Source organism: Nocardioides massiliensis, assembly GCF_030811215.1.
In the GTDB taxonomy this organism is placed as follows: Bacteria; Actinomycetota; Actinomycetes; order Propionibacteriales; family Nocardioidaceae; genus Nocardioides_A; species Nocardioides_A massiliensis.
The window spans coordinates 1-113341 of sequence record NZ_JAUSQM010000001.1 but is presented as its reverse complement, the minus strand read 5'-3'; the positions used below and the strand labels follow the sequence as shown (position 1 = coordinate 113341).

The window sequence follows — 113341 nt, the reverse complement described above, 5'->3', positions numbered from 1 at the left end:
GATCCTGCGCACCTACACCGACGGCGCGAAGTCCGTCACCGCCGAGGGCGCCTCCCTGCGCGCCCTGGTCGACGCGCTGGAGGCACACCACCCCGGCATCAAGGAGCGGCTCGTCGAAGGCGACCCCATCGAGCTGCGGCGCTTCGTCAACGTCTACGTCAACGACGAGGACGTGCGCTTCACGGGCGGGCTCGACACCGAGCTCTCCGACGGCGACCAGGTGGTGATCCTGCCGGCAGTCGCCGGTGGGTCTCGGGCGACGCTGCCCGCCTGACGCGCGTGCGCTTCGACAGCCTGCTCGACTCGGTCGGTGGGACGCCACTGGTCGGCCTCCCGCGGCTGTCGCCGTCCCCCGAGGTCCGGGTCTGGGCCAAGCTCGAGGACCGCAACCCGACGGGGTCGATCAAGGACCGCGCGGCGCTGAAGATGGTCGAGGTCGCCGAGGCTGACGGCACGCTGACGCCCGGGTGCACGATCCTGGAGCCGACGTCGGGCAACACCGGCATCTCGCTGGCGATGGCCGCTCGGCTCAAGGGCTACCGGATCGTCTGTGTGATGCCGGAGAACACCTCGACCGAGCGCAAGCAGCTGCTGGAGATGTGGGGCGCGGAGATCATCTACTCCCCGGCAGCCGGCGGGTCTAACGAGGCCGTCCGGGTCGCGAAGCAGATCGCAGCGCAGAACCCGGACTGGAAGATGCTCTACCAGTACGGCAACCCCGCCAACGCGCTCGCGCACTACGAGGGCACCGCGCCGGAGATCCTGGCCGACCTCCCGACGATCACCCACTTCGTCGCGGGACTCGGCACCACCGGCACCCTGATGGGCGTCGGCCGCTACTTCCGCGAGCACAAGCCCGAGGTCCGCATCGTCGCCGCGGAGCCGCGCTACGGCGAGCTCGTCTACGGCCTGCGCAACCTCGATGAGGGGTTCGTGCCGGAGCTGTACGACGCCTCGCTGATCGACTCCCGCTTCTCCGTCGGCCCCCGCGACGCCGTACGCCGGGTCCGCGAGCTGCTCGCGCAGGAGGGCATCTTCGCCGGCGTCTCGACCGGTGCGATCCTGCACGCCGCGCTCGGCCAGGCCACCAAGGCGGTCAAGGCCGGCGAGTCCGCCGACATCGCGTTCGTCGTCGCCGACGGCGGGTGGAAGTACCTCTCGACCGGTGCCTACGAAGGCACCCTCGACGAGGCCGAGGACAAGCTGGAGGGCCAGCTGTGGGCGTGATCCAGGTGATCGCGGGCGCGCTGTGCGGCGTACTCGCCCTGGTGGCGCTGGCCGGGCTCGTGACCGGCCGCCCCTTCGGACGCGCGGTCATCATCGTCTCCGCCGCCATCGAGCTGGTGTTGATCGTGCACCTCGTCGCCGGCGTCGGTCAGCTCCTCGGCACCGACACGGTCCCCGTGGTGACCTACCTCGGCTACCTCATCGGGGTGCTGATCGTCCTGCCTGCCGCGGTGATGTGGGCATCGGTGGAGCAGTCGCGGGCCGGCCCGGCCGTCATCCTGCTCGCCTCGCTCACCGTCGGGTTCCTGCTGCTGCGCACCCACGACATCTGGGCGCTCGCCGGTGTCTGAGGCGGTCGTCACGAACCGGGGCTTCGGCCGGCTCCTGGTGGCGGTGTACGCCGTGTTCGCGCTGTCGGCGTGTGGTCGCTCGGTCACGCAGCTGGCGACCAAGTTCGACCAGGCCCCGGTGCCCTACCTGCTCTCGGCTTTCGCCGCCGCGGTCTACGTCGTCGCCACGGTCGCGCTGGCCAAGGACGGTCCCGGGTGGTGGCGGATCGCCCTGGTGGCGTGCTCCGTCGAGCTGGTCGGCGTCGTCGGCATCGGTGCCGTGAGCGCGGCCGTGCCGGAGTGGTTCGACGAGGCGACCGTGTGGTCGGAGTTCGGTGCCGGCTACGGCTTCGTCCCGCTCGTGCTGCCGTTCGTCGGCCTGTGGTGGCTCTGGCGCACCCGTCCCGCACTCACCCGCCGCCCGGGCTGAGCTCGCGGTCGAGGTCGACGACCTCGACCCCGCGACGGCTGACGACGGCGACGCGCTCGTCAGCCAGGGGGAGCGTGCGCACGGAGTCGCTGCCCCACCTGCCGACGGGATGGGGGAGGACGGTGGCGGTCAGACGGTCGCCGTCCGGCTCGACCGCGACCAGCCGGGGCCCGCGCCGCCCGCGCTGCCAGAAGTCGGCCACCGCGATGCCCAGCCGGCGCTGCGGCAACCAGGTGAAGGTGCGCGGCTCCCACTCCGCGCCCCAGTTCGTGTGCCGGCCCAGTCCCGCGGACGCCGTACGCCGCGGGTCTGCCAGGTCGCCGAGGTCGAACAGCGACGCCTGCGCACCCCGCGTGCGCCCGCGTGCTGTCGCGTCCTGGCCGAGACCGAGCACCCGGCCGTCGCCGATCGGGTGCAGGTAGGCGGAGAAGCCCGGGATCTTCAGCTCCCCGAGGAGCCGAGGACTCGTCGGGTCGGTGAGGTCGACGGTGTAGAGCGGGTCGACCTGGCGGAAGGTGACCAGCACGGCGAGGTCGTCGAACCAGCGCACCGCGTGGATCTGCTCGCGTCGACCCATGCCGGCGACCTGGCCCACCTCGACGAGCTCCCCCTCGCCCTCGGCGAGCACGGTCACGGCGTTCTCGCGGGGATTCCACGAGCGGCCGAGTGCGGACGCCACGCGCAGGGTGCCGTCGTGGGCGTCGAACGACCAGCGGTCGGCGACCCGGCCCGGGACCGTGCCGGAGCCGAGGTAGCGGGTGGTCGGGCCGTCCTCGCCGGCGCCGGCCTCGAGCGCGAAGGCGTGGACCCCGGTCCGGGGTCGTTGCCAGTCACGGGTCGCGAGGTAGACCCGGTCGGTACTGGCGTAGAGCAGGTCGGACTCCGTGGCGATCGCCGTCGCCGTGCGCGCCGTCGGACCCGCCGGGACGTCCCAGGCGAGCAGGCTCACGGTGCCGGCCGCGGCACGGTCGTCGACGAGAGCGACGTCGTCGCAGTCGACGAGGGGAGCGCCGGCGCCCCCGTTCGCGGGGCGCACGTGCGGCAGCCAGTCCTCGATGACGCTGCGTCGTACGAGGTCGCGGTTGTGGCGCAGAGCGTCGGCCCGGGTGCGCCGACGGTTGGGTTGCACGAAGTCCAGCGCGGGTCCGTGATGGCGGAAGCTGAGCCGGACGGCCGCGTCGTCGCCGTCGTCGTGCAGGCGCGCGCCGAGCACCGATCCCTCGACGACCTCGTCGGACAGCAGCACCGGGGACGCCGGGTCGGCGACGTGGTAGGTCCGCACCAGCGTGCTGCCACCACCGGCCGGCCAGATGGAGTCGATGACCGCCGACCGGGCAGCGGGTCCGGGAGGGGCACCGGAGGTCCCGCCCAGCACGACGAGCCGGTCGTCGGCCAGCAGCAGCTCGGCGCCGTGGACGTGCCTCGGCAGGACGATCCGGGTCAGCAGGCGCGGTGTCACGCCAGTGATCTCGTGCACGGTGAGGCGGCGGCCCTGGACGGCGTACACGTGTCGGCCGTCGGTCTTGGCGATGTCGGCCTCGTCGACGCCCGCCTCCTGGACGTTGGTGCCCCCGGCGGAGGAGCCGACGGCGAGGTCCACCGTGGCGCCCGCCGCGACCGGGAACCGTCCCCACCCGCCGCCGAGCCCCCACGCCGTCACCTCGGGCAGCGCCGCCGCGACGTACGCCCTCAGCAACGCCTCGCAGCTGTCGGCAGGCGCGATCGGGCCGGTGACGGCGACCGGCTCCAGGTCCCGCGGCTCCTGCGCTGGTGCCTCGGGGGACGGCGGGCCGGTGGTGGCCAGGAGGACCGTGGTGGCGAGGACCGCGCCGACGGTGACGATGCCGGTGACCAGACGGGCGCGCCGGGGGAGGGAGGAGAGGAGTGCGTGCACGCCCGGTGAGACGCAGGTGAGGGTGCTTGGGTTCCCCCGTCAGAGTGGACCCGTCGGAGTGGATCCCACCACCCGTGTCGTCGATAGATCCGAGGAGCACCCGTGTCCGACCGCGAGCTCGACATCCTGCTGCTGGGAGCCACGGGCTTCACCGGCGCGCTGACCGCCGAGTACCTCGCCCAGCACGCCCCGCCCGGCCTGCGCTGGGGCCTGGCCGGCCGCAACCACGTGAAGCTCGCCGCGGTGCGGGAGAAGCTCGCTGCGATCGACTCCGCCTGCGCCGACCTGCCCCTGGTCCTCGCCGACACCTCCGACCCCGCGAGCCTCGACGAGGCAGCGCGGCGTACGCGGGTGCTGGCGACCACGGTGGGGCCCTACCAGCAGTACGGCGATCCGGTCGTCGCCGCCTGCGCGAAGGCCGGCACCGACTATCTCGACATCACCGGCGAGCCGGAGTTCGTGGACCGCACCTGGCTCGCGCACCACGAGACCGCCGTGGCGAGCGGGGCGCGCCTGGTGCACGCGTGTGGGTTCGACTCGATCCCGCACGACCTGGGTGCGCGCTACACCGTGCTCCAGCTGCCCGAGGACGTGCCGATCACGGTGCGCGGCGTGGTCCGCACCAACGCCGCGTTCTCCGGCGGCACCTTCCACTCCGCCATCGGCGCGTTCGCCCGCGGCCGGCAGATGCAGCAGGCGGCCAAGGAGCGTAGGGCCCGCGAGCCGCGGCCGCAGGGGCGGCGCTCCCGGACGGTCGTCAAGCGCCCGCACCGCGACGCGGAGCTCGGCTACTGGCTGGTGCCGCTGCCCACGATCGACCCGTTCGTCATCGCGCGATCCGGGGCGGCCCTGGAGCGCTACGGGCCGGACTTCCGCTACTCGCACTACGCCGGCGTACGGCGACTCCCGGTCGCGGTCGGGGGCATGGTGGGGGCGGCGGGCCTGCTCGGCGCGGCGCAGGTCCCGCCGTTGCGCAAGGCGATCTTGTCGCGCATCGAGCCGGGCCAGGGTCCGTCGGCGCAGCGGCGGGAGAAGTCCCGCTTCAGCGTCGACTTCATCGGCGAGGGTGGCGGCCGCACGGTCCACACCCGGGTGTCGGGGGGCGACCCGGGCTACACCGAGACCGCGAAGATGCTCGCCGAGTCCGCGCTCTGCCTGGCCCTGGACGACAACCCGCCCACCGCCGGGCAGGTCACCACTGCCACGGCGATGGGCGAGCACCTCACACGTCGGCTGATCGACGCGCAGATGAGGTTCGAGGTCCTCTCGGTCAGCTGAGCAGCTCGACGAGCTTGGCGTTGAACGCCGGGAGGTCGTCGGGCTTGCGGCTGGTCACGAGGAGGCCGTCGACGACGACCTCCTCGTCGACCCAGGTGCCACCGGCGTTGCGGATGTCGGTCTGCAGGCTCGGGAACGACGTCAGGGTCCGGCCGGAGACGACCCCGGCCTCGACGAGGGTCCAGGGTGCGTGGCAGATCGCGGCGACCGGGCGCTCGTCGTCGAAGAAGCTGCGCACGAAGGCGACGGCGTCTGCGTCCATCCGGAGCGCATCAGGGTTGGCGACCCCACCGGGGAGCACGAGTCCGGCGTAGTCGCCGGTCGCTGCGTCACCGACCGCGACGTCGACGTCGAACGTGTCGGCCGCCTCGAGGTGGTTGAAGGCTTGGATGGTGCCGGACTCGGTGCTGATCAGCACCGGCTGGCCGCCGGCCTGCTCGACCGCCTTCCACGGCTCGGTGAGCTCGACCTGCTCGGTGCCCTCGGTGGCAACGAGGAAGGCGACCTTGCGGCCGCCCAGCGGGGCGTTCTGGCTGCTGTCGGGCGCGTTCTCAGTCATACCCCCGAGGTGACCGTTCGAGGGCGACCTGAAACAGTAGGGCACCGACGTGAGAGCGGCAGGGGAAGTGGGTACAAGCGTTCTGCTCGTCCCACTCTCCCTGTCCGGACGACCGAGCGTTCGAGGAGTTGCCCGCCCGTGAAGTGGACGTACCGCCCCGCGCTCGACGGGCTCCGGTCGATGGCAGCCCTCGTCATCATCCTCTTCCACGCCGGCGTGGAGTGGGTTCCGGGCGGCTTCGTGCCGCTCGACCTGTTCTTCGTGCTGTCGGGCTACCTGGTCACCAACGTCATCCTGAGCGAGATCGATCGCAAGGGGAAGCTCGACCTCGGTCGGTTCTACGCCCGGCGGGTCCGGCGGCTGCTCCCGGCGGCGATCCTCACCATCGTCGGCGTCACGCTGATCTTCCTCCTCCTCACCTCGGTCGTACGCCGACTCGAGGTGATCGGTGACGCGCAGGCGGCGCTGCTCTACTACGCCAACTGGCACCACATCATGCAGTCCACGGACTACTTCGCCGCGGAGCAGGTCAGTCCGTTCCTGCACTTCTGGAGCCTGTCGCTGGAGGAGCAGTTCTACATCTTCTTCCCGCTCCTGGTGATCTTCCTGCTGAAGCTCAAGTCGAAGTGGGCCCTGCCCGTCGGCCTGACCGTGGTCTTCCTGGCCTCCCTGGCCTCGCAGGTCTACTGGGGCCGCGTCGACGAGATGCACGCCTACTACGGCACCGACGCCCGGCTCTACCAGATCGTGGCCGGCGCGCTGCTCGCCGTCGCGATGCGCTCGCCCCGCTTCCAGGTCTCTCGCCGCTGGGGCACGGTGATCGCCGTGACCGGGTTCGCGACCTGGGTCCTCCTGATCGGGCCGTGGCTGGATCTCACCCAGTCCAACCGCGGCATCGTCGCCATGGTGGCCTGCACCATGCTGGTCGGCGGTCTGATGATCAACGACCAGCAGCTGTTGAGCCGGGCGGTCAGCGCGCGCATCCCCGTCTATCTCGGCACGATCACCTACGCGATCTACCTGTGGCACTGGCCGATCACCCTGGTCCTCCAGGAGTTCATCGCGACGAGCCCCGAGACGCTCGCCGTGCTGGTGGGGGTCCTGTCCGTCGCCATGGCCGCCGCGTCGGCCGAGCTGCTCGAGACACCGGTGCGCACCAGCAAGCTGCTCGACGGGCACAAGTGGAAGGTCGTCGTGGCCGGCGTGGGCACGAGTGCGCTGATCGCGGTGTTCTTCGTCCCGTGGGCGTTGGAGAAGGACCGCCAGCCCTCGCTGGTCGCCAACGGCGGTGCCAACCAGACCACCAGCGTTCAAGGGGTCGCCGCGGAGACCGCTGCGGCCGAGGCGGAGGACGTCCCCTCCGGGATCGACTGGGCCGCGATCCAGGCCGACAAGGGCGCCGACCTCCCGTGCGAGGCCGAGGACCCGACCGAGTGCATCGTGGTCGAGGGCGACGGACCGCACGTCCTGCTCGTCGGTGACAGCCACGCCCGCATGCTGGCGCCGATGTTCCGCGAGATCGCCGAGGAGCAGGGCTGGACGTTCTCGATGAACGTCCTCGCCGGGTGCATGTGGCAGCCTGACATCGTCAACCTGCAGTCCCCGCAGGCACGCATCGAGAGGTGCGAGGGGATCCGCGTCGGCTGGTACGACGAGAAGCTGCCCCAGCTCGACCCCGACGTCATCGTGCTCGTCAGCCAGGACCGCCTGGCGTCGAAGGCGAAGATGCGCAACCTCGAGGCCCGCGACGACGTCCGCGAGCCGATCGAGCGGACCATCCTGCGTTCCACGCGCGAGACGCTGGACACCATCACCCAGCACGTCGACCACGTCGTGCTCATCGAGGACGTCCTCACGCCCGACACCTTCCGGCCCGACGAGTGCCTCGCGACCGCCACCACCGCGGTGGACTGCGTCGTGCCGCTTCCCGTGGACACGCCGGGCACCAGCGCGGCGTACATCACGATGGCGCAGGTCCTCGACAACGTGTCGACGGTCAACCTCAACAACGCCTTCTGCCCGTCGGCGCCGACCTGCCAGCCGGTGGTGAACGGCGAGGTGGTGTGGCGCGACCGCTACCACGTCGCGACCGACTTCGCGGTCGCGCGCCGCGAGGAGGTCTGGAAGGCCCTCGAGGGGACCGGTGCGTTCAGCTGATGACGGTGCGGGGTGTTCGGTGCCCCAGGCCAGAGTCGAACTGGCGACCTTTCGCTTAGGAGGCGGCTGCTCTATCCACTGAGCTACTGGGGCAGGTCTTGCTTGCGCTGCGTATCTTGGCACGGTGAGCGGGAGGGCCGATTTCGGGTCCTCGCCACGGGCCGCGCACAATGGTGATCCCTGTCCCGACCGTCCGAGAGCCCGACCGCCGTGCCCCAGAAGGCCACCCCGCGCCACCGCGCCGAGGTCCCCCGCCGTCAGCGGCGGCTGCGTGCTGCCCTGATCGCAGTCGTCTCGCTCGCGTTGGTGGTCGGGATCGGTGTCACCCTCGTCTACCGCAAGCTCGACGGCAACCTCAGCGTGATCGACGCCGACGCCCTCATCGGCGGCGACCGGCCGGACGAGGCCAGCGTCAAGGCCACCCACAAGCCGCTCAACGTGCTGCTGATCGGCTCCGACAGCCGCCTCGGCAGCGACATCGGCGGGGACAGCTCGGGGCTGGCCGACACGGTGATCCTCCTGCACCTGTCCGGCGACCGCGACCGGGCGTACGGCGTGAGCATCCCGCGGGACCTGATGGTCGAGCGTCCCGCCTGCACCAACGCCGACTCCGGTGTCGAGATCCCGGCCTCCAACGGACTGGAGCAGTTCAACGCGGCGTTCGCCTACGGCGGACCCGCGTGCACGATGAAGACGGTCGAGCACATGACCGACGTGCGCATCCACCACTTCGTCGAGGTCAACTTCAACGGCTTCCGCGACATGGTCGACGCGCTCGGCGGCGTGCCGATCTGCGTGCCGGAGGAGGTCAACGACACCTACGGCAAGATCCACCTGCGGGCCGGCTCCTACGAGGCCGACGGGCGCCAGGCCCTCGATTACGTCCGCACGCGCACCGCGATCTCCGACAACGGCGACGTCGGCCGGATGCGGCGTCAGCAGGCCTTCCTCGCGGCGATGACCAACAAGGCGGTCTCGCTCGGCACGCTGGTCAACCCGGTCAAGCTCTACAACTTCCTCGACGCGGCGACCAAGTCGATCCGCCTCGACGACGGCCTCGACTCCCCGGCCAAGCTCGGCGGACTCGCCAAGCAGCTGACCGACATCGGCCTGGACAACGTGCAGTTCCTGTCGGTGCCGTTCGACTGGTGGCCCGAGGACCGCAACCGGCTGATCCTCACCGAGGACGCCGACGAGCTGTGGGACCTGCTGCGCGAGGACGAGCCGCTCAGCCGCCGGCTCAGCACCGACGTGATCACCGCCGCCGAGCCGCCCACGAAGCAGCAGCCCCCGAGCGGCTCCGGCGAGGACGACCCCGGCGCGGGCGCGAGCACGACGGGTCCCGAGCCCGGCGCGGGCGCGAGCACGCCGGCGCAGCAGGAGCGCGAGGAGCGGGCCCGCGAGAACGGCCTGTGCGCCTGATCCGGGCCGGGTCCCGGACTTGCCGTTATCTCCTCGTTATGGTGACACTGCCCCGACGTCCTGCGTCACGCCCGACCGCAGGCCAGATTCGGAGGTCAGCGCACGTGAAGGTTGCCGTCACCGGTGCCACCGGCGTCCTGGGACGCGCAGCCGTCCGAGACCTCGTGTCCGCCGGCCACGACGTCTTCGGCCTGGCGCGCACCGCGGGCAAGGCCCAGCTGCTGGAGTCCTACGACGTCACGCCGGTCCACGCGGACCTGTTCGACCGCGACTCCCTCGTCGCGATGTTCACCGGCTGCGACGTCGTGCTGAACCTCGCGACCCACGTCCCGGTGGGCTCGCTGCGGGAGAAGGCCTGGCGCGAGCACGACCGGATTCTGCGGTGGGGCGCGGCGACCGTCGCCGAGGCGGCCGAGGCCGCGGGCGTGCGCAGGCTGGTGCAGGAGTCGACCAGCTCGGTGTACGCCGACCACGGCGACGGCTGGATCACCGAGGACTCGCTGCTCGACATCACCGCCGCCACCGAGCCCGCCTCGATGGCCGAGTCCGTCGCCCAGTCGTTCGCTGCCGACGTCCCCGGTGGACAGCGCACCGCGGTCATCCTGCGCTGGGGGCGCATCCTCGGCGAGGACCCGCAGACGCGCTGGATGCTGGGGGAGACGCGTCGTCGTCGTGCGTTCACCGTCGGCCACCCCGAGGCCTGGACGCCGGTCGTGCACACCGACGACCTCGGCGGCGCCGTCCTCGCCGCGCTCGAGGCGCCCGGCGGGACCTACAACGTGAACGCCGAGCCCGTACGCCGCTCCGAGCTGCTGGCCGGTCTCGGCGAGGCCCTCGGGCGGCCGGCGCCGGGACTGCGCCGGGCCCCCCTCCTGGGCGACCATGCCGAGCCGTTGCGGCGATCGTTGCGGGTATGTGCCGAGCACCTCACCGCACAGACCGGCTGGACGCCCCTGCGTCCGACCTTCGACGCGACCTGGTTCGCACCGTTGGTCGCGGCAGCGCGATGAGCGAGCGGAGCTCGGACAGAAGCGAGCGGAGTCAGGAGGAGCGCCGCCGGCTGGCCGAGATCTTCGGCGACGTCTTGCCCGAGCAGACCTCCGACGACCGGGACCCCGACGCCCGCCGCGAGGCGGTCGAGGAGCGCGAGCGTGCCGACGAGTGGCTGCGGCGGCAGGTGCCGCCCCACCACGGGTAGGCCTCGGTCAGATCCCGCTGGTGCCGGACCCCGCCTGGCGGGCGAGCAGGTCGCGGATCTCCTCCAGCAGGAGCACGTCGTCGGACTTGACCGCCTCCGGCTCCTCCTTCTTGAACCGCGACATCGCCTTCTCGTAGGGCGTGACGACGAAGAAGTAGACGACCGCCGCGATGACGAGGAACGAGATCAGCGCGTTGATGAAGACACCGATGTTGACGTCGAAGAGCTCGACGCGGGCGAAGTCGGGCTCGCCGCCCACCTTGCCGATGAATCCCATCAGCGTGTCGGTGAAGGAGCTCACCACGGCGGCGAATGCGGTCGCCATGATGAACGCCACCGCCAGCTCGATCAGGTTGCCCTTGAGCACGAAGTCCTTGAAGCCGTTGATCATGGCGCCATCCTCTGCCGAGTCAGGCGGACCTCACGGTCCGCTGAGTACGAAGGACAGGTGCCGGTTGGCTCCCGCCCACGCAAGATCCTGGGCCGTCGGCGGTGAGGTGGCAAGCACCACGAGTCGTCCGCCCAGCCCCGTGCCGAACCCCGTGCCGCTGCCCGGTGCGGTGCCGGGGTCCGCGGGAAGGGCCACGACGGCCACGTCCTTCGCGACGACGTCCGCGCCACCCGTCCCACGCGGGTCGGCAGCGGTGACGTCGATGCGGTCGCCGACCCGCAGCAGTCCGACACTGCCGGCGTCGGGGATCCGCACGGGTACGGCGACCGAACCGGGGTAGCCGGCCAGCAGGCCGGGCGAGACCGCGCGGGCGTCGGTCAGCATCTCGCCCGCCCGCACCGCCGTGGCCAGGGTGCGACCGCGCAGGTCCGCGCTCTCGAGCAGGCCGTGAGGCACGAGTCCAGGATCGATCCGGCGCTGGTCGAGGTGGCCGGCCGCCACCACGGTGCCGGCCGGCAGGTCCCGGGCGGCGACGGTGACGGTGACCGTCTCCGGGGGGAGCGGGCTCACGGCCCGCAGCGCGGCGAAGGCGGCCAGACCGACGCACAGGGCGGCGAGGACCCGCCGACGCAGCAGCACCGCGCGCCGCAGGCCGTCCCAGCGGTCCCGCGCACGCGCGGACCAGCGACGCGAGGGGGGAGCGGGCGGGCGGGGTCGGCGTACGGGCATGGCCCGAGGGTAGGGACGCGCGCCGGTCGACGTCGGCGCTCGTCCACAGGCCCCGCGGGGTCAGGCGGACGGGTCAGGCGGCGCCGGTGCCCGCGGGGGTGTTCGACGAGCTGCTGGACGAGGTCGAGGAACCCGACGAGCTGGACGAGTCCTTCGTCGAGGTCGTCGTGCTGGCGGAGTCGCTGCTGGTGCTCGTGCTGGAGCCGCGGCTGTCGGTGCGGTAGAAGCCCGAGCCCTTGAACACGACGCCGACGGCGTTGAAGACCTTGCGCAGGCGGCCCTCGCACTGCGGGCAGACCGTCAGCGAGTCGTCGCTGAAGCTCTGGAACTGCTCGAAGGCGTGGTCGCACTCGGTGCAGGCGTACTGGTACGTGGGCACGATCGGTTCCTCCGCTGGGTCACTGCTGGGGCGTTGGCACTCGCCGGACGCGAGTGCCAATGATAGCGCCGATCCCGCTGTGGCACGATGACGCGGTGTCCGCCTCCCCTCGTGCCTCACGTCGTTCCGGGTTGCGCTGGGTGGCCTACGTCGCCGGCCTCCTCGTGGTCGTGCTGGTGGCGCTGACGATCACGTCGGTGGTCGTCGTCCGGCGCCCGTTCCCCCAGACCTCCGGCGAGATCGACGTGCCGGGACTCGCGGCCGACGTCGAGGTGTTGCGCGACGACCACGGCATCGCCCAGGTCTACGCCGACACCGCCGAGGACCTGTTCTTCGCGCAGGGGTTCGTGCACGCCCAGGACCGCTTCTTCGAGATGGACTTCCGCCGGCACGTGACCTCAGGCCGGGTCGCGGAGCTGGTCGGCGACGCCGGGCTCGACACCGACCGCTACCTGCGCACCATGGGTTGGCGCCGCATCGCCGAGCAGGAGCTGGCGCTGCTCTCGGCCGACACGCGCTCCTACCTGGAGGCCTACGCCGCGGGGGTGAACGCCTATGTCGAGGACACCGGCACGGGCGCGCTGGGTCTGGAGTACGTCGCCCTGGGGCTGAGCGGGCTCGACTACACGCCCGAGCCCTGGACGCCGGCCGACTCGGTCGCCTGGCTCAAGGCGATGGCATGGGACCTGCGCGGCAACATGACCGACGAGATCAAGCGGGTCCTGACCGCCCGCGATGTCGGGGAGGCGCGGGCCGCGGAACTGTGGCCGGACTATCCGGTCGACCGGCACCGCCCGATCGTGGAAGGCGGCGGCGTCATCGACGGGGTCTTCGAGGCCCGCGCCACCGGGCCCGGCACGCGCAAGCCCGCCCGTCCGCCGCTCGGCGCCGAGGCGGAGCAGGCGCTCGCCGGCGTCCTGCGCGGTGTCGAGGGGCTGCCGGCGATGATCGGCAAGGGCCGCGGAGTCGGGTCGAACTCCTGGGTGGTGAGCGGCGAGCACACCGAGAGCGGACTGCCGTTGCTGGCCAACGATCCGCACCTCGGCATCTCCGTGCCCGGCATCTGGCACCAGATGGGTCTGCACTGCCGCACCGTCGGTCCGGACTGCCCCTTCGACGTCAGCGGCTTCACCTTCTCCGGCCTGCCGGGTGTCGTGATCGGCCACAACGACCAGGTGGCCTGGGGCTTCACCAACCTCGGCCCCGACGTCGTCGACCTGGCGCTGGAGAAGGTCAGCGGCGACCGGGTCCGGGTGGGCGATGGTTGGCAGCGGATGGAGGTGCGCACCGAGGAGATCCACGTCCTCGGTCGCGACGAGCCCGAGGAGCTCGTGGTCCGTACGACCCGCAACGGACCCCTGCTCTCCGACGTCTCGCAGGAGCTGCGCGACGTCGGCGAGTCGAGTGCGGTGTCGATCAAGTGGACCGCGCTGCAGCCGGGACGCACGGCCGACGCGATCTTCGCGCTCAACCAGGCCCGCAGCTGGGACGAGTTCCGCGCTGCCGCGGCGCTCTTCGAGGTGCCGTCGCAGAACCTCGTCTACGCCGACCGTGAGGGCACCATCGGCTACCAGGCGCCGGGACGGATCCCGCAGCGCCGGGCGGGCAACGACGGTCGGACCCCCACGGAGGGCTGGCTCGCCGCCAACGACTGGCTCCCACGACCGATCCCGTACGACGCCCTTCCCAACCTCACCGACCCCGACGACGGCTTCATCGCCACGGCCAACCAGGCGGTCGTCGGTCCCGACTACCCGTACTTCCTCACCTCCGACTGGTCCTACGGCTACCGCAGCCAGCGCATCGTCGAGGTGTTGAGCGAGGCGATCGCCGACGGTCGCAAGCTCGGCACCGACGACATGAGCGCGCTGCACCTCGACAGCCACAACGGGTTCGCGCCGTACTTCGTGCCCTACCTGCTCGACGTCCTCATGCCGTCGGGCTACCAGGCCGCGGGCCAGGAGCTGCTCGCCGGTTGGGACTTCGACCAGCCGGCCGACTCGGCCGCAGCGGCCTACTACAACGCGGTCTGGGCGCACACCCTGCGGCTGACGTTCCACGACGAGCTGAGCGAGGACGTCTGGCCGGACGGGGGCGACCGGTGGTTCGAGGTCATGCGCACGCTGCTCGAGGAGCCGGACTCGGTCTGGTGGGACGACGTCACCACCGACGGGGTCATCGAGGACCGTGACGCCATCCTGCGCCGGGCGATGCAGGACGCCCGCGACGACCTCGTCCGCCACCAGGCGCGCGACCCCGAGAACTGGACCTGGGGTCACCACCACCGGATGGACCTGGTCCACACGCCGCTGGGGGAGTCCGGCATCGGCATCGTGGAGTGGTTGTTCAACCGTGGTGGCTACGAGGTCGGGGGCGGCGACTCGATCGTCAACGCGACCGGGTGGACCGCGCCGGAGGGCTACGACGTCGACTGGGCGCCGTCGATGCGGATGGTCGTCGACCTCGCCGACCTCGACGCCTCGCGCTGGATCAACCTCACCGGCGTCTCCGGGCACCCGTTCCATCCCCACTACGTCGACCAGACCGACCTGTGGGTCGAGGGCAAGACGCTGCCGTGGCCGTTCACCCGCGACGCGGTCGACGACGCGACCGAGGACCGGCTCGTGCTCAGGGCCCAGCCAGGGGCCCAGGGAAGCGACTGATCCCCGAGGGGGTCAGGGCCGCGGTGACCGGGCGGTCGTGCGCCTCGGTGGGCACCGCGTCGAGGATCTCCTCGTCGTGCAGCACCACACAGGTGAAGGTGCCCCGGGGCACCCGCGCCAGTGCGCGGTCGTAGGAGCCGCCACCACGCCCGAGCCGGTTGCCCCGGCGGTCGCACGCCAGACCCGGGACCACGACGACGTCGGCGGTCGCGACCGCGTCGGGGCCGAGGGTCGGCGTGGTCGGCTCGAGCAGGCCGAAGCGCCGCGCGACCAGCGCGTCCGGACCGGCGTACGCCGCCCAGTCGAGGTCGCCGTCGCCCACCAGCACCGGGAGCAGCACCCGCCGGCCGAGCTCGTGCAGCGCATCGAGCAGCGGACCGGTGCCGGGCTCGTCGGGGGTGGCGACGTACGCCGCGACGGTCGGCGCGACCCGCAGCTCGGGTGCGGCCAGGAGCTGGTCGCGCAGCGCGGTGGCGTCGGCCAGCCGGGCCGCCAGCGGTCGCCGCCGTCGCGCGGTCAGCAGCTGGTCGCGCAACGCCGTCTTCGCCGCGGTCTTCGCGCTCGCCTCCGCGCCGTCTCCGGTGCCCTCCACCCCGCCGACGCTAGGCCATTGCGCACCGGTGCCTACGATCGGGCGTCATGAGCGAGGACGGACTGCGCGCAGCGCGCGAGAAGATGGCCGAGGCGGGGCTCGACCCCGTCTCCATCCGGGTGTTCGCGCACTACTACCGACTGCTCGAGCACGGGGAGACCGGGATGATCCCGGAGGACTCGATCGAGCCACTCGCCATGGAGGCCCTCGCCGACGTCGACGTGCCCGACGAGGTCGGCACCCAGGCGCTGCAGGAGACCGCGGTGGTCAAGCTCAACGGTGGCCTCGGCACGTCCATGGGGATGGACCGCGCCAAGTCGCTGCTCGGCGTCCGCAAGGGACTGTCGTTCCTCGACGTCATCGCCCGCCAGGTGCTCCACCTGCGCGCCACCCACGGTGCGCAGCTCCCGCTCATCTTCATGAACAGCTTCCGCACCTCGGCCGACACCCTCACCGCGCTCGCGCGCTATGACGACCCCGGGCTCGACCGGCGGCTCAGCGTCGACGGCATCCCTGTGGAGTTCTTGCAGAGCAAGGAGCCGAAGCTGCGGGAGGACGACCTCACGCCGGTGCGGTGGGACCGCGACCCCACCCTGGAGTGGTGTCCGCCCGGGCACGGCGACATCTACAACGCGATGCGCGCCACCGGGGTCCTCGACACGCTGATCGACGCGGGCTACCGCTACGTCTTCGTGTCGAACTCCGACAACCTCGGCGCCGTCCCCGACCCCCGCGTCGCCGGCTGGTTCGCCGCGTCGGGGGCGCCGTTCGCGATCGAGGCCGTGCGGCGTACGCCGTCCGACCGCAAGGGCGGGCACTTCGCGCGGCGCCGCTCCGACGGCCGGATCGTGCTGCGCGAGAGCGCCCAGACCCGGCCGGAGGACGCCGAGGCGCTCGCTGATCTCGACCGGCACCGCTACACCTCGACCAACAACCTGTGGTTCGACCTGGCAGCGGTGCGTGCCGAGCTCGAGCGTCGCGACGGCGTGCTCGGCCTTCCCCTGATCCGCAACGTCAAGACCGTCGACCCGGCCGACCCGTCCTCGCCGAAGGTGATCCAGATCGAGACCGCGATGGGCGCGGCGATCGAGGTGTTCGAGGGTGCGCGCACGATCGAGGTCGGGCGTGACCGGTTCGTGCCGGTGAAGACCACCAACGACCTGCTGGTGCTGCGCTCCGACTGCTACGACCTCACCCGCGAGGCGCGCGTCGAGCAGGTCGCGCCGACGATCCCGTTCGTGGACCTCGACGGCGCGCACTACAAGCTGGTGGCCGACTTCGATGCCCGGTTCCCCGAGGGCGCGCCGTCGCTGAAGGACGCCTCGCGGCTCGTTGTCGAGGGCGACTGGACGTTCGGCCACGGCGTGCGGGTGGTCGGCGACGTGACGCTGCGCGACGAGGGCGGACCGCGCCGGGTCGCGCCGGGCACGGTGTTGGGCCAGGACGGCGCTGGGTCAGGGTTAGGGTCGCGAGCATGAGCGCTGAGGACGTCCCCGGTCAGTTCCCCGGCACGGCGCCCACGGTGGCGCTCGGCACGGTCGACGACCACGTCGAGCGGATCCTCTCCCGGCTCGAGCCGCTGCAGCCCTATGAGCAGCAGCTGCTGGACTCGCTCGGGCTGTCGGTGTGCGAGGACATCGTCTCCCCGATGGCGCTGCCGGCGTTCGACAACTCCGCCATGGACGGGTACGCCGTGTGCTTCGCCGACGTCGTGGGCGCTTCGCGAGACCAGCCCGTCTACCTGCCGGTGGTGGGGGAGATCGCCGCCGGGCAGACGAAGATCTTCGCCATGTCGCCCGGCACGACTGTGCGGATCATGACCGGCGCGCCGGTGCCCTACGGGGCCGACGCCGTCGTCCCGGTGGAGTGGACCGACGGAGGCGAGGTGCAGGTCCGCATCCACCGGGCGCCCACCGAGGGCCAGCACATCCGTCGCAAGGGCGAGGACGTCGAGCCCGGCGACGTGCTGCTGGAGGACGGCACGGTCCTCGGCCCGCGCCAGCTGGGTCTGCTGGCGTCGGTGGGTCGCGCGCAGGTGCTGTCGCGCCCGCGGCCACGGGTCGTGGTCATCTCGACCGGCGCGGAGCTGCGCGAGCCCGGCAGCCCGCTGGGCCCGGACTCGATCTATGACGCGAACTCCTACATGCTCGCGGCCCAGGCCCGCGCGGCCGGCGCGATCACCTACCGGGTCGGCATCGTCTCCGACGACCCCGATGACTTCGCGTCCACCCTGTCCGACCAGCTCGTGCGCGCCGACATGGTCGTCACCAGCGGTGGGGTGTCGAAGGGCCAGTACGACGTCGTCAAGGACGTCCTCACCCGTGCCGGCACCGTCGAGTTCGGCGAGGTCGCGATGCAGCCGGGCAAGCCGCAGGGCTTCGGCGTCATCGGTGAGGACGCCGTGCCGATCTTCACCCTCCCCGGCAACCCCGTGTCGGCGTACGTGTCGTTCGAGGTGTTCTGCGTGCCGGCGATCCGGCGGATGATGGGGCGCACCCCCTACCTGCGCCCGCCCGTGCGGGCGCTCACCTCGCACGGCATGTCGTCGCCGGCGGGCAAGCGGCAGTTCGTGCGTGCCCAGTTCGAGGTCGACCGTGGCGGTGCCCACGTCACGCCGATCGCGGCCCACGGCTCCCACCTGGTCGGCGACCTGTCCGACGCCAACGCGCTGATCGTGGTGCCCGAGGACGTCACCTCGGTGGCCCCCGGCACCCACGTCCAGGTGCTGGTCCTCGACCGGGACTTCTGATGGCCGCCGACGCTTCGGGTCACGGCCGGGTGCTCACCCACCTCGACGAGTCCGGCGCGGCCCGGATGGTCGACATCACCGGCAAGGACGTCACCGACCGGGTGGCGACCGCCCGCGGGCGGGTGCTGGTCTCGCCGGAGGTCGTGGGGCTGCTGCGTGGCGAGGGGGTGCCCAAGGGTGACGCCCTCGGCGTCGCGCGGGTCGCGGGGATCATGGGCGCCAAGCGCACCCCCGAGCTGATCCCGCTGTGTCACCCGCTGCCCGTCTCCGGCGTGACGGTCGACCTCGAGGTCGAGGACGACGCGGTGGTCATCACCGCCATGGTCCGCACCACCGGGCGCACCGGCGTGGAGATGGAGGCGCTCACCGCCGTCACCGTCGCCGCGCTCACGGTCGTCGACATGGTGAAGGCCGTCGACAAGGCCGCCGTCATCACCGACGTCGCCGTGCTCACCAAGACCGGCGGCAAGTCCGGCGACTGGGAGCGTCCCGGATGAGCGCGCCCGACGCCGCGCCGTTAACCGCCACCGTGGTGTGCGCTTCCAACCGTGCCGCAGCCGGGATCTACGAGGACACCACCGGACCGCTCATCGTCGAGGCGCTGCGGGAGCTGGGCTTCGACGTCGAGGGGCCGGTCGTCGTTGCCGACGGGGAGCCCGTCGGGGCGGCGATCGCGGCCGCGGTCGCCGACGGACGGCGCCTGGTCGTCACCACGGGGGGCACCGGCCTGACCCCGACCGACCGCACCCCCGAGGTCACCCGGGCCCTGCTCGACCGGGAGGTCCCGGGCATCGCCGAGGCCATCCGCGCGTACGGCGTCGCCCAGGGCGTGCCGACCGCGGCGCTCTCCCGCGGGCTCGCCGGTGTCGCCGGCCAGACGCTCGTGGTCAACCTGCCGGGGTCGCGCGGCGGCGTGAAGGACGGGCTGGAGGTGCTCCGCCCGCTCGTGGTGCACGCCTGCGAGCAGATCGTGGGGAGTGACCACTGAACCCGCTGCGGCGCCTGCGCCCGGCACCGCGCGTGCCCGCCCAGGTCTGGCCGGTGACGCTGCAGCACGGCCGCGTGGTCTGCCGCCCGCTCGAGCCCGGCGACGACCGCGCCTGGGCCGAGGTACGGCGACGCAACGCGACCTGGCTCGGACCGTGGGAGGCAACGGTCCCGCCCGGTGTGCCCGGCCCGCCGCCGTCGTTCCGCTCGCTGGTGCGCGAGCTACGCGCACAGGCCGCCGAGGGGCGCACGCTGCCCTACGCCCTCCTCGTCGACGGGTTCTTCGCCGGCCAGGTGACGGTGAGCAACATCGTCGGCGGGTCCGCGCTGTTCGCCTCGGTGGGCTACTGGATCGACCAGCGCTACGCGGGGCAGGGGATCATGCCGCTGGCGGTCGCGATGGTGATCGACCACTGCTTCACCGCCGGCGGCCTGCACCGGATGGAGGTCGCCATCCGCCCGGAGAACTCCGCCAGCCTGCGCGTCGTCGAGAAGCTGGACATCCCCGAGGTCGGCTACGCCCCGCGCTACCTGCACATCGACGGCGACTGGCGCGACCACCGGTTGTATGCGATCACCGCCGAGGACTGCCCGGGTGGGCTGGTGGCGCGCTACCTCGCCGGCCGGGGCCGCCCGACCTGATCGTCGGCGGCGAGCCGGCACCGCCCGGCTCGATCACACCAGTCACATGCGTCTCACAACTACTCGTGCGACACACCGAGCAGGGTGCGTCCTTCGTCGCGTCCGGACTTCTATGGTCGCGACGTGGACCTGTCCGGAATCATCTTCGTCGCGCTGGCGGTGGCCTGGGCCGTCTACCTGATTCCCCAGGCGCTGAAGCGACACGACGAGGCGGCGCGCTCGCGCTCGGTCGACCGCTTCTCCTCCACGATGCGGGTCCTCGCGCCCGCCCGTCCTGCCCGCGACCCCGAGGTCGCGCCGTCGCAGGCCCGGCTGCGCGCCCAGGTCCGTACCCGAATCCCCACCCGCGCTGCGGCGCGGGCCGCAGCGGCGCGGCGTCGTCGCGTCCTGTTCGTGCTGCTCGGTCTCACGGTGCTCACCGCGGCTGTCGTCGGCGTGCTGCGGCTCAGCGCCGGCACCGGTCCGTGGTGGAGCGTCGCGATCCCCGGCGGCCTGGTGCTGACCTGGCTGGTGGTGTGCCGCCTGCAGGTGCGCCGCCTCGACCGGGTCCGCAACCCGCGCTACGAGGGACGCCTGGTCTCGCCCGACGAGGAGGACACGGTCCAGCTGGACGTCGAGGCGCTGCGCGCCGCGGTCGCCGCGCCGGGGCAGGTCGTCGCCGCCGTCGTCCCGGCCGTCGAGCAAGGCCAGGAGCAGGGCGCCGAAGCCGGATCTTCTCTGTCCGGATCTTCTTTGTGGGACCCGCTGCCGGTGACGCTGCCGACCTACGTCACCAAGCCACGCGCCCAGCGCACGGTGCGCACCATCGACCTGTCGCAGCCGGGCGTGCAGAGCTCGGGGCGCAGCGCCGAGGACTCCCAGCTCGTGGCGGAGGCCGACAAGGCGGCGAAGGCCGAGACCGCGGCCGCCGAGCAGGTCGAGCGTCGCGCCGCCGGCGGCTGAGGCCGATTCGAAAGCCGCCCGCTCGGGTGGTACCTTTCTTCCCGCGCCGCGAGGCGCGATGGGGCATTGGCGCAGTTGGTAGCGCGCTTCGTTCGCATCGAAGAGGTCAGGAGTTCGAATCTCCTATGCTCCACCGCAGCTGAAGCCCTCCGGGTCATCGACCCGGAGGGCTTCGTCGTTCCCGGCCCCCTCCCGCCCCGCCGCCGCACAACGTCATACGCGCTCGGGTCTATAGGTCGCCGTACGTATGACGCTGTCGGGAGACGTCATACGCGCCGGGGGCTATAGGTCGGCGTCCGTATGACGTCAGGGCGTTGCGCAGGTCACAGTTCCGCAGTTAGGCATGCCTGTCTTAAGGTAGGCTCACCTAACTCTCGAACGGAGCATCCTTCATGCGCAAGCGTCTCCCCCTGGCTGTGGCAGCAGCCGCGTTCTCCCTGGTGCTCGCCGGCTGCGGCGAGGACTCCTCCACCACCGACGCGGCAGCCGACGGTGGCGGGTCCGACGCGTTCCCCGTGACCATCGAGCACGCCTTCGGCGAGACGACGATCGAGGCGAAGCCCGAGCGGGTCGCGAGCGTCGCGTGGGCCAACCACGAGGTGCCGCTGGCGCTCGGCATCGCGCCCGTCGGCATGTCCAAGGCGACCTGGGGCGACGACGACAAGGACGGCGTACTCCCGTGGGTCGAGGACGCGCTGGCCGAGCTCGACGCCGAGACGCCGGTGCTCTTCGACGAGACCGAGGGCGTGGACTTCGAGGCTGTCGCCGACACCCAGCCCGACGTGATCCTGGCGGCGTACTCCGGCCTCACCCAGGAGGAGTACGACACCCTGTCGAAGATCGCCCCCGTCGTCGCCTACCCCGAGGTCGCCTGGGCCACCGACTGGCGCACCATGATCGAGCTCAACAGTGCCGCGCTCGGGATGGCCGAGGAGGGTGACGCGTTGATCGAGGAGATCGAAGGGGAGATCGCCGCGGCCGTCGAGGCGCGTCCGGAGCTCGAGGGCACCACCGCGATGTTCACCTCCGTCGACCCCACCGACCTCAGCACCATCGGCTTCTACACGACCCTCGACCCGCGCGCGGCGTTCCTCACCGAGCTCGGCATGGAGCTCCCGACTGCGGTCGAGGAGGGCTCCGAGGGCACCGACCAGTTCTGGCTGACCCGCAGCGCCGAGGAGGCCGACGCCTTCGACGACCTCGACGTCCTCATCACCTACGGCGACGCCGAGGGCACGATCGTCGGTCAGCTCCAGGGCGACAAGCTGATGGCGCAGATCCCCGCCGTCGCCGACGGTGCCGTGGCGGTGCTGACCAACGACACCCCGCTCGCCGCTGCGTCGAACCCTTCACCGCTCGGGATCCGGTGGGGTCTCGAGGACTACCTCGACATCCTCGCCGAGGCCGCCGAGACGGCTCAGGGCTGACAGTCTGACCACCCCGCCATGACCAGCCTCCTCGAGCGCGAGCAGATGACGCCGGACGCCGCCCCCGCGCGGCGTCCGGCGTCGACGCGCCTGCTGTGGCTGGTGGTCTGTCTCGCCGTCGTGGGGGTCTCCGTCCTCGCCTCGGTCGCCTTCGGCGCTCGCGTCGTCAGCTGGCACGAGCTGGTCACCGCGTTCTCCGGGACCGAGGAGGGCGTGGCGCAGGCAGCGGTCCAGGCCCGCGTGCCCCGCACGCTGATGGCGATCGTCATCGGCGCGGCGCTCGCGGTCTCGGGTGCGGTCATGCAGGGCGTCGCCCGCAACCCGCTGGCCGACCCCGGCATCCTCGGCGTCAACATGGGCGCCTCGCTCGCGGTCGTCACCGGGATCGCGTTCTTCGGTCTGACGACGCCCACCGGCTACGTCTGGGTCGCGATGATCGGCGCGGCGCTCGCGGCGACGTTCGTGTATGCCGTGGGCTCGCTCGGGCGTGGCGGGGCGACCCCGCTGAAGCTCGCGCTGGCCGGTGCGGCCACCGCTGCGGCGCTGTCGTCGCTCGTGAGCGCGATCCTGCTGCCGCGTATCGCCGTGATGGACACCTTCCGGTTCTGGCAGATCGGCGGGGTCGGAGGGGCGACGTACGACCGCCTCGGTCACGTGGCGCCGTTCCTCGCCGTCGGCTTCGCGCTCAGCCTGCTCTCGGCCCGCCGGCTCAACTCCCTCGCCCTCGGCAACGACCTCGCCGCGGGGCTGGGGGAGCGGGTCGCGCTGGCGCGCATCACCGCGGCGATCGGCGCCGTCGTGCTGTGCGGCGCGGCGACCGCGGCGGCCGGTCCGATCGCCTTCGTCGGGCTCGTGGTGCCGCACCTGTGCCGGCTGCTCGTCGGCGTCGACCACCGCTGGCTGCTGCCGTTCTCCGCGATCGTCGGCGCGGGGCTGCTCGTCGCCTCCGACATCGTCGGTCGGGTCGTGGCACGGCCCGAGGAGGTCGACGTCGGCATCATCACCGCCCTGATCGGGGCGCCGTTCTTCATCTACGTCGTACGCCGCAGCAAGGTGCGTGAGCTGTGAGCGCCCTCCTCGACCGAAGCGTGCAGCCGGGCAGCGTCGGCTCGGTCGCCGCTGGTCGCCGCCGTCGGGCCCGGCGCCGGCGTACCGTCACCGGGATCCTCGCCCTCGTGGTCGTCGCGCTGTATGCGACCAGCCTGATGGTCGGCCAGACGTTCTACGGTCCCGGCGAGGTGCTGCGCGTGATCCTCGGCGAGACCGTGCCCGGTGCGTCGTTCACGGTCGGTGAGCTGCGGCTGCCGCGCGCGAGCCTCGGGCTGTTGGTCGGCCTGGCCTTCGGGCTGGGCGGCGTCACCTTCCAGACCATGCTGCGCAACCCGCTGGCCAGCCCGGACGTGATCGGGATCAGCTCCGGGGCGAGCGCCGCCGCGGTCATCGCGATCGTCGTCCTGGGCCTCGACGGCTCGAGCGTCTCACTGGTCGCGCTGGTCGCCGCGCTGGTGACGGCCGGACTGATCTACGGCCTGTCCTACCGCCACGGGGTCGCCGGCACCCGCTTGATCCTCATCGGCATCGGGATCGCCGCGATGCTCAACAGCGTCGTCTCCTACGTCATCGTGCGGGCGGCGCAGTGGGACCTGCCGATGGCGATGCAGTGGCTCAACGGCAGCCTCAACAACGCCTCGTGGGACGACGTCGTGCCGCTGGCGCTGGCCGTGGTCGCGGCCGGTGGCCTGCTCCTCGGGCTGGGGCGCAACCTCGACACCCTGCGGCTCGGCGACGACGCCGCCTCCGCGCTCGGCGTCGCGGTCGAGCGCAACCGGCTGCTGCTGATCCTCACCGCCGTGGTCCTCATCGCCTTCGGCACGGCCGCCGCGGGACCGATCGCGTTCGTCGCCTTCTTGTCCGGTCCGATCGCCGCGCGCATCGTGGGTCCCGGCGGGTCGTTGCTGGTCCCGGCGGCGCTGCTCGGAGCGATCCTCGTGCTCGCCGCCGACCTGGCCGGGCAGTTCCTCTTCGACGCCCGCTACCCGGCCGGCGTCATCACCGGCGTGCTGGGTGCGCCGTACCTCATCTACCTGTTGATCCGCACCAACCGTGCAGGAGGGTCACTGTGACCACCGACCACCAGCTCAGCGCCCAGGGCCTCAGCCTCGGGTACGGCGACCGCACCGTCGTCGCCGACCTCGACCTGGTCGTCCCGCCCGGCAAGGTGACCGCGATCGTGGGCGCCAACGCGTGCGGCAAGTCGACCCTGCTGCGCTCGATGGCGCGGCTGCTGTCCCCGCGCGAGGGCCGCGTCGTCCTTGACGGCGCGGACCTGCACCGGCTCCCGACCAAGCAGGTGGCGCGCACCCTCGGGCTGCTCCCGCAGGCGCCGGTCGCGCCGGAGGGCATCGCCGTCGGCGACCTCGTGGGCCGCGGGCGCCAGCCGCACCAGCGGATGTTCGCCCGGTGGTCGCCCGCGGACGACGCCGCCGTGGCCGCGGCGCTCGAGGCGACCGGCACCTCCGAGCTCGTCGACCGGTGCGTCGACGAGCTGTCCGGCGGGCAGCGCCAGCGCGTGTGGATCGCCATGGCGCTCGCCCAGCAGACCGACCTGCTGCTGCTCGACGAGCCCACGACCTATCTCGACGTCGCTCACCAGGTCGAGGTGCTGGACCTGCTCACCGACCTCAACACGCTGCACGGCACGACCATCGTGATGGTGCTCCACGACCTCAACCTGGCCGCGCGCTACGCCGACCACCTGATCACGATGGCCGACGGGCGGCTGCACGCCGCCGGCGACCCGACGCAGATCCTCACCGCCGAGACCGTGCGCACCGTCTTCGGCCTCGAGTGCCACGTGATGCCCGACCCCACCTCGGGTCGTCCGATGGTGTTGCCCCTGGGCCGCCACCACGCGGCATGCCCCGCCACCCCTGTCGGGGTCGCCTGACGCGTTCTGCGACCATGCACCGGTGCGTGCGGTCGTGTGGGTCCTGGTGGCCGCGGTCTGCTTCGGCACGACCGGCACGGCGCAGGCGCTCGGACCCGAGGCGGATGCGACGGCCCTCGGTGCCGCGCGGATCGCGCTCGGCGGGTGCGCTCTCGGCCTGATCGCGCTCCTCGGTGCCCGCCGCCGACCCGTGCGGCTCGACCGCGCCACCGTGGCGCTCGTCCTCGTCGGAGGTGCCGGAGTGCTGGCCTACCAGCCGGCGTTCTTCGCCGGCACCGGAGCGAACGGGGTCGCGGTCGGCACGGTGGTCGCGCTCGGCTCGGCACCGGTGCTCACCGGCGTCCTCGGCTGGGTTCTCACGAGGCGTCGCCCGGGCGGGGTGTGGTGGGTCGCGACCGCCTGCGCGCTGGTCGGCGTCGGCGTGCTCGGCCTCGCCGACGGCACGGACGGCGCCCTCTCCGTCCCCGGTCTCGTGGCTTCGGTCGGCGCCGGTGCGGCGTACGCCGTCTACACCTTGGCGGGCAAGGGGCTGCTCGACCGCGGCTGGACGTCGGTGACCACGATGGGCGCGACCTTCGGCCTCGCCGGTCTCGGGGGCCTGGTGCTGCTCGCCGGCGTCGACCGGGAGGGACTGGGCTCCGGCGCCGGACTCCTCACGATCGCCTGGCTCGGGCTGGTGACGGTCACCGTCGCGTACCTGTTCTTCGGCGCCGGGCTGGCGGTCCTGCCTGCGGCGACGGTCGCAACGCTGACCCTCGCCGAGCCCGTGACCGCGACGCTCCTGGGCATCGTCGTCCTCGACGAGCGGCTCTCGGGACAGGCCGCGGCCGGCGTCGGCGTGCTCGCCCTCGGCATCGTCGTCCTGGTCCTCGGGTCACGGTCGGCGCGCGTCGCTAGGGTGCGGTCGTGAGCACGACGGCACCCTGGCACCCCGACATCCTCGACGGCTACGAGAGCCGCACCCTGCACCTGGGCACCGACCCGGACGGCGAGGGTGAGGTCGAGGCCACCCTCGTACGCCGTCCGGTGGGCGCAGACGAGCAGGTGAGCGGCGCCGTGCTCTACGTCCACGGCTTCTGCGACTACTTCTTCCAGCGCGACATGGCCGACTTCTACGCGGCGCGGGGCTATGCGTTCTATGCGCTCGACCTGCGCAAGTGCGGGCGTTCGCGCCGCCCCGGACAGACCGCGCACTACGTCTCCGACCTCGCGTTCTATGACGCCGAGCTCGACCGCGCGCTGGAGATCGTGCACGCCGAGACCGGCCAGCGCGTGCTGGTCTCCGCGCACTCCACCGGTGGTCTGGTGGTCGCGCTGTGGTCGCACCGGCGCCACCTCGCGGCGCTCGAGGCGGGGCAGCGGTGGGACAGCCACGTGTCGGGGCTCGTGCTGAACTCGCCGTGGTTCGACCTGCAGGGCAGCGCCATGCTGCGCACCGTCGGCACCCAGGTCGTCCGGGCGATGGCGAAGGCGAAGCCGCTCGACGAGCTGAAGCTCCCCGCGGGCGACGCCTACGGCACCAGCCTGCACGTGAGCGGGAGCGGGGAGTGGGACTACGACCTGCGGTTCAAGCCGGTCGAGAGCTTCCCGGTCACCTACGGCTGGCTCAACGCCGTACGCCGCGGGCACGCGCGCCTGCACCGGGGACTCGACGTCGGCGTGCCGTCGTTGGTCCTGCGCTCCGACGCCACGAAGTTCGCGCGCCGCTACTCACCCGACGTCGACGTGGTGGACATGGTCCTCGACGTCGCCCACATCGCGCGCTGGTCGGGCTGCCTCGGCAACGCCGTCACGGCGCTGCCGGTGCCCGGCGCGCGTCACGACGTGTTCTTGTCCAAGCAGCCGGCGCGGGACGCGGCCTACGCCGCCGTCGACCGGTGGCTGCACCAGTGGGTGCGCCCGGGCGAGGCTCAGGCGGAGCTGTCGGAGCTGTCGGGGCTGTCGGGGCTGTCGGGGCGCACGTCGAGCACCACGTCGAACTCCAGCAGCTGAGCACCGCTGGCGACCGGCTTCTGGTCGCCGGCGTGCGCGGCGCGGGCGTCGCCGTCGCGCCAGGCGACGAAGGACTCCTCGTCGGCCCAGTGGGTGACGACGAAGTAGCGCTCCTCGCCCGCGGTGGGCCGCAGCAGCTGGAAGCCCAGGAAGCCGGGCGAACCCTCGACCGCCCCGGCGCGGGCGGCGAACCGCTTCTCCAGCTCGGGGCCGGCCTGCGGCGGGACGGAGATGGCGTTGATCTTCACGACGGACATGGCGCCCACCCTAGGTTCACCGGTCCTCAGATCCACTCGCGGAACCAGATCCGCTGCAGCCACTGCGCGGTCGTGAGCAGCCCGTCGGTGTAGACCGGCCAGAACCACGCGAAGTTCAGCGCCACGAGCACGACGAAGGTCCCGGCCGCCACCGCACCCGTACGCCGCCGCCGGGGCGTGGCGTCCGGTGGGCCGAGGACCCGGCCGAGCAGCAGGGTCACTGCGAGGACGATGAACGGCAGGAAGGCGGTGGCGTAGAAGAGGAAGATCGGCCGGTCGTCGTAGCGGAACCACGGCAGCCAGCTCGACAGCACGCCGACCACCGCGACGCCGTAGCGCCAGTCGCGGCGGGCGACCCACGCGATGGCGGCATATACGAGTGCGACCACGCCGCCCCACCACAACAGCGGCGTGCCGAGCAGCAGGATCTGGCGCAGGCAGTCGCTGCCCTCGACCGCTGTGCAGCCCTGCTCGCCGGGCGGGATGTCGAGCTGGGCGTCGACCCCGACGGGCCGGTTGAGGATCAGCCAGCCACGCGGGTCGGACTGGTAGGTGTGCTCGGACTCGTTGAGGAACTGCGTGTGGAAGGTGAACACGTCGCGGTGATAGAGCGCGAGCGAGCGCAGGGACTGCACCGTCTCGCCGAGGACCGTGTCGGGCTCGGTGTCGACGTAGTCGCCCCAGGGGGCGCCGTACTGCGTGTCGGAGAGGTGCTGCTCGTAGGCCTCGGCGTTGACCAGCCAGCCGGTCCAGGTCGCGACGTAGACGACGAGCGCCACGCCCACCAGCGAGACGAACGCGGGGATGCCGTCGGCCACCGCCGAGCGCACGACCGGCCAGCGCACGCCGATCTCGCGGCGCAGCCCGGCGTCCCAGGCCCAGGTCAGCAGCCCGAACGCCGCGAGCGGGAAGAGGGCCGTCCACTTGCAGCCGATCGCGAGCCCGAACATCACGCCGGCAGCGATCCGCCAGGGGCGCAGCAGCAAGGGACGCACCGGTCCCCAGCCGTGCTCGACGAGGGTGTCCAGGGGCACCAGCCGGGCCATGCGGGCGCGCGCCCGGTCGCGGTCGGCGACCAGGCAGCTGACACCCGCGAGGAGGAAGAGGGCGAGGAAGATATCGAGCAGCGCCAGCCGCGACATCACGAAGTGCAGCCCGTCGACCATGAGCAGGGTGCCGGCGGTCAGCCCCAGCAGGGTGGACCCGGTCAGCCGGCGGGTCAGCCGGACGAGGACCAGCACGAGCAGCGCTCCCGCCACCGCGCTCGCCACCCGCCACCCGAACGGCGTGACCCCGAAGACCTCCTGGCCCAGCCCGATGAGCCACTTGCCGACCTCGGGGTGGACGGTCATCGACGGGGTCTCGCGGAAGACGTCGAGGTCGCCGGCGAGGACCGACTCGTTGGCACCCGTGACGAACTCGCGGACGTAGCCGTGCTGCCACAGCGACCAGCCGTCCTTGGCGTAGTAGGTCTCGTCGAAGAGGAAGTCCGCGGGGTAGCCGAGCCGCCACAGCCGCATCACGAGCGCGAGGATCGCGAGCCCGATCGCCGACGGCCAGCCCGACCCGGCGAGTGCCAACCGCCGGGCGCGCTGCCAGGTGCGTGCGCCCCGACCCGGCGGCCGTGCGGCGGGCGCCGAGGTCGAGACGGTCGTGGTCACGGGCGTCAGCGTAGGCAACGCGAGGCAACGCAGGGCGGCTCACGGCGCGGATGCCACACTGGCGCCGTGCTCGTCCTCGCTGCCACCCCGATCGGTCACGTCGGTGACGCGCCGCCGCGGCTGGCCGAGGAGCTCACCCGCGCCGACGTCATCGCGGCCGAGGACACCCGGCGGCTCAAGCGGCTGCTGGCCGACCTCGGCATCACCCCGACCGGTCGCGTCGTGTCCTACTTCGAGGGCAACGAGGCAGCACGGACCCCGCAGCTCGCCGACGCCCTCGCGGCGGGCGAGCGGGTCGTGCTGGTCACCGACGCCGGCATGCCGAGCGTCTCCGACCCGGGCTATCGGCTGGTCACGGCTGCGCTGGCTCGCGACGTCGCGGTCACCGCCGTGCCGGGCCCGTCGGCCGTGCTCACGGCCCTGGCCGTCTCGGGCCTGCCGGTGGACCGGTTCTGCTTCGAGGGGTTCTTGCCGCGCAAGGCGGGGGAGCGGGCCCGGCGCCTCGCGACGCTGGCCGACGAGCAGCGCACGATGGTCTTCTTCGAGGCGCCGCACCGCACGGCCGTCGCACTCGCCGCGATGGCCGAGGCGTTCGGTGCCGAGCGGCCGGCCGCCGTCTGCCGGGAGCTGACGAAGACCCACGAGGAGGTGCGCCGCGGCCCGCTCGCCGAGCTCGTCGCGTGGGCCGAGGACGGGGTGCGCGGCGAGGTGACCGTGGTGGTCGCCGGCGCCGTGGCGAGCACCGAGGCCGCCGACCCCGAGACCCTGCGCGCCGAGGTCACCGCGCTCGAGGCCACCGGCGTACGCCGCAAGGACGCGGCCGCCGCGGTGGCGCAACGTCACGGTCTGCCCAAGCGGGAGGTCTACGAGCTGATGCACCGATGAGCCGCAACCCCGAGCGTCCCCCCGCACCGGAGCCCCTGCCGGTCCCGGTGGTCGACAACCACTGCCACCTCGACATCGCCGCCGGCTTCGACGGTGGGCTGCCCGTCGAGCAGGCGCTCGCCGAGGCGGCGGGCGTCGGCGTGCCGCGGATCGTGCAGATCGGCTGCGACCTCCCGGGCGCGCGCTTCGCCGTCGAGGCCGCACGCACGCACCGCGGGATCGTCGCGGGTGTCGCGCTGCACCCCAACGAGGCGCCCGTGCTGGCCGCCCGCGGGGAGCTCGAGGCTGCGTACGCCGAGATCGAGCGCCTCGCCGCCGACCCGGTCGTGCGCGCGGTGGGGGAGACCGGGCTCGACTACTACCGCACCGGCGAGGACGGCCGCGCTGCCCAGCACGAGTCGTTCCGCTGGCACGTCGACCTGGCCAAGCGGCTCGACAAGACGCTGGTCATCCACGACCGCGACAGCCACGACGACATCGTGCGCGTCCTCGACGAGGTCGGCGCTCCCGACCGGTGGGTGATGCACTGCTTCAGCGGCGACGCCGACTTCGCCCGGGCGTGCCTCGACCGCGGCGCGCACCTCTCCTTCGCCGGGACGGTGACGTTCAAGAACGCCGTGCCCGTCCAGGAGGCGTTGCGGACCACCCCGCTCGACCGGGTCCTGGTGGAGACCGACGCGCCGTTCCTGACCCCCATGCCCTACCGCGGACGGGTGAACGCGTCGTACCTCGTCCCGGTGACGGTGCGGGCGATGGCGCAGATGCGCGGCGACGACCTCGAGCTGCTCTGCGCCGCGATCGCGGCCAACACCGACCGCGCGTTCGGCGGCACCTGGGACTCCTGGGACCAGAGCGACGCCTGAGACGCAAGAGGTGAGCTGGGTCACGCGACGTAACTCAGGTCTCGCCTCCGTGGGCGCGTTCGGCTTGGTGGAGCGTGACCTCCCCGTTATCGTCGTGCAGGTTGTCGGCCGGGAGCGGGGAAGCAATCGGTCGGTGCCCCTGGTGAGCTCGGCGCGTGCGCCGTGGTCACCGGTGTGCCCTGCGGGGTGCGGGGCGCCGGTCTCCCGTGGCCCGGAGAGCACTACGTTCGGAGAATCGTGCGACTTCCCATCGCCGAGCTCAGCACCCGTCTCACCAAGAGCCGCAAGGTCCTCGTGTCGCTGGCTGTCGCCGTCGCGGTCGCCCTCGTGGGCACCACGGTCGGGTACTCAGCCATGACGAAGACCGTCACCCTGTCCCTCGACGGCAAGGCCGTCGAGGTGCGCACGCTCGGCGGCACCGTCGAGCAGATCCTCGCCGACGAGGGTGTCGAGGTCGGACCACGTGACGTGGTCGCGCCCGCGCCCAGCAGCGAGGTCAACGACGGGTCCCAGATCTCGGTGCGCTTCGCCCGCCAGCTCGACATCACCGTCGACGGCGAGGAGCGCACCTACTGGACGACGGCGACCGACGTCGTCTCCGCGCTCGACCAGCTCGGTCTGCGCCACGAGAACGCCGCCCTGTCGGTCAGCCGCAGCGCCACCGTCGGCCGCGACGGGCTCGCCCTCGAGCTGATCACGCCGCGCACCGTCCGGATCAAGGTCGGCGCTCAGGCGCTCGAGAAGCACAACCTCCCCGTCCTGACCGTGGGCGACCTGCTCACCGAGCTCGAGATCGAGCTCGGCGAGCACGACGTCGTGAAGCCCGGCCTGAAGCAGGAGCTGAGCCAGGGCGACAAGGTCGTCATCACCCGGGTCAAGGTGCGCACCGAGGAGGTCGCCGGCGAGACCATCAGCCGCGACACCGTGGAGCAGCGCGACGGCTCGATGCTGCGCGGCGAGACCGAGGTGGTCCGCGAGGGCCGTGACGGTCTGCGTGACGTGACCTACCGGCTGGTCTTCCACAACGGCAAGCTCCAGACCCGACGCGTCGTCGACACCACGGTCCGGCGCGAGCCGGTCGACAAGGTCGTCAAGGTGGGCACCAAGGAGCCGCCCGCGCCCCCTGCCGCGCCGGCCAACTTCGCCGGTGGCAACTCGGTGTGGGACCAGCTCGCGCAGTGCGAGTCCGGCGGCAACTGGGCGATCAACACCGGCAACGGCTACTACGGCGGTCTGCAGTTCAGCCTGAGCACCTGGCGTGCGTACGGCGGACCGGGCTACCCGCACGAGCAGAGCCGCGAGACCCAGATCGCGATCGCGACGAAGCTCCGCGACGCCAACGGTGGCAGTTACGGCTCGTGGCCGTCCTGCGCGAGCAAGCTGGGTCTGCCGCGCTGACCGACCGCACGCAGCCTCCCGCGTCCGCCGGGCCGAGACTTCTCGGCCCGGCGGATGTGCGTTCGCTGGCCGCCGAGCTCGACCTGCGTCCCACGAAGCAGCGGGGGCAGAACTTCGTCATCGACCCCAACACCGTGCGCCGGATCGTGCGCGACGCGGGGCTCCGCGCCGACGACGTGGTCCTCGAGGTCGGCCCCGGTCTCGGCTCGTTGACCCTCGCGCTGCTCGAGACCGTCGCACAGGTCGTCGCCATCGAGATCGACCCCGTCCTCGCTGCGCGGCTGCCCGCCACGATCGCCGCGCACGCACCGGACCAGGCGGCCGGGTTCCGGGTCATCGAGGCCGACGCCATGAGCATCGAGGCCCTGCCCGACCCGCAGCCCACCGCGCTCGTGGCCAACCTGCCCTACAACGTGTCCGTGCCCGTGCTGCTGCACCTGATGGCGCTGCTGCCGACGGTCGAACGCGGCCTGGTGATGGTGCAGGCCGAGGTCGCCGACCGGCTCGTCGCGGGTCCCGGTTCGCGGACGTACGGCGTCCCGTCGGTCAAGGCGGCGTGGTACGCCGACGTGCGCCGCGCCGGCGCGGTGGGACGCAACGTCTTCTGGCCCGCGCCCAATGTGGACTCGGGTCTGGTGGCCTGGACCCGGCGCGAGCCCCCGGAGACCACCGCGACCCGCGAGCAGGTCTTCGCGGTCGTCGACGCGGCCTTCGCCCAGCGGCGCAAGATGCTGCGGGCCGCGCTGCGACCCCTGCTCGGCTCGGCCGAGGAGGCGGAGGCGACACTTCGTCGTGCGGGGATCGACCCGCAGGTGCGCGGCGAGCAGCTGCGCGTCACCGACTTCGCCCGGATCGCCGAGGAGCTGCACCGATGAGGAGCGCCGGTTCGCCCGCGCCGCGCGCCGTGCGCGTCCAGGCACCCGCCAAGATCAACCTGCGCCTCGGCGTCGGTCCCGTCCGCGACGACGGCTACCACCCGCTCGGCACCGTCTACTTCGCCCTCGACTGGCGCGACGCGGTCACCGCGCGTCTCGCCGAGCCGGGGGAGGAGTGGTCGGTGGAGGTGACCACCTCCGTGCCCGAGCGGGTCGACCTCTCCGGCGTGCCGACCGATGCCGACAACCTCGCGGTCCGCGCGGCACAACTGGTAGCGGCGCGCTCCCGGGTCCCCGCGTCCGCCGTGCCGCCCGTCGCGCTGAGCATCGACAAGCAGATCCCCGTCGCCGGCGGGTTGGCGGGTGGCAGCGCGGATGCGGCGGCGACGCTGGTGGCCTGCAACCACCTGTGGGATCTCGGCATGCCCGCCCTCGAGCTGTCCGCGCTCGCGGCCGAGCTGGGCAGCGACGTGCCGTTCGCACTCCTCGGAGAGACAGCGCTCGGGGAGGGACACGGGGAGCAGGTCACGATGATGATCGCCACCGGCGAGTTCTGGTGGGTGGTCCTCGCCGACCCCGTGGGACTCTCGACCCCCGCGGTCTACGCCGCCTTCGACACCTTGGTCGCTGACGGCTACTTCACTCCGGTCGGCACGGAGGTCCCCGACGGGTTGGCCGCTGCGCTCCACGATGGCGACGCCGCGGCACTGGCGCCGTACCTCGCCAACGACCTGACGATCCCCGCGATCTCCCTGCGACCTGAGCTGGCTGAGCGGTTGGCGGCGGGTGCCGCGGCCGGGGCCTTGGCGCCGCTGTTGTCCGGGTCTGGCCCGACGTGTCTGTTCCTATGTGGGTCACGGGCTCACGCTGAGGCCGTCGTGCGCGTGCTCGCCGACCGCGGGCTGCCCGGCGCCCTGGTCTGCTCGGGCCCGACCCCTGGCGCCCTCGACTCCGTGGAGGAGCTGGCATGAGCCGTCCCGCAGCCAACCTGATCAACCTCGAGCGCGTCCACAAGTCCTACGGCGTCCGTCCGCTGCTGGACGGGGTGAGTCTCGGAGTCGGTGCGGAGGACCGGATCGGCATCGTCGGGCGCAACGGCGACGGCAAGACGACGCTGCTCGACCTGCTGGCCGGACGCGAGGAGCCCGACGACGGGCGGATCTCCCGCTCGCGCGACCTGCACCTGGGCTACCTGGCGCAGCACGATGACCTCACCGAGGACGACACCGTCCGCGAGGCGGTGCTCGGGGGGCGTGCCGACCACGAGTGGGCCGCCGACGCCACCACGCGCGAGCTGGTCGAGGTCCTGCTCGCCGGTCTCCCGCTCGAGCGCGGCATCGCCGGACTCTCCGGTGGGGAGCGCCGGCGCTGCTCGCTGGCCCGGCTGCTGCTGGAGGACCACGACCTGCTGATCCTCGACGAGCCCACCAACCACCTCGACGTCGAGGCCGTCGCCTGGTTGGCCGACCACCTGCGTCGGCGTACGGCGGCCCTGGTGGTCGTCACCCACGACCGGTGGTTCCTCGACGAGGTCTGCACCACCACCTGGGAGGTCCACGACGGCGTCGTCGACTCCTACGACGGGGGGTACGCCGCCTTCGTGCTGGCCAAGGCCGAGCGCCAGCGGCAGGCGTCGGCCAGTGAGGCGCGTCGGCAGAACCTCGTCCGCAAGGAGCTGGCGTGGCTGCGGCGCGGTGCGCCCGCGCGCACGGCCAAGCCGAAGTTCCGCATCGAGGCGGCGACCGAGCTGATCAGCGACGTGCCGCCGCCGCGGGACCGCCTCGAGCTGCAGCGCTTCGCGGTGCAGCGGCTCGGCAAGGACGTCATCGATCTCGAGGACGCCGACCTCACCCGCGGCGACCGGACCCTGTTGCGCCATGCGACCTGGCGGCTCGGCCCGGGTGACCGGGTCGGCCTGGTCGGGGTCAACGGCGCGGGCAAGACGTCGGTCCTGCGCCTGCTTGCCGGCGACATCAAGCCCGACGTCGGTCGCGTCCGCCGCGGTCGCACGGTGGCGCTGGCCCATCTCAGCCAGGCGCTCGACGAGGTCGACGAGACCCAGCGGGTGCTCGACTCGGTGCAGGCGATCCGGCAGGTCACCAAGACCGCGGACGGCGAGATCACGGCCTCGTCCCTGCTCGAGCGCTTCGGCTTCACCGGCGATCGGCTCGTCACGCGCATCGGCGACCTGTCGGGCGGGGAGCGTCGGCGCCTGCAGCTGCTGCGGCTGCTCCTGGACGAGCCGAACGTGCTGCTGCTCGACGAGCCCACCAACGACCTCGACATCGAGACCCTCAACGTCCTCGAGGACTTCCTCGACGGGTGGCCCGGCACCCTCGTCGTCGTGTCCCACGACCGGTACTTCCTCGAGCGCGTCACCGACTCGGTCTGGGCGTTGATGGGCGACGGGCAGGTGGTGATGCTGCCGCGCGGCGTCGACGAGTACCTCGAGCGGCGATCGCGCACGGTCCGTTCGGCGATCCACTCGGGTGGCGCGGCGGCTGGTTCGTCGGGCGGTTCGTCAGGTGGTTCCTCGGAGCTCAACCCCGCCGAGCAGCGCGAGCTGCGCAAGACCATGGAGCGGCTCGAGCGCCAGATCGCCAAGATCGACAAGCAGGTCAGCGCGCTCGAGAGCCAGATGGTCGAGGCCGCCAGCGATCACGAGCGCCTCGCGGCGCTCGACGCCGAGCTCCGCGCCGCCATCACGGTCAAGGAGCAGCGCGAGGAGGAGTGGCTCGAGGTCGCCGAGCGGCTGGGCTGAACCATGGTGGCCCGGGGCGGGTCAGGCCTCGAGCGGCACCATCAGCGCGCGCAGGGTCGCTGCCAGCGCGTCGCGCTCCGCCGGCGTGATGCCGGTGAGCAGCTGCTGCTCGCGGGCGAGCAGGGAGGCGAAGGCACCGTCGACGGCGTCCTTGCCGGCGGGGGTCAGCCGCACGAGCACGCCGCGCCGGTCGCGCGGGTCGGGGGAGCGCTCGACCAGGCCCCGCTCGGCCAGACGGTCGACGCGGTTCGTCATGGTCCCGCTGGTCACGAGCGTCTCGCGGATCAGCCGGCCGGGGGAGAGCTCGTAGGGCGCGCCCGCCCGCCGCAGCGCCGCCAGCACGTCGAACTCCCAGCCGTCGAGGCCGTGCTCGGCGAACGCCGCCTTGCGCGCCCGCCCCAGCAGCACGCTGAGCCGGTCGATGCGGCTGAAGACCTCCAGCGGCGCCAGGTCCAGGTCGGCGCGCTCGCGGCCCCATGCCTGGACCAGGAGGTCGACCTCGTCGTGCGCCATGCCGCGATGCTAGCGCGTCGAGATTCTTGACATCGAGACATTCGCGGTCGCCCGGGGCACGCGCAGGACGCGCTCGGTGACCCAGCGCGCGAACCCGTCGGGCCGCCCCTGCAGGCGCACCCGGGCCGCGCCGCCCGGGGGGACGGGCACGCGCACCGTGGTCGTTCCCCGCGCCACCCGGTGAACCCGGTGCCGTCCGCCGACCGACACCCGCACGGCGCCGGGGGCCTGGACGACGAGCCGGAGCACCGCGGCGCGCGGGCCGCGGCGTACGTCCACCGAACGCACGACCCGGCCGCGCTCGCGCAGGTCGGTGCACCCCGGCCGGAGGAAGCAGCGCACGCGCGGCTCGCTGGCGGTCTCGGGCCGCTCCCGGGTCAACATGGTCGGCAACGACAGCGCGAAGCCGAGCAGGTCGACGCCGGCGAAGACGGGCAGCAGGCACGTGCTCGCCGGCACGCGGGTACGCCGGGCGGGTCCGGGGTGGCGCAGCGCGTCGCGGACCAGCGCGTGTGCCACCGCGTCGCCGGCCATGAGGACGTGGTCGGTGTCGGGGACGGGCGAGCGCCGGCCCGGGCAGACGTCCTGGATCTGCACCTGGGTGGCGCCAGGCTGGTGGTTCGCCGCCGGCTGCGGGGTGATGGTGGCGTCTGCGAGCGTCCCGACGGTGGTGTAGTCGGGTCCCGCGGGCAGGGGGCGGCGGGCGAGCAGTCGCAGCAGGCGCGAGCCGGCCGCGATCTGGTGGAATGCCGGTGAGCAGCCGTCGCGACAGTCGTCGCGGATCGCCGCCGACCCTGCGTCGTACACCCCGGACAGCCCGATCACGTCGTCCAGGCGTGCGGCGAGGTCCGGCCAGACGCGGACGACGAAGAACGCGTGGAAGGCGCCCTGGCTCTGGCCCACCAGCGAGATCTTGCGGCCCTTCGCGCGACGCGACACGGCACGGACCGCGTGCGCGACGATCTCCGCCGAGCGTTGCACGTCACCGAGCGACTGCTGCGGGAGGTCGACCGTGCAGACGGCATGACCGGCGCGACGCAGGTCCGGCACGTAGGTCGCACCCCAGTTCTCCTGCGCGGTGACGCCGGTGCCGTGCACCAGCACCACCGGGGTCGCCTGCGACGTCGCCGGGTCGCCGGCGCATGCCAGGGCTGCACGACGCTCGGCAGCCGGCACGGTGTAGGCCGGGCCGGGTGCGGCACCGGCCGGGGGCGGCGCGGCGCCGAGCGCAGTCAGGAGGGTTGCCAGGAGGGTCGTGAGGGCTGTCGTGGCCACCAGCAGGCGGTGGGCGCGCGTGCCGACACTCACGCGGGAGGGCATGCGCGGCATGATGCCACGCGCCGACGCGCCGGGCTCTTGCGTACGCTGTGGCCCACGTGCGCCACGGCGCGCGATCCCCGGTTGGTCTGTCGGCAGGGCCCGCCTGACTTTGAATCAGGATTAGCGACGTAGGTTCGACTCCTACCCGGGGAGCCGTCGAACGGCCCCGGTCGCGGGGCTGCTCCGCTACGGTGCGGCCATGTCACACCAGCCGTTCGCAGGCAAGGCCGCCATGGTCACGGGCGCGTCATCGGGCCTCGGCGCCGCGGTCGTCCGGCGGCTTGCCGCAGGGGGAGCGCGGGTGTACGCCGCGTCGCGCGACCAGGAACGGCTCGCGGCCGTCGCCCGCGACGCTGCGGACCTCCCGGGCGAGGTGCGGTTCGGTCCGCTCGACGTCGCGGAGCCCGCGTCCTGTCGGGCCGCCGTCGCGGCGGCGGTCGAGGAGTTCGGCGGTCTGGACGTGCTCGTCAACAACGCGGGGCGCCACGACTTCCGCCGGACCACGGAGGTCACCGACGACCAGTGGGCCCACGACATCGCCCTCAACCTCGGTGGCGTGTTCGCCTGCTCGCAGGCCGCGATCCCGCACCTGCTCGAGGCAGCGGGCGGCGCAGGCAACATCGTGAACGTCGCGTCCGTGGCAGGCGTCATGGGCGAGGCCTACTCGGCGGCGTACACCGCCGCCAAGCACGGGGTCGTCGGGCTGACGAAGGCGCTCGCCGTGGAGTATCTGCGCGAGCCGCTGCGGGTGAACTGCGTGTGCCCCGGCGGGATGGACACCCCGCAGGTGCACTCCATCGAGGTCCCGGACGGGGCGGACTGGGACCTGATCATGCGGGTCTCCGCCGCGCGGGGGTTCATGAGCGCCGAGTCCGTCGCGGCGGCCGTGTGCTTCCTGGCCAGCGACGACGCCGCGGCGATCCACGGCAGCGTGCAGCTGGTCGACCAGGGTCACCTGGCGGGCTGACGCGGCTCGACCGGCGGCCAGTCCCTCAGGCGGGCCGGCGCTCGCGTCGCTCCGCCGACTCTCTGGGAAGAGTCAATCATCAAGAAGTCTTGCTAAAGACATCTTGATCATCGTAAGGTCGCGTCATGACCGAGGCACCGATCACCGATCCGATCCGGATGCGGGCGCTCGCCCACCCCCTGCGCCTGCAGCTCATGGACGTCCTGGCCGAGCTGGGCGAGGCGACCGCGACCGAGTGCGCCGCGCGGGTGGGGGAGTCCGTCGCGAGCTGCTCGTTCCACCTGCGCCAGCTGGCGAAGTACGGCTTCGTCGAGCCGGCCGAGCGCCGGGGGCGGGAGCGCCCCTGGCGCCGGACGGCCGACCAGCTCACCACGCGACCCGACCCGGGGGTGCCGGGCTCCCTCGATGCCGCGACCGAGCTCGGCCGGCTGCACCTGCACGACGTCGTACGCCGAGCCGGGGACGCGCTGGCGCGGGTCGACGAAGAGCCTGCGGAGTGGGTGGGTGCGACGACGCTGCGCTCCCACACCGTGCTGGCCACCGCTGACGAGCTCGTGGAGCTCGCCGCAGCGATGGACGCGCTGCTCGCGCCGTACGTCGCCCGTCGCGACGACCCGGACGCAGCGCCCGCCACCGCGCGGCGCGCCCAGGTCGTCGCCCTCATGCACCTGGCGGACGGCCAGTGAGCGCCTCGCGGCCGTCGCTGCTGCGCCGGCACCTGGCGTTCCGCCGGCTCTGGCTGAGCTGGTGCGTGTCCAACGTCGCCGACAGCATGCTGTTCCTCGTCCTCGCCGTCTGGGTCAAGGACCTCACCGGTTCCAACGGCGCGGCGGCGATGACCTTCGTCTGCTTCGGCGCCCCCGCCCTCATCGCCCCGGTGCTGGGCGACATGGTCGACCGGGTCTCGCGGCGCCGGCTGCTCGTCGTGGTCAAGCTCGCGATCGTCCCGGTCCTGCTCGGCCTGCTGGTTGTCCCCGATGCGGTCCTGCTCGTCGCGGTGTACGCCGTGACCGTGGCGTATGGCGCCGTCGGCTACCTGACGGCGGCCGCGCAGGGCGGCCTGGTCCGCGACCTGCTGGACGACGACGACCTCGCCGCCGGCAACGGGTTGCTGAGCACCGTCGACCAGGCGCTGCGCCTGGTCGCCCCGCTGCTCGGCACCGGTCTCTACGCGCTCGCCGGACCCGGGCCGGTCGTCGTGCTCACCGCGTCCTGCTTCGGGGTGGCGGCGTTGATCCTGGCCGGTCTGCGGATGACCGAGACCCCGCCGACGCCGGCCGACGAGCGTGGTGGATACGGCGCCGAGATCGTCGCCGGCGCCGCCCACCTGCGTCGTACGCCGCTGCTGGGGATCACGCTGGTGGCGGTGACCGTGGGGTTCGCGGCGACCGGCCTGCTCAACGCGGTCAGCTTCGCCGTCCTCGAGCATGGGCTGGGCGTCCCGGCCGCCATGATCGGGCTGGTCGTCAGCGTCCAGGGCATCGGTGCCGTGCTGGCGGGGATCACGGTCGCCCGCGCGATCGGCACGTGGCAGGAGAGCGCTGTGGTCCGCGTCGGCCTGCTGCTCCTCGCCGCGGGGACGCTGCCCCTGATGACGCCGTGGCTGCCGGTCGCGCTGGTCGGGCTGGTCGCGATCGGGTTCGGCGGCACGTGGTCGGTCGTCGCGCTGATGACCATGCGCCAGCGACTGACCCCACCGACGCTGCAGGGACGCGTCGGCACGGCCACCAACGTCGCCATCACCGTGCCGCAGACCGCCGTCACGTTGGTCGGCGCGGCCCTGGTCGGCCTGGTCGACCACCGCCTGCTGCTCCTCGTCACCGCGGTGGGGGTGGCGCTCGCAGCGATGCTCACCTGGCGCAGGACGTCCTCTACAGTGACCGGGTTTACCGCTCAGCCGCAGCAGCAGGAGGCAGTCTCGTGAGCAGTGCGTCAGCGCCGTCGGACGACCTGACCGTGATCGTGCTCGCCGCCGGCGGCGGCACGCGCATGCGGTCCAAGACGATGAAGGTGCTCCACCCGATCTGCGGGCGGAGCATGCTCGGGCACGTGCTGCGCGCCGCCCAGGCCGCCGAGCCGCGCAGGCTCGTCGCCGTCATCGGGACGCAGCGCGAGCAGGTGGGACCGCACGTGCTCGAGCTGGTGCCCGACGCGCTGCTCGCCGTGCAGGAGACCCCCGAGGGCACCGGGCACGCCGTCCGGGCCGCCGTCGACGCCGTGGTCGGCGCCGACGGCGACCTGACCGGCACGGTGCTCGTCACCGCCGGCGACACCCCGATGCTCGAGGGCGAGAGTCTGCGCGACTTCGTCGCCGACCACCGCCGCTCCGGCCGCGCGGTCAGCATCCTCACCGGCCGCGTGGCCGACCCCACGGGCTACGGCCGGATCGTCCGCGAGCCCGACGGCAGCGTCGCGGCCATCGTGGAGGAGAAGGAGGCCACCGACTACCAGCGCGAGATCAACGAGATCAACTCCGGGATCCTGGCCTTCGACGCCGCCTTCCTGCGCTCCGCGCTGCCACGGATCAGCAACGACAACGCGAAGGGCGAGTACTACCTCACCGACGCGATCGCGCTTGCGCGCGGCGACGGGTTGCAGGTCGGGGCGTTCCCCGTCGTCGACGTCGCCCAGACCGAGGGCGCCAACGACCGCGCGCAGCTCGCCGACCTGGCGCGCGAGATGAACCAGCGGATCCTGCGCCGGTGGATGCGCGAGGGTGTCACGGTGATCGACCCCCTCACGACCTGGGTCGACGCCGACGTGGTGCTCTCGCCGGACGTCACGATCCTGCCCAACGTGCAGCTGCTCGGCGCGACCATCGTCGGGGAGGACGCCGTGATCGGTCCGGACTCCACGCTGCGCGACGTCGAGGTCGGCCAGGCCGCCCGCGTCGTGCGCACCCACGCCGAGCTCGCCGTGGTCGGGCCGGCCGCGCAGGTCGGGCCCTTCTCCTACCTGCGTCCGGGAACCCGGATCGGCGCGGAGGGCAAGGTCGGCACGTTCGTGGAGACCAAGAACTCCGTGATCGCCGCCGGCGCGAAGGTGCCGCACCTGTCCTACATCGGCGACGCGGAGATCGGCGAGGGCACCAACATCGGGGCCGGCACGATCACCGCCAACTACGACGGCGTCGCCAAGCACCGCACCGTCGTCGGCGCCCACGCGCGCACCGGGTCCAACAACACGTTCGTCGCCCCCGTCACGATCGGTGACGGCGCCGTCACGGGCGCCGGCACGACCGTCCGCACCGACGTCCCGCCGGGCGCTCTGGCCGTCTCGGCCGGCTCCCAGCGCCACCTCGAGGGCTGGGTGCTGCGCAAGCGCGCGGGGACCGCCGCGGCCGACGCGGCGGCCGCTGCGCTCGGGGACGCGGGGTCGACCACGCCGGAGGCGTGAGACGTCTCACGACCGCGGTCGCCGGTTCGCCGTAGGGGCGGCACGGGGTGCACAATCGCGACGTGAGCGGAATGAAGCGGGCCACCGAGAAGAACCTGATGGTGTTCAGCGGCCGGGCGCACCCCAGCCTCGCCGAGGAGGTGGCCGACCAGCTCGGGACGGGGCTCGTGCCCACCTCGGCGTACGAGTTCGCGAACTCCGAGATCTACGTCCGCTTCGAGGAGTCCGTCCGCGGGTGCGACGCCTTCGTGATCCAGAGCCACACGGCGCCGATCAACGAGTGGATCATGGAGCACCTGATCATGGTCGACGCGCTCAAGCGCGCCTCGGCGAAGCGGATCACGGTGGTGCTCCCGTTCTACGGCTACGCCCGCCAGGACAAGAAGCACCGCGGCCGTGAGCCGATCTCCGCCCGGCTGATGGCCGACCTGTTCAAGACCGCCGGCGCCGACCGGCTCATCACCGTCGACCTGCACGCCGACCAGATCCAGGGCTATTTCGACGGCCCCGTCGACCACCTGATGGCGCTGCCGCTGCTCACGCAGTACGTCAAGGAGAAGTACGGCGACCAGCAGCTCACGGTCGTCTCGCCCGACGCCGGCCGGATCAAGGTCGCCGAGCGGTGGGCCGCCAAGCTCGGTGGGAGCCCGCTGGCGTTCATCCACAAGACCCGCGACGTCAACCGGCCCAACGAGTCGGTGGCCAACCGCGTCGTCGGTGAGGTCGAGGGCCGGATGTGCGTCCTGGTCGACGACATGATCGACACCGGCGGCACCATCGTGAAGGCCGCCGACGCCCTCATGGCCGACGGCGCAGCGGGCGTGGTGATCGCCGCGACCCACCCGATCCTGTCCGACCCCGCGGTCGACCGCCTCAAGAACTGCCAGGCGACCGAGGTCATCGTCACCAACACGCTGCCGATCCCCGAGGACCACCTCTTCGACAAGCTGACCTGCCTGTCGATCGCGCCGCTGATCAGCCGCGCCATCCGCGAGGTCTTCGAGGACGGCTCTGTGACCTCGCTGTTCGACGGCCACGCCTGAGCCGAAGAACACACCTCGACCTCGGTAGTCGATTGGTGCTGCCCCCACCGGGGTCGCTAGACTCCCACGGTTGCCTCGGCGAGGGAGTTCCCGCTCCGTGATCGACGCGGTGCCACGGTTGCGCTCCTGCGCGCGCCCGTCGCCCGCTCCGGTCGGGCCCTCCTCGCTGGCAACCACCCGCCAGAAGCTCATTGCATCGACGTACGAGGAGTTGCTCCACCATGACCGACAAGATCACCGCCGAGCTGCGCACCGAGTTCGGCAAGGGGGCCGCCCGGCGCATCCGTCGCGCCGACAAGGTTCCCGCCGTGCTCTACGGTCACGGCGCCGAGCCGCAGCACCTCTCGCTCCCGGGTCACGACACCATGCTCGCCCTCAAGAAGGGCGGCTCCAACGCGCTGCTGACGATCACCATCGAGGGTAAGGACCAGCTGGCGCTCGCCCGCGAGGTCCAGTCCGACCCGATCAAGGGCTTCCTCGAGCACATCGACTTCGTCGCCATCAAGCGCGGCGAGAAGGTCATCGTCGACGTTCCCGTCGTCACCGTCGGTGAGGCCGTCCGCGGCACCGTCGTCACCACGCCGCTCGGCGAGCTGCGCATCGAGGTCGACGCCACCAAGATCCCCGAGTCCATCGAGGTCTCGGTCGAGGACGCCGACGCCGGCTTCCAGGTCAACGCGGGCGAGCTCAACCTGCCCGACGGCGCCGTCCTCTCGGGCATCGAGGACGACGAGGCCGTCGTCATCGTCGCGCACGCCCCGACCGCCGAGCAGCTCGACGCCGAGCTGGAGCAGGCCGAGGCCGACGCCGGCATCGAGCGCGACGAGCCCGAGGTGAGCGAGGCCGAGTGACGCGCGTGGGTCACCCCGCGTGTTGAGCTGGATCCGACGAAGGGCCGGGAGTTCTGCGATGTCCGACGCCGCCTGGTTGGTGGTGGGGCTCGGGAACCCCGGCCCGACGTACGCCCAGACCCGCCACAACATCGGCTACCTCGTCGTCGAGGAGCTGGCGCAGCGGATGGGCTCCGGGTTCCGGGCCCACAAGTCCGGTCGCGCCGACGTCGTGGAGGGCAGACTGGGGCCGCCCGGCCCCGACGTGCCCCGTGTCGTGCTGATGAAGGCGCGCACCTACATGAACGAGTCCGGCGGACCGGTCTCGACGCTCGCGAAGTTCTACAAGGTGCCTGCCGAGCGCGTCATCGCGATCCACGACGAGCTCGACATCGGCTTCGGCACCCTGCGCGTGAAGCTCGGGGGCGGCGACAACGGCCACAACGGGCTGAAGTCGATGCGGTCCTCGCTCGGCACCGGTGACTTCTACCGCCTGCGCGCCGGGATCGGCCGTCCCCCGGGTCGGCAGGCGCCGGCGGACTTCGTGCTGTCGCCGTACTCCTCGGCCGAGCGCAAGGAGCTCCCGCTCCAGGTCGTGCTCGCCGCCGACGCCGTGGAGTCCCTGATCAGTGAGGGACTCGAGCGGACGCAGAGCCGCTTCAACTCCTGAGGGGCTCTAGGGTGGCGGCCGTGAACGACTTCGCGCCTGCCAGCCCGCCCGGGATCGAGCACGACGACCACCTCCTGGCGGCCTGGGCCGCCGAGGTCGCCGGCAACCTTCTCGTCGAGGTCCGTGGCCAGGGCCTGGAGGGCAAGGAGCTCAAGGACGCCGGCGACCGCGCCGCCCACGAGCTGCTGATGGAGCTGCTGGCTCAGCACCGTCCCGGCGACGCCGTCCTGTCGGAGGAGGGCAAGGACGACAAGCGCCGCCTCGACGCCGACCGGGTCTGGATCGTGGACCCGCTCGACGGCACCCGGGAGTTCTCCGAGCCCCCGCGCGAGGATTGGGCCGTCCACGTCGCGCTCTGGACCCGCGCCGCCGGCGACCTGGCCGCCGGTGCCGTCGCCCAGCCGGGACTCGCCACCACCTTCCACACCGGGGCACCCCCCGTCGTGCCCGACTCGACCGCGGCGCGGCCGCGCATCGCCGTGTCCCGCACGCGCCCGCCCGCCTTCGTCGAGGCGCTGGCCGCCGAGATCGGCGCCGATCTGGTCCCCATGGGCTCCGCCGGCGCCAAGGTCATCTCGGTCGTCCGCGACGTCACCGACGCCTACGTGCACGCCGGCGGACAGTACGAGTGGGACTCCGCCGCCCCCGTCGCCGTCGCCCGCGCCGCCGGACTGCACACCTCCCGCATCGACGGCAGCCCACTGGTCTACAACCAGGACGACGTGCTCCTGCCCGACCTGGTCGTCTGCCGCCCGGAGCTCGCCGAGCCGATCCTGGCCTTCATCCGCGAGCACGGCACCGACTGAGAACCGAACTGCTGAGCAAACGGGTGGCAGTCGCCTGCCGTCAGGCGGCACTGTCGCGTCCGGGAGCTCGTTTGCTCAGCAGTTCGGCGAGCGCAACGGCGGCGACCAGCACTCGTCGCACGTCGTCGGGGCGCCCCATCACGTCCTCGTAGCTGAACCGCAGCACCGTCCAGCCCTCGACGACGAACCGGTTGTAGCGCCGACAGTCGGCCGCCAGCGCTGCGCGGTTGCCGTGCCAGGTGAAGGAGTCGGCCTCGAGGATCAACCGGAGTCGCTCGTCGACAAGATCCGGTCGGCCCAGGCCCGGCAGGGTGACCTGGGGACGCACTGACAGCCCGGGGACGTCGAGCGCTATGGCCCGCAACGTCGACTCGAACGGGTTGGCGGCGAGCAACGTGGCTGCAGCGGCGATGCGTCGGGCCTGGCGCGCACCTGGCCCCTTCGCGGTGTCGGCGATGTGGGCGAGGAGCTGCGTTCCGAAGCCGGCGCGCAGGGCGGAGTCGGCCACGCTGAGCGCCTCGTCGAAAGGCAGCTGACGCAGGCACTGCTCGAGCGTCGTCTCCTTCGTGGCCACCCAGCCGTCGCGCGCGGTCAGCTCGGCCCGGTGGACGACAGCCAGCTCGCGCGCCTCCCGCGGCAGGCGCCGGCCCCGGCTGACGGTGACGTGCGGCAGCTGCGGGACGGACTTGACGGCCCATCCGTGCAGCAATGCCGCGCTCGTGTGGGACACCAGTCCGCCAAGCCGTACGGCTGCCTCCATTGCGGCGTCCGCTTCCGGGACCGCATAGGTGCCCCGGCTCTTTCGTATGACGTCCCCGGCTGCCACGGCGCGGTCGAGGTCTGCGCGCGAGACGTAGGCCAACAGCGTGCGCCTACGCGCGACGCCCCCGAGCGCATACAACACGTCCAGGACCATCGTGCGGTTCTACGGCATCCTCGGGCGGGTAGGCCGGGGTCATCCACAGGAGGTGCGTGATGGCGAGCAAGGCGATCGAGCTCGAGGTCGACGACAAGGTCGTGCGCGTCTCCAACCCCGACCGCGTCTACTTCCCGGCGCGCGGGGAGACGAAGCTCGACCTGGTCGAGTACTACCTCGCCGTCGGCGACGGGATCGTCAACGCGCTGCGTGAGCGCCCCTGCATGCTGCAACGCTTCCCGACGGGCGTGACGGGGGAGAAGGTGCACCAGAAGCGCCTGCCGAAGGGCGCACCCCCCTGGATGGACACCGTCGAGGTGTTCTTCCCGCGCTGGAAGCGGACCGCCGACGAGCTGTGCGTCACCGAGATCGCGCAGGTGATCTGGGCCGTGCAGATGTCGACGGTGGAGTTCCACCCGTGGAACAGCCGCCGCGGCCACCTCGAGGAGCCCGACGAGTGGCGCATCGACCTCGACCCCGGGCCGGAGTGTGACTGGGCCACGGTGCAGCGCGTCACCCACGTCGTCCACGAGGTGCTCGACGAGCTCGGGGCGACCGGGTTCCCGAAGACGTCGGGTGGCAAGGGCCTGCACGTCTACGTCCGGATCCCACCCCACCCCTTCGCCGACGTACGCCGGGCGGCGCTGGCGTTCGCGCGCGAGGTCGAGCGCCGCAGCCCCGATGTCACCACCGCCTGGTGGCGCAAGGACCGCGACCCGGCGGCGCTGTTCGTCGACTACAACCAGAACGCCCGCGACCACACCATCGCCGCGGCGTACTCCGTGCGCGGCAACCCCGAGGCCACGGTGTCGGCTCCGGTGGCGTGGGAGGAGGTCGACCGGTGCGAGCCCGGCGACTTCACGATCGCCACGGTGCCGGAGCGGTTCGCGCGCCTCGGTGACCTGCACGCCGGCATCGACGACGCGGTCTTCGACCCCGCACCCCTGCTGGAGTGGGCCGACCGCGACGCTGCGGAGGGGGCCGAGGTCCCGCCCGTCGACGACTGATCCCGCCCAGAGGGAAGGGCGCCGGGCCCGGTGCTGGCGGCCAGTAGGGTGCGCCCGGAACATGTTCTCGTTTGCGGAGGTCCGGATGGCAACGCCCGCGGTCGACTGGTTCACCACCGGTCCCGAGCCGGCACTCGTCGGCAGCACGTGCACGCACTGTGGGACCCACGCGTTCCCACCGGAGACGACGTTCTGCAAGAACCCGGCGTGCTCGGGCGAGGAGTTCGCGGCGACCGAGCTGTCGCGCCGCGGCCGCGTGTGGTCCTACACCGACGCGCAGTACCAGCCGCCCCCGCCTTACATCCCCCGCACCGACCCCTACGAGCCGTTCGCGCTCGCGGCGGTCGAGTTGGACGAGGGCCTCGTCGTGCTGGGCCAGGTCGCCGACGGCTACGGCGTGGCCGACCTGAAGGTCGGCGCGGAGGTCGAGCTCGTCGTCGAGCCGCTCTACGTCGACGAGGACGGTGAGGAGCGCACGGTGTGGCGCTGGAAGCCCGTGCAGTCGGTCGAGCCGCACTCGTCGGTCGAGCCTGTCGAGACCATCGAGACTGGGGAGAGCAAGTGAGCAACGAGGTCGCCGTCCTCGGCGTCGGCATGCACCCGTGGGGCAAGTGGGGTCACTCGTTCGTCAAGTACGGCGTGGCCGCCGCGCGCGCCGCGCTCGACGACGCGGGCGTCCCGTGGGAGGACGTCGACCTGATCGTCGGTGGCGAGACCGTCCGCAACGGCTACGCCGGCTATGTCGCGGGCTCGACGTTCGCCCAGGCGCTGGGCTGGAACGGCGCGTCGGTGGCCACGTCGTACGCCGCCTGCGCCACCGGCGCCCAGGCCATCGACACCGCCCGCGCGCGGATCCTCGCCGGGATGTGCGAGGTCGCGCTGGTCGTCGGCGCCGACACCACCCCGAAGGGCTTCCTCGCCCCCAACGCCGGTGAGCGCTGGGACGACCCGGACTGGCTGCGCTTCCGGCTGATGGGCATGACCAACCCGGCGTACTTCGCGCTCTACGCACGCCGGCGCATCGACCTCTACGGCGCCACGCCGGAGGACTTCGCGCAGGTGAAGGTCAAGAACGCCAAGCACGGGCTCAACAACCCGTATGCCCGCTACCGCAAGGAGGTCAGCGTCGGCGACGTGCTCAGCTCCGCCGTCGTCTCCGACCCGTTGCACCTGCTCGATATCTGCGCGACGTCCGACGGTGGAGCAGCGGTGCTGCTGACGTCGATGGAGTACGCCAAGAAGCACGGCATCGCCGACCCCGTGCGGGTCGCGGCGGTCTCCACGGTGACGCCGACGTTCCCGCAGACCGTGATCGACATGCCGTTGTTCTCCACCGAGTCCTCGACCGCGGTGCCGGCACCGGAGCGCACCTTCAAGGCCTCCATCGGCCACGCGGCCTACGAGGAGGCCGGCATCGGCCCCGAGGACGTCGACGTCGCCGAGGTCTACGACCTGTCCACCGCGTTGGAGCTCGACTGGATCGAGGACCTCGCGCTGTGCGGACGTGGCGAGGCCGAGTCCCTGCTGCGTGCCGGTGACACCACGATCGGCGGCCGGATCCCGGTGAACCCGTCGGGTGGGCTGGCGTGCTTCGGCGAGGCCGTCCCGGCCCAGGCGCTCGCGCAGGTCTGCGAGCTCGCCTGGCAGCTGCGCGGTCAGGCCGAGGGACGCCAGGTCGAGGGCGCCCGCGTGGGCATCACCGCGAACCAAGGACTGTTCGGTCACGGGTCCTCGGTGATCGTGCGCCGCTGAGGCGCTGCCTCGATCGGCGCGCCTCGCGCGACGCGCGCGGGGCGATGCTGGCGATCAGCACGCCGGTGACCACGAGGACGGCGCCGATGAGCTCGCCGACGGTGACGGTCTCCCCGCGGACCAGCCAGGCCGCGCTCATGCCGACCACCGGCACGAGCATGGAGAACGGCGCGATCACCCCCGAAGGGTGGCGGGCCATCAGCCAGGTCCAGATCCCCGAGCCGACGAGGGTGCCGAGCACGATCGTGTAGGCCATGCCGACGAGCGCAGGGACCAGGGTCGGCCCGGCCGAGGTCAACGACGTCGTGATGCGATCGGGCCCCTCGACGACCCACGCCAGGGCGAGCATCGGCACCGGCGGCACCACCGACATCCACAGCACGACGTGCAGCGGCTTCGGTGCGCGCGCCTGGGCGGAGCAGACGTTGCCGACCGCCCAGCCGAGCGCGCCGACGAGCACGAGGACGAACGGCAGCAGCGCGGCCGACTCGGCGCGCTGGAACCCGACGACCGCCAGACCCCCGCTGGCGAGCACGACGCCGGCCACCCGCCGCCGGCTCAACCCCTGGCGCAGGAACGCCGCTGCCAGCAGCACGGTGAAGGGCGCCGACGCCTGCAGCACTAACGAGGCGAGGCCGGCCGGCATCCCGGTGGTCATGCCGAGGTAGAGGAAGGCGAACTGCACGACGCCGAACCCGACGCCGTACCCGATCAGCAGACGCAGCGGCACCTGTGGCCGCGGGATCCACAGCAGCGTCGGCACCGCCAGGACGACGAACCGCAGCGCGACGGCGAACAGCGGCGGGAAGTGCTCCAGGGTCGCGGCGATCGCGAGGAAGTTGAGGCCCCACAATGCGGCGACCAGCGTGGCGAGCAGGCGGTGGGACATCGGCAGGGACAGCGGCACGCAGCCATCCTCCGCGCCGCATCAGTTCAGGAAAAGCGAAACCTCGTTCACTGACTGTGTAGTTTGCCTTCATGGACCCGCGCCACCTCGAGCTGCTGCGCGAGCTCGACGAGCGGGGGAGTCTGACCGCGGTCGCCGAGGCGACCCACCGCACACCGTCGGCGGTGTCGCAGCAGCTGCGCGCCGCGCAGCGGGCGTTCGGCGTACCCCTGGTCGAGGCGCACGGGCGTGGCCTCCGGCTGACGGCGGCCGGGCGGGTGCTGGCCGACGCGGGCCGGGAGGTGGCCTCCGGCATCGCGCGGGCGGAGGCGCGCTGGCAGGAGTTCCGCGGCGGGGTGCGGGGGACCGTGACGGTCGCGGCGCTGCCGAGCGCGGCGGCGTTCCTGCTGCCGGGCGTCCTGGCGGCACTGCCGGACGGCATCGAGGTCGTCATCGACGACGTCGACCGGGCGGAGCGGGAGTACGCCGCCCTCACCCGCGACCACGACCTCGTCGTCGGCCACAGCCTCGCCGCGCTGCCGGAGGGCGGTGCCGCCGGTCTGGTCGTGCAGCACCTGGCCCACGAACCGCTCGACGTCGCGATGGCACCGGAGCACGACCTGGCCGCGCGCGAGCGGCTGACGCCCGAGGACGTGGCCTCCCTGCCGTGGGTCGGGGTGCCGCTCGGGTTCCCGTTCGACACCGTGCGCCGGGCGGTCGAGCAGGCCACCGGGCAGGTGGTGCAGGTGCGCCAGCGGGTGCGCGACAACCGGCTGGTCGAGGCGCTCGTGGCCGGCGACCCGGCTCGTGAGCTGGTGGGCATCCTGCCGCGCTTCACGACCGTCGAGGGTGCCATCCGGCTCCGCCCCCTCGACGGTGTCGCGGCCCGTCGCAGCATCCTCGCGCTGGCTCGTCCCGATCGCGCCGAGCGCCTCGTCGTACGGCGGGTGCTCGACGCCCTGGTCACGGTCGCCGGCGAGGTCGAGCAGCGGCACCAGGCCTGACCGGACCTGCTCTCCCGGGGTGCGGGGCGCTCGGCGGACCTCCGTAGAATCGAGCCCATCACCCCTGTCTGCGCCGCGGCAGGGGTTCCGTCGCGTTGTCCGCGTTTGTCTGCGCTGTCTGGGAGCACGTGTGAGCCTGCAGGGACTATCCGAGATCGTCCTGCGTGAGCCCGTGCTCGCGCACGCCCTCGAGACCACCGACGGCACCGCCCCGACGCTCGGGCTGACGGCGCCGCCGGCGCTGCGGCCGTTCTTCGTGCACGGGCTCGTGCAGGCCGGCCGCACCGTCCTGGCGGTCCCGGCCACCGCCCGCGAGGCCGAGGACCTGGTCCGGATGCTCGGCGACCTGATGGACCCCGACGATGTCGCCTACTACCCGTCCTGGGAGACGCTGCCGCATGAGCGACTGTCGCCGCGCAGCGACACGGTCGGCCGACGGCTCGCGGTGCTGCGCCGGCTCGCCCATCCCGGGGTCTCGACGAGCTCGACCGACCGGGCTGCCTCCAACGGTCCTCTCAAGGTCGTCGTGGCGCCGGTGCGCTCGGTCCTGCAGCCGCAGGTGAAGGGCCTGGCCGACCTCGAGCCGGTGGAGCTGGTCAAGGGCTCCGAGGCCCCGCTGGACGACGTGGTCGAACGCCTGGCCGGGGCGGCGTACTCCCGCGTGGACATGGTCGAGAAGCGCGGCGAGTTCGCCGTGCGCGGCGGCATCGTCGACGTCTTCCCGCCCACGGAGGAGCACCCGCTGCGCGTGGAGTTCTGGGGCGACGAGGTCGAGGAGATCCGCGCCTTCTCCGTCGCCGACCAGCGCACGCTCGAGGCGGTCGACCGGGTGTGGGCCCCGCCGTGCCGTGAGCTCCTGCTCACCGACGACGTACGCCGTCGCGCCGCGGCTCTCGGCGCGCAGCACCCGGCGCTGGCCGAGATCTGCGAGCGGATCGCGCAGGGCCAGGCCGTCGAGGGGATGGAGTCGCTGACCCCGGCACTGGTCGACGAGATGGAGCTGCTCGTCGACCTGCTGCCGGTCGGCACCACGGTCGTGGTGATGGATCCCGAGCGAGCGCGCTCGCGGGCCCGCGACCTGGTCGCGACCAGCGAGGAGTTCCTCGCCGCGTCGTGGGCGGCGGCGGCCACCGGGGGCGAGGCGCCGGTCGACCTGGGGGCGGCGTCCTACCGCGACCTCGACGAGGTCCGCGACCACGCCCTGGCGCGTGGGCAGGCGTGGTGGTCGATGAGCCCCTTCGGGCTGGACGAGGTCGACGAGAGTGGACGCGACGGCGAGAGCCGCGCCGTGCAGGTCTCGGCCGTCGAGTCCTACCGCGGCGAGGTGCCCCGCGCCGTCGAGGACATTCGCTCGTGGCTGCGCACGGGCTCGCGGGTCGTGCTGGTCAGCGAGGGTCACGGCACGAGCGAGCGCATGGCCGAGCTGCTGCGCGAGGCCGACATCCCCGTGCGCGTCGCCGAGAGCATCGAGACGCCCGACGACGCCCCCGAGGGCATCGTCGTGTCGACCACCGGCACCCTCGACCACGGGTTCCGCGACGAGGCGCAGTGCCTGGCGGTGCTCACCGGTGAGGACATCCTGGGGCAGAAGAGCTCCACCAAGGACATGCGCCGGATGCCGACGCGGCGCAAGAAGCAGATCGACCCGCTCGAGCTCAAGCCCGGCGACTACGTCGTCCACGAGCAGCACGGCGTCGGTCGCTACATCGAGATGAAGCAGCGCGAGGTCGCCGGTGCGACCCGCGAGTACCTCGTCCTGGAGTACGGCGCCTCCAAGCGCGGCCACCCGCCGGACCGGCTCTACGTCCCGGCCGACGCGCTCGACCAGGTGACCCGCTACGTCGGCGGCGAGCAGCCCAGCCTCGACCGGCTCGGCGGCGCGGACTGGGCCAAGCGCAAGGGCCGCGCCCGCAAGGCGGTGCGCCAGATCGCCGGCGAGCTCATCAAGCTGTACGCCGCCCGGCAGGCGACCCAGGGTCACGCGTTCGGGCCCGACAGCCCGTGGCAGCGCGAGCTCGAGGACGCGTTCCCCTTCGTCGAGACCACTGACCAGCTGACGACGGTCGACGAGGTCAAGCGCGACATGGAGCGCACCGTCCCGATGGACCGCCTGGTCTGCGGCGACGTCGGCTACGGCAAGACCGAGATCGCCGTCCGCGCGGCGTTCAAGGCCGTGCAGGACGGCAAGCAGGTGGTCGTCCTCGTGCCCACCACGCTGCTGGTGCAGCAGCACTACTCGACCTTCGCCGAGCGGATGTCGGCCTTCCCGGTCAACCTCAAGGGGCTCTCGCGGTTCCAGACCGAGAAGGAGGCCCAGGAGGTCATCGCCGGCCTCGCGGACGGGTCGGTCGACATCGTCATCGGCACCCACCGGCTGCTCAACCCGGACATCAAGGTCAAGGACCTCGGGCTGATCATCGTCGACGAGGAGCAGCGCTTCGGCGTCGAGCACAAGGAGCAGATGAAGCGGCTGCGCACCAGCGTCGACGTGCTGGCGATGTCGGCGACGCCGATCCCGCGCACGCTCGAGATGGCGATCACCGGCATCCGCGAGATGTCGACGATCACCACCCCGCCGGAGGAGCGGCACCCGGTGCTGACCTACGTCGGGGCCTACGAGGACCGGCAGGTGATCGCCGCCGTACGCCGCGAGCTGCTGCGCGACGGCCAGGTGTTCTACATCCACAACCGGGTGCAGTCGATCGACAAGGCCGCGGCCAAGATCCGCGAGCTCGTGCCCGAGGCGCGGGTGGCGACGGCCCACGGCCAGATGGGCGAGCACCAGCTCGAGCAGGTGATGGTCGACTTCTGGGAGAAGCGCTTCGACGTCCTGGTGTGCACCACCATCGTCGAGTCGGGCCTGGACGTCTCCAACGCCAACACGATGATCATCGAGCGCTCCGACACCCTCGGCCTCTCCCAGCTCCACCAGCTGCGCGGGCGGGTCGGTCGTGGCCGGGAGCGGGCCTACGCCTACTTCCTCTACCCGGCCGACAAGCCGCTGACCGAGACCGCACACGAGCGGCTGGCGACGCTGGCGCAGCACTCCGACCTCGGCGGCGGCATGGCGATCGCCATGAAGGACCTGGAGATCCGCGGCGCCGGCAACCTGCTCGGTGGCGAGCAGTCCGGCCACATCGCCGACGTCGGCTTCGATCTCTACGTGCGCCTGGTCGGCGAGGCGGTCGCGGAGTATCGCGGTCAGACCGAGGAGGAGCAGGCCGAGGTCCGCATCGACCTGCCCGTCGACGCGCACCTGCCCCACGACTACGTGCCCAGCGAGCGGCTGCGGCTGGAGATGTACAAGCGCATGGCCGAGGTGCGCACCGACGACGACGTCGCGCAGCTGCGCGAGGAGCTCACCGACCGCTACGGCGCGCCCCCCGAGCCCGTCGCGCGGCTGCTCGAGGTCGCGCGCTTCCGCGGCCGGGCCCGGCGCGCGAAGCTGTCGGAGGTGACGCTGCAGGGCAAGTACGTGCGGTTCGCGCCCATCGACCTGCCCGACTCGCGCCAGGTGCGGCTCAACCGGATGTATCCCAAGAGCCTGCTCAAGGCCGGCACGTCCACGATTCTCGTGCCGCGCCCGAGCGACCCCGGCATCGGCGGCAAGCCGTTGCGCGACGGCGAGCTGCTGGACTGGGTGCATCTGGTGGTCGACAGCATCATCGACCCGGTCGAGGCCTGAGCGCCGCTTCCTGCGTACGATGCCGTCGTGATGCGCCGAACCCTCGCCCGCACGACCGGGCGCCGACCTGTCCGCACGCTCGCGGTCGCTGCGGCGGCCGTCGCGACGATCGCGCTCAGTGGCTGCGACCTGCGCCCGGGCGTCGCCGCCGAGGTCGGGGACCGCACGATCAGCAAGGACCGCGTCGAGTCGGTCGCGGAAGCGCTGTGCTCGGCCAACCTCAGCCCGGGCCCGGGTGGACAGACGCCGCAGCTTCCCTCCTCCGGGGCGCGCGCCGGTGCGCTGCAGGTGCTGCTCGACGCCGAGCTCGCCCGCCAGTTCGGTGAGTCCGAGGGCGTCGAGGCCGACCCCGGTGCGGTGTCCGCTGCGCTGGCGCAGAACGAGCCGGGCATCGCCGCCCTCCCGGAGGACCGGCAGGACGCCTTCCGCGACACGCTGCGTGACTTCACCGAGGGTCAGCTCATGCTGATCGAGATCGGCACCCGGTCGCTGGCGGCGTCCGGTGCCACCGAGGTCACCGAGGACGACGCGTTCGCCGAGGGTCGTCGTCTGCAGGCGGAGTACGTCGAGACGCTCGACGTCGAGGTCGACCCACGGTTCGGGGCGTTCGCCGACGGCCAGCTCGTCCCCGGCACCGCGTCGCTGTCGGTCCCGCAGAGCGAGTTCGCCCAGCTCGCCGGCCAGGGCACCCCCGACCCGGGGTTCGTCGCGCAGCTGCCCGCCTCCCAGCTCTGCTCGTGACCGCCCGCGACCAGAACGAGCCCCGGACCTCGGGGCTGCTCGAGCTGGTCGCGGTGATGGACCGGCTGCGCCGGGAGTGCCCGTGGGACCGCGAGCAGACCCACCGCTCCCTCGTGCGCTACCTCCTGGAGGAGAGCCACGAGGTGATCGAGGCGATCGAGGGCCTCGATCAGCCAGGGGAACCTGACGGCGCCACCCACCTGCGCGAGGAGCTCGGCGACCTGCTGCTGCAGGTCTACTTCCATGCCCGCCTCGCCCAGGAGCGCGCCGAGGACCCGTTCGACATCGACGACGTCGCCCGCGGCATCGTCGAGAAGATGGTGCGCCGCCACCCGCACGTCTTCGGCGACACCCAGGCTGCGGACGCGGCGGAGGTGCGCACCAACTGGGAGACCATCAAGGCCGCCGAGAAGCAGCGCGACTCCGTGCTCGACGGGATCGCGCCGACCCTGCCCGGCCTGAGCCTCGCCGACAAGGTGCTCGCCCGCGCCGAGCGTGCCGGCATCACGCCCGCGCCCGCGTCACTCCCCTACGTGAGCGCTCTCGAAGGGGCTGCATCAGAGCGCTCACGTAGGGGAGTGACGGGAGAGGGTGATGCGGAGACGGTCGTGGGCGAGGAGCTGCTGGCTGCGGTGGTGCGTGCCCGCGAGCTCGGCGTCGACCCCGAGCTGGCGCTGCGCTCCGCCGTACGCCGTTTCAGCGCCGAGGTCCGCGCACAGGAGTCCGCCGCGCCTCGCTAGGCTCTCGCGCGGAGCGCACCCGCTCCCGTTCGGACCCCGAACACCACCCCGAACCCTGACCACGAACCCGGACCGAGGAGATGCTGTGGCGTCCATCGAGGCTGTCGGCGCGCGCGAGATCCTGGACTCGCGCGGCAACCCCACCGTCGAGGTCGAGGTCGTCCTCGACGACGGCTCGACCGGCCGCGCGGCGGTCCCCAGCGGCGCGTCTACCGGCGCCTTCGAGGCGGTGGAGCTGCGTGACGGCGGCGACCGCTACCTCGGCAAGGGCGTGCAGCGGGCGGTCGAGGGTGTCCTCGACAAGGCCGGCCCGCGCCTGATCGGCCAGGACGCCTCCGAGCAGCGCCTCGTCGACCAGCTCCTGCTCGACCTCGACGGGACCCCCAACAAGTCCGAGCTCGGCGCCAACGCGATCCTGGGCGTCTCGCTCGCCGTCGCCAAGGCCGCGGCCGACTCGGCCGACCTCCCGTTGTTCCGCTACGTCGGCGGCCCCAACGCCCACGTGCTGCCGGTGCCGATGATGAACATCCTCAACGGTGGCGCCCACGCCGACACCAACGTCGACATCCAGGAGTTCATGATCGCGCCGATCGGCGCCGGGACCTTCCGCGACGCCCTGCGCCAGGGTGCGGAGGTCTACCACGCGCTGAAGTCCGTGCTGAAGCAGCGGGGTCTGGCCACCGGTGTCGGCGACGAGGGCGGGTTCGCCCCGGAGCTCGGCTCCAACCGCGAGGCCCTCGACCTGATCGCCGAGGCGATCGGCCAGACCGGTCTCGTGCTCGGTCGCGACGTGGTGCTCGCTCTCGACGTGGCCGCGACCGAGTTCTGCACGGACGGGCGCTACACCTTCGAGGGGGCGACCAAGACCGCCGAGGAGATGACCGCCTACTACGCCGAGCTCGTGGCGGCGTACCCCATCGTCTCGATCGAGGACCCCCTCGACGAGGACGACTGGGAGGGTTGGAAGGCGATCACCGACCAGCTCGGCGCGAAGACCCAGCTCGTCGGCGACGACCTGTTCGTCACCAACGTCGAGCGGCTCCAGCGCGGCATCGACGGTGGCCAGGCCAACGCCCTGCTGGTGAAGGTCAACCAGATCGGCTCCCTGACCGAGACCCTCGACTCCGTCGAGCTGGCTCACCGCAACGGCTACCGCTGCATGATGAGCCACCGCTCCGGCGAGACCGAGGACGTCACCATCGCCGACCTCGCCGTCGCCACCAACTGCGGTCAGATCAAGACCGGCGCGCCCGCGCGCTCGGAGCGGGTGGCGAAGTACAACCAGCTCCTGCGCATCGAGGAGGAGCTCGACGACGCCGCGCGCTACGCCGGCCGGAGCGCCTTCCCCAGGTTCACCGCCTCCTGAGGGAGAATCGGTCGGTGGCCGATCGCCGTACGTCGTCGCGCCGCCCGGGCTCCCCGGGCGGCCGGCCCGGCGTCCGCTCCACCGCCCGCTCCCGGCCTGCGGCGGGTCCGGTAGCGGCCCGCTCCGACCGGTCGCGCCCGACCGGACGAGCAGTGGTCCTGCTGGTCGTGCTCGGCGTGCTGGCGGTGTCGTGGGCCTCGAGCATGCGCGCCCACCTCGAGCAGCAGCGCCACCTCAGCGAGCTGCGGGCGTCGATCGCCGCCTCGGAGAGCGCGATCGAGGACCTGCGCCGCGAGAAGCGGCGCTGGCAGGACCCGGCGTACGTCGAGACCCAGGCCCGCAAGCGGCTCGGGTTCGTCATGCCGGGCGAGACCAGCTACCAGGTCATCGGCCGCGACGGCGAGCCGCTGGCGCCGGAGGCGACGCTGAGCGAGCCGGACACCGAGGACGAGGTGCCACCGCCGTGGTGGGCCAAGGCGTGGGGCGCGGTGGAGTCGGCCGGTGCCCGGCCCGAGGACGAGCAGGACCAGCCCGCCGACCGCATCCGCGCACCCAAGCAACCGAGGTCCGAGCCGAGGTCAGTCAGGCCGTGAGCAGCCTGTGAGCATCGAACCCCGCGACGAACAGCGCGTCGCCGCCCAGCTGGGACGTCCCCCGCGCGGCATCCACGAGGTCGGACACCGCTGCCCGTGCGGCAACCCCGACGTGGTCACCACCGAGCCGCGCCTGCCCGACGGTACGCCGTTCCCGACGACCTACTACCTCACCTGCCCGCGCGCGGCCTCGCTGATCGGGACGCTCGAGGGCTCCGGGCTGATGCGGGAGATGACCGAGCGGCTCGCGACCGACCCGGAGCTCGCCGATGCCTACCGGCGTGCCCACGAGGCCTACCTCGCGGCGCGTGCCGAGATCGGCGAGGTGCCGGAGATCGCCGGGGTGTCGGCCGGCGGCATGCCCGACCGGGTCAAGTGCCTGCACGTGCTCGCGGGGCAGTCGCTCGCGCAGGGCCGCGGCGTGAACCCGCTCGGCGACGAGGTCCTCGACGCGCTGGGGGAGTTCTGGGCGACCGGGCCGTGCGTGGAGGTTGCCGGGGAGATGGACGACACCGGGGCCGACGCGTGACCCGGGTCGCGGCGATCGACTGCGGCACCAACACCGTCAAACTGCTGGTCGCCGACCTCGAGCCCGACGGCAGCAGCGTCGAGCACCTGCGCACGATGCGGATGGTGCGGCTGGGCCAGGACGTCGACCGCACGGGCGAGCTGCACCCCGACGCCTTGGCGCGGCTGTTCGGTGCCCTCGACGAGTACGCCGCGATCATCGCCGACCACGACGTGACGCATCTGCGCTTCTGCGCGACCAGCGCTGCGCGCGACGCCCGCAACGCCGACGAGTTCACCGCCGGTGTGCAGGCGCGCCTCGGCGTGCGCCCGGAGGTGGTGAGCGGCGACGAGGAGGCGCGGCTGTCGTTCGCCGGTGCCACGCGCGGACTGCCGCCCGGGCTGCCGGGTCCGTTCGTGGTGGTCGACATCGGTGGCGGCTCGACCGAGCTCGTGCGGGGTGCGGCGTACGCCGCCTTCGATCCCGCCGCGCCCGGCAGCCAGGCCTGCTCCATGGACGTCGGCGCGGTGCGACTCACGGAGCGGCACCTGGCCGGTGACCCGCCCACCGAGGCGCAGGTCGCCGCCGCGATCTCCGACATCGAGGCCGCGTTGGACGGCGCGCCGGTCGACCTCGCCGAAGCCGGCACCGTGATCGGGGTGGCCGGCACCATCACCACGATCACCGCCGACGTGCTCGGACTCGACTCCTACGACCGGGCGGCGATCGATGGGGCCGTGCTGGCGGCCTCCGACGTCGCGCGGGCCGGGCGACGTCTGCTCGCCTCGACCGTCGCCGAGCGGCGGGCGCTGCCGTTCCTGCACCCCGGGCGCGCCGACGTCATCGGCGCCGGAGCCCTCATCTTGGAGCGGGTCCTCGCGCGCACGGGTGTGGAGAGCCTGCGGGTGTCGGAGGCCGACATCCTGGACGGGATCGCCTGGTCGCTCGTCGACCCATGAGGCAGTCGCTGGTCGACCGCGGTTAGCCGCCGCGCGGCGCCGGGTACGCCCTTCTCGTGACCAGAGACGAGACCGCGCCCGCGCCCAACGACCCGCGCAAGCCCGACGGGCCGCAGGACCTCAGCAGACCGTCGTGGAAGCTCGTGCTGAAGCGCACGGTGCGGGAGTTCTCCCAGGACCAGTGCACCGACCTCGCCGCGGCGCTCACCTACTACTCCGTGCTGGCGCTGTTCCCGGCGATCATCGCGCTCTCCTCCCTCCTCGGGCTGGTCGGGCAGGCGGAGCGCTCGATCGCGACCGTGCTCGACATCGTCGAGGACCTCACGACCCCGGCGACGACCGAGGCGATCCGCCCCGTGATCGAGAACCTCGCGACCGCGGAGACGGTCGGCTTCACCCTCGTCGTCGGTCTGCTCGGTGCGCTGTGGTCGGCATCGGGCTATGTCGGTGCCTTCGGGCGCGCGATGAACCGGGTCTACGAGATCGCCGAGGGCCGGCCCTTCTGGAAGCTGCGTCCGACGATGATGCTCGTGACGCTGGTGACCGTCGTGCTGGTGGCGCTCGCCCTGCTCATGCTGGTCGTCTCCGGCCCGGTGGCCGAGGCGATCGGGGGCGTGATCGGGCTCGGCGACACCGCCCTGACGGTCTGGAACATCGCCAAGTGGCCCGTCCTGCTCGCCGTCGTGGTGGTGATCGTCGCCCTGCTCTACTACGTCACGCCCAACGTGAAGCAGCCGAAGTTCCGGTGGTTGTCGGTCGGGGCGGTCGTCGCCATCGCGGTCTGGGCCGTTGCCTCGGCCGGATTCGGGTTCTACGTCGCGAACTTCAGCTCCTACAACACCACCTACGGCTCCCTGGCCGGTGTCGTGATCTTCCTGCTGTGGTTGTGGCTGACCAACCTGGCGCTGCTGTTCGGTGCGGAGCTCGACGCCGAGCTCGAGCGCGGTCGGGAGCTGCAGGCCGGCATCCCGGCCGAGGTCGCGATCCAGCTGCCCGCGCGCGACACCTCCGGCATCGAGAAGCAGGAGGGCAAGGAGGCCGACTTCATCCGCGAGGCCCGCGACATCCGCATCCAGGCCGAGCAGGATCGCGGCCACGACTTCTCGGTGCCGGCGGAGAAGGAACACGTCGCCGCGACCGGTGAGTCCGATGTCGCCGAGCCCACCGCGGCGGAGTGGGACGCCGCTGCCCGCGGGCGGGAGCGTCACTGACCAGGCTCGTCCGCAGCGCCAGCGGCGTGCGGCGCCAGGCGGGCCGTGCGCCGGACCTGGAGGCGCTCGACGCCGCGCTGGTCGACTGCTTCGCCTGCCCGCGCCTTGTGCGCTGGCGCGAGCAGGTCGCCCGCGAGAAGCGGGCCGCCTTCCGCGACCAGGACTACTGGGGGCGGCCGGTGCCCGGGTTCGGGCCGGCGGACGCGACCATCGCCGTCCTGGGCCTGGCGCCCGCGGCGCACGGCGCCAACCGCACCGGTCGGGTCTTCACCGGCGACCGCTCCGGTGACTGGCTCTTCGCCTCGCTGCACCGCGTCGGCCTGGCCAACCAGCCCACGAGCACACATGTCGATGACGGCCTCGAGCTGCACGGCGTACGGGTGCTGGCCGCCGTACGCTGCGCGCCGCCGGCCAACCAGCCCACGCCCACCGAGCGTGACACCTGCGCCCCCTGGGCCGACCGCGAGCTGGAGCTGCTCGCACCGACGCTGCGCGTCCTGGTCTGCCTCGGTGGGTTCGGCTGGCAGGCCGGGATCCGCGCGCTGCGGGACCGGGGGTACGCCGTACCAGGCTCACCGCGGTTCGGCCACGGTGTCGAGCTCGAGGTGGCCGGCCCGGGCGGTGCGGAGAGCGTGACACTGCTGGGCTGCTACCACCCGTCTCAGCAGAACACCTTCACCGGTCGGTTGACCGAGCCGATGACCGACGCCGTCTTCTCCCGCGCCGTCGAACTCGCCGGACGTCATACGTCCGTCGACCTATAGCTCCTCAGGCGTATGACGTTGCGGTGGCTGATGACGGATGTCATGGCCGAGTCGTGACGCAAGGGGGAGGCGCGCCAGGGGGTCCACGGCCGAGAGTGGAGCCATGTCCATCCGCACCACATCCGTCGCCGCTCCGGCGCACACGTCGACGAGCCCGGCGATCGAGCTGACCGGTCTGACCAAGTCCTTCCGCACGCGTGACGAGGTCGTGGAGGCCGTGCGCGGCGTCGACCTCACCGTCACCGGCGGGGAGGTCGTGGCGTTCCTCGGTCCCAACGGCGCCGGCAAGACCACGACCCTGGACATGGTGCTCGGGCTGACCGAGCCGTCGGTGGGCACCGCGCGTGTGTTCGGGTTGCCGCCGCGCGCAGCGGTCGCGCAGGGCCGCATCTCCGCGGTGCTCCAGACCGGCGGGCTGCTGCGCGACCTCACCGTGCGGGAGACGGTCGTCCTGATCGCCTCGACGTACGCCGAGCACGCGCCGGTCGACGACGTCATCGCCCGCGCCGGGCTCACCGACCTGCAGCGCCGGATGGTCGCCAAGTGCTCCGGTGGTGAGCAGCAGCGGCTCCGGTTCGCGCTCGCGCTGCTGCCCGACCCCGACCTCCTGGTGCTCGACGAGCCGACCGCCGGCATGGACGTGGCCGCACGGCGCGAGTTCTGGGCGGCCATGCACGCCGAGGCGGCGCGTGGGCGGACGGTGGTGTTCGCGACGCACTACCTCGAGGAGGCCGAGTCGTTCGCCGACCGGATCGTGCTGATCGCCCAGGGCCGGGTGATCGCCGACGGCAGCACCGCCGAGATCCGTGCCCGCGCCGCGGGCCGGGCCGTGCACGCCACCGTGCCGGTGATGCGGCAGGCGCAGGTCGTCGCGGCGCTGCGCGCCCACCCGGGCGTCTCGGACGTCACGGTGCAGGGCGACCGACTGCGAGTCGCCGCCGTGGACTCCGACGCAGTCGCCCGGGCGCTGCTCACCGAGCTCGGCGGCACTGACCTGGAGATCCACGCGGCGTCCCTCGACGACGCCTTCCTGGCGCTCACGACCCGCACCGAGGAGGACCCCCGATGAACCTCACCTACGCCGGGCTCGAGCTCAAGCGGTTCGCCCGCGACCGGGTCAACCTGTTCTTCGTCGCGATCCTGCCGGCCTTCTTCTACCTGGTGTTCGGCGCCGCCCAGGACTACAAGGACGCACCCGTCGGCAACGGCAACGTCGCGTTCTACATCCTCGTCTCGATGGCGGCGTACGGCGCCGTCACCGCCACGGTCGGCATCGGCGGGATGGCCGCGGTCGAGCGCATGCAGGGCTGGGGGCGCCAGCTCGGGCTGACCCCGCTGCCCGACCGCGGATTCGTGGTCGTCAAGGCGTTCCTCGCCGTCGCCGTGGCCGCAGTGCCGATCACGCTGATCGCCCTGCTGGGGGCGTCCACCGGCGCCAGCGCCGAGCCCTGGACCTGGGTGGTGAGCATCGGCGTGATCATGCTGGGCGCGACGGTGTTCGCGTTGTTCGGGCTCTGCGCCGGGCTCGCCTTCCGCACCGAGGCCGCCGTGGGAGCCGCGAGCGGGATCATGGTGATCATGGCCTTCCTCGGCAACCTGTTCATCCCGCTCACGGGTGCCCTGCTGACGGCTGCCAAGTTCACCCCGCTCTACGGCTACGTCGCGCTGGCGCGCTACCCCGCCACCGAGGGGCGGCTGATCGACGGACGGGGCGGCCTCACCGACTCCGAGCCGCTGTGGGTGCCCCTGCTCAACGTGTCGGTGTGGGCCGCGGTGTTCGGCGTGGCCGCCGTCTGGCTGGTGCGCCGGGTCCGGGGGCGCGAGTGACGGCGGCGCCGCCCGAGGTCGGCAACCCCTGGCAGCGCTGGGGATGGCTGCTGGCGGCGGTCTGGCTCGTGTTCCTGGTCTTCCCGATCATCGACGTGATCGGCACCGACCGTCCGTGGCCGGTCCGGTGGGGCGCGCTGGCCTCGATCGCCGCGTTCGTCGCGGTCTACCTCCACGGCTTCATCGTCGCCGAGCGCCCCACGGCGCGCTCGCACCGGTGGTGGCGCCCGACCGTCGGGCTGGTGCTGCTGACGCTCCTGACGACCATCACGGTCGCGTTGATCGGCGCGAACGCCCTGGGCATGCCGATCTATGTCACGGCGTACGCCGTACTGCTCGCGTCGCTGCGCGTCGCCGCCTTCGTGGTGGTCACTGCGACCGGCGTCATCGCCGGACTCGCCGCCTTCGTCGACGAGTTCCGCGGGCTGTGGTTCTTCCTGCCGGTGCTGGTCGGCGTGACGCTCGCGCTCGTGCTGACCCGGGTGTTCGAGGAGCGGGGCTATCTCGCGCAGGAGATGGCAGAGGAGGCGAACCTCGTCGCCGAGCGGGAGCGCGTGGCCCGCGACGTGCACGACGTGCTCGGCCACAGCCTCACCGTCGTCACCACGAAGGCCGAGCTCGCGGAGCGGCTGATCGACCTCGATCCCGATCGGGCCAAGGCGGAGCTCGCCCAGATCCAGTCGCTGTCCCGCGAGGCGCTGACCGAGATCCGCGCGACCGTGGCGGGATTGCGGGTGGCCCGGCTCGGTGACGAGCTGGAGGCCGCGCGGGTTGCCCTCGCATCGGCCGGCATCGACGCCGACGTACCCGACGATCCTTCCGTGGTCGACCCGCGCCGGCGGTTGGTCCTCGCCTGGGTGCTGCGCGAGGCGGTCACCAACGTCGTCCGGCACTCCGGTGCGACCCGCTGCACGGTCGAGCTGCTCGGCGATCGGCTCGTGGTCACCGACGACGGTCGTGGCCGTGGGCCGGCACCTGTCGGTCACGGGCTACGGGGGATCGAGGAACGAGTGCGGGCCGCGGGCGGCACACTGAGCGTGACCGACGTGTCCAGCGGCGGGACCCGGTTGGAGGTGTGTTGGCAGTGAGCACGGGGGCGATCCGGCTGCTGCTCGCCGATGACCAGGCGTTGGTGCGCGGTGCGTTGGCCGCGCTGCTGTCGCTCGAGCCCGACCTCGAGGTCGTCGCCGAGGTGGGCCGCGCGGACGAGGTCGTCGACGCGGCACGCAGCCACCGGGCCGACGTGTGCCTGCTCGACATCGAGATGCCCGGCAGCACCCAGGTGCCCGACGGGATCGCTGCCGCTGCTGCCGTCGCCGGCGAGCTGTCGGGTGTGCGTTCGTTGATGGTCACGACGTTCGGGCGGCCGGGCTATCTGCGCCGGGCGCTGGAGGCGGGTGCGTCCGGCTTCGTCGTGAAGGACACCCCGGCTGCAGAGTTGGCCGACGCCGTACGCCGCGTGCACCAGGGCCTGCGCGTGCTCGACCCGACGCTCGCCGCGGAGTCGTTGGCCGGCGGCGCCAACCCCCTGACGCATCGCGAGGTCGAGGTGCTGCGTGCCGCACTCGGTGGCAGCCCCGTCGGCACGATCGCCGAGCAAGTCCACCTCTCGCCCGGCACGGTGCGCAACTACCTGTCCTCGGCGATCGGCAAGACCGGGACGAGCAACCGGGTGGAGGCCGCCCGGGTCGCCCGGGACCGCGGCTGGATCTGACGCACCGGCCAGTCGAGCGGTCTGCCAGACTGCGCCCTGTGACCGTCCATGCCATCACCGTCCTGGGCCACGACCGCCCGGGGATCATCGCCGAGACCACCCGCGCCCTCGCCGGGCTGGGCCTCAACATCGAGGACTCGACGATGACCCTGCTGCGCGGACACTTCGCGATGATGCTGCTCTGCGACGGCGAGGTCGCGCGCGAGGACGTCGTGGCGGCCCTGGCCGGCCTCGAGGACGACGGGACCCTGACCGTCGAGGTGCGCGAGGTGCCGACCGAGGAGACCGCGCCGGCGGCGGGTCCGTCGTACGTCCTGACGGTGCACGGCGGCGATCGCTCCGGGATCGTGTCGTCCATCGTCAGCGAGGTCGCCGCGGTCGGCGGCAACATCACCGACCTGACCACGCGCCTCGCCGGCGAGCTCTACCTGCTGATCGCCGAGGTCGACCTGCCCGCCGGGGTCGACGCCGACGCGGTCGCTGAGTCGCTGCGCGGCGTCGCCGGCGAGCTCGGCGTCGAGGTCTCGCTGCGCGCGGTGGAGAGCGACGAGCTGTGAGCCCCGAGCCCCAGCCGGTCGACGACCTCGTCGGCCGGTGGTCCGAGACTGACCTGCCCACCGACGGCAAGGTGCTGCCCGTCGTCACCGCACCCGCGTCGGTGCTGTCGACCGTCGGCGCCACCGTCGACCCCACCGACCCCGCGATCGTGCAGCTCGCCGCCGACCTGGTCGCGACGATGCGCGTCTCGCCGGGCTGCGTCGGACTGGCCGCGCCCCAGGTGGGCCAGAGCGTGCAGGTCTTCTGCGTCGACGTCTCCGAGCATCCCAAGACCCGCAGCCACCACGGGACGTTCGTGCTCTGCAACGCCGAGGTCGTCTCCTCCTCGCGCAACGAGAAGGCGCGCGAGGGGTGCATGAGCGTCCCCGACTTCACCGGCGACGTGAAGCGCGCGACCCGCCTCACCGTGACCGGACAGCTCCCGGCCACCGGTGAGCAGGTGACGATCGAGGCCGAGGCGTTCGAGGCGCGCGCCTTGCAGCACGAGATCGACCACTGCCAGGGGCTGCTCTTCCTGGACCGCGCCGCGGGTGCGCACGCGATCCACCCGCGCAAGACTTATCTGTAGCCAGCCCCCGTAGCCCAATGGCAGAGGCAGGAGCCTTAAAAGCTCTCCAGTGTCGGTTCGAGTCCGACCGGGGGTACGCCGGGCGTCATACGTCGCGCTGGCTATAGCCCCGCGAACGTATGACGCACCCGGGGAGCGTCATACGTCGGCGGAGGTATAGCCCCGGGAGCGTATGACGTCCCGGCGGTCAGGCGCGGGTGCGGGCGAGCGCGACCTCGGCGAGGAGGGGCACGCCGTCGGTCAGCGTCGGGGCGAACGCGTCGCCCGGCCGCTCCCCGGCGAGCCAGCGGGTGTGCATCGCCTCGAGGAAGATGCAGGCCTTCCACAGCGCCAGCACCTCGTACCACCGCAGGTCGCCCAGGTCGAGACCCGTCGCGGCGGCGTAGCGCTTCGCGATGTCGTCGGTGCCGGGGTAGCCCGGCTGCCGCGTCACCGGGGTGAGCTCCATCGGCGTCGACACCGAGTCCGGGGTGGCGTACGTCGCGAGCAGGTAGCCGACGTCGGCGAGCGGGTCGCCGAGCGTGGCCATCTCCCAGTCGAGGATCGCGCGGACGCGTGCGGGTGCGTCGGCGGCGTACATCAGGTTGCCGATCCGGAAGTCACCGTGCACGACCGCGTGCCGCTGCGTGGCGGGCAGGTGCTCGGCCAGCCAGTCGCCGAGCTCGTGGATGCCGGCGACCTCACGCTGGGAATTGACCGACCACAGGCCGCGGAACCGCTCGACCTGACGGCCGAGGTAGCCCTCGGGCCGGCCGAGCCCGGCGACGTCGGGTGCCGTGACGTCGACGGCGTGCAGCGCGACCAGCGCGTCGACGGCCGCCTCGACCGTCGTACGCCGGCCCGCCTCGTCGTCGAGGTGCGCGGGGACCTCGTCGGTGATCACCACCCCGTCGAGCCACACAGAGACGTAGAACGGCACGCCGATGCGCGCCTCGTCCTCCTCGACGGCCAGGATCTGCGGCACGGGTACGCCGTGGGCGGCCAGCGTGCGCTGGATCCGGGTCTCACGCACCATGTCGTGCGTGGACTTCGGCAGCGGCGGCCGGGGTCCGCGGCGGAGCACGACGGTGACGTCGTCTCGCTCGACCCAGTAGGTGAGGTTGGAGTGGCCCTCACCGACCCGGCTCGCCCGGACCGGGCCCGTGCCGATGCCGTGCTCGTCGAGGAATGCCGTGATCGTCGGGACGGGGAAGAGGTCGTCGCTCACTGGATTACCTTCCTCAGGTCGGTGGCTTCAGATGGGTTGCCGGTACACCCCTGGTCCCCACCGGACCATCGCCACGGTCGCTCGACCTTCGAGGTCCAGCGTGAGTTCTGCGAGGTCCGGTGGCCCAGGACCCGCCGACCGGCTACAGGGCTATGCGCCGATGAGCGCCGATCAGTGAGCGACCGGCTGCAGGGTCCCGGGACCACCGGGTGTTCTCTCACTGCTCCAACAGCGAGGAACTGACCATGAGTGTGACCCCTGAAGCGACCCGACCACGAGTGTGCGCCGGTCTGGACTGGGCCAAGGACGACCACGTCGTGTGCATCCTGGACCCCGACGGCGAGGTGCTTGACCGGTTCACCGTCGAGCACACCGCTGCCGGCCTCAAACGACTCGTACGACGTCTGTTGGCAGCTGAGGTCGTCGAGATCGGCATCGAACGCGGCGACGGGCCCGTCATCGATGCCTTGCTTGCCACCGAGCTGACCGTGCTGGTGATCAGCCCCAACCAGGTCAAGAACCTCCGCTCGCGCTACGGCTCGGCCGGCAACAAGGACGACCGGTTCGACGCCTACGTCCTGGCAGATGTGGTCCGCACCGACCGCCGTCGCCTGACCCCGCTGACCAGATCGACCCCGGCCACCCAAGCGCTGCGCTCCAGCGTGCGTGCTCGTCGGGACCTGGTCGCGCACCGCGTCGCGGCAGCCAACCAGCTCCGCGCGCACCTGCAGGTCGTGTTCCCCGGCATCGTGGACCTGTTCGCCCACCTGGACTCCGCGATCAGCCTGTCCTTCCTGGAACGGTTCCCCACCCAGACCAAAGCCGACTGGCTCACCGCCGACCGGCTCGCAGCATGGCTGAAGAAGCTCGCCTACTCCGGGCGCACCGACCCTGCCGTGTTGCACCAACGGCTGCTCGCTGCGCCCCGCGGCACCACCGGTGCTGAAACCGGCCCCCATGCCGCAACCACGCTCGCGTTCGTCGCGGTCCTGCGGAGCTTGAACACCCAGATCGCCACGCTCGCGGACTCGATCGCTGAGCAACTCGACGTCCACCCCGACGCGCACGTCGTGACCTCGCTGCCTCGCTCCGGGACCGTGCGCGCCGCGCGACTGCTCGCCGAGATCGGGGACGCCCGCGGCAGGTTCCCCACCGCCGACTCCCTGGCCTGTCTGGCCGGCGTCGCGCCCTCGACGCGGCAGTCCGGCAAGGTCAAAGCCGTCACCTTCCGGTGGGGATGCGACAAAGAACTCCGCGACGCCCTGTGTGACTTCGCCGCTGACTCCCGACACGCCAACCCGTGGGCCGCCGACCTCTACAACCGCGCCAGGGCACGCAACCACGACCACCCCCACGCCGTCCGGATCCTCGCCCGCGCCTGGGTCGACATCATCTGGCGCTGCTGGCAAGACCGGGCCACCTACGACCCTAGCCAGCACCGAGCCTTCCAACGCGTCCTCAACGAACACCACCAAATCGCCGCCTGACGGCGCGGAGGTTGACACAGGGCAACTCACGCGCCTGCCTCCGGCGCTGCTTCGGGCTCGGGGTGGCGGGTCGGCGTACCCAGGAACGGAGCGCCGGCCTCGACCTCGCGGCGGCGGGCCGAGGAGGCGCGCCGCGAGATCGCCCACAGATGGGTCTCGGTGGAGCCGTCGTAGATGCGGAAGGGGCGGACCTCGGCGAGGTACTGCGCCAGCGGCAGCCCGTCGCTGACCCCGTCGCCGCCGCAGATCTGCACGGCGCGGTCGATCACCCGATAGATCGCCTCCGAGCAGTGCACCTTGGCCACCGACGACATCGCCGAGCCGGCCTTGGGGTCGCTGACCAGCAGCTGGGCGGTCTTGGCGATGATCGCGTCGGAGGTCTCGATGTCGATGACCGAGGCCGAGATCAGGCTCTGCGCCAGGCCGAGGCGGTGCACCGGCTCGCCGAAGAGCTCGCGCTGCTCGGCGCGGTCGAGCGCGGTGTCGTGGGCGCGACGGGCGAGACCGAGCCAGCGCATGCAGTGGGTGAGGCGCGCGGGGCCGAGGCGCACCTGGGCGTAGCGGAAGCCCTCACCGGGCGCGCCCAGCACCGCCTCGTCGGGGACGAAGACGTCGTCGAAGTGCAGGTGCGGGTGGCCACCGTCGATGTAGCGGTCGACGGTGTGGATCGGGCTGCCGACCCGGATGCCCGGTGTGTCCATCGGGACGAGGAACATCGTCGCCCCGGCCGGGTGGTCACCGGTCGCCTCGGTTCGGGCCATCGCGATGCAGTAGGCCGCGCCGATCGCGCCACTGATGAACCGCTTCTCGCCGTTGATCACCCAGCCGCCGTTGACGGGGACCGCGGTGGTGGCGAGGGCGGACGGGTCGGAGCCGGCACCGGGGTGGGGCTCGGTCATGCCGAAGCAGGAGCGGACCTCGCCGCGCACGAGCGGCTCGAGGAAGCGCTCCTTCTGCTCCGGCGTCGCGATCTCGGCGAGCATGTGCATGTTGCCCTCGTCGGGGGCCATGCAGTTGAGGACGCTCGGGCCGATGGGGGAGTAGCCGGCCTCCTGGAAGATCGGCGACCAGTGCTCGAGCGGGACCCCGAGCCCCCCGTGCTCGGCGCGGGCGTGTGGGGCGAAGACGCCGGCCGCCTTGGCCTTCTCCTGCAGCTCCAGCCGGGTCTGCTCCGGCATCCGGTCGCCCGGCGCGGGCTCCGCGGGGATCACGGTCTCGCGGATGAACGTGCGGACGCGCTCGCGCAGGTCGACGAGCTCGGCGGGGAGCGGGTGGGGGGACGGCGCAGCCATGAGGACCTCCAGACGTGACCGAGCGATCACTCGGTCGGGCTAGGCTAGCAAGGTGACTGCCGCCCCCGCACCCCCACCGGAGCCCGCCCCGCCCCGCGACTGGCGGGCGTACGACGCACGCGTGCTCCCGCCGATCGTCGACGCCGCGCGGGCGTGCTTCGTCGAGAGCGGGTACGACGGCACGAGCATCCGCCAGGTCGCCGAACGCGCCGGGCTCTCGGTGCCGGGCCTCTACCACCACTACCGCTCCAAGCAGGCGCTGCTGGTCGCGATCCTCGAGGCGGCGATGGCCGACCTGTGGTGGCGCAGCGAGGCCGCCCTCGCCGGGGCGGGCGAGGACCCGGTCGCGCGCATCGACGCACTCGTCGAGTGCCTGGTGCTCTTCCACGCCCACGAGCGCGACCTGGCGTTCCTTGCCTGGAGCGAGCTGCGCAGCGCCGATCCGGACGTGCGCACCGAGCACGTCGCCCGCCGCGACCGCCAACAACGGCTGCTCGACGAGGCGGTGGAGGACGGCGTCCGTGCGCAGGTCGTGCGGACGCCGTACCCCCGCGAGGCGAGCCGGGCCGTGGTGACGATGTGCACCTCCGTGGCGCAGTGGTACCGCATTGGCGGTGAGCTCTCGCCGGCCGAGCTCGCCGCTCGCTACCAGCGGATCACGCGCGATGCGTTGGGCATCGTCGAGCGGGAACACCGTGAGGCGCCCGGTCGTTGACATGGCACACCCGTAGACTGGGACGACAGACCGCAAGGCCTCCAAGGAGAGACCACATGCAGAGCAACAACCCGATCTTCAACCGCGCCGAGGGCTTCCAGCGCGGCGGTGCGCAGACGTACGCCGCGCCGCAGAGCGACCCGTCGACCTGGTCGCTCGGCTCTCCCAACGACCCGCAGACCCCCGCCGACTACGGCTTCGTCACCGAACCGACGTCGCGGATGACCATCGACTCGGTCGTGCAGAAGACCGGTATCTCGGTCGGGCTCGTGATCCTCACGGCGCTGGCCACCTGGATCCTCACCCCCGACCTGCGCGCCGATGCCGACGCGATCGGCGTGATCGGTGGCGCGGTCATGTTGGGCGCCGGCCTGGCGTTCATCCTCTCGCTGGTCAACTCCTTCAAGCGGGTCATCAGCCCCGCGCTCGTGCTGGCCTTCGCGGTTGCCGAGGGTGTCGCGCTCGGCGCGCTGAGCAAGCTCTTCGACGCGCAGTTCGGCGAGGGCATCGTCACCAACGCCGTCCTCGGCACCTTCGCGGCCTTCGCCGGCACGCTGGTCGCCTACAAGGTGCTCAACATCCAGGTGGGTGACAAGTTCCGCCGCGGCGTCGTCGCCGCGATGTTCGGCATGGTCGGCCTGGGCCTCATGGAGATGGTGCTGCGGTTCTTCAACGCCGACATCGGCCTCTTCGGCTTCGGTGCGCTGGGTCTGCTGTTCGCCGTCGCCGGTCTGGTGCTCGGCATCTTCATGCTGATCATGGACTTCGACTTCGTCGAGCGGGGCATCGCCAACGGCCTGCCCGAGCGCGAGTCGTGGCGCGCCGCGTTCGCCATGACCGTCAGCCTGGTCTGGATCTACACCAACCTGCTGCGCATCCTGGCCATCTTCAGCCAGGACTGACCTCAGCCCGCTCCACCGAGGCCCCCGCGCTCCCTCTGGGACGCGGGGGTCTTGCCGTCTCGCGGGTGGCAGTTTCACCGCCCGTCGAACGACACGCCCGCTCGTCGTACGAAACTGCCCGGCGTGTCGGGCAGTTTCGTTATTCGGGCGGTGAAACTGCCGGGTCCTCGTCGCCCTCGTCCGGCGCGTCGGCGTCGCGGCCGGGGTAGCGGCGGCGGTGGCGTAGCAGGGCCCAGCGCCCGCGGGTGCCGCGCTCGTCGCCGCCGACCTCGGTGCCGCCGACCTCGGTGCCGGGCGTGCGCGCGGCCTCGACGGCGGCGTACGACACCGGCAGCACGCCCTCACCGCGGTAGGCCTCCGGCTCGAGGTCCTCGGCCGGGATGACGCCGAGCGCGGCGAGCACCGAGGGCAGCAGGACGGCTGCCACGCGGGCGTAGCCGGCGGCCGAGGGATGGAACTGGTCCGGGCCGAAGAGGATCGCCGGGGCCGCGGCGAACTCCGGCCCGAGGATCGAGCCCATCGACACCGTGCGGCCGCCGGCCTCGACGACGGCGATGGTCTGGGCGGCCGCGAGCCGGCGCGACCACGCGCGTGCCAGTTGCTTGAGCGGGGGCGGGATCGGCTCGATCGTGCCGAGGTCGGGACACGTGCCGACGACGACCTCGACGCCGGCCGCACGCAGTCGGCGTACGCCGGCCTCGAGCAGCCGCACCGACTGCGCCGGCAGCACCGTGTGGGTGACGTCGTTGGCGCCGATGAGGATCACCGCGACGTCGGGCTCGATGGCGAGCGCGGCGTCGATCTGGCCGGCGAGGTCGGAGCTCTGCGCGCCGACCACGGCGAAGGAGCGCAGATAGACGCGCCGGTCGGCGCGCTCGGCGACACCCGTCGCCAGGCCCGCGCCCGGCGTCTCCTGGATCCGGTCGACGCCGTAGCCGACCGCGCTGGAGTCGCCGAGCAGCGCGATCTTGATGGCCGGACCGGGGCGGCCCTTGCCGTACCACCCGGTCGCGTTGGGCCCGGGGTCCTCGGCGTTGCCGATGGTGCGGCGAGCCAGCGCGGCCTCGGCCTTGAAGAGCGCGATGCCGGCGAGGCCCACGATCGAGGCGCCACCGCCGCCGTACGCGGCAGCGGCGGCCAGTCTGCGTGCTGCTGCTGCCTTCCCCATGGACTCACGCTACCGAGGCCCGCGTAGAGTCCGAGCGTGGACTACGTGAACTCCGTGGTGGACCTGGTCGGCAACACTCCTCTCGTGCGGCTCGGCCGCTCGACCGACGGTGCGCCGGGCACGGTGCTGGCGAAGGTCGAGTACATGAACCCCGGCGGGTCGGTGAAGGACCGGATCGCGACCCGCATGATCGAGGCGGCCGAGGCATCCGGTGAGCTGAAGCCCGGTGGCGTGATCGTCGAGCCGACGTCGGGCAACACCGGCGTCGGGCTGGCGATGGTCGCGCAGCAGAAGGGCTACAAGTGCATCTTCGTGTGCCCTGACAAGGTCAGCGAGGACAAGCGCAACGTGCTCAAGGCGTACGGCGCAGAGGTCGTCGTCTGCCCGACCGCGGTCGCACCCGAGCACCCGGACTCCTACTACAACGTCTCCGACCGGCTGGTCCGCGAGACGCCGAACGCGTGGAAGCCCGACCAGTACTCCAACCAGCACAACCCGCGCTCGCACTACGAGACCACGGGCCCGGAGATCTGGCGCCAGACCGACGGCAAGATCACCCACTTCGTCGCCGGCGTCGGCACGGGCGGCACGATCAGCGGCATCGGGCGCTACCTCAAGGAGCAGAACCCCGACGTCAAGATCATCGGCGCCGACCCGCACGGTTCGGTCTACTCCGGCGGCACCGGCCGTCCGTACCTCGTCGAGGGCGTCGGTGAGGACTTCTGGCCCACGACCTACGACCAGGAGATCGCCGACCGGATCATCGAGGTCTCCGACGGGGACTCCTTCAGCTTCACCCGCCGGCTCGCCCGGGAGGAGGCGCTGCTCGTCGGCGGCTCGTCGGGCATGGCCGCCTTCGCCGCGGTGCAGCTCGCCCGCGAGCTCGACGACCCCGACGCGGTCATCGTCGTGCTCCTGCCCGACTCCGGTCGTGGCTACCTCACCAAGGTCTTCGACGACGACTGGCTGGGGCAGTACGGCTTCCTGGCCGGCGAGAGCGGCGGGCAGACGGTCGGCGAGGTGCTGCGCGCCAAGAAGGGCGACATCCCCGCCCTGGTCCACACCCACCCCAATGAGACCGTCGCGGAGGCCGTGCAGATCCTGGCCGAGTACGGCGTCTCCCAGATGCCGGTCGTGCTCGCGGAGCCGCCGATCATGGCCGCCGAGGTGGCGGGCTCGGTCTCCGAGCGCGCCCTGCTCGACGCGCTCTACGCAGGTACGGCGAAGCTCGCCGACGCCGTCGAGGAGCACATGAGCCCGGCGCTGCCGACGATCGGTGCTACCGAGGCCATCGCGGACGCCGTCGGCGCACTCGGATCCGCCGACGCGTTGCTCGTGCAGGAGGACGGCCGCCCGGTCGGCGTCCTCACCCGCCAGGACCTGCTCGGCTTCCTGGTCCGCTGAGGGTGGCAAAGTCGCCACATCTGTGGCGACTTTGTCGCTTACGACGGGAGTTGACGCGCGAAACCGCACAACTCATGTCCGAAGTCCGGTCTATCCGAGCCGGTCGAGGAACGCGATCGTCCGCTCGACGACCTCTGCGGTGATCGTCTCGTCGTACGACGGCAGGCTGGCGTCGACGCTCAGGTGTGCCGAGCCCGGGTAGAGGTTGAGCTCGCCGGCGGCCTCAGCGGCGAGCTCGTCGGGCATGGGGCGCTCGGCCCACGGGTCGTCGGCGCAGACGTGGATCTGCAGCGCGACCCCGGCGGGCCAGGGACCCCCGAACCACTCCGTCTTCAAGCCGCCGTCGACGAGGACCGCCGCCCGGACCCCCTCGTGCTGCTGCGCGAGGGTCTGGGCCGGGACGACGCCGTAGGAGATGCCGCCGGCCGCGAACCCGGGCGCCAGCACCGCGGCTGCCGCCTTGGCCATGTCCACCGCCTTGTCCTGGTGGGCGTCGCCGTACTCCATCCCCTCCTCGATGCTGGCGAACGTGCGCCCGCCGAACAGGTCGGGCGTCGTCACGCTGTGGCCGCCGGCGCGGATCCGGTCGGCGAACGCGCGCACACCCGTGGTGAGGCCCTGGACGTGGTGGAAGAGCAGGAGGTGCGCCATCCACCCAGCCTCGCACCGCGTTGTCCGATGGGGGAAGGGCGACATGAGAGCGCCCTCATGTGGTGCTCACCGCGCGTTCACACAGGCGGTGGACGCTGTGGTCCGTCCAGCCCCTTCGCCCCAGGAGTCCTCATGCGTCGCCTCACCTCGGCCGTCCTCGCGCCTCTCAGCCTCGTCCTCGCCGGCGGCCTGCTCGTCGCCGCGCCGACCACCGCCCACGCCGACGACCGTCGCTGCGTCGGCACCATCAAGGCAGTCGCCGTCGGCGACAACATCGTCGTGCCGAAGGGCAAGACCTGCCGGCTGCTCGGCACCCGCGTCGACGGCGACGTGAAGGTCCGCGCGGGGGCACGCCTGGTGGCGCGCGGCGTACGTGTCGACGGCAACATCCAGTCGCAGCGGCACCGTCGCGTCGTCGTGACCGCGCGCAAGGTCAACGGCAAGATCGTGCGTTCGCGCGTCGAGGGCAACATCCAGCTCTCGCGTGGCAAGGGCGGCAAGATCGCGCGGACCGTGGTCGACGGCGACATCCAGCTCTTCGGCAACCGGGGTCGCTTCGTCGTACGCCGCAACGTGGTCGACGGCAACCTGCAGTGCAAGAACAACGCGCCGAAGCCGGTGGGTGCCGGCAACCGCGTGAACGGTGACAAGGAGAACCAGTGCCGCGGGATGTGACCTGAGGTCTGAGGCGTACGCTCGCCACCCGTGGACGACGTCTCGACACTGACCTTCGCGCTGCTCGCGCTCGCGGGTCTGTCGGCCGGCTTCGTCGACGCGGTGGTGGGTGGCGGCGGTCTCATCCAGCTGCCCGCCCTGGTCGTAGGGCTGCCGGGCGCCTCGCCGGTGCAGATCCTCGCGACCAACAAGCTCGGCTCGGTCTGCGGCACGACAGTCAGCGCGGCGACGTACTACCGCCGCGTCCGTCCCGACCCCCGCACCTTCATTCCGCTGATGGTGTGTGCCTTCCTCGGCTCGGTCGGCGGCGCCTTCGTGGCGTCGCTGATACCGCGCTCGGCGTTCGACCCGATCATCCTCGTGGTCCTCGTCGTGGTCGGGACCTATGTCGTCCTCAAGCCGGAGCTGGGCGCGGTCACGGCGCTGAGGTTCGCGGGCCGGCGGCACACCCAGGCCGCGATGATCGCCGGAGCGGTCGTGGGGTTCTACGACGGTGCGCTCGGGCCGGGCACCGGCTCGTTCTTCGTCTTCTCGCTCGTCGGCCTGCTCGGCTACAACTTCCTCGAGGCCAGCGCGAAGGCCCGGTTGGCCAACTGGGCCACCAACATCGCGGCACTGTGTGTGTTCGTGCCGCAGGGTGCGGTGCTGTGGGAGGTCGGCCTGGTCATGGGGGCGGCCAACCTCGTCGGGGGGTACGCCGGCGCGCGGCTGGCCGTCGCGCGGGGGGCGAAGTTCGTCCGGGTCTTCTTCATGCTCGTCGTCGCCGCGTTCATTGTCACGATCGGCAGCGACGTGCTTGGACTGCGGTGAGCCGGGTGGTCCACACCGTCTCCCTCACCGTCGCCCGTGCCGCCACGGCCGAGCTCGAGATCAAGCGCTCGCGCTTCCGCGCCGACGTCGTCCGGGCGGCGACCGAGGACGAGGCGCGCGCCCTCGTGGAGCGGCTGCGCCGCGAGCACTGGGACGCCCGTCACCACTGCTCGGCGTTCGTGCTCGGTCCCGACCAGCCCGGCGGCGAGATCCAGCGCTCCAGCGACGACGGGGAGCCGGCCGGCACCGCGGGCGCCCCGATGCTCGAGGTGCTGCGCGGCCGTGAGCTCGTCGACGTCGCCGTCGTGGTCACCCGCTGGTTCGGCGGGGTGCTGCTTGGCGCCGGCGGCCTGGTGCGGGCGTACGGCGATGCGGTGCGCGCCGTGTGCGACGAGGCCGGGGTGCAGCGCCGTGAGCTGCGGCGTACGGGATCCCTCACCGTCGGCCACGCCGACGCCGGCCGCGCGGAGAACGACCTGCGGGCGCGGGGTGTGGTCGTCACGGGGACGACCTACGGCGCGACCGGCGTCGAGCTCGCCCTAGCAGCACCGGCCGAGGGCACCGCCGAGGTCGATGCCGCCGTCGCCGCGGCGACGGCCGGCGCCGCCGAGGTCACCTGGGGCGACACCGGCTGGGTCGACGTCTAGCTGAAGAATGGTCACGAACGGTCGGTTTATCGCGCGCGGTGCGCCCGCCATCGACCACTCTTCGAAGGCTATGACCGCGCGTCGGTCCACGCCGACTTCAGCAGTCCGACGAACCCGGGGGCTTCCAGGACGCCAGCGACGGTCCCCGGCTGGGTCGCCTCGCCCGGCGCAGTCCTGAACGGGTCGTCGGTGAGGCGGATGTCCCCACAGCTGAAGTCATCGGCCACCACGCCGGTCAGGTCCGTCCCGATCGCGTAGACGAGCATCCATCGCTCTCCCAGGTCGGCGGTGCAGACGCGTTCGGGCTGCGCCGTCGCGGGAGGGGCGAGCCGCGCCAGTTGTCCGGTCAGCGCCGACATCCGGTCCGGTCCGACCGCCCGTGCTCGCCCGCGCTGCTGCCACCCGAAGGTCCTGCCCTGCCCGTCCGGGTGCGGGCCCACGTCGACGGCGGCGTACCTGCAGACCCACGCACGTTCGGGGGTTGCTAGGAGGGGCGCGATCTGGGCGTGCCCCTCGGGCCCGAAGCCGTGGCCGGGGTCGTCCTGTCGCGGAAGTCGTCGCGGACAGACCCGAGGCGAGCGGTGGGTCAGCTCGTCCACCTCGGGAGCTGTGCTCTGGTGCGGGACCGTGGGTGCCGGGTCGACCGTCGGTGTCGCAGTCGGACGCCGATCGTGTGCACCGGCATCGGCCCGCACCGGTCGAGTCGGCCCCACAACCAACCAAGGCGGGCGCCACCATCATGATGAGCAGCACGAAGCCGCGGCATCCAGAGTGTCGTGCGGACAACATGCGGTTCCCTTCTCGGCGGACGGCGCGGGATCGTTCCGTGGTGGGACGCTCGCCGTGCCTCATCGGCCGTCACCACGCCGGCGGCGTAGCCTGCCGATCATGAGCGCTACCGCACCCCGCTGGATCACCGTGTTCGTCGATGTCCCGGACGCCCACTTCGAGCCCACGGTGCGGTTCTGGGCCCACGCGCTGGTCGGGAAGGTGTCGCCGGCGCGCGGGGTGCACGGTGAGTTCGTCACCGTCGTCCCGAAGTCCGGGGACCCGGTGCTCAAGCTGCAGAAGCTGCACGCCGGCCCAGCGCGGGTCCACGTCGATCTCCACGTCGACGACATCGACGCCGCTACGCAGGCTGCTCTCGCGGCGGGCGCGACGCTGGTGGCCGACCCCGACGAGCACGGCTACGCGGTGCTGCGGTCCCCGGCGGGGCTGGCGTTCTGCTTCGTCGACCACCCGGCCGGTGCGGCGCCCGAGCAGGGCCTCCACAAGGACGGCACCCGGTGCGGCGTCGAGCAGGTGATGATCGACGTGCCCGAAGCACAGTTCGCCGCCGAGACCGCGTTCTGGGCAGGCGTCACGGGATGGGCTGTGCACAGTGGTGGGCCGAACTTTCCCGAGTTCAGCTGGTTCGAGCAGCCGCGCACCATGCCCGTGCGGCTGATGGCCCAGCGCGTCGGCGACACCACGGCGCGCTTCCACCTCGACGTCCGGGTCTCGGACCTCGAGGCCGGGGTGGCGATGCTCGAACGTGCGGGTGCGCGCGCCACGGGTGCCGGTGGCGAGTTCTGGCGGGTCATGCAGGACCCGGCCGGCACCGTCCTGTGCGCCTCACACCACACCGATCACTGACGCGCGAACGGGTAGCGCTCCACCTTGCGCACCTCACGGTCCCAGGTGAGCAGGCCGTTGAGCTCACCGGCCACGTCGGTGAGCTGGGTGTAGACGCTGGCCGCCACTCCCGCCCGGCGCGCGGGCCCCAGCTCGTCGCGCTCGAGCCGGGCGAGCTCCGCCGCGAGCTCGTCCGCGTCCTCGACCGCCTGGTAGCCGAACACCTCGCCGTCCACGCGGTGACCGTCGACCGGCAGGTGGAGTCCGCCGTACTCGCCGATCGCCAGTGCCCGCCCGCGCTCGCGCTCGGCGCGCGCCATCCGGGCGTTGACCCGCACCGGCTTGCCGTAGACGTGCAGCGAGCGGACCTCGCCGTGCTCCGCGGGGCCGTCACCGCCCTGGTCGTGCCATCCACTGACGGGCACGATCGGGCGGGTCGGGTCGAGCGCGCGCAGCCGTCCGGTCAGGCGTCGGGTGTCGTACTGTCCCCAGCCCTCGTTGAACAGCACCCACACCACGACCGACGGGCTGGAGCCGAGCAGCGCCACGGTGCGCGCGAGGTCGCGCTCGAAGACCTCGCGTCCGTCGGCGTCGGCGCGACCGAAGACCGCCCGCATGCGGGGTCCGCGGTCGCGCAGCCGCACCGGCCGGATCCCGGGAAGCTGCGTCACGGAGGAGCGATAGCGGCCGCCGCCGTTGACGAGGTCCTGCCACACGAGGAGACCCAGCCGGTCGCAGTGGTGGTAGAAGCGCAGCGGCTCGATCTTCACGTGCTTGCGCAGCATGGTGAAGCCCAGGTCGCGCACGGTCTCGAGGTCGTGCACCAGCGCGTCGTCCGACGGCGGCGTCAGCAACCCGTCGGGCCAGTAGCCCTGGTCGAGCACGCCGATCATGGGCTGGGCGCGGCCGTTGAGCCAGAACGTGGGTACGCCGCCTGGTTCGCCCGCGGGCGGACGGACCTCGATCGAGCGCATCCCGAGATAGCTGCGGACCTCGTCGACGGTCCGGCCCTTGTCGTCCTCGAGGTGGACGAGCACGTCGTAGCAGAACGGGTCGTGCGGCGACCACAGCCGCGCGTGGGGGAGCGGGACGTCCACGGGTGAGCCGGTCTCGACGCGGACCGTCGACTCCCCGACCCGCACGACCGCCGTCGCGGACGCATTGCTCCGGACGGTGACGCGGACCCGTGTGCGGTCCGGATCGCCGGAGTCCACGACCGGCTCGAAGTCGACACCGGTGACGTGCACCGCGGGGACCGCCTCGAACCAGACGGTCTGCCAGATGCCGGACTGCGCCGGATACCAGATCTCGCCGGGCTCCAGGCGCTGCTTGCCGCGCGCCCCCGGCCCGGTGTCGGTCGGGTCCGTCACGCTCACGGTGAGCTCGCCGAAGCCGCGGACGAACGCCTCGCTCACGTCGATCGTGAACGGCCAGAACCCGCCATCGTGGCGTCCCACCTCGACCCCGTCCACCCGCACGACGCAGGACTGGTCGACCGCCCCGAAGTGCAGCAGTAGTCGGCTGTCGCCTCGGTGCACGTGCTGCGGGACGACCACCCGGCGGCGGTAGTGCAGTGTCTCGTCGGGCTGGAGCGGCCGGCCCTCCCGGCCTGAGCGTGACAGCGCGGTCTCGGGCGAGAACGGCACCACGATCGCGCCGTCGTACTCCTCCGGCGAGGCGGGCGCCGGCTCGTCGCTGCGGCGTACGGCGAAGTCCCACCAGCCGTTGAGCGTGCTCCACGCGTCGCGCACCAGCTGGGGGCGCGGGTGCTCGGGCCACGGGTTGTCGGGGTCGAGGTCCCGGCCCCAGCGCGTCATCACCTGCAGGAGCCTACGGACCTTCGTGCGGAGTTCACCTGCGCGTGGCCCGGGCGCCATGCGCCGGTCAGCCGCGCCGGGCCTGCTGGAGCCATGTCGTTCCGGACGCTGCACGCGACACCGCACCGGCCCCCGGTGGTCATCGCGCACCGCGGCGCGAGCGGGTACCGCCCCGAGCACACGCTCGCGGCGTACCGCATGGCGATCCGCCAGGGCGCCGACTACATCGAGCCCGACCTCGTCTCCACGCGCGACGGCGTCCTGGTGGCGCGGCACGAGAACGAGATCTCCCAGACCACCGACGTCGCCCTGCGTCCGCAGTTCGCCGGCCGGCGTGCGACGAAGGTGATCGACGGCCGCCAGGTGACCGGCTGGTTCACCGAGGACTTCACGCTGGCGGAGCTGCGCACCCTGCGGGCCGTCGAGCGGTTGCCGCGCCTGCGCCCGGAGAACACCCACTACGACCGGGCGTTCCGGATCCCGACCTTCGCCGAGATCCTCGATCTCGCGCAGCGGGAGAGCCGCCGGCGCGGCACGGTCATCGGGGTCTACCCCGAGACCAAGCACCCGTCCTACTTCGCCTCGATCGGGCTCGGTCTCGAGCGCCCGCTGCTCGCCGAGCTGCGCAGCCGCCACCTGGACCGGCCGAACTCGCCCGTGCTGGTGCAGTCCTTCGAGACCGCCAACCTGCGGATGCTCTCCCGGGTGAGCCGGGTCCCGCTCGTCCAGCTCGTCGACGCCACGGGGGCGCCGCACGACCTGGTCGCCGCGGGGGACGACCGGACGTACGCCGATCTGGTCACCCCCGCGGGGCTCCGCGCCGTCGCGACGTACGCCGCGGCGATCGGCGCGGCCAAGCACCTGGTGCTGCCCCGCGACGCCACGGGCGCGATCGGCGCACCCAGCTCGCTGGTCGCCGACGCTCACGCAGTGGGGCTCGGGGTCCACGTGTGGACACTGCGGGCGGAGGCGGAGTTCCGCCCGAGCAACCTGGACGCCCACGACGAGGTCGCGGCGTTCCTCGACGCCGGAGTGGACGGCATCTTCACCGACCACCCCGACATCGCGGTTCATGTCCGGGCGGAAGTCCGGGCCGAGCGGACCATCAGCGCCGCAGTGCCGTCGCCCACCAGGTGACCAGGGTGAGCGTGCCGACCGCGATCAGCGTGCCGGCCGCCAGCAGGGCGGCGTCGTCGACGTCGACGATGAGCATCTGGCCCACGGCCCAGAAGGCGGCCACGCCGAGGAAGAACAGCGCGCTGAGCAGGTAGCCGACGTGCGCGCGGCGGGGCGCCTGCTCGTGCTCGGCGCGCTCGTGCTCCGTCTGCTCGTGCTCGCGCAGGTCGTCCTCGACCGTGGTGAAGGCGCGGGTCTCGTCGTCGAGCGGGAGGCGGGTGGTGGGCTCGTCGTTCATCGGTTCGCTCCTTCGCGGTCGAGCTCGAGGGTGTCGCGGCTGGGGTCCACGGGGTAGCCGAACGCGCCCGGACGGTCGACCCAGATCCGGCCGACGTTGCCCTGGAGGACGAGGGTGACGTGGGGGCCGGTGCTGTCGCCGTCGTTGACGGTCGTCCGCAGGCGCGGGCGCCAGCCGTCGCGCCGATCGTCGAAGGCGAGGATCTCGCCGGCCAGATCGAGCTCGGCGTCGACGGTGACGTCGAGCCCGCGCGGCACCCGCACCTGCAGGTCACCGGCACGCATCTGCAGCTCGATGCGCCGACCGTCGAGTGCGTCCAGCTCGTCGACCTGCGAGAGGTCGAGCGTCAGCTCGCCGTTGGCGACGGCGTAGCGGGCCTCCACCTGCGTGGCCGTCGTCGGCACCGCGGTGAGCCGGCCGGCGTCGTACACCTCGTTGAGCACCTGCCCGGTCACCGCACCACCGAGCGCGAGGGTGCCGACCAGGCCGAGGGCGATCAGCCCGCCGGGGCGTCCGACCCAGGTGCCGACGAGCAGCATCGCGCCGGTGATCGCCACGGCGAGGGCGGGGTAGGCGCCGGGGGCGACGCTCAGGCCGTTGAGGTCGAACAGCGCGAGGACGCCGAGTGCCAGGGCGATCAGCGCGATCGTGGGCACGATGAGGAGTGGACCGGTACGCCGCGGACGACGCGGCTCCGGTGCCGCGGCCGGCGGCGCCGGCGGGGGCGGCGTGACCGGTCCGGCGGCATACCACGCGGGAGGCGGGGTCTCGCCGCTCCGACCGGCCGGGGCGGGCTGCTCGGGAGTGGGTTGCTCGGGCGCGGCAGGGGTGTACGGCGCGGTGGGCGGCGCCGCAGTCGTCGGCGGGGCCGCCGGGGGCGTCGCAGGCGAGCTCGGTCGGTCACCGCGCACCGAGACCAGGATGAACCCGATCAGCAGGACCACGGCCAGCGGGAACGGCAGCCACCACAGCACGTCGCTGCCGAGCAGGAAGCCCAGGGCGAGCAGCACGGCGATCAGCAGCAGGATCCCGCGGGCGGTGCGGTCGAGGTCGAGGCGGGCGGTCGCGCTGTCGTCGCGGGGGATGAGCAGCCAGCCGGCGGCGTACAGGATGAGACCGGCGCCGCCGAAGACCACGAGCACCGCCGCCGCGACGCGCACGATGGTGGGGTCGACGTTCCAGTAACGCGCCAGGCCCCCGCAGACGCCGCCGATCTTGCGGTCGGTGGTGCTGCGGCGCAGCTGGTCCAGGCCCGCGAACAGGTCGCGCTGCGGCGGGGGCGGCGGAGGCGGCGGGGAAGCGCCGTACGAGGTCTCGGTCATGGCTCCAGCGTGGTCGGTCCGGGCGTCGCGCACCATCGGGGACGACCCTGAACCCACCCCAGGGTCACGCGTCAGGGCTTCACCCGATGTGCGTGCACGGTGGGCTGTGTGACGATCGGTCCATCATGACGACAGCTGCGCCCCGCCCGCCTGCGGCAGAGGGCTATGAGCCCCGCCGCGCCTACCGCCGCACCGGTGACCGGTGGCTCGGCGGCGTCGCCGCGGGTCTGGCCGAGCACCTCGGACTGCCGACCCGGGTCGTGCGGGTGCTGTTCGTCGTGGGCGGCGTGCTGGGTGGGTTCGGCGTCCTGTTGTACGCCGGGTTGTGGCTGGCGCTCCCGGTCGCCCGTCCGGAGGACGAGCCTGCCGGCCTCGCCGCGGCGCGCCGGCAGGGGAAGCGTCCCGACGCCACGGGATCGTGGGTCGACAGCGGTTTCGTCGTGGCGCTGGTCGTGCTGGCCGTCGGCGTCGCGCTCTTCCTGCAGGTGCTCACCGGCTGGGGCCTGGGCTGGTGGCCCGCGCTGATCGCGCTCGGCGGGGTCGCGCTGCTGTGGCGCCAGGCCGACGAGGCCGAGCAGGAGCGGATGGCTGGGCGTGGTCGTCTCGGCACCGTCCGCGCACTCGTGGGCCAGGGGGGTACGGCGGCGTTCGCCCGCGTCGGCGTCGGCGTCGTGCTGCTGGTCCTGGCGTTGCTCGTCTTCGCCGTCCGCAGCGGGGACCTCTCGGTGGCGCGCGACATGGTGCTCACCGCGGTCCTCGCCGGTGCGGGTCTGGCCTTCGTGCTTGCGCCGTGGATCCTGCGCCTGGCCCGCGACCTGTCGTCGGAGCGCGCCGAGCGGATCCGCTCCCAGGAACGCGCCGACGTGGCCGCCCACCTGCACGACTCGGTGCTGCAGACCCTCGCGCTGATCCAGAAGCACGCCGGCGACGAGCGGGCGGTGGCGACGCTGGCGCGCAGCCAGGAGCGCGACCTGCGGGCCTGGCTCTTCGACGACGCCGTCCCCGACGGCGGCACGATCGCCGGGGAGCTGCGCCGGGCGGCGGCCGAGATCGAGGACGCCCACGCCGTACCCGTCGAGATCGTCGTCGTGGGGGACCGTCCGTTCGACGAGCGCAGCCGCCCGCTCGTGCTCGCCGCGCGCGAGGCGATGGCCAACGCCGCCAAGCACGCCGGTGCACCCCGGGTGGACGTGTACGCCGAGATCACCGACGCGCAGGCCGAGATCTTCGTCCGTGACCGCGGCGTCGGCTTCGACCCCGATGCGATGGCCGAGGACCGCCTCGGCGTACGCCGCAGCATCATCGACAGGATGGGGCGCCACGGTGGCCGCGCCGTCGTGCGCAGCGCCCCCGGCGAGGGGACGGAGATCCGCCTGCAGATGCCACTGACCGCCACCGACCAGCAGGAGCGTCCATGAGCACCACCCCTTCGTCCGAGCGAGCCGACCAGCCCGGTCGGCGTCGCGTCGTCCTGGTGGACGACCACGCGATGTTCCGTGCCGGGGTGCGTGCCGAGCTGGGCGACGCCGTCGAGGTCGTCGCCGAGGCCGGGGACGCCGACGAGGCGGTCGCCGCCATCGGCCGGCATCAGCCCGACGTGGTGCTGCTCGACGTGCACCTGCCCGGGGGTGGCGGGGGAGAGGTGATGCGCCGACTCGCCGGTGCCGGACCGGCCGGCAGCCCGGACACGCGCTTCCTCGCGCTCAGCGTGTCCGACGCGGCCGAGGACGTGATCGGCACGATCCGTGCCGGCGCCCGGGGCTACGTCACCAAGACCATCACCGGCCCCGAGCTCGTCGACGCGATCGGTCGGGTCGCCGAGGGGGACGCCGTGTTCTCCCCGCGGCTGGCGGGGTTCGTGCTCGACGCCTTCGCCGGCACCATCGAGGTCGCCCAGGTCGACGAGGACCTCGACCGGCTCACCGAGCGCGAGCGCGAGGTGATGCGGCTGATCGCCCGCGGCTACGCCTACAAGGAGGTCGCCTCCGAGCTGTTCATCTCGGTCAAGACGGTCGAGACCCACGTCAGCTCGGTGCTGCGCAAGCTCCAGCTGTCCTCGCGCCACGAGCTCACCCGCTGGGCCTCCGACCGCCGGCTGCTCTGACGCGATGCCGACCTTGACAAACCTCGCCGTGGTGTAAATCGCACCCGTAGAGCGAACTCGTCGGTAACCACCTCTGGTGGCGGTGTCCGTGCTCACCTACGCTCGGCACCATGAGCGCCTCGAACCCGACACCTGCTGCCGCCGGACTCGGCCCGGGCGGGCCCGCCGACCCCGAGCACGACCCCGGGGCGACGTACGCCCTCGAGCCCGAGCAGACCGCGGCGCTGACCGCGCTGGTGGTGTCCTCGACCGGCGAGGAGGTGCCGACCTACACGCCGCTCACCGGGCAGCGACTGGCGATGATGCCGCAGTCGTCGGCCGACGACGTCGAGGAGGCGTTCGTCCGCGCCCGCGCCGCGCAGCGCGAGTGGGCGCGCACGTCGCTGGAGGAGCGCTCGGCGATCATGCTGCGCCTGCACGACCTCGTGCTCGAGCGCCAGGACGAGATCCTCGACCTCGTCTGCTGGGAGTCCGGCAAGGCCCGCAAGGACGCCTTCGACGAGACCCTCCACGTCGCGCTCACCGCGCGCTACTACGCCCGCACCGCGCGCAAGCACCTCGGCACCGAGCGCAAGATCGGCGTCGTGCCCGGCCTCACCCGGGTCGAGCTGAACCGCGTCCCCAAGGGCGTCGTCGGCATCATCGCGCCGTGGAACTACCCCTTCACGATGGCGCTGTGCGACGGCCTGCCGGCACTCATGGCCGGCAACGCCGTGGTGACCAAGCCCGACGCCCAGACCATGCTGACGGCGTTGTACGGCGCCCAGCTGCTGCGCGAGGCCGGGTTCCCCGCCGACCTGTGGCAGGTCGTGGCCGGTCCCGGTCGGGTGCTGGGCTCGGAGATCATCGCCCGCGCCGACTACATCTGCTTCACGGGCTCGACCGCGACCGGCAAGCTCATCGCCCAGCAGTGCGCGGAGCGGCTCATCGGCTGCTCGCTGGAGCTCGGAGGCAAGAACCCGATCATGATCCTGCGCGACGCCGACCTCGACCGCGCGGCCGAGGGCGCGGTCCGCGCCAGCTTCTCCAACGCGGGTCAGCTGTGCGTGTCGATGGAGCGGCTCTTCGTCGCCGACCAGGTCTACGACCGGTTCGTGGAGAAGTTCGTCGCCCGCACCAAGGCGCTGCGGCTGCAGCCCGGGCTCGATTGGGGCAGCGACATGGGCTCGCTGATCTCCGAGGACCAGCTCAAGACCGTCACCGCCCACGTCGAGGACGCCGTGTCCAAGGGGGCGCGGGTGCTCGCCGGCGGCAAGGCGCGTCCGGACCTTGGCCCGTACTTCTTCGAGCCGACCATTCTCGAGGGCGTCACCCCCGACATGACCTGCTTCGGCGACGAGACCTTCGGCCCCGTCATCTCGCTCTACCGCTTCTCCGACGAGGCCGACGCCGTCGCCCGCGCCAACGAGGGGCAGTACGGCCTCAACGCCGCGATCTACAGCCAGGACGGCAAGCGCGCCCGCGCGATCGCCCGCCACGTCAAGTGCGGCACGGTCAACATCAACGAGGCGTTCGCGGCGACGTTCGCCAGCCTCGACGCCCCGATGGGCGGCATGCGCGAGTCCGGCATGGGCCGCCGCCAGGGCGCGGAGGGCATCCACCGCTACACCGAGAGCCAGTCGGTGGCGACGCAGCGCCTGATGCGGTTCTCGCCGGTCCTCGGGCTCTCCGACGAGGCGTTCGCCAAGATCTTCACCGCCAACCTCAAGCTGATGAAGAAGGTGGGGCGTCCTTGAGCAACCCCCGGCGTACGGACTTCGACGTCCTGGTCATCGGGTCCGGATTCGGAGGCTCGGTCGCGGCGCTGCGGCTGACCGAGAAGGGCTACAAGGTCGGGGTGCTCGAGGCCGGTGCGCGCTTCGAGGACGACGACTTCCCGGTCACCTCGTTCGACCTGTCGAAGTACCTCTTCCGCCCCGAGGTGGGCTGCTACGGCATCCAGCGGATCGACGCGCTGCGCGACTGCCTGATCCTCTCGGGCGCCGGCGTGGGCGGCGGCTCGCTGGTCTACGCCAACACGCTCTACGAACCGCTCGCGCCGTTCTACACCGACCCGGCGTGGAGCCACATCACCGACTGGCGCGACGAGCTGGCGCCGTACTACGACCAGGCGAAGCGGATGCTCGGCGTCGTCGAGAACCCACTGCGCACGCCGTCGGACGAGGTGATGGAGAAGGTCGCCCAGGACATGGGCGTGGGCGACACGTTCCACCCCACGCCGGTGGGCGTGTTCTTCGGCGGGCCGCAGGACCACGCCGACGTGCCCATCGACGACCCGTACTTCGGCGGCGCCGGCCCCGACCGCAATCCCTGCCGGGCGTGTGGCGCGTGCATGACCGGGTGCCGCTACAACGCCAAGAACACGTTGGTGAAGAACTACCTCTACCTCGCCGAGCAGAACGGCGCGAAGGTGCTGCCCCTGACCACCGTGACCCGGGTGAGCCCGCGCGCGGGTGGGGGCTACGACGTCGACGTGCGCTACACGAAGGCCAAGCGTCCCAGCCGGCGCACCCGCCGCACCCTCGCCGCCGACCAGGTCGTCTTCGCGGCCTCCGCGCTCGGCACGCAGCGGCTGTTGCACCGGATGAAGGTCGAGGGCCACCTGCCGGAGCTCTCCGACCAGCTCGGTCACCTCTCGCGCACCAACTCCGAGTCCATCCTCGGCGCGATCGCACCCGACAAGTCCGTGGACTACAGCCAGGGCATCGCGATCACCTCCTCGTTCCACCCCGACGACGACACCCACGTGGAGCCGGTGCGCTACGGCAAGGGCAGCAACGCGATGTCGCTGCTGCAGACGGTGCTCACCGACGGTGACGGGCCGCTGCCGCGGTGGCGGGTGTGGCTCAAGGAGCTGTGGGCGGAGCGGCGCAACGTCAAGAACCTCTACGACTTCAAGCACTGGTCGGAGCGGACCGTCATCGCGCTGGTCATGCAGACGATCGACAACTCGATCACGGTCTTCCCGAAGCGGAGCAAGCTGACCGGTCGGTGGTATCTCAGCTCGCGCCAGGGTCACGGCATCCCGAACCCGACCTGGATCCCGTCGGGCAACGAGGTCGTACGCCGCATGGCGGGCGTCCTCGGCGGCACCGCGGGCGGGACGATCGGCGAGCCGTTCAACCGGCCCCTGACCGCCCACTTCATCGGCGGGTGCACCATCGGTGACTCCGCTGAGACCGGGGTGATCGACGGCTTCCAGCGGGTCTACGGCTATCCCGGGCTGCACATCGCCGACGGCTCGGCGATCTCGGCCAACCTCGGGGTCAACCCGTCGCTGACCATCACCGCCCAGGCCGAGCGCGCCATGGCCTACTGGCCCAACAAGGGCGCGGCCGACCCGCGGCCGCCGCTGGGGGCGGACTACGAGCGGATCGACCCCGTCGCACCGGCCGCCCCCGCCGTACCCGCGATGGCGCCGGGCGCCCTGCGACTGCCGATCGTCGGGGTCTCCTGACCGCTCGAGGACGCCGGCGAAAATGATCCAGGAACCGCCGTAACCCCCCTCCGCAGCACTCGTTGACCACCCCGAGAGCCAGTGGCAACGCTCCCTCCCAGGCTGGCTCTCGAAGTCCGTGCGCTGGTCCGCAGTGGCTGGACTGATCAGGGCCCGACCACCCTCCCTCCCCGGTCGGGCCCTGAGCCATTTCTCCCGGTTGGTCGAGCCCGTCGAGGCCCCCCTAGGATCGGCACGTGAGCACAGATCACGACCTGGTCCTCGTCGTCGACTTCGGCGCGCAGTACGCCCAGCTGATCGCCCGGCGAGTGCGGGAGGCACGCGTCTACTCCGAGATCGTCCCGCACACCACGCCGGTGGCGGAGATCCTCGCGCGCGAGCCGAAGGCCGTGATCCTCTCCGGCGGGCCGTCGTCGGTCTACGCCGAGGGTGCCCCGGGTCTGGACACCTCGCTGCTCACGTCGGGCACCCCGGTGTTCGGGATGTGCTACGGCTTCCAGCTGATGGCCCAGGGCCTGGGCGGCGAGGTCGCCGCGACCGGGTCGCGCGAGTACGGCCGCACCTCGGTGACGATCAACGAGCCCGGCACGCTGCTGGCCGAGCTGCCGACCGAGCACCGCGTGTGGATGTCGCACGGCGACGCGGTCGTCGCCGCGCCCGAGGGGTTCACCGTGCTGGCCTCCACCCCGGGCACGCCCGTCGCGGCCTTCGAGAACGTCGACGCCGGCCTCGCCGGCGTCCAGTGGCACCCCGAGGTGCTGCACTCCGAGCACGGCCAGCAGGTGCTCGAGCACTTCCTCACCAAGATCGCGGGCTGCCGCCAGACCTGGACGATGGTCAACATCGTCGAGGAGCAGATCGAGAAGATCCGCGACCAGATCGGCGACCGCGGCCAGGCGATCTGCGGGCTCTCCGGTGGCGTCGACTCGGCCGTCGCTGCCGCGATCGTCCAGCGCGCCATCGGCGACCGGCTGACCTGCGTGTACGTCGACCACGGGCTGATGCGGCAGGGCGAGACCGAACAGGTCGAGCGGGACTTCGTCGCCGCCACCGGGGTCGACCTCAAGGTCGTCGATGCGGAGAAGCAGTTCCTCGACGCGCTCGCCGGGGTCAGCGACCCGGAGGAGAAGCGCAAGGTCATCGGTCGCGAGTTCATCCGTGTCTTCGAAGCCGCCGAGCGCGAGATCCTCGCCGACGCCGTCCTCGGTGAGGACGGTGACAAGGTGGCCTTCCTCGTGCAGGGAACCCTCTACCCCGACGTCGTCGAGTCCGGGGGAGGGGCCGGCGCCTCCAACATCAAGTCCCACCACAACGTCGGCGGCCTGCCCGACGACCTGCAGTTCGAGCTGGTCGAGCCGCTGCGCGAGCTCTTCAAGGACGAGGTGCGGCTCATGGGCGAGCAGCTCGGTCTGCCCGCCGAGATCGTCTGGCGCCAGCCGTTCCCGGGCCCCGGCCTCGGCATCCGGATCATCGGGGAGGTCAACCGCGAGCGCCTCGACATCCTGCGCCAGGCCGACGCCATCGCGCGCGAGGAGCTCACCAAGGCCGGGCTGGACCGGGAGATCTGGCAGTTCCCGGTCGTGCTGCTGGCCGACGTCCGCTCCGTCGGCGTCCAGGGCGACGGGCGCACCTACGGACACCCCGTCGTGCTGCGGCCGGTGACGTCGGAGGACGCGATGACCGCCGACTGGGCGCGCCTGCCCTACGACGTCCTCGAGACGATCTCCACCCGCATCACCAACGAGGTCGCCGAGATCAACCGCGTCACCGTCGACATCACCTCGAAGCCACCGGGCACCATCGAGTGGGAGTGAGCTAGGGGCTGGTCTTCGCCGTCAGTTGGCGAAGCGGCCGGCGCGGAAGAACTTCGAGCCGGTGCAGTAGCCGCCCTCCAACCAAAAGCGCGCGCGGGTGGCCTTGCGGCCTGCCACCCGGAGTTCGAGCAGCCGCGCGTCCTGCCGGTGTGTGGTGCGCACGCGCACCCAGCGGTGGATGATGCCGTTGCGCGGGATCTTCGTGGCGGGGAACGTCCACGTCTGGGTCGGGTACGTGTACTGCGGCCAGGACCCGCACTGCATCTGCATCGTGACGCTGAGGTTGGTCAGCCGACCGTTCCTGACGCGAAATGTCACGGTCCTGTCGGGTGAGCGGTAACGCCCCGGCACCGCCCGGGCGGGCGGCGCGACGCGCCGGACCGGGAGGGTGGTCGTGGCGCTGGCACCGTCGCCGCGGACGGTCAGTCGCAGCGCGCTGGTTCTGCGCTTGCCCTGTAGCTTGACGGCGACCTCGACCTCCGTGCCCCAACGGGTGGAGACCTGGCCGACGGCAGCCTTGCGGACCCGGATGCCCTTGCCGCGGCCGGTCAGCACCGCTGAGTCGACGTCCACGGTGCCAGGGTTCTCGACCATCACCCGCAGGGTCGTCCACACGCCGCGCGTCAACCGCAGAGGCCGCTGCTTGGAGCGCAGCAGGGTTACCTGGCCGATGGCCAGGGCAGGGCCCTCGACCTGCTCGGCGAGTGTCGAGACGGGTGCTGGAGCGCCCACGGCCGCTCCAGCTGGTGGTGTGAACAGGCCCAGCACGAGCACAGCCGTGGCGCACCCGGTGACGATCCGCTGCATGAGTCCCCCATCTAGTGGTGACTGCACTCTAGGACCGAGCGGTGGATCGTGTGAGTGCTGCGTCCTGCGGGCACCACCCATGGATGAGTCGAGGTGGGGAGCCAGCATGCGGATCGTCGTGACGGGTGCGACCGGCCACGTGGGCTCGGCGATGGTGCGCCGGCTCGTCGCGGACGGGCACGACGTCGTCGGTCTGGCGCGGCGCGTCGACGACATCGTGCCCGGCGGAGACGGTGTCGCCAGCTCCTACCGGTCGGTGGACCTCACGCGGCCGGAGTCCGAGACCGCGCTGGTCGACGTCTTCGCGGGCGCCGACGCGGTGGTGCACCTCGCGTGGGGCTTCCAGCCCTCCCACGACCAGGCGTACCTCGAAGCGCTCGGCGTCGGCGGGACCCGTCGGGTGCTCGCCGCCGTCGCCGCGGCCGCCGTCCCCCATCTCGTGCACCAGTCCTCACTCGGGGTGTATGCGCCGAAGCGCGACGACGCGCCAGTGGGTGAGTCCTACCCGACCGACGGGGTGCCGACGTCGATCTACAGCCGCCACAAGGTCGCGGCGGAGCGGCTGCTCGACGAGCACGAGCGCCGCCAGCCGGGCACCACGCTCATCACCCGCCTGCGCCCGGGCATCATCGGCCAGCGAAACGCCGGGAGCTCACTCCTGCGCTACGGACTCCCCGGTCTGGTGCCCGCGCGGGCGCTGGGACTGGTGCCGGTGTTGCCGATGGACCGCGGTCTTCGCGTGCCGATGGTGCACGCCGACGACGTCGCTGACGCGCTGTCCCGGGTGCTCGACCGCCGGGCAGGCGGAGCGTTCAACCTGGTCGCCGACCCGCCGGTCACCGCAGCCGACATCGCCGCCGCGCTCGGCGCGCGTTTGGTCCACGTCCCTTCCGGGGTGTTGCGGGGACTCGTGTCGGCCAGCTGGCACGCCCGTCTCCAGCAGGTCGACACCGGGTGGATCGACCTGGCCTTCGCGCTTCCCCTGCTGGACGCGACGCGCGCCAGGACCGAGCTCGGGTGGACTCCGACGCACGACGCGCACGAGGTCTTGGGCGAGGTGCTTGCGGGCATGCGGGAGGCACGCTCGGGACCGACTCCGGTCCTGCGCCCGCGCAGCGTCCGGCAGGCTCTCGCGGACGCCTGGCGTGGTGGACTCGTCAGCTCTCGGCACCGGCCGTGACCAGCCAGTCGCCGCTGACCCCTCACTCCCGCCTGGGGAGGTTGCGGTCGGTGAGGAGGACGGAGCCGGCGCGGCGGCGTACGGGGTCGCCGTGGCGGGTGGTGAAGCGGTAGCTGCGCCCGGGTGTCACGTGGGGCCGTTCGTGCGGCAGGCCAGGTGAGCCGCGCCGTGGTGGGCGGTCGGGGAGTGGGTGGAGGAACTCGCGCAGGAGCTGCTCGAGGCGGGACTCTTCGCCCGGCGGGCTGGTGGGGACGGTGATGACGAGCTTGCCGTGGTGCACGAGCCGGTGGCACGGTCCGCACAGTCCGATCAGGTTGTCCAGGTCGGTCGCACCGCCGGCGGACCACCAGGTGAGGTGGTGGATCTCCTCGACCGGGAGCTGGCATGCGGGTGTGGCGCATCGGTTGGCCTGGTGGGCCTCGACGGCTTTGCGTTGCCGCAATGTGGCGACCCGGCGGGTGCGTCCGACATTCAGCACCCCGGAGTCCGGCGCGACACCGGCGGTGGTCACGACCGTGACCTGGCCCAGGCAGGCGAGGTAGCCGACGAGGGCGGGCCCGATCGGGCCGAATCCCTCGAGCCGGGCGACGGGTGCGAACGGGTCCGCCGCGGTGTTGTCGGCGTGGGCGCTGTTGTCGTCCTGGGCAGCTTGCGCGGCGGCGGCGCCGAAGACGTCGGCAGGCACGGTGACGGTCAGGTGCGGCCGCACGCCTTTGTCGGCGGGCAGGACGCCACTGTCGAGGATCCCGGTCAGCAGTGCCGACAGCCCGGCGCACCGGCGTTCGGAGGCGGTGCGCTCATCGCCTGCCTCCCTGGGTTTGGTCAGTGAGTCGAGGACGGCTTTGAGCTGGGCGCCGGTGGTGGCACCGAGGAACCCGGTGACGTTGTAGCCGTCGCCGCAACGGACGAGCTTGAGGTCTTCTTTGTCCATCCCGTCGAGCCACGCTTGGTCGAGGTCGTCGGGGTGGAGTCGGGCGCGCATCTCGCGCACCAGGCTCATCAACCCACCGGGCTCGTGGGTCACGGCGTAGTCGACCAGCGCTTCCTCAGCCGCCAGCATCTTCTCCAGTCCGATGTGCTTGAGGCCGAAGGCGAACACGTTGAGGTGTTCGGTGCGCAACCGCCCTGCTGAGGCCGCCTCGGCAACCTTCGCCATCACTCCGGTGACCCGGCTCGTGCGTCGCAACCGGGCGGTCTCGTGGGCGTCGATGCGCAGCTCGCGGCGCGCCCAGGCGGTGACCGTGGAGGCGCCCTCGTCCTCGTATGCACCGGTCTCGACCAGCTCCGCGATCCCCGCGACGCGCAGCACGTCGAGCACATCGCGTCCGGTCTGCGCTGCGCGCAGGATGTCGGTAGGCGGGGCTAGCGTCTCCAGCAGATCAGCGACCTCACGCAACACCCTCGCCGCGACCCCACGATCCACAACAGCGCGGTCGACCACGCCGGCGGTGTCGGGGATGGAGGAGGGGTCCATTTGCTCACTGTAATCGAGAGTATGTTCGAGCGCAAGGGTCACGCGAGAACCTCTGAAATCCTGATCGATCAGTCTCCGCCTGCCGACCGCGCATTGCGCCGCCGTGTCTCCCACGCCTTCGTCGCGGCGCGACTGCGCCGCCGCCGGGTCCGGTCCGCCTCCTCGACCGCCCGCTCGGCAGCGCGCTCTGCCCGGCGTCGAGCGTTGTCCTCGCGGCGACGCTCCGCCTCCAGCACGGCGGCCGAGCGCACCGGCCAGACATAGGGGAGGTCGTCGGGCACGTCGGGGAAGTGCGACCGGTAGTGACCGGGATCCTTGCGGACCAGCGACGACTGGTGGCTGCGATGCAGGTCCTCGTCCCCGAGCCAGGCCGGCATCGCCCCGGCCGCGCGGAGGTCGGCCTCCGACCTGACCTCGACGACGCCCGCAGCGCGGAGATCCTCGCTGATCGTCGCAGCACACGTGTCGCCGAAACCGAGGTCGGTCCACACCTCGCAGCACACGAACCCGTAGCGACCGAGTGCCTCCTCGTGGCCCTTCCACATCAGCACCGCGGGATGGTTCGCCCAGCCGTAGTCCGGCCGGGTGAGCGCCCGGACGACCTGGATGACCTCGACCCGCTGCTTGCCCAGTCGCTTGGCGTCGAGCACGCGCGCGGAGCGGCTGAAGTCGGCGTACGGGAGGAACGTCTGCACCCTGCGACCGTGCCCACCGCGGCTGGGTGAGAACCCTGACACGTCCCTGGGATTTGCGCATGTCGGCTGCGCGAGGCCCTGTCGGTTCCCTAGTCTCGACGAGGCCCATCAGGGCGTACCGAAGGAAGAGGGCATGAGTCGAGTGATCCCGGCGATGAAGGAGCGTCTGCGCCGACGCATCCTCGCGAAGGCACCGCCCGTCGACCTGTCGCGCCTGGACCGGGTGCCCGACACGCTCGTGTGGCCGCTGATCCGCGAAGGGATGGAGCCGTCCCGCCGACTCGAGCAGATGCGGTCCACCGGCGGGATCCACCTGCTGACCAGCTTCCTCGGCATGCGGATCTGGCTCGTCACCGGGGACGCCGAGACCCGCGAGGTGCTCGCCGCAGGCCCCGAGCGCTACTCCAACGACATCCGGCCCCTCATGGGTGAGCGCGGCTCGACGACCGACGGGGACATCGGCGGCCTGGGCTTCACCGACCCGCCCGACCACACGCGGCTGCGCCGGCTGCTCACCCCGGAGTTCACGATGCGCCGGCTCGCTCGGCTGACGCCGCGCATCGACGCGATCATCGACGAGCAGCTCGACCAGCTCGAGGCGGCCGGGCAGGGCGCCGACCTGGTCACCAACTTCTCGTTCCCATCCCCTTCCGGATGATCTGCGAGCTGCTCGGGCTCGACGAGGACGAGAGCGAGACGTTCCGCGGCCTCGGAGTCGCCCGGTTCGACGTGAGCGAGGGCGGCTCGGGCGCACTCGGCGCGATCTCCGGTTCACGGGCGTTCCTCATGGAGTCGTGCCGGCGGCAGCGCACCGAGCCCGGTCCCGGCCTGATCGGCCAGATCATCCGCGAGCACGGCGACGAGATCAACGACTTCGACCTCGCCGGACTCGCTGACGGGGTCTTCACCGGCGGGTTGGAGACGAGCGCATCGATGCTCTCGCTCGGGACGCTGGCCCTCCTCGACGACGGAGGTGAGTACGCCGCGCTCGGCACCGACCCGCTGCGGGCCGCCGCGGTGGTCGACGAGCTGCTGCGCCGGATCTCGGTGGTCCAGGTGGCGTTCCCGCGGTTCCCGAAGGAGACCCACGTGGTCGGCGGTGCGACGCTCCGCCCGGGCGACGTCGTCCTGTGCTCCCTGCTCGCGGCCAACCGCGAGGAAGCCACCGAGACGTCGCGCCACCTGGCCTTCGGGCACGGCTTCCACCGGTGCGTGGGCGCGGAGCTCGCCCGCATGGAGCTGCGTGCGGCGTACCCCGCCCTGGCAGCCCGCTTCCCCGGTCTGCGGGTGGTCGAGCCCCCACGGTTCCGGCAGAAGTCGATCGTCTTCGGGGTCGACGAGCTGCGCGTCGCCTGGTGAGACCCGTGCCGGCGGGCGTGCCTGCCGACCGGCCCGGGTAGGGGACAGGCAACCTGTCCCCGACCTCGGAGTCTTCGTGACCGTTCTCGGATTTCACGCCTCGCACGAGCAGATCGATCCCCGCACCCTGCTGGCGGACCTGCGCCGCGCCGAGGAGGTGGGCTTCGACGCAGGGATGTGCTCCGACCACTTCGCGCCCTGGAGCGAACGCCAGGGCCAGTCCGGCTTCGCGTGGTCGTGGTTGGGCGCCGCGCTCGAGGCGACCCGGCTGCCGCTGGGTGTCGTCAACGCGCCGGGTCAGCGCTACCACCCGGCGATCATCGCGCAGGCCGCGGCGACGCTGACGCAGATGTACCCGGGCCGGCTCTGGGTCGCCCTCGGCAGCGGTCAGGCGCTCAACGAGCACATCACCGGTGACCCGTGGCCGCCGAAGGCGCAACGCAACGAACGCCTGCGCCAGAGCGCGGAGACGATGCGGGCGCTCCTCGCCGGCGAGGAGGTCAGCGTCGACGACGCCGTCCGCGTCGACCGCGCCCGGCTCTGGACGCTGCCGGAGGCCCCGCCGCCGCTGCTGGCAGCTGCCGTCAGCCCCGCCACAGCTGCCTGGGCGGCCCACTGGGCCGACGGGCTGGCCACGATCAACCAGGGTCCGGACCGGATGCGCGAGGTCCTCGACTCCTATCGCCGCGCGGGTGGCCGTGGACCGGCCGTGCTGCAGCTGCACCTCAGCCTCGCCCCGACGTACGACGAGGCGCTCGCGATCGCCCACGACCAGTGGCGCACCAACGTCTTCGAGCCCGACCTGATGTGGGACCTGGAGAGCCCCGAGCGGTTCGATGCCATCGGGGAGCACGTCGCGACCGAGACCGTGGCCGAGTCGGTGCTCGTCGACGACGACCCGGCGCGCCTCGCCGAGCGGATCGCCGACCTCGCGCGCCTCGGCTTCGACCAGGTGATGCTCCACCACGTCGGCCAGGACCAGGGGCACTTCCTCACCCAGGCCGGCGAGACGTTGCTGCCCCGCCTGCGGGAGGCACTCGGATGAGGGTCACCGACACCAGCGACGTCTGGTGGAAGACAGCGGTCGTCTACTGCCTGGACGTCGGCACCTTCCTCGACTGGGACGGCGACGGCGTCGGCGACTTCGAAGGTCTCAGCCACCGGCTGGACTACGTGTCGTCGCTCGGAGTGACCTGTGTCTGGCTGATGCCGTTCTATCCCTCGCCGCGCCGCGACCACGGCTACGACATCGCCGACTTCTACGGCGTCGACCCGCGCTTCGGCCACCTCGGCGACTTCGTGGAGGTCGTCCGTGCCGCCAAGGACCGCGGCATCCGCGTGATCGTCGACCTTGTCATCAACCACACCTCGGAGAAGCACCCGTGGTTCACGTCGGCACGACGCAGCCCCGCCAGCCCGTATCGCGACTTCTACCTGTGGCGGGACGAGCCACCCGCCGACCAGGAGGAGAACATGTTCCCGGACGTGGAGGACGGGACCTGGGCCTTCGACGAGCAGGCCGGGCAGTACTACCGCCACAGCTTCTATCGCGAGCAGCCGGATCTGAACATCGCGCATCCGGACCTGCGCGAGGAGATCGCGAAGGTGCTGGCGTTCTGGTTGGAGCTGGGGGTGGACGGCTTCCGTATCGACTCCGCACCTCACGTGATCAGCGCCGGGGCGGGCGACGACGACCCCGACCGCGAGCACGAGATGTTGCGCGAGCTGCGGGCCAGCGTCGTACGCCGCAAGGGCTCGGCGCTGCTGCTGGGCGAGGTGAACCTGCCCTACGACGAGCAGCAGGAGTTCTTCGGGGTCGAGGGCGGCACGGAGCTCTCCATGCAGTTCGACTTCCCCGCCAACCAGGCGATGTTCTTGTCGTTGGCGCGCCAGGACGCCCGGCCGCTCGCGCGGATGCTGGCATCGCGACCGCCGGTCGACCGGACGAGCCAGTGGGCGGTGTTCATCCGCAACCACGACGAGCTCAACCTCGACCAGCTCAGCGACGCCGAGCGGGAGGAGGTGCTGGATGCGTTCGCGCCGGAGGAGTCCCAGCGCATCCACGGCCGCGGGATCACCCGTCGGCTGCCGGCAATGCTCGAGGGCGACCCGCGACGCGTCCGCATGGTCTACAGCCTGCTGTTCTCCCTGCCCGGCACCCCGGTGCTCTACTACGGCGAGGAGATCGGGATGTCCGAGCACGCCGACGTGGCCGGTCGCAGCGCCGTACGCACTCCCATGCAGTGGAGCACCGAGCGCAACGGCGGCTTCTCCGATGTCGCTCCGTCACGGCTGTTCGCACCCGTGGTCGAGGGCGGGGCCAGCCCGGAGCACGTCAACGTCACCGACCAGCTGCACGACGAGGGATCCCTGCTGCGGTTCGTCTCGCTGTTGGCCCAGCGCTACCGGACGATGCCGGAGATCGGCTGGGGCGAGCTGCGGATCCTCGAGCACGAGCACGACTGCGTGCTCGCGCACGCGGTGCGCAACGAGGACGCCGAGCTGGTCGCCCTGCACAACTTCGCCCATGACGGACGGGTCGTGCACCTCGAGCTCGGCGAGCGGGAGCCGGGGACCACGGTCGTGGACGTCCTGACGGGGCAGAGCCACGCGTGCGGGCCGGGAGGTCGGCTCGAGGTCGCCCTCGACGGCTACGGCTACCAGTGGCTGCGGGTGCTGGGACCCGGCGAGCGGCGTCTGCCCTGACCTGGTCCGGTCAGTCGGCCGGCTTCAACGGGTCGTGCCCGACGTTCATCAGGCGGCGCCGCCAGGCTGCCTCGCCGGCCGTCGGTTCGAGGTCGTCGCGTCGTTGGGACAGCACCCGCTCCACGACCTGCTGCATCACGTCGATGTCGTCGCGGGTGACGTCGGAGCGACGCTTGCCGAGGATGTCGACCACCCGCTGACCGAGGTGACTGTCGGCCTGGTCCGGGACCTCCTCGGTGTCCTCGTCGGCGGCCTGCACCATGAGCCACTCGCGCAGCTCGCGCGAGGTCATGTTGACCACACGGTGGAACTCCTGCCACAGGTCGTCGTCGACGATGCTCTCGGCCATCGCGCATCCTCCTGGTGCCGGCCTCCCGCCGATCGGGAGACTCAGCGGGTCCATACCCGGGTACGTCGCGAGCATGAGTGCGCAGCAGGATGCGCCGGGTGCGCAGCCGTGGGTGCCGGGACGCCCCTCGCTGGCGGCCATCCGGCGCGCCGCACCTGACTGCCGCGGGTGCGAGTTGTGGGCCGATGCCACCCAGGTGGTCGTCGGCGAGGGTCCGGCCCGCGCCCGGCTGGTCCTGCTCGGTGAGCAACCGGGGGATCAGGAGGACCAGCAGGGCAAACCATTCGTCGGTCCCGCCGACCGCTTGCTCGACCGCGCGCTGGACGAGGCGGGCATCGACCCGGCGATCACCTTCCGCACCAACGCGGTGAAGCATTTCCGCTGGGCGGGCACGCGGGGCAAGCAGCGCATCCACAAGTCTCCGGCGCAGAAGCACGTCCGAGCGTGCCGGCCCTGGCTGGACGCCGAGCTGCAGGTGGTCCGGCCCGAGGGCGTGGTGCTGCTCGGGGCGACCGCCGGCGCCGCGGTCTACGGTCCGGGCTTCCGGGTCGGGGCGGTTCGGGGGACGATGCAGGAATGGCCGACCGAGCAGCCCGACCCGCCCTGGGTGGTGGCGACCACGCACCCCTCCGCTGTGCTCCGCAGTCGCGAGCGCGAGCAGGCGTACGCCGGGTTGGTGGCAGATCTGGGAGTCGCCGCGGCCGCGCTGGCACGGGAGTGAGATGACCAGCTTCGTGCAGCGGGTGATGCAGAACCCGCTGCTGGCGCCCGTCTATGAGCACGCCTACCGACCCGCACTGGCCCTCGCGCTCATGGGCTTCGACTTCGACCACGTGCGGCACGAGCAGCAGCACACCGTGGAGGCGCTCCGGCTCGTCCCGGGGAGCCGCGTCCTCGATGTCGCCTGCGGTCCGGGGCTCTTCACCCGCCGGTTCGCCCGGGCGGTCGCGCCCGACGGGCTGGCGGTCGGCGTCGACCTGTCGGTCCCCATGCTCACCCAGGCCGTACGCCGCAGTGCCGGCGTGCTGGACGCGCCCGCCTACGTGCGGGGGAGTGCGCACGCGCTGCCCTTCCCGGACGCAGCGTTCGACGCCGTCAGCTGCTACGCCGCGCTCTACCTGATCCCCGACCCACGCCGGGCGTTCGCCGAGATCACCCGTGTGCTGCGGCCCGGCGGCCGGGTGGCGCTGATGGCCAGCGCCGAGTCGACGTACGGCGTGGTGCGGCGCGTGCAGCACGCGGTGCTCCCGCGCACCGGTCTGCGGATGTTCGCCGACGACGACCTGACCGGGTGGCTGGCTGACTACGGCTACGACGAGATCACCCGCGAGCGGCACGGCGTCGCGCAGTACGTGAGCGGCACCCGTTGCTAGGGTCGACGCCCGTGGGCGGTGCTGTGGGCGCGGTGGGCCGGTTCTTCACCGAGCGCTCCACCGAGGTCGCGAAGAGCTGGCGCGGCATCATCCGGCTGAGCATCGCGCCCGCGCTCGCGTGGTGGCTGTCGATGCAGATCTTCGGCCACAGCCAGGCCTTCTTCGCCCCGATCGCGGCGATCCTGACGCTCACCGTGGCCGCCGGGCAGCGTGCCGGCGTGGTGGTCGAGATCATCGTCGGCGCGGCCGTCGGGATCCTCGTCGGCGAGCTGTTGATCCTCTCGATCGGCCGCGGGTCGTGGCAGCTCATGCTGGTGCTGACGCTGGCGGTGATCAGTGCCCGCTTCCTCCGCCTGCCCGGGCTCGCCGTGACCCAGGCGGTGATCTCGGCCGTGCTGCTGGTGACGATCGTGCCCGCGGAGGGGTACGCCGACCCGGCGGTGACCCGCTTCGTCGACGCGCTGCTCGGCGGTGCGGTGGGCCTGGCGATGATCATCCTCATCCCGGCCAACCCGGTGCGCGAGATCGACGCGGCCACCGCTCGGCTCCGCGCCGAGCTCGCCGAGATCCTGGCGAAGACCGGCGAGGCGCTGCGCACCCACGACGTCGCGCGCGCGACCGAGGCGCTCGACCGGGCGCGGGGCACCCAGGAGATGGTCAACACCGTCGGCACGCTCGCCGACAGCGTGGAGGAGATCGCTCGGCTCTCCCCCTTCCGCTGGCGCCAGCGTACGGCGGTCCTGGCCCGCACCTCGGCACTCGTCGACCTCGACCACGCGGTGCGCAACACCCGGGTGCTCTCGCGCCGCGTCGCCGCGATGCTCCGCAACCACGAGCCGGTGCCGGCGGGGTTGGCGGAGTCGTTGCAGCGGCTGTCGGTGCTGGCCCTCGACGAGGGGGTGACCCGCGACGACCTGGTGGCCGTGGCCCACCACGCCGTACGCACCGCGGTGGAGCACCTCACCATCAACACCGCCGCGATCGCCTCGCAGATCCGCGCGATCGTCGCCGACATGCTGCTGGCGGCCGGGACGGATCCCGGCGCGCTCGACCAGCTGCTGGGCGTCGACTGACGTCCCGAGCGCTCAGCGACCGGCCGTGAGCTCGCGCAGCCAGTGGCTGACCTCGGCCGCGACGGCGCTGGCGAGGTCTTGGGGGGTGTCGTCGTCGAACTCCGCGATGAGGTGGCGGACGACCCCCAGCTTCATCAGGTCGATCGAGGACACCTGCTGCTGCTCGGCGAGCTCGGCCGCGGCGTCGGTGTGTCCGTGGACGATCGCGCTCGCACCCTCGGGCGGCAGCGGGGTGAGCCAGCTGTGCTGGGCGGCGATGGTGACGTCGGCGGGCAGCAGCGCCAGCGCACCACCGCCGGTGCCCTCGCCGAGCAGGACGGAGACGGTGGGGACCTGCATCGTCGACATCGTCGCGATGCAGCGGGCGATCTCGCCGCCGAGAGCACCCTCCTCGGCGCGCTGGGAGAGCTCGGCGCCGGGGGTGTCGATGAAGGTCACCAGCGGCAGGTCGAGCTCGTTCGCGAGCTTCATGCCGCGCCGGGCCTCACGCAGCGCGCCGGGGCCCATGAGCTTGCCGGCGTGCTGGGCCTCCCGGTCCTGGCCGACGACCACGCACGGCACGCCGTCGAGGCGGGCCAGGGCGACGATCACCGACGGGTCGCGCTCGCCCTCCTCCGTGCCCTGCAGACGCAGCGTGGTGTCGCTGGCCAGCCGCAGGATGTCGCGCACGCCCGCACGCGTGCCGGCACGCGTGCGCTGGATGCTGTCCCACACGTCGTAGGTGTGGTTGTCGAGGTCGATCTTGGGCCGGCGGGTGAGGCGCTGCTCCGACATCGGGTCGCTGAAGAGGCTCAGCGCCTGCTCGACGAGCTGCGGCAGCTGGTCGTGCTCGACGACGGCATCGATGATGCCGTGCTTGGTGAGGTTCTCGCTGACCTGGACACCGGTCGGGAACGGCTCGCCGTTGAGCAGCTCGTAGACCTTCGGCCCGAGGAACCCCACCAGTGCCTCGGGCTCGGCGATCGTGACGTGGCCCAGCGAGCCCCAGGACGCGAACACCCCGCCCGTGGTGGGGTGGCGCAGGTGGACGAGGTAGGGCAGCTTCGCGGCCCGGTGGTCCATGATCGCCCGCGAGATGTCCACCATCCCGACGAATGCGGGGGTGCCCTCCTGCATCCGGGTGCCGCCCGAGGCCGTCGAGGCGACCAGGGGGAGTCCTTCAGCGGTCGCCCGGCGGATCGCGCTCACGATCCGCCGGGCGGCGTCCTGGCCGATCGAGCCGGCGAGGAAGCGGAACTCGCTGACGATGAACGCCACCGGTCGGCCCTTGACCGTGCCGCGCCCGGTGAGCACCGACTCGTCGCAACCGCTGCGCTCGCGCGCCCGCGCGAGCTCCGCGCGGTAGCCCTCGGCGTACGCGCTGTCGTCGATCGGCTCGTCCCAGGACTGCAACGAGCCGGCGTCCAGGACGGTGTCGATCAGGTCGCGTGCGCTGGTGCGTGAAGGGCTCATGGCGAGAGTCTCTCTTGTCGGCCGGCTACTGCCGGGCCCGGGCGCGGTCCGCCAGGGCCTTGAGCGCCTTCGGGAAGATCTCCGCCGGCGGGGTCACGAGACCGGCGCCCACCTGACCGGTGCCCGCGACGGCCCCGGCCATGCCGGTGTTGATCTGCGGCAGGATCGCGGTGCGGCACACCTTCGTCACGTCGATGCCGGTCGGTGCACCCAGGAAGTCGAGCACCGGGATCGACCAGCGGTCGTTGTTGCCGAGGGTGATCTCGTTCATCCGGCGGGTGGTCGCGAGCGCGTCCGGGACGGTGCCGCCCACGAACCGCACGATCGCCGGGGCGGTGGCCATCGCGAAGCCACCGATGCCGGCGGTCTCGGTGATCGCCGAGTCGCCGATGTCGGGGTTGGCGTCGTCGGGCCCGTAGTCACCGAGGTAGAGACCGTCGGCGATCTGGGCGGGACCGGTGAACCACTCGTCGCCGGTGCCGGCGGTCTGGATGCCGAACTCCGTGCCGTTGCGCGCCATCGCCACGACCATCGTCGAGCCCTCGATGTCGCGGGCGGCGTCGAGCGCGAGCTTGCACGCCGGCATCGCCAGGTTGAGGAAGAAGTGGTCGTTGCCGCCGATGAAGGAGAAGACCTGCGCGAGGTCACCCGTGTCGAAGCCGGACTGCACCATCGCCGGGGCCAGGTCGCGCATCAGCATCAGGGTGCCGGCCCGGTTGCGGTTGTGGGCCTCGTCGCCCATCTGCAGCATCTGGCCGAGGATCGAGGTGACGTTGACCGGTCCGGTGTCCGCGGTGGCCTTCGCGAGCACCGGGCCGAGCACGTCGGACATCCAGCGCAGCCGCTCGAGCACCTCGGGGGAGTAGGCGCCGTACCGCAGCACCTTGCCGAGACCCTCGTTGAGGCTGCAGTAGGTGCGTCGTCCGCTCTCCGGGTCCTCGATGATCCACATCCACATCGAGGGCGAGACGACACCGGCCATGGGACCGACGGCGGAGCGGTGGTGGCAGGGCTCCAGCGAGACGTTGTCGCCGGAGACGAAGAGCGCCTCGGCGTCCTCCGGGTCGTCGACGAGACCTTCGTACGCCGCGGCGCCGAGCAGCGCGCCGCGCATCGGCCCGGACGCGTTCTCCCACAGCAGGGGAGGCCCGGCGTGCAGGAACTGGCCCTTCTCCAGGCCGAGCACCTCACGGGCCGGCGCGACCCCGACGAGGTTGCCCTGGACGCCGAGGTACGCCGCGAGCGCCTTGGCGTTGGCCTCGGGACGCAGCGGGTCGGTGGCGACCACGGCCAGGTCGGACTCGGTGCCCTCCATCGGGGGGCGCCAGTCGACCCGGGAGACGTCGAGCGCCTGGTCGACGAGGGCGTCGGCGAAGATGCTGACGCCGGTGGACACGATGCCGCCGGCGGGGTCGAAGGTGGAGGTCAAGACGCACTTCCAATCAGGGTGACGGCGCGCTGCGCGGCGCGGGCGTTGGACAGGTGGACTTCGGCGCCGGCCTCGGCGAGCGCCTGGGCCTGCCGCTCCAGGCCCTGGGGGTCGCCGGACGTGCCGACGCAGGCGACGACGACGCGCAGCTCGCGCCCGTCGGCCTGCGCGGTGGCGAGCGCCTCGCGGATCGCGGGGGCCATGGTCGCCGCCGGGTCGGCGTCGGCGCCGTGCCCGAGCACGACGTCGAGGAGCACGACTCCCACGCTTGCGTTGCGGCTGACCTTGGCCAGGTGGTCGAGGCGGATCGTCGGGTCGATCATGGGGTGCGGGCGGCCGCGGGTCATCTCGTCGGAGCCGAAGTCGATCATCACCGTGCCGTCTGCGTCGAGGGAGGAGCCGAGGCGGTGGTCCTCGTCGAGCGGGATGTTGCTCCAGACCTTGCCGAGCGCACCCTCCGCCAGGATCATCGCCTCGTCGCACAGCGTGCCGCCGGCGAACAGGCCCCGCAGCAGACCGCTGGCCGGCTGCGCGGCCTCGCCCCAGACGGGCCAGGAGGGGATGTCGCGCCCCAGGCTCGTCAGCACCTGCTCGGTCGCGGCGGTCAGGTCGGGCTGGTCCGCGCCCAGCAGGGCGAACTGCACCGGCGTGGAGAGCGTCGATGCGAACTCGCGCAGCTCGGCGGCGACCTCGTCGGCCGGGGGCTTGGAGACCACCACGATGAGCTCGGTCGCGGCGTCGGCGTCGAGCCGGCGCATGGCCTGCTTGGTCGACAGCGCGCGCACGTCGGCCCCGAGGTCGCGGCCACCGACCCCGAGCGCGGCGGTGATGCCGACGCCGGCGTGGTCGAGGAGCGCGAGCAGCTGCTGGCAGCCGGTGCCGGACGCCGCGACGATGCCGACCGGGCCCGGCCGCACCGTGTTGGCGAAGCCGAGGCCGATCCCGTTGACGACGGCGGTGCCGCAGTCGGGACCCATCACGAGGAGGTCGCGGTCGGTGGCGGCCTGCTTGAGCGCGATCTCCTCCGCCACGGGGACGTTGTCGCTGAAGATCATCACGTCGCGGCCGGCTTCGAGGGCGTCCATCGCCTCGACGGTCGCGGACTGACCGGGGACGGAGATCAGCGCGAGCCCGGCGTCGCCACGCGACAGCGCGCTGCCGGTGGTGCGCGGCGGGGCGGTGACCTCGCCGGAGCCGCTGGGCTGGCGACGGCTCGCGGCGAGCGCGGCGTCGACCGCGGCGAGCGCGGGGGCGATGTGCTCGCTGGTCTCGACGCGCAGTGCCACGACCATGTCGTTGGGGGAGGCCTCGGGGACGTCGAAGCCCATGCCCGCGATCACCTCGAGGTTGAGCTCGGTGGCCATGGCGACCTGGGCCGCCACGACACCGTCGACGGCGGCCACGTCCTTGCTCACCTGCAGCAGGGCGACCGAGTCGGCGTAGGCGCCCGGCCTCAGCTCGACGTGTTCGACTGCGGGTCCGGTCATGGACAACAACTCCTCGTGTGGATGTGGGCGAGTGCGAGACAGTGGCCGAGCAGCATGCCGGCGCCGGAGGTGTGACCGACCGTACGCAGGTGCGCGATGGCGGCGGGGGCCTCGGCGGGGCGTTCGAGCAGGGCGGTGACGACGGCGGCGAAGTCCGGCAGCACGTCGCCGGCGCCGGCGCGTCGCAGCAGGGTCGCGGACAGGGCCGTCGTACGCCGCGGCGCGAGCTCCGTGACCCGCTCCTGCAGGCGCGGCGCGCAGGGGTCGTCCGCGGCGAGCAGCGTCGCCAGGATCCCGCAGACCACGTCGTCGCCGAAGGGGGTGAGGCCCGACCCCCTCCCGAGCACCTGCTCGAGCGTGGCCGCGGGGTCCCGGCGCAACGCGTCCCGCACGGACGCGTCGAGCTCGTCGGGCAGCCACGACGCGGGGTCGGTCGCCTCGAGCGCCTCCCGCATGGCCGGGACCTGGGCGACGTCGAAGGGCCGCATCGCGAAGTCGACGTACCTGCCGACCCGGACGCCGTGGCCGGAGAAGTCGGCGATCCCGTCGCCGACCCGCACCTCGTCGCCGACGGCCGGCAGGCGCCCGGCGAAGATCTCGGCGACCGAGTCGGCGCGCGTGGAGATGCTGCAGGGGATCGCGGTGGCGTGCCGGGAGACGACGCCGATGACGTCCTCGGCGGAGCGGAAGTAGACCGCAGCGTCACCGGCGTGCACGACGGCGCCGTGGTGCGGCGGGCCCGCGAGCCGGTCGGCCACCCACACCGCGGCGGCGCCCGGGACGGCGGCGCTCGGCAGCATGGCAACTCTCCTCGGGACGAGCCGGACAACAGCGGCGATCGAACTCACGACTCTACGGGCGGTGTGGCAGGGTTCAGACGGCACAAGTTGACAAAGATCCGAGAGCGAGTGTGCAAAGGCTGATGAGAGACAGCTACCGGGTGCCCGTGCGCGACGTCCTGGAGGTCGGTGGGCTGCTGAAGTCGCGGATCCTCGCGGGTCAGGGTGGGCAGGGCCGGACCATCACGACGGTGAGCATCGTGGAGGCACCCGACGTCCTCGACTGGGTGCGTCCGCACACCTTCGTCATGACCGGGGGCTTCCCGCTGCGCCACCTCGACCCGACCGGCGGCCTGTCCACCGCCGGACTGTGCCGGTTCCTCTCGCAGCTGGACGACCTCGAGGTGGCGGGGCTGGGCGTGCAGTTCGGGACGCATCTCGACGAGCTGCCGCCCGAGGTGCTGGAGCTTGCCGACGAGCTCGAGTTCCCGATCGTGAGCCTGCCCGCCGACGTGCCGTTCGACCAGCTGTTCTCGCAGATGATGGTCGACGTCGCGGGTGTGCAGAACGACGTCCTGCAGCGCACCTACGAGCTGCACGCGTTGCTCGAGGGTCTGCTGCTGGAGGGCGCGGACGTCCAGCGGATCGCCGAGCAGATCGCGTCGGTGCTTGCGCTCGGTGTCCTGGTGACGAGTGTCGACGGGCGGCAGATGGCCGCCGTGATGACCGAGGAGATGCGCGCCGAGCTGGCCGAGGCGGACCTCTACGACGAGACGGGTCGGTTCCGGGTCGAGCGCATCCGGACGCCGGCCCAGACCGCCGGCGGCGGGCAGCTGGTCGCTGAGCCGATCGTCGCGGCGGGCAACGACCTGGCGCGGCTGGTCGCCTTCGCTCCGGAGCACGCCATCGGCGAGGACGTGCGCTACGCGCTGCAGCGGGCGGCGAGCCTGCTGGCGCTGCAGATCACGCAGCGCCAGGCGCTCAACGTCGTGGAGAACAAGTACCGCGGCGACTTCCTGCGCGACGTGCTCAGTGGACGGTCTAAGAACCGCGAGCACGCCGAGGTGTACGCCGTCGGGCTGGGCTGGCGCCTCGACATGCCGTGCATCGTCGTGGCGGCGCAGATCGACCCGCAGGATCCGCGGGAGGAGCCGGCCTCCACACGCGTGCGGCGCGCCTGGCAGTCGCGCTTCCACCTCGCGTGGACGCAGGTGGTCGGGCGCGAGTCGCCGGCGTACCCGGTGGCGGACTTCGGTGACGAGGTCGTGGTGATCCTGTCGCTGCCCGAGGGGCGTGAGGACCTCGCCGCCGAGCCGGCCGCGGCAGTCGCCGAGCTGCAGCAGATGGTCGAGCGGATCGTCCGGAGCGTCTCGGGCGACCGGGGCGGCGGGCGACGCCCGTTCTCGGTCGGGACCAGCCGGCTGGTCCGCGGCTTCGAGCAGTTGCCGGCCGCCTACCAGCAGGCGCGGCGCGCGACCGAGGTCGGCCGCCGGTTCACGGGCGGCAGCAGCACCTCCCACTTCGACAACCTGGGCATCCACCGGCTGATCGGGTTGATCCCGGACATCGACGAGCTCACGGTCTTCGCCCAGGACATCCTGGGCGAGCTCGCCGAGGAGACCGCCCAGGCGACGGAGCTGCGCACGACCCTGCAGGTGCTCCTCGACCACAACCTCAACGTCGCCGAGGCCTCCCGCGAGCTGCTCATGCACTACAACACGATGCGCTACCGGATCGGTAAGCTGGAGAAGATCCTCGGTCCGTTCACCACCGACGCGAACCTCCGCCTCAACGTCGCCGTCGCCCTCGAGGTGCACAAGATCCAGCAGTGACGCCGGCCGGGAGGACCCCTCGGACAGCCGCGGACCCTACCGCGCAGCAGGTCCCTGGGTGCGGGTTTTCCCGCACAAACCCTCATGAGAAGAAGGGCGGATCTTCGTCAAGACTTACCAACGCATCCTGTGAGCCGGGCCACTAGGGTCCCCACCATGAGGCCCGACTCACGTAGAGGAGCACGTCCATGTCAGGCATGTTCAGCTGGAAGCTAGTCCACGACGGGAAGACCCCGCCGCCCGGCGAGTCCGTCGGTCCGTACGAGCGGATGAGCTGGGGCCGCACCGTCGGCATCGGGGCCCAGCACGTCGTCGCGATGTTCGGCGCGACCTTCGTCTTCCCCGTGGTCATGGGGCTCGACCCCAACCTCGCCATTCTCTTCTCGGGCATCGCCACGATCATCTTCCTGCTGGTCGTCAAGAACGCCGTCCCCAGCTACCTGGGGACCTCCGCCGCCTTCGTGGCCGGCGTCGCTGCGATCCGCGCGCAGGGCGGTGACTCCGCCGAAGTCACCGGCGCGATCATGGTCGCCGGTCTGCTGCTGCTCGTGGTCGGTGTGATCGTCCACTTCACCGGGGCCGGCGTGCTCCGCAAGCTGTTGCCGCCCGCCGTCACCGGCGCGGTCGTCATGCTGATCGGCTTCAACCTCGCCCCGGTCGTGGCGGGCATCTACTGGCCGCAGGACCAGTGGGTCGGCCTGGCGGTCGCGGTGTTCATGGTCATGGGCGCCGTGCTGTTCCCGGGCTTCTGGGCCCGCATCGCGGTCTTCCTGGGCCTGATCTTCGGCTTCGTCCTGTCCTGGGTGCTCGACATCACCATCGGTGGCGTGGAGCGCACGGCGGAGGACGGCACCACGGCCGCCGTCGACCGGGTCGGCTTCGCCGGGCTCGGCGACGCGCCGTGGTTCGGTCTGCCGAGCGGCACGCTCGCCGACGGCGTCAGCGCCGTCCACGCGCCCAGCATCTCGCTCACCTTCGTGCTGCTGGTCATCCCAGGCGTCATCGCCCTCATCGCCGAGAACGTCGGTCACGTCCGGGCCGTGGCCGAGATGACCGGCGACGACCTCGACCCCTACATGGGTCGCGCGCTCGGTGCGGACGGCTTCGCGACCGCGCTGGCCAGCTCGTTCGGTGGTGCGCCCACCACGACGTACGCCGAGAACATCGGTGTCATGTCGGCCACCCGGATCTACTCCACGGCCGCCTACTATGTCGCCGCGGTGTTCGCGATCATCCTCGGGCTGTGCCCGAAGTTCGGCGTGATCATCAACGCCATCCCGGGCGGCGTGCTCGGCGGTGTGACCTTGGTGCTCTACGGCATGATCGGTCTCATCGGCGCGAAGATCTGGGTCGACAACGGCGTGGACTTCGGCAACCCGGTCAACATGGTGCCGCTGGCCGCCGGCCTGATCGCCGGCATCGGTGACGTCACCCTCAGGGTCACCGACAACTTCGAGCTCAGCGGCATCGCCTTCGGCACCCTGCTGGTCATCGTGCTCTACCACCTGGTCAAGGGCCGCGAGCCCGCACTCGACAAGCCTGAAGAGGACCCCACCTACACATGAAGCCGGCTCCATTCGGCTACCGCCGGCCAGGATCGCTGACGGAGGCGCTGTCCGCCTACGCGGACGCGTCCGACGCCAAGATCCTGGCCGGCGGCCAGAGCCTGATTCCGTTGCTGTCGATGCGGCTCGCCAACGTCGCCGAGCTCATCGACATCAACGGGATCGAAGAACTGTCCCGCATCACCGTCTCGGGAGAGGGCGTCCGCTTCGGCGCGACCGTCCGCCACAGCGACCTGCTGTCCCACCCCCAGGTCGCAGCAGTGCAACCCATGATCTCCGCCGCGCTCCAGCACGTCGCCCACGCGACGATCCGCAACCGCGGCACCACGGTGGGCTCGATCGTCCACGCCGACGCCTCCGGTGAGATGCCCACGGTGTTCGCGCTGCTCGACGGCCGCCTCACCGTCCAGTCGGTCCGCGGCACCCGCGAGCTGTCTGCCGACGAGCTGTTCATCGGCCCGCTCGAGACCAGTCTGGCGCCCGACGAGATCGCCACCGAGATCTTCGTGCCGGCCCTGCCGGCACGCCACGGCGTCGCCTTCGACGAGATCGCCCGGCGCCACGGCGACTACGCCCTCGTCGGCGTCGGCGTCGTGGTGGGTCTGGGCCCCGACGAGCGGATCACCTCGGTCCGCGCCGGCTACGTCTCGGTCTCGGAGGTGCCGACCGTCGTCGACCTGACCGAGGTCCTGGGTGACCGGACTTCCGACGGACTCACCGACGAGGCCCTCCGGGCGGCCGGTGAGCTCGCGCTGACCCATCTCGAGCCCGAGGCAGACATCCACGCCACCGCGCACTACCGCGCCCAGCTCGTCCGTGTCCTCACCGGACGGGTGGTCCGCGCGGCGTACGACGACGCCGTGGCCCGCAGCAACCGCAGCGAAGGAACCCCGAGCAATGCCCGCTCCTGAACAGACCGCCGTCACCCTGACCGTCAACGGAGTCCAGCACCAGATCTCGGTCGAGCCGCGCCGGCTCCTGAGTGACGCGCTGCGCCACGACGTCGGACTCACCGGCACCCACGTCGGGTGCGAGCACGGCGTCTGCGGTGCGTGCACCGTGCTCGTCGACGGCAAGCCCACCCGGGCATGCCTGATGTTCGCCGTCGCAGCGCAGGACTACGCGATCACCACCGTGGAGGGCCTCACCTGTGCGGACGGTTCGCTGAGTCCGGTGCAGCAGGCGTTCAAGGACTGCCACGGTCTGCAGTGCGGCTTCTGCACGCCGGGCTTCCTCACCACGATCGCCGCCGGGCTCGAGGACAACCCCGACCCGACCGAGGACGAGGCGCGCGACATGATCGCCGGCAACCTGTGCCGCTGCACGGGCTACCAGAACATCGTCGCCTCCGTCCTCCGCGCCGCCGAGATCCAAGCCGAGAACAGGGCCGAGCAGGACGGGGAGTCGGCATGACGACCAAGTCCATCGGCGAGCCGATCGCCCGGGTCGAGGACGCGCGCCTGGTCACCGGCCAGGGCCGCTACTCCGACGACCTGATGCCCGGCGCCCTCGAGATGGCGGTGCTGCGCAGCCCGCACGCCCACGCCCGCATCGTCGACATCGACCTCGAGCCGGTCCTCGACCTGCCGGGGGTGCACGCGGTCTACACCTACGAGGACCTCACCGGCCCGATGGCCGAGCCGCTGCCGCTGCTCATCCCGCACCCCACGCTCACGCACGGGCGCACGCAGTACGCCCTGGCGAAGGACGAGGTCAACTACGTCGGCGAGGCGATCGCCGTGGTCGTCGCCGACGACCGCTACATCGCCGAGGACGCCGTCGGCCGCATCACGGTGCAGTACGACTTCCTCCCGCCCGTCGTCGGCATCACCAACGCGCGCGCAGCGGAGCGGCTGGTGCACGACGACGTCCCCGGCAACGTCGCGGCCCGCATGGAGCAGGGCTTCGGTGACGCAGCCGCGGCCATCGCGAAGGCGCCCCACACGCTGGTGCTCGACATCGAGGTCGAGCGCAGCGCCGCCACCCCGATGGAGGGCCGCGGCACGGTCGCGCGCTGGGACCGCGATCTGGGCCGGATGAGCGTGTGGAGCTCGACCCAGACCTCCACCGGGGTTCGGGCCGCGATCGCCTCGAAGCTCGGCCTCGACCTCGGTCAGGTCGACCTGGTCACCCCCGACGTGGGTGGCGGCTTCGGCGTGAAGATCGTCCACCCGTGGCCCGAGGAGCTGCTCGTGCCGTTCGCGGCCCGGGCCCTGGGCCGTCCGGTGAAGTTCATCGAGGACCGGCGCGAGCACTTCATCTCCTCGGCCCACGAGCGCGGCCAGCAGCAGCACATCGAGGTCGGCTTCGACGACGACGGCCGCGTGCTGGGCGTGGACTTCCAGTTCTGGCACGACCACGGCGCCTACACGCCGTACGGCCTGATCGTCCCGATCATCACCTCGACGCAGTTCCTGGGTCCCTACAAGATCCCGAACTACCACGTTGTGTTCGAGAGCCTCTACACCAACACCGTCATCGTCACGCCCTACCGCGGAGCCGGCCGTCCGCAGGCCGTCTATGCGATGGAGCGGATGCTCGACGCGATCGCGGCCCACCTCGGGCTCGACCGCACGCTGGTGCGCGAGCGCAACTTCATCCAGCCCGACGAGTTCCCCTACGCCCACGGCGAGATGAGCTTCCAGGACGGTCGCCCGCTGATCTACGACTCGGGCAACTACCCCGAGCTCATGCAGAAGGCCAAGGACCTCGTCGGGTGGGAGGACTTCGAGCGCTTCCGCGACGAGGCGCGCGCCGAGGGCCGCAAGGTCGGCATCGGCATCGCCTGCTACGTCGAGGGCACCGGTGTCGGTCCCTACGAGGGCGGCCACGTCACCATCGAGACCAGCGGCAAGGTCAAGGTCTCCACGGGTCTGACCACGCAGGGTCAGGGCCACCAGACCGCCTTCGCCCAGATCGTCGCCGACGAGCTCGGCGCGCGGTTCGAGGACATCGAGGTCGTCACGGGCGACACCCGACGCTCGCCGTACTCCGTCGGCACCTTCGCCTCGCGCGCCGCCGTCATGAGCGGCTCGGCGATCGCGCTGGCGGCGCGCAAGGCCAAGGAGAAGGCACTGCGGCTCGCCGCGCAGGCGCTCGAGGTCGACGAGAGCGACCTGGAGATCAGCGACGGCGTCGTCTCCGTGAAGGGCGCTCCCGGGACCGCGATCGACCTGGGCACCCTCGCGGTGCTGTCGAACCCGCTGCGCTACGCGTTCGACGAGGCGTCGAAGGCGGCCACGCAGTTCGTCGTCGGCGATCCGGGCAAGCCCCCGGTCGCGGAGGGGGAGGAGCCGGGGCTCG

The 113341-nt window shown here is 72.2% G+C and carries 110 protein-coding genes and 4 tRNA genes (1 of these 114 cut by a window edge); 85 read left to right on the top strand and 29 right to left on the bottom strand.

The window, feature by feature from the left end; all coding sequences use genetic code 11:
• The 4 genes in view from J2S59_RS00570 to J2S59_RS00555 are tightly spaced (at most 5 nt apart) and all read left to right on the top strand, a layout consistent with a single transcriptional unit that may run on beyond the window.
• A protein-coding gene (locus tag J2S59_RS00570; RefSeq protein ID WP_068120067.1) for a MoaD/ThiS family protein crosses the window boundary here: on the top strand, positions 1-274 show its 3' portion. It extends 26 nt beyond the left edge of the window; only the last 274 of its 300 coding nucleotides appear in the window; its start codon lies beyond the left edge, outside the window; its stop codon occupies positions 272-274.
• Between the two features lie 5 nt (positions 275-279).
• Positions 280-1227: a PLP-dependent cysteine synthase family protein gene (locus J2S59_RS00565; protein WP_068120069.1), complete on the top strand. Its 948-nt coding sequence runs from the start codon at positions 280-282 to the stop codon at positions 1225-1227.
• Positions 1224-1577 carry a hypothetical protein gene (locus tag J2S59_RS00560; protein ID WP_181641830.1) on the top strand — a complete coding sequence of 118 codons (354 nt, stop codon included), beginning with the start codon at positions 1224-1226 and terminating at the stop codon, positions 1575-1577. The genes J2S59_RS00565 and J2S59_RS00560 overlap by 4 nt, the downstream gene beginning before the upstream one ends.
• Positions 1570-1986: a hypothetical protein gene (locus tag J2S59_RS00555; RefSeq protein WP_068120072.1), complete on the top strand. Its 417-nt coding sequence runs from the start codon at positions 1570-1572 to the stop codon at positions 1984-1986. The genes J2S59_RS00560 and J2S59_RS00555 overlap by 8 nt, the downstream gene beginning before the upstream one ends.
• On the opposite strand, the gene J2S59_RS00550 is transcribed toward J2S59_RS00555, so the two are convergent.
• Positions 1967-3880, bottom strand: a complete 1914-nt coding sequence (locus tag J2S59_RS00550) for a beta-propeller domain-containing protein (RefSeq protein WP_306824709.1) — start codon at positions 3878-3880, stop codon at positions 1967-1969. The genes J2S59_RS00555 and J2S59_RS00550 overlap by 20 nt on opposite strands.
• Positions 3881-3982: 102 nt before the next feature.
• Between J2S59_RS00550 and J2S59_RS00545 the strand changes: the two genes are divergently transcribed.
• Positions 3983-5158 carry a saccharopine dehydrogenase family protein gene (locus tag J2S59_RS00545; RefSeq protein WP_306824708.1) on the top strand — a complete coding sequence of 392 codons (1176 nt, stop codon included), beginning with the start codon at positions 3983-3985 and terminating at the stop codon, positions 5156-5158.
• On the opposite strand, the gene J2S59_RS00540 is transcribed toward J2S59_RS00545, so the two are convergent.
• Entirely contained in the window at positions 5151-5717 is a 567-nt protein-coding gene (locus J2S59_RS00540) for a type 1 glutamine amidotransferase domain-containing protein (RefSeq protein WP_068124224.1), read from the bottom strand. The genes J2S59_RS00545 and J2S59_RS00540 overlap by 8 nt on opposite strands.
• Before the next feature lie 138 nt (positions 5718-5855).
• Here J2S59_RS00540 and J2S59_RS00535 point away from each other — a divergent pair, with 138 nt between their 5' ends.
• A complete protein-coding gene (locus J2S59_RS00535; RefSeq protein WP_068124222.1) occupies positions 5856-7874 on the top strand; it encodes an acyltransferase family protein in 2019 nt (672 codons plus the stop codon).
• Positions 7875-7894: 20 nt separating this feature from the next.
• On the opposite strand, the gene J2S59_RS00530 is transcribed toward J2S59_RS00535, so the two are convergent.
• Positions 7895-7967: transfer RNA gene (locus tag J2S59_RS00530), tRNA-Arg, on the bottom strand.
• 117 nt (positions 7968-8084) lie between these two features.
• On the opposite strand from J2S59_RS00530, the gene J2S59_RS00525 reads away from it, so the two are divergent.
• The 3 genes from J2S59_RS00525 to J2S59_RS00515 all read left to right on the top strand — a co-directional run bounded on the left by J2S59_RS00525 (position 8085) and on the right by J2S59_RS00515 (position 10494).
• Positions 8085-9296 (top strand): LCP family protein, encoded by a 1212-nt coding sequence (locus J2S59_RS00525; protein WP_306824707.1) that lies wholly within the window; start codon positions 8085-8087, stop codon positions 9294-9296.
• A gap of 104 nt (positions 9297-9400) precedes the next feature.
• Positions 9401-10306, top strand: a complete 906-nt coding sequence (locus J2S59_RS00520) for an NAD-dependent epimerase/dehydratase family protein (RefSeq protein WP_306824706.1) — start codon at positions 9401-9403, stop codon at positions 10304-10306.
• The gene (locus tag J2S59_RS00515) at positions 10303-10494 is read left to right on the top strand and encodes a hypothetical protein (RefSeq protein ID WP_068118938.1); all 192 of its coding nucleotides are present in this window, start codon (positions 10303-10305) and stop codon (positions 10492-10494) included. Before J2S59_RS00520 ends, J2S59_RS00515 begins: the two co-directional genes overlap by 4 nt.
• Positions 10495-10501: 7 nt before the next feature.
• On the opposite strand, the gene mscL is transcribed toward J2S59_RS00515, so the two are convergent.
• The 3 genes from mscL to J2S59_RS00500 form a co-directional block, all read right to left on the bottom strand.
• Positions 10502-10885: a large conductance mechanosensitive channel protein MscL gene (gene mscL, locus J2S59_RS00510; protein ID WP_306441238.1), complete on the bottom strand. Its 384-nt coding sequence runs from the start codon at positions 10883-10885 to the stop codon at positions 10502-10504.
• Positions 10886-10915: 30 nt separating this feature from the next.
• Complete coding sequence (locus J2S59_RS00505; RefSeq protein WP_181641690.1) at positions 10916-11614, bottom strand: SAF domain-containing protein; 699 nt, start codon at positions 11612-11614, stop codon at positions 10916-10918.
• Positions 11615-11687: 73 nt separating this feature from the next.
• Positions 11688-11993: an FmdB family zinc ribbon protein gene (locus tag J2S59_RS00500; protein WP_068118958.1), complete on the bottom strand. Its 306-nt coding sequence runs from the start codon at positions 11991-11993 to the stop codon at positions 11688-11690.
• Between the two features lie 95 nt (positions 11994-12088).
• Between J2S59_RS00500 and J2S59_RS00495 the strand changes: the two genes are divergently transcribed.
• Entirely contained in the window at positions 12089-14656 is a 2568-nt protein-coding gene (locus tag J2S59_RS00495; protein WP_246360196.1) for a penicillin acylase family protein, read from the top strand.
• Here J2S59_RS00495 and J2S59_RS00490 read toward each other — a convergent pair.
• Entirely contained in the window at positions 14622-15248 is a 627-nt protein-coding gene (locus J2S59_RS00490; RefSeq protein WP_068118964.1) for a 5-formyltetrahydrofolate cyclo-ligase, read from the bottom strand. The two genes, J2S59_RS00495 and J2S59_RS00490, sit on opposite strands and share 35 nt — an antisense overlap.
• 47 nt (positions 15249-15295) lie before the next feature.
• On the opposite strand from J2S59_RS00490, the gene J2S59_RS00485 reads away from it, so the two are divergent.
• The 13 genes from J2S59_RS00485 to J2S59_RS00425 all read left to right on the top strand — a co-directional run bounded on the left by J2S59_RS00485 (position 15296) and on the right by J2S59_RS00425 (position 26934).
• Positions 15296-16726, top strand: a complete 1431-nt coding sequence (locus J2S59_RS00485) for a UTP--glucose-1-phosphate uridylyltransferase (RefSeq protein WP_068118968.1) — start codon at positions 15296-15298, stop codon at positions 16724-16726.
• On the top strand, positions 16723-17997 hold the full coding sequence (gene glp / locus J2S59_RS00480) for a molybdotransferase-like divisome protein Glp (RefSeq protein WP_068118970.1): 1275 nt from the start codon (positions 16723-16725) through the stop codon (positions 17995-17997). Before J2S59_RS00485 ends, glp begins: the two co-directional genes overlap by 4 nt.
• Positions 17997-18494, top strand: a complete 498-nt coding sequence (gene moaC / locus J2S59_RS00475) for a cyclic pyranopterin monophosphate synthase MoaC (RefSeq protein WP_068118973.1) — start codon at positions 17997-17999, stop codon at positions 18492-18494. The genes glp and moaC overlap by 1 nt, the downstream gene beginning before the upstream one ends.
• On the top strand, positions 18491-18985 hold the full coding sequence (locus J2S59_RS00470; protein WP_068118975.1) for a MogA/MoaB family molybdenum cofactor biosynthesis protein: 495 nt from the start codon (positions 18491-18493) through the stop codon (positions 18983-18985). Before moaC ends, J2S59_RS00470 begins: the two co-directional genes overlap by 4 nt.
• A 53-nt stretch (positions 18986-19038) precedes the next feature.
• Complete coding sequence (locus J2S59_RS00465) at positions 19039-19626, top strand: GNAT family N-acetyltransferase (RefSeq protein WP_181641691.1); 588 nt, start codon at positions 19039-19041, stop codon at positions 19624-19626.
• Positions 19627-19749: 123 nt separating this feature from the next.
• On the top strand, positions 19750-20568 hold the full coding sequence (gene sepX, locus J2S59_RS00460; RefSeq protein WP_068118979.1) for a divisome protein SepX/GlpR: 819 nt from the start codon (positions 19750-19752) through the stop codon (positions 20566-20568).
• Between the two features lie 60 nt (positions 20569-20628).
• A tRNA-Ala gene (locus J2S59_RS00455) sits at positions 20629-20701 on the top strand.
• A gap of 259 nt (positions 20702-20960) precedes the next feature.
• Positions 20961-21995 (top strand): iron-siderophore ABC transporter substrate-binding protein, encoded by a 1035-nt coding sequence (locus tag J2S59_RS00450; RefSeq protein WP_068118988.1) that lies wholly within the window; start codon positions 20961-20963, stop codon positions 21993-21995.
• A gap of 18 nt (positions 21996-22013) precedes the next feature.
• Complete coding sequence (locus tag J2S59_RS00445; RefSeq protein ID WP_306824705.1) at positions 22014-23063, top strand: FecCD family ABC transporter permease; 1050 nt, start codon at positions 22014-22016, stop codon at positions 23061-23063.
• Positions 23060-24118, top strand: coding sequence for a FecCD family ABC transporter permease (locus J2S59_RS00440; RefSeq protein WP_068122014.1), 1059 nt, complete (start codon positions 23060-23062; stop codon positions 24116-24118). The genes J2S59_RS00445 and J2S59_RS00440 overlap by 4 nt, the downstream gene beginning before the upstream one ends.
• Entirely contained in the window at positions 24115-24942 is an 828-nt protein-coding gene (locus J2S59_RS00435; protein WP_068122011.1) for an ABC transporter ATP-binding protein, read from the top strand. The genes J2S59_RS00440 and J2S59_RS00435 overlap by 4 nt, the downstream gene beginning before the upstream one ends.
• A 22-nt stretch (positions 24943-24964) precedes the next feature.
• Complete coding sequence (locus J2S59_RS00430) at positions 24965-25852, top strand: DMT family transporter (RefSeq protein ID WP_306824704.1); 888 nt, start codon at positions 24965-24967, stop codon at positions 25850-25852.
• On the top strand, positions 25849-26934 hold the full coding sequence (locus J2S59_RS00425) for an alpha/beta hydrolase (protein ID WP_181641462.1): 1086 nt from the start codon (positions 25849-25851) through the stop codon (positions 26932-26934). Before J2S59_RS00430 ends, J2S59_RS00425 begins: the two co-directional genes overlap by 4 nt.
• Here J2S59_RS00425 and J2S59_RS00420 read toward each other — a convergent pair.
• Together J2S59_RS00420 and J2S59_RS00415 are read right to left on the bottom strand one after the other, a co-directional pair.
• Entirely contained in the window at positions 26853-27191 is a 339-nt protein-coding gene (locus J2S59_RS00420) for an antibiotic biosynthesis monooxygenase family protein (RefSeq protein WP_068116745.1), read from the bottom strand. The two genes, J2S59_RS00425 and J2S59_RS00420, sit on opposite strands and share 82 nt — an antisense overlap.
• Before the next feature lie 26 nt (positions 27192-27217).
• Complete coding sequence (locus J2S59_RS00415) at positions 27218-28852, bottom strand: dolichyl-phosphate-mannose--protein mannosyltransferase (RefSeq protein ID WP_068116743.1); 1635 nt, start codon at positions 28850-28852, stop codon at positions 27218-27220.
• Between the two features lie 66 nt (positions 28853-28918).
• On the opposite strand from J2S59_RS00415, the gene rsmI reads away from it, so the two are divergent.
• From rsmI to J2S59_RS00385, 6 genes are all read left to right on the top strand, one after another.
• Complete coding sequence (gene rsmI, locus J2S59_RS00410) at positions 28919-29737, top strand: 16S rRNA (cytidine(1402)-2'-O)-methyltransferase (RefSeq protein WP_068116740.1); 819 nt, start codon at positions 28919-28921, stop codon at positions 29735-29737.
• Positions 29734-30600 carry a TatD family hydrolase gene (locus J2S59_RS00405; RefSeq protein WP_068116739.1) on the top strand — a complete coding sequence of 289 codons (867 nt, stop codon included), beginning with the start codon at positions 29734-29736 and terminating at the stop codon, positions 30598-30600. Before rsmI ends, J2S59_RS00405 begins: the two co-directional genes overlap by 4 nt.
• A 237-nt stretch (positions 30601-30837) precedes the next feature.
• Positions 30838-31998, top strand: coding sequence for a resuscitation-promoting factor (locus tag J2S59_RS00400; protein ID WP_281366685.1), 1161 nt, complete (start codon positions 30838-30840; stop codon positions 31996-31998).
• 56 nt (positions 31999-32054) lie between these two features.
• Positions 32055-32873: a 16S rRNA (adenine(1518)-N(6)/adenine(1519)-N(6))-dimethyltransferase RsmA gene (rsmA, locus tag J2S59_RS00395; protein ID WP_246360070.1), complete on the top strand. Its 819-nt coding sequence runs from the start codon at positions 32055-32057 to the stop codon at positions 32871-32873.
• On the top strand, positions 32870-33844 hold the full coding sequence (locus J2S59_RS00390; protein ID WP_068116737.1) for a 4-(cytidine 5'-diphospho)-2-C-methyl-D-erythritol kinase: 975 nt from the start codon (positions 32870-32872) through the stop codon (positions 33842-33844). Before rsmA ends, J2S59_RS00390 begins: the two co-directional genes overlap by 4 nt.
• Positions 33841-35634: an ABC-F family ATP-binding cassette domain-containing protein gene (locus J2S59_RS00385; RefSeq protein ID WP_068116736.1), complete on the top strand. Its 1794-nt coding sequence runs from the start codon at positions 33841-33843 to the stop codon at positions 35632-35634. The genes J2S59_RS00390 and J2S59_RS00385 overlap by 4 nt, the downstream gene beginning before the upstream one ends.
• 21 nt (positions 35635-35655) lie before the next feature.
• On the opposite strand, the gene J2S59_RS00380 is transcribed toward J2S59_RS00385, so the two are convergent.
• Both J2S59_RS00380 and J2S59_RS00375 read right to left on the bottom strand, forming a co-directional pair.
• A complete protein-coding gene (locus J2S59_RS00380) occupies positions 35656-36147 on the bottom strand; it encodes a MarR family winged helix-turn-helix transcriptional regulator (RefSeq protein ID WP_068116733.1) in 492 nt (163 codons plus the stop codon).
• A 9-nt stretch (positions 36148-36156) separates the two neighbouring features.
• Complete coding sequence (locus J2S59_RS00375; protein WP_181641461.1) at positions 36157-37467, bottom strand: esterase/lipase family protein; 1311 nt, start codon at positions 37465-37467, stop codon at positions 36157-36159.
• Positions 37468-37541: 74 nt separating this feature from the next.
• On the opposite strand from J2S59_RS00375, the gene J2S59_RS00370 reads away from it, so the two are divergent.
• The 9 genes from J2S59_RS00370 (at position 37542) to J2S59_RS00330 (ending at position 45179) form a co-directional block, all read left to right on the top strand.
• A tRNA-Gln gene (locus J2S59_RS00370) sits at positions 37542-37620 on the top strand.
• 46 nt (positions 37621-37666) lie between these two features.
• On the top strand, positions 37667-38434 hold the full coding sequence (locus J2S59_RS00365; protein WP_068116730.1) for an SDR family NAD(P)-dependent oxidoreductase: 768 nt from the start codon (positions 37667-37669) through the stop codon (positions 38432-38434).
• A gap of 125 nt (positions 38435-38559) precedes the next feature.
• Positions 38560-39120 (top strand): ArsR/SmtB family transcription factor, encoded by a 561-nt coding sequence (locus J2S59_RS00360; protein WP_068116729.1) that lies wholly within the window; start codon positions 38560-38562, stop codon positions 39118-39120.
• Positions 39117-40358 (top strand): MFS transporter, encoded by a 1242-nt coding sequence (locus tag J2S59_RS00355; RefSeq protein ID WP_068116727.1) that lies wholly within the window; start codon positions 39117-39119, stop codon positions 40356-40358. The genes J2S59_RS00360 and J2S59_RS00355 overlap by 4 nt, the downstream gene beginning before the upstream one ends.
• Complete coding sequence (glmU, locus tag J2S59_RS00350) at positions 40355-41830, top strand: bifunctional UDP-N-acetylglucosamine diphosphorylase/glucosamine-1-phosphate N-acetyltransferase GlmU (protein WP_306824703.1); 1476 nt, start codon at positions 40355-40357, stop codon at positions 41828-41830. Before J2S59_RS00355 ends, glmU begins: the two co-directional genes overlap by 4 nt.
• A 62-nt stretch (positions 41831-41892) precedes the next feature.
• Positions 41893-42873 (top strand): ribose-phosphate diphosphokinase, encoded by a 981-nt coding sequence (locus tag J2S59_RS00345; RefSeq protein ID WP_442417831.1) that lies wholly within the window; start codon positions 41893-41895, stop codon positions 42871-42873.
• Positions 42874-43094: 221 nt separating this feature from the next.
• Positions 43095-43724 carry a 50S ribosomal protein L25/general stress protein Ctc gene (locus tag J2S59_RS00340; protein WP_068118631.1) on the top strand — a complete coding sequence of 210 codons (630 nt, stop codon included), beginning with the start codon at positions 43095-43097 and terminating at the stop codon, positions 43722-43724.
• 58 nt (positions 43725-43782) lie between these two features.
• Positions 43783-44373 carry an aminoacyl-tRNA hydrolase gene (gene pth, locus J2S59_RS00335; protein ID WP_306824702.1) on the top strand — a complete coding sequence of 197 codons (591 nt, stop codon included), beginning with the start codon at positions 43783-43785 and terminating at the stop codon, positions 44371-44373.
• A 20-nt stretch (positions 44374-44393) separates the two neighbouring features.
• Positions 44394-45179 (top strand): 3'(2'),5'-bisphosphate nucleotidase CysQ, encoded by a 786-nt coding sequence (locus tag J2S59_RS00330; protein WP_246360663.1) that lies wholly within the window; start codon positions 44394-44396, stop codon positions 45177-45179.
• Positions 45180-45219: 40 nt separating this feature from the next.
• Here J2S59_RS00330 and J2S59_RS00325 read toward each other — a convergent pair whose 3' ends face one another.
• Positions 45220-46095, bottom strand: coding sequence for a DUF559 domain-containing protein (locus J2S59_RS00325; RefSeq protein WP_068125100.1), 876 nt, complete (start codon positions 46093-46095; stop codon positions 45220-45222).
• Positions 46096-46154: 59 nt separating this feature from the next.
• Between J2S59_RS00325 and ligD the strand changes: the two genes are divergently transcribed.
• The 3 genes from ligD to J2S59_RS00310 all read left to right on the top strand — a co-directional run bounded on the left by ligD (position 46155) and on the right by J2S59_RS00310 (position 48854).
• On the top strand, positions 46155-47102 hold the full coding sequence (gene ligD, locus J2S59_RS00320) for a non-homologous end-joining DNA ligase (RefSeq protein WP_068125102.1): 948 nt from the start codon (positions 46155-46157) through the stop codon (positions 47100-47102).
• An 85-nt stretch (positions 47103-47187) separates the two neighbouring features.
• Positions 47188-47667, top strand: coding sequence for a Zn-ribbon domain-containing OB-fold protein (locus tag J2S59_RS00315; RefSeq protein WP_068125104.1), 480 nt, complete (start codon positions 47188-47190; stop codon positions 47665-47667).
• Positions 47664-48854 (top strand): lipid-transfer protein, encoded by a 1191-nt coding sequence (locus J2S59_RS00310; protein ID WP_068125107.1) that lies wholly within the window; start codon positions 47664-47666, stop codon positions 48852-48854. Before J2S59_RS00315 ends, J2S59_RS00310 begins: the two co-directional genes overlap by 4 nt.
• Here J2S59_RS00310 and J2S59_RS00305 read toward each other — a convergent pair.
• Complete coding sequence (locus J2S59_RS00305) at positions 48799-49761, bottom strand: EamA family transporter (RefSeq protein ID WP_306824701.1); 963 nt, start codon at positions 49759-49761, stop codon at positions 48799-48801. The genes J2S59_RS00310 and J2S59_RS00305 overlap by 56 nt on opposite strands.
• Before the next feature lie 71 nt (positions 49762-49832).
• Here J2S59_RS00305 and J2S59_RS00300 point away from each other — a divergent pair, with 71 nt between their 5' ends.
• The 17 genes from J2S59_RS00300 (at position 49833) to J2S59_RS00220 (ending at position 66054) form a co-directional block, all read left to right on the top strand.
• Positions 49833-50744, top strand: coding sequence for a LysR family transcriptional regulator (locus J2S59_RS00300; protein WP_306824700.1), 912 nt, complete (start codon positions 49833-49835; stop codon positions 50742-50744).
• 130 nt (positions 50745-50874) lie between these two features.
• A complete protein-coding gene (mfd, locus tag J2S59_RS00295; RefSeq protein ID WP_306824699.1) occupies positions 50875-54429 on the top strand; it encodes a transcription-repair coupling factor in 3555 nt (1184 codons plus the stop codon).
• A gap of 27 nt (positions 54430-54456) precedes the next feature.
• Positions 54457-55170, top strand: coding sequence for a SurA N-terminal domain-containing protein (locus J2S59_RS00290; RefSeq protein ID WP_068117125.1), 714 nt, complete (start codon positions 54457-54459; stop codon positions 55168-55170).
• Entirely contained in the window at positions 55167-55910 is a 744-nt protein-coding gene (locus tag J2S59_RS00285) for a nucleoside triphosphate pyrophosphohydrolase (protein WP_246360093.1), read from the top strand. The genes J2S59_RS00290 and J2S59_RS00285 overlap by 4 nt, the downstream gene beginning before the upstream one ends.
• An 85-nt stretch (positions 55911-55995) precedes the next feature.
• Positions 55996-57276, top strand: a complete 1281-nt coding sequence (eno, locus tag J2S59_RS00280; protein ID WP_068117127.1) for a phosphopyruvate hydratase — start codon at positions 55996-55998, stop codon at positions 57274-57276.
• Between the two features lie 14 nt (positions 57277-57290).
• On the top strand, positions 57291-57869 hold the full coding sequence (locus J2S59_RS00275) for an FtsB family cell division protein (protein WP_306824698.1): 579 nt from the start codon (positions 57291-57293) through the stop codon (positions 57867-57869).
• Positions 57870-57876: 7 nt separating this feature from the next.
• Positions 57877-58398 (top strand): DUF501 domain-containing protein, encoded by a 522-nt coding sequence (locus tag J2S59_RS00270; protein ID WP_068121279.1) that lies wholly within the window; start codon positions 57877-57879, stop codon positions 58396-58398.
• Positions 58395-59336: a Ppx/GppA phosphatase family protein gene (locus J2S59_RS00265; protein WP_306824697.1), complete on the top strand. Its 942-nt coding sequence runs from the start codon at positions 58395-58397 to the stop codon at positions 59334-59336. The genes J2S59_RS00270 and J2S59_RS00265 overlap by 4 nt, the downstream gene beginning before the upstream one ends.
• A gap of 56 nt (positions 59337-59392) precedes the next feature.
• Complete coding sequence (locus J2S59_RS00260; protein ID WP_220138648.1) at positions 59393-60547, top strand: YihY/virulence factor BrkB family protein; 1155 nt, start codon at positions 59393-59395, stop codon at positions 60545-60547.
• Between the two features lie 26 nt (positions 60548-60573).
• Positions 60574-61311 (top strand): uracil-DNA glycosylase, encoded by a 738-nt coding sequence (locus tag J2S59_RS00255; RefSeq protein ID WP_068125138.1) that lies wholly within the window; start codon positions 60574-60576, stop codon positions 61309-61311.
• A 103-nt stretch (positions 61312-61414) separates the two neighbouring features.
• Positions 61415-62380 (top strand): ABC transporter ATP-binding protein, encoded by a 966-nt coding sequence (locus J2S59_RS00250; RefSeq protein WP_068125135.1) that lies wholly within the window; start codon positions 61415-61417, stop codon positions 62378-62380.
• Positions 62377-63138, top strand: a complete 762-nt coding sequence (locus tag J2S59_RS00245; protein WP_306824696.1) for an ABC transporter permease — start codon at positions 62377-62379, stop codon at positions 63136-63138. The genes J2S59_RS00250 and J2S59_RS00245 overlap by 4 nt, the downstream gene beginning before the upstream one ends.
• Positions 63135-64226, top strand: a complete 1092-nt coding sequence (locus J2S59_RS00240; protein ID WP_306824695.1) for a sensor histidine kinase — start codon at positions 63135-63137, stop codon at positions 64224-64226. The genes J2S59_RS00245 and J2S59_RS00240 overlap by 4 nt, the downstream gene beginning before the upstream one ends.
• Positions 64223-64852, top strand: coding sequence for a response regulator transcription factor (locus J2S59_RS00235; RefSeq protein ID WP_181642127.1), 630 nt, complete (start codon positions 64223-64225; stop codon positions 64850-64852). The genes J2S59_RS00240 and J2S59_RS00235 overlap by 4 nt, the downstream gene beginning before the upstream one ends.
• A gap of 38 nt (positions 64853-64890) precedes the next feature.
• Entirely contained in the window at positions 64891-65409 is a 519-nt protein-coding gene (locus tag J2S59_RS00230; protein WP_068121999.1) for a glycine cleavage system transcriptional repressor, read from the top strand.
• On the top strand, positions 65406-65978 hold the full coding sequence (gene def, locus J2S59_RS00225) for a peptide deformylase (RefSeq protein WP_068121996.1): 573 nt from the start codon (positions 65406-65408) through the stop codon (positions 65976-65978). Before J2S59_RS00230 ends, def begins: the two co-directional genes overlap by 4 nt.
• 3 nt (positions 65979-65981) lie before the next feature.
• Positions 65982-66054 (top strand) — tRNA-Leu (locus J2S59_RS00220).
• A gap of 111 nt (positions 66055-66165) precedes the next feature.
• On the opposite strand, the gene J2S59_RS00215 is transcribed toward J2S59_RS00220, so the two are convergent.
• A complete protein-coding gene (locus tag J2S59_RS00215) occupies positions 66166-67185 on the bottom strand; it encodes a phosphotransferase family protein (protein WP_068121993.1) in 1020 nt (339 codons plus the stop codon).
• 245 nt (positions 67186-67430) lie between these two features.
• On the opposite strand from J2S59_RS00215, the gene J2S59_RS00210 reads away from it, so the two are divergent.
• Positions 67431-68672: an IS110 family RNA-guided transposase gene (locus J2S59_RS00210; RefSeq protein WP_068124533.1), complete on the top strand. Its 1242-nt coding sequence runs from the start codon at positions 67431-67433 to the stop codon at positions 68670-68672.
• A 26-nt stretch (positions 68673-68698) separates the two neighbouring features.
• Here J2S59_RS00210 and J2S59_RS00205 read toward each other — a convergent pair whose 3' ends face one another.
• Complete coding sequence (locus J2S59_RS00205; RefSeq protein WP_306824694.1) at positions 68699-69964, bottom strand: acyl-CoA dehydrogenase family protein; 1266 nt, start codon at positions 69962-69964, stop codon at positions 68699-68701.
• A 52-nt stretch (positions 69965-70016) separates the two neighbouring features.
• Here J2S59_RS00205 and J2S59_RS00200 point away from each other — a divergent pair, with 52 nt between their 5' ends.
• The gene (locus J2S59_RS00200; RefSeq protein WP_306824693.1) at positions 70017-70679 is read left to right on the top strand and encodes a TetR/AcrR family transcriptional regulator; all 663 of its coding nucleotides are present in this window, start codon (positions 70017-70019) and stop codon (positions 70677-70679) included.
• Positions 70680-70735: 56 nt separating this feature from the next.
• Positions 70736-71581, top strand: coding sequence for a Bax inhibitor-1/YccA family protein (locus J2S59_RS00195; protein WP_068125224.1), 846 nt, complete (start codon positions 70736-70738; stop codon positions 71579-71581).
• A 139-nt stretch (positions 71582-71720) separates the two neighbouring features.
• Here the strand turns inward: J2S59_RS00195 and J2S59_RS00190 are convergent, their stop codons facing one another.
• On the bottom strand, positions 71721-72749 hold the full coding sequence (locus J2S59_RS00190; RefSeq protein WP_068125222.1) for an SGNH/GDSL hydrolase family protein: 1029 nt from the start codon (positions 72747-72749) through the stop codon (positions 71721-71723).
• 36 nt (positions 72750-72785) lie between these two features.
• On the opposite strand from J2S59_RS00190, the gene J2S59_RS00185 reads away from it, so the two are divergent.
• Positions 72786-74153, top strand: a complete 1368-nt coding sequence (locus tag J2S59_RS00185) for a cystathionine beta-synthase (RefSeq protein ID WP_306824692.1) — start codon at positions 72786-72788, stop codon at positions 74151-74153.
• Between the two features lie 90 nt (positions 74154-74243).
• On the opposite strand, the gene J2S59_RS00180 is transcribed toward J2S59_RS00185, so the two are convergent.
• Positions 74244-74804 carry a dienelactone hydrolase family protein gene (locus J2S59_RS00180; protein WP_068117421.1) on the bottom strand — a complete coding sequence of 187 codons (561 nt, stop codon included), beginning with the start codon at positions 74802-74804 and terminating at the stop codon, positions 74244-74246.
• 132 nt (positions 74805-74936) lie between these two features.
• Here J2S59_RS00180 and J2S59_RS00175 point away from each other — a divergent pair, with 132 nt between their 5' ends.
• From J2S59_RS00175 to J2S59_RS00165, 3 genes are read left to right on the top strand one after another with little or no spacing between them, the layout of a single operon-like run.
• Positions 74937-75479, top strand: coding sequence for a hypothetical protein (locus J2S59_RS00175; protein ID WP_068117418.1), 543 nt, complete (start codon positions 74937-74939; stop codon positions 75477-75479).
• 30 nt (positions 75480-75509) lie between these two features.
• Entirely contained in the window at positions 75510-76289 is a 780-nt protein-coding gene (locus J2S59_RS00170) for a TSUP family transporter (protein WP_068117414.1), read from the top strand.
• The gene (locus J2S59_RS00165; RefSeq protein ID WP_306824691.1) at positions 76286-76936 is read left to right on the top strand and encodes an IMPACT family protein; all 651 of its coding nucleotides are present in this window, start codon (positions 76286-76288) and stop codon (positions 76934-76936) included. The genes J2S59_RS00170 and J2S59_RS00165 overlap by 4 nt, the downstream gene beginning before the upstream one ends.
• Before the next feature lie 68 nt (positions 76937-77004).
• On the opposite strand, the gene J2S59_RS00160 is transcribed toward J2S59_RS00165, so the two are convergent.
• Positions 77005-77535, bottom strand: coding sequence for a hypothetical protein (locus J2S59_RS00160; RefSeq protein ID WP_181641549.1), 531 nt, complete (start codon positions 77533-77535; stop codon positions 77005-77007).
• 289 nt (positions 77536-77824) lie between these two features.
• Here J2S59_RS00160 and J2S59_RS00155 point away from each other — a divergent pair, with 289 nt between their 5' ends.
• On the top strand, positions 77825-78571 hold the full coding sequence (locus J2S59_RS00155; protein ID WP_181641548.1) for a VOC family protein: 747 nt from the start codon (positions 77825-77827) through the stop codon (positions 78569-78571).
• Here J2S59_RS00155 and J2S59_RS00150 read toward each other — a convergent pair.
• Positions 78565-80367: a glycoside hydrolase family 2 protein gene (locus tag J2S59_RS00150; RefSeq protein ID WP_306825447.1), complete on the bottom strand. Its 1803-nt coding sequence runs from the start codon at positions 80365-80367 to the stop codon at positions 78565-78567. The two genes, J2S59_RS00155 and J2S59_RS00150, sit on opposite strands and share 7 nt — an antisense overlap.
• Positions 80368-80460: 93 nt before the next feature.
• Here J2S59_RS00150 and J2S59_RS00145 point away from each other — a divergent pair, with 93 nt between their 5' ends.
• Positions 80461-81504: a glycerophosphodiester phosphodiesterase gene (locus J2S59_RS00145; RefSeq protein ID WP_068117893.1), complete on the top strand. Its 1044-nt coding sequence runs from the start codon at positions 80461-80463 to the stop codon at positions 81502-81504.
• Here the strand turns inward: J2S59_RS00145 and J2S59_RS00140 are convergent.
• On the bottom strand, positions 81473-81781 hold the full coding sequence (locus tag J2S59_RS00140) for a hypothetical protein (protein WP_068117892.1): 309 nt from the start codon (positions 81779-81781) through the stop codon (positions 81473-81475). The genes J2S59_RS00145 and J2S59_RS00140 overlap by 32 nt on opposite strands.
• A complete protein-coding gene (locus J2S59_RS00135; protein ID WP_181641595.1) occupies positions 81778-83103 on the bottom strand; it encodes a PspC domain-containing protein in 1326 nt (441 codons plus the stop codon). Before J2S59_RS00135 ends, J2S59_RS00140 begins: the two co-directional genes overlap by 4 nt.
• 125 nt (positions 83104-83228) lie before the next feature.
• On the opposite strand from J2S59_RS00135, the gene J2S59_RS00130 reads away from it, so the two are divergent.
• From J2S59_RS00130 to guaA, 5 genes are all read left to right on the top strand, one after another.
• Positions 83229-84521, top strand: coding sequence for an ATP-binding protein (locus tag J2S59_RS00130; protein WP_181641594.1), 1293 nt, complete (start codon positions 83229-83231; stop codon positions 84519-84521).
• Positions 84518-85207: a response regulator gene (locus J2S59_RS00125; protein WP_068117884.1), complete on the top strand. Its 690-nt coding sequence runs from the start codon at positions 84518-84520 to the stop codon at positions 85205-85207. The genes J2S59_RS00130 and J2S59_RS00125 overlap by 4 nt, the downstream gene beginning before the upstream one ends.
• Before the next feature lie 110 nt (positions 85208-85317).
• Entirely contained in the window at positions 85318-86943 is a 1626-nt protein-coding gene (locus tag J2S59_RS00120; protein ID WP_068117881.1) for a succinic semialdehyde dehydrogenase, read from the top strand.
• Positions 86940-88664 carry a GMC family oxidoreductase N-terminal domain-containing protein gene (locus J2S59_RS00115; protein WP_306824690.1) on the top strand — a complete coding sequence of 575 codons (1725 nt, stop codon included), beginning with the start codon at positions 86940-86942 and terminating at the stop codon, positions 88662-88664. Before J2S59_RS00120 ends, J2S59_RS00115 begins: the two co-directional genes overlap by 4 nt.
• Positions 88665-88900: 236 nt before the next feature.
• On the top strand, positions 88901-90478 hold the full coding sequence (gene guaA / locus J2S59_RS00110; RefSeq protein ID WP_068124346.1) for a glutamine-hydrolyzing GMP synthase: 1578 nt from the start codon (positions 88901-88903) through the stop codon (positions 90476-90478).
• A gap of 21 nt (positions 90479-90499) precedes the next feature.
• On the opposite strand, the gene J2S59_RS00105 is transcribed toward guaA, so the two are convergent.
• Complete coding sequence (locus tag J2S59_RS00105) at positions 90500-91210, bottom strand: hypothetical protein (RefSeq protein WP_306824689.1); 711 nt, start codon at positions 91208-91210, stop codon at positions 90500-90502.
• A gap of 181 nt (positions 91211-91391) precedes the next feature.
• On the opposite strand from J2S59_RS00105, the gene J2S59_RS00100 reads away from it, so the two are divergent.
• A complete protein-coding gene (locus J2S59_RS00100; protein WP_068124501.1) occupies positions 91392-92465 on the top strand; it encodes an NAD-dependent epimerase/dehydratase family protein in 1074 nt (357 codons plus the stop codon).
• Positions 92466-92487: 22 nt separating this feature from the next.
• Here the strand turns inward: J2S59_RS00100 and J2S59_RS00095 are convergent, their stop codons facing one another.
• Both J2S59_RS00095 and J2S59_RS00090 read right to left on the bottom strand, forming a co-directional pair.
• On the bottom strand, positions 92488-93939 hold the full coding sequence (locus J2S59_RS00095) for an HNH endonuclease signature motif containing protein (RefSeq protein ID WP_306824688.1): 1452 nt from the start codon (positions 93937-93939) through the stop codon (positions 92488-92490).
• A gap of 68 nt (positions 93940-94007) precedes the next feature.
• Positions 94008-94634 (bottom strand): MSMEG_6728 family protein, encoded by a 627-nt coding sequence (locus tag J2S59_RS00090; RefSeq protein WP_181642472.1) that lies wholly within the window; start codon positions 94632-94634, stop codon positions 94008-94010.
• 133 nt (positions 94635-94767) lie between these two features.
• Here J2S59_RS00090 and J2S59_RS00085 point away from each other — a divergent pair, with 133 nt between their 5' ends.
• From J2S59_RS00085 to J2S59_RS00070, 4 genes are all read left to right on the top strand, one after another.
• Positions 94768-95292: a cytochrome P450 family protein gene (locus J2S59_RS00085; RefSeq protein WP_220138576.1), complete on the top strand. Its 525-nt coding sequence runs from the start codon at positions 94768-94770 to the stop codon at positions 95290-95292.
• Entirely contained in the window at positions 95289-95993 is a 705-nt protein-coding gene (locus tag J2S59_RS00080; protein ID WP_220138575.1) for a cytochrome P450 family protein, read from the top strand. The genes J2S59_RS00085 and J2S59_RS00080 overlap by 4 nt, the downstream gene beginning before the upstream one ends.
• A gap of 76 nt (positions 95994-96069) precedes the next feature.
• Positions 96070-97038, top strand: a complete 969-nt coding sequence (locus tag J2S59_RS00075) for a TIGR03885 family FMN-dependent LLM class oxidoreductase (RefSeq protein WP_306824687.1) — start codon at positions 96070-96072, stop codon at positions 97036-97038.
• Positions 97035-98699, top strand: coding sequence for an alpha-amylase family protein (locus tag J2S59_RS00070; RefSeq protein ID WP_068119677.1), 1665 nt, complete (start codon positions 97035-97037; stop codon positions 98697-98699). Before J2S59_RS00075 ends, J2S59_RS00070 begins: the two co-directional genes overlap by 4 nt.
• Positions 98700-98709: 10 nt before the next feature.
• Here J2S59_RS00070 and J2S59_RS00065 read toward each other — a convergent pair whose 3' ends face one another.
• Positions 98710-99048, bottom strand: coding sequence for a DUF3140 domain-containing protein (locus tag J2S59_RS00065; protein ID WP_068119679.1), 339 nt, complete (start codon positions 99046-99048; stop codon positions 98710-98712).
• A 73-nt stretch (positions 99049-99121) separates the two neighbouring features.
• Here J2S59_RS00065 and J2S59_RS00060 point away from each other — a divergent pair, with 73 nt between their 5' ends.
• The 3 genes from J2S59_RS00060 to J2S59_RS00050 are packed head-to-tail and all read left to right on the top strand — an operon-like array spanning position 99122 to position 101494.
• Positions 99122-99769 (top strand): UdgX family uracil-DNA binding protein, encoded by a 648-nt coding sequence (locus J2S59_RS00060; RefSeq protein WP_068119681.1) that lies wholly within the window; start codon positions 99122-99124, stop codon positions 99767-99769.
• A gap of 1 nt (position 99770) precedes the next feature.
• A complete protein-coding gene (locus J2S59_RS00055; protein ID WP_068119683.1) occupies positions 99771-100421 on the top strand; it encodes a methyltransferase domain-containing protein in 651 nt (216 codons plus the stop codon).
• 11 nt (positions 100422-100432) lie between these two features.
• Positions 100433-101494, top strand: coding sequence for an FUSC family protein (locus J2S59_RS00050; RefSeq protein ID WP_306824686.1), 1062 nt, complete (start codon positions 100433-100435; stop codon positions 101492-101494).
• A 12-nt stretch (positions 101495-101506) separates the two neighbouring features.
• Here the strand turns inward: J2S59_RS00050 and J2S59_RS00045 are convergent, their stop codons facing one another.
• Genes J2S59_RS00045 through J2S59_RS00030 form a run of 4 tightly spaced genes read right to left on the bottom strand, consistent with a single transcriptional unit; the run spans position 101507 to position 106662 of the window.
• The gene (locus J2S59_RS00045) at positions 101507-102946 is read right to left on the bottom strand and encodes a carboxyl transferase domain-containing protein (RefSeq protein ID WP_068116407.1); all 1440 of its coding nucleotides are present in this window, start codon (positions 102944-102946) and stop codon (positions 101507-101509) included.
• Positions 102947-102971: 25 nt separating this feature from the next.
• Positions 102972-104375 (bottom strand): YlbE family protein, encoded by a 1404-nt coding sequence (locus J2S59_RS00040; RefSeq protein WP_068116405.1) that lies wholly within the window; start codon positions 104373-104375, stop codon positions 102972-102974.
• On the bottom strand, positions 104372-105862 hold the full coding sequence (locus J2S59_RS00035; protein ID WP_068116403.1) for an AllF/FdrA family protein: 1491 nt from the start codon (positions 105860-105862) through the stop codon (positions 104372-104374). The genes J2S59_RS00040 and J2S59_RS00035 overlap by 4 nt, the downstream gene beginning before the upstream one ends.
• On the bottom strand, positions 105859-106662 hold the full coding sequence (locus J2S59_RS00030) for an oxamate carbamoyltransferase subunit AllH family protein (protein WP_068116401.1): 804 nt from the start codon (positions 106660-106662) through the stop codon (positions 105859-105861). The genes J2S59_RS00035 and J2S59_RS00030 overlap by 4 nt, the downstream gene beginning before the upstream one ends.
• Before the next feature lie 122 nt (positions 106663-106784).
• On the opposite strand from J2S59_RS00030, the gene J2S59_RS00025 reads away from it, so the two are divergent.
• From J2S59_RS00025 to cutA, 5 genes are all read left to right on the top strand, one after another.
• A complete protein-coding gene (locus J2S59_RS00025; protein ID WP_181641403.1) occupies positions 106785-108473 on the top strand; it encodes a PucR family transcriptional regulator in 1689 nt (562 codons plus the stop codon).
• Positions 108474-108661: 188 nt separating this feature from the next.
• A complete protein-coding gene (locus tag J2S59_RS00020; protein ID WP_246360042.1) occupies positions 108662-110038 on the top strand; it encodes a uracil-xanthine permease family protein in 1377 nt (458 codons plus the stop codon).
• Positions 110035-110949 carry an FAD binding domain-containing protein gene (locus J2S59_RS00015; protein WP_068116395.1) on the top strand — a complete coding sequence of 305 codons (915 nt, stop codon included), beginning with the start codon at positions 110035-110037 and terminating at the stop codon, positions 110947-110949. Before J2S59_RS00020 ends, J2S59_RS00015 begins: the two co-directional genes overlap by 4 nt.
• Positions 110936-111451 carry a (2Fe-2S)-binding protein gene (locus J2S59_RS00010; RefSeq protein WP_068116393.1) on the top strand — a complete coding sequence of 172 codons (516 nt, stop codon included), beginning with the start codon at positions 110936-110938 and terminating at the stop codon, positions 111449-111451. Before J2S59_RS00015 ends, J2S59_RS00010 begins: the two co-directional genes overlap by 14 nt.
• Positions 111448-113341: aerobic carbon-monoxide dehydrogenase large subunit (cutA, locus tag J2S59_RS00005; protein WP_306824685.1), on the top strand; the 1894-nt coding region annotated here is incomplete at its 3' end. The genes J2S59_RS00010 and cutA, both read left to right, overlap by 4 nt.

Excerpts from the sequence above, each read along its gene's own strand:
- J2S59_RS00125 (WP_068117884.1), top strand. The coding sequence starts at position 84,518 with ATGAGCACCACCCCTTCGTCCGAGCGAGCCGACCAGCCCGGTCGGCGT.
- J2S59_RS00445 (WP_306824705.1), top strand. The coding sequence starts at position 22,014 with ATGACCAGCCTCCTCGAGCGCGAGCAGATGACGCCGGACGCCGCCCCC.
- ligD (WP_068125102.1), top strand. The coding sequence starts at position 46,155 with ATGGCGAGCAAGGCGATCGAGCTCGAGGTCGACGACAAGGTCGTGCGC.
- J2S59_RS00030 (WP_068116401.1), bottom strand. The coding sequence starts at position 106,662 with ATGCTGCCGAGCGCCGCCGTCCCGGGCGCCGCCGCGGTGTGGGTGGCC.
- J2S59_RS00385 (WP_068116736.1), top strand. The coding sequence starts at position 33,841 with ATGAGCCGTCCCGCAGCCAACCTGATCAACCTCGAGCGCGTCCACAAG.
- J2S59_RS00340 (WP_068118631.1), top strand. The coding sequence starts at position 43,095 with ATGACCGACAAGATCACCGCCGAGCTGCGCACCGAGTTCGGCAAGGGG.
- J2S59_RS00120 (WP_068117881.1), top strand. The coding sequence starts at position 85,318 with ATGAGCGCCTCGAACCCGACACCTGCTGCCGCCGGACTCGGCCCGGGC.
- J2S59_RS00515 (WP_068118938.1), top strand. The coding sequence starts at position 10,303 with ATGAGCGAGCGGAGCTCGGACAGAAGCGAGCGGAGTCAGGAGGAGCGC.
- J2S59_RS00140 (WP_068117892.1), bottom strand. The coding sequence starts at position 81,781 with ATGAACGACGAGCCCACCACCCGCCTCCCGCTCGACGACGAGACCCGC.
- J2S59_RS00130 (WP_181641594.1), top strand. The coding sequence starts at position 83,229 with ATGACGACAGCTGCGCCCCGCCCGCCTGCGGCAGAGGGCTATGAGCCC.
- J2S59_RS00420 (WP_068116745.1), bottom strand. The coding sequence starts at position 27,191 with ATGTCCGTCGTGAAGATCAACGCCATCTCCGTCCCGCCGCAGGCCGGC.
- pth (WP_306824702.1), top strand. The coding sequence starts at position 43,783 with ATGTCCGACGCCGCCTGGTTGGTGGTGGGGCTCGGGAACCCCGGCCCG.
- J2S59_RS00505 (WP_181641690.1), bottom strand. The coding sequence starts at position 11,614 with ATGCCCGTACGCCGACCCCGCCCGCCCGCTCCCCCCTCGCGTCGCTGG.
- J2S59_RS00325 (WP_068125100.1), bottom strand. The coding sequence starts at position 46,095 with ATGGTCCTGGACGTGTTGTATGCGCTCGGGGGCGTCGCGCGTAGGCGC.
- J2S59_RS00010 (WP_068116393.1), top strand. The coding sequence starts at position 110,936 with ATGCCCGCTCCTGAACAGACCGCCGTCACCCTGACCGTCAACGGAGTC.
- J2S59_RS00070 (WP_068119677.1), top strand. The coding sequence starts at position 97,035 with ATGAGGGTCACCGACACCAGCGACGTCTGGTGGAAGACAGCGGTCGTC.
- J2S59_RS00065 (WP_068119679.1), bottom strand. The coding sequence starts at position 99,048 with ATGGCCGAGAGCATCGTCGACGACGACCTGTGGCAGGAGTTCCACCGT.
- J2S59_RS00300 (WP_306824700.1), top strand. The coding sequence starts at position 49,833 with ATGGACCCGCGCCACCTCGAGCTGCTGCGCGAGCTCGACGAGCGGGGG.
- J2S59_RS00405 (WP_068116739.1), top strand. The coding sequence starts at position 29,734 with ATGAGCCGCAACCCCGAGCGTCCCCCCGCACCGGAGCCCCTGCCGGTC.
- J2S59_RS00150 (WP_306825447.1), bottom strand. The coding sequence starts at position 80,367 with ATGACGCGCTGGGGCCGGGACCTCGACCCCGACAACCCGTGGCCCGAG.
- J2S59_RS00135 (WP_181641595.1), bottom strand. The coding sequence starts at position 83,103 with ATGACCGAGACCTCGTACGGCGCTTCCCCGCCGCCTCCGCCGCCCCCG.
- mscL (WP_306441238.1), bottom strand. The coding sequence starts at position 10,885 with ATGATCAACGGCTTCAAGGACTTCGTGCTCAAGGGCAACCTGATCGAG.
- J2S59_RS00245 (WP_306824696.1), top strand. The coding sequence starts at position 62,377 with ATGAACCTCACCTACGCCGGGCTCGAGCTCAAGCGGTTCGCCCGCGAC.
- J2S59_RS00035 (WP_068116403.1), bottom strand. The coding sequence starts at position 105,862 with ATGACCGGACCCGCAGTCGAACACGTCGAGCTGAGGCCGGGCGCCTAC.
- moaC (WP_068118973.1), top strand. The coding sequence starts at position 17,997 with ATGGCCGCCGACGCTTCGGGTCACGGCCGGGTGCTCACCCACCTCGAC.
- J2S59_RS00365 (WP_068116730.1), top strand. The coding sequence starts at position 37,667 with ATGTCACACCAGCCGTTCGCAGGCAAGGCCGCCATGGTCACGGGCGCG.
- J2S59_RS00055 (WP_068119683.1), top strand. The coding sequence starts at position 99,771 with ATGACCAGCTTCGTGCAGCGGGTGATGCAGAACCCGCTGCTGGCGCCC.
- J2S59_RS00450 (WP_068118988.1), top strand. The coding sequence starts at position 20,961 with ATGCGCAAGCGTCTCCCCCTGGCTGTGGCAGCAGCCGCGTTCTCCCTG.
- J2S59_RS00085 (WP_220138576.1), top strand. The coding sequence starts at position 94,768 with ATGAGTCGAGTGATCCCGGCGATGAAGGAGCGTCTGCGCCGACGCATC.
- J2S59_RS00250 (WP_068125135.1), top strand. The coding sequence starts at position 61,415 with ATGTCCATCCGCACCACATCCGTCGCCGCTCCGGCGCACACGTCGACG.
- J2S59_RS00470 (WP_068118975.1), top strand. The coding sequence starts at position 18,491 with ATGAGCGCGCCCGACGCCGCGCCGTTAACCGCCACCGTGGTGTGCGCT.
- J2S59_RS00095 (WP_306824688.1), bottom strand. The coding sequence starts at position 93,939 with ATGGACCCCTCCTCCATCCCCGACACCGCCGGCGTGGTCGACCGCGCT.
- J2S59_RS00380 (WP_068116733.1), bottom strand. The coding sequence starts at position 36,147 with ATGGCGCACGACGAGGTCGACCTCCTGGTCCAGGCATGGGGCCGCGAG.
- J2S59_RS00145 (WP_068117893.1), top strand. The coding sequence starts at position 80,461 with ATGTCGTTCCGGACGCTGCACGCGACACCGCACCGGCCCCCGGTGGTC.
- J2S59_RS00195 (WP_068125224.1), top strand. The coding sequence starts at position 70,736 with ATGCAGAGCAACAACCCGATCTTCAACCGCGCCGAGGGCTTCCAGCGC.
- J2S59_RS00020 (WP_246360042.1), top strand. The coding sequence starts at position 108,662 with ATGTCAGGCATGTTCAGCTGGAAGCTAGTCCACGACGGGAAGACCCCG.
- J2S59_RS00485 (WP_068118968.1), top strand. The coding sequence starts at position 15,296 with ATGAGCGAGGACGGACTGCGCGCAGCGCGCGAGAAGATGGCCGAGGCG.
- J2S59_RS00015 (WP_068116395.1), top strand. The coding sequence starts at position 110,035 with ATGAAGCCGGCTCCATTCGGCTACCGCCGGCCAGGATCGCTGACGGAG.
- J2S59_RS00390 (WP_068116737.1), top strand. The coding sequence starts at position 32,870 with ATGAGGAGCGCCGGTTCGCCCGCGCCGCGCGCCGTGCGCGTCCAGGCA.
- J2S59_RS00155 (WP_181641548.1), top strand. The coding sequence starts at position 77,825 with ATGAGCGCTACCGCACCCCGCTGGATCACCGTGTTCGTCGATGTCCCG.
- J2S59_RS00025 (WP_181641403.1), top strand. The coding sequence starts at position 106,785 with ATGAGAGACAGCTACCGGGTGCCCGTGCGCGACGTCCTGGAGGTCGGT.
- J2S59_RS00360 (WP_068116729.1), top strand. The coding sequence starts at position 38,560 with ATGACCGAGGCACCGATCACCGATCCGATCCGGATGCGGGCGCTCGCC.
- J2S59_RS00180 (WP_068117421.1), bottom strand. The coding sequence starts at position 74,804 with ATGGCGCACCTCCTGCTCTTCCACCACGTCCAGGGCCTCACCACGGGT.
- J2S59_RS00375 (WP_181641461.1), bottom strand. The coding sequence starts at position 37,467 with ATGCCCTCCCGCGTGAGTGTCGGCACGCGCGCCCACCGCCTGCTGGTG.
- J2S59_RS00540 (WP_068124224.1), bottom strand. The coding sequence starts at position 5,717 with ATGACTGAGAACGCGCCCGACAGCAGCCAGAACGCCCCGCTGGGCGGC.
- J2S59_RS00080 (WP_220138575.1), top strand. The coding sequence starts at position 95,289 with ATGATCTGCGAGCTGCTCGGGCTCGACGAGGACGAGAGCGAGACGTTC.
- J2S59_RS00045 (WP_068116407.1), bottom strand. The coding sequence starts at position 102,946 with ATGAGCCCTTCACGCACCAGCGCACGCGACCTGATCGACACCGTCCTG.
- J2S59_RS00315 (WP_068125104.1), top strand. The coding sequence starts at position 47,188 with ATGGCAACGCCCGCGGTCGACTGGTTCACCACCGGTCCCGAGCCGGCA.
- J2S59_RS00100 (WP_068124501.1), top strand. The coding sequence starts at position 91,392 with ATGCGGATCGTCGTGACGGGTGCGACCGGCCACGTGGGCTCGGCGATG.
- J2S59_RS00190 (WP_068125222.1), bottom strand. The coding sequence starts at position 72,749 with ATGGGGAAGGCAGCAGCAGCACGCAGACTGGCCGCCGCTGCCGCGTAC.
- J2S59_RS00210 (WP_068124533.1), top strand. The coding sequence starts at position 67,431 with ATGAGTGTGACCCCTGAAGCGACCCGACCACGAGTGTGCGCCGGTCTG.
- J2S59_RS00175 (WP_068117418.1), top strand. The coding sequence starts at position 74,937 with ATGCGTCGCCTCACCTCGGCCGTCCTCGCGCCTCTCAGCCTCGTCCTC.
- J2S59_RS00060 (WP_068119681.1), top strand. The coding sequence starts at position 99,122 with ATGAGTGCGCAGCAGGATGCGCCGGGTGCGCAGCCGTGGGTGCCGGGA.
- glp (WP_068118970.1), top strand. The coding sequence starts at position 16,723 with ATGAGCGCTGAGGACGTCCCCGGTCAGTTCCCCGGCACGGCGCCCACG.
- J2S59_RS00205 (WP_306824694.1), bottom strand. The coding sequence starts at position 69,964 with ATGGCTGCGCCGTCCCCCCACCCGCTCCCCGCCGAGCTCGTCGACCTG.